The 115,343-nt window shown below is 59.6% G+C and carries 99 protein-coding genes and 1 pseudogene (2 of these 100 cut by a window edge); 42 read left to right on the plus strand and 58 right to left on the minus strand.

Translation table 11 applies throughout. From position 1 onward, the window contains the following. On the plus strand, positions 1–544 hold the 3' portion of the coding sequence (locus AABM55_RS02765) for a hypothetical protein (RefSeq protein WP_347928758.1). The gene continues 779 nt to the left of window position 1, outside the view; 544 of the gene's 1,323 nt are visible here — the last part of the coding sequence; the start codon falls outside the window, past its left edge; its stop codon occupies positions 542–544. 130 nt (positions 545–674) lie between these two features. Here AABM55_RS02765 and nadE read toward each other — a convergent pair whose 3' ends face one another. The 3 genes from nadE to AABM55_RS02780 form a co-directional block, all read right to left on the minus strand. Continuing rightward, positions 675–1,502: an ammonia-dependent NAD(+) synthetase gene (gene nadE / locus AABM55_RS02770; RefSeq protein ID WP_347928759.1), complete on the minus strand. Its 828-nt coding sequence runs from the start codon at positions 1,500–1,502 to the stop codon at positions 675–677. Positions 1,503–1,506: 4 nt separating this feature from the next. After that, on the minus strand, positions 1,507–2,733 hold the full coding sequence (gene pncB / locus AABM55_RS02775; protein ID WP_054595380.1) for a nicotinate phosphoribosyltransferase: 1,227 nt from the start codon (positions 2,731–2,733) through the stop codon (positions 1,507–1,509). A 293-nt stretch (positions 2,734–3,026) separates the two neighbouring features. After that, positions 3,027–3,932, minus strand: coding sequence for a LysR substrate-binding domain-containing protein (locus AABM55_RS02780; RefSeq protein WP_347928760.1), 906 nt, complete (start codon positions 3,930–3,932; stop codon positions 3,027–3,029). Positions 3,933–4,096: 164 nt separating this feature from the next. Here AABM55_RS02780 and AABM55_RS02785 point away from each other — a divergent pair, with 164 nt between their 5' ends. From AABM55_RS02785 to AABM55_RS02840, 12 genes are all read left to right on the plus strand, one after another. Continuing rightward, positions 4,097–5,587, plus strand: coding sequence for an aldehyde dehydrogenase family protein (locus AABM55_RS02785; RefSeq protein WP_347928761.1), 1,491 nt, complete (start codon positions 4,097–4,099; stop codon positions 5,585–5,587). 133 nt (positions 5,588–5,720) lie between these two features. After that, positions 5,721–7,004 (plus strand): FAD-binding oxidoreductase, encoded by a 1,284-nt coding sequence (locus AABM55_RS02790; RefSeq protein WP_347928762.1) that lies wholly within the window; start codon positions 5,721–5,723, stop codon positions 7,002–7,004. Between the two features lie 363 nt (positions 7,005–7,367). After that, complete coding sequence (locus AABM55_RS02795) at positions 7,368–8,501, plus strand: branched-chain amino acid ABC transporter substrate-binding protein (RefSeq protein ID WP_054595384.1); 1,134 nt, start codon at positions 7,368–7,370, stop codon at positions 8,499–8,501. A gap of 185 nt (positions 8,502–8,686) precedes the next feature. After that, positions 8,687–9,601 (plus strand): branched-chain amino acid ABC transporter permease, encoded by a 915-nt coding sequence (locus AABM55_RS02800; protein WP_054598222.1) that lies wholly within the window; start codon positions 8,687–8,689, stop codon positions 9,599–9,601. Positions 9,602–9,603: 2 nt separating this feature from the next. Beyond that, entirely contained in the window at positions 9,604–10,902 is a 1,299-nt protein-coding gene (livM, locus tag AABM55_RS02805; RefSeq protein ID WP_054595385.1) for a high-affinity branched-chain amino acid ABC transporter permease LivM, read from the plus strand. Next, on the plus strand, positions 10,899–11,774 hold the full coding sequence (locus AABM55_RS02810) for an ABC transporter ATP-binding protein (RefSeq protein WP_054595386.1): 876 nt from the start codon (positions 10,899–10,901) through the stop codon (positions 11,772–11,774). Before livM ends, AABM55_RS02810 begins: the two co-directional genes overlap by 4 nt. After that, positions 11,771–12,487, plus strand: coding sequence for an ABC transporter ATP-binding protein (locus tag AABM55_RS02815; RefSeq protein ID WP_054595387.1), 717 nt, complete (start codon positions 11,771–11,773; stop codon positions 12,485–12,487). Before AABM55_RS02810 ends, AABM55_RS02815 begins: the two co-directional genes overlap by 4 nt. 960 nt (positions 12,488–13,447) lie before the next feature. Continuing rightward, the gene (gene hflK / locus AABM55_RS02820; RefSeq protein WP_054595388.1) at positions 13,448–14,482 is read left to right on the plus strand and encodes an FtsH protease activity modulator HflK; all 1,035 of its coding nucleotides are present in this window, start codon (positions 13,448–13,450) and stop codon (positions 14,480–14,482) included. Then, complete coding sequence (locus AABM55_RS02825; RefSeq protein WP_347928763.1) at positions 14,479–15,360, plus strand: protease modulator HflC; 882 nt, start codon at positions 14,479–14,481, stop codon at positions 15,358–15,360. The genes hflK and AABM55_RS02825 overlap by 4 nt, the downstream gene beginning before the upstream one ends. A gap of 95 nt (positions 15,361–15,455) precedes the next feature. After that, positions 15,456–16,679: a YjbE family putative metal transport protein gene (locus tag AABM55_RS02830; RefSeq protein WP_347928764.1), complete on the plus strand. Its 1,224-nt coding sequence runs from the start codon at positions 15,456–15,458 to the stop codon at positions 16,677–16,679. Between the two features lie 104 nt (positions 16,680–16,783). Further along, positions 16,784–17,551, plus strand: coding sequence for an SDR family oxidoreductase (locus AABM55_RS02835; protein ID WP_145016416.1), 768 nt, complete (start codon positions 16,784–16,786; stop codon positions 17,549–17,551). A 243-nt stretch (positions 17,552–17,794) separates the two neighbouring features. Next, positions 17,795–18,700 (plus strand): cation diffusion facilitator family transporter, encoded by a 906-nt coding sequence (locus AABM55_RS02840; RefSeq protein ID WP_054595392.1) that lies wholly within the window; start codon positions 17,795–17,797, stop codon positions 18,698–18,700. Positions 18,701–18,866: 166 nt separating this feature from the next. Here AABM55_RS02840 and AABM55_RS02845 read toward each other — a convergent pair whose 3' ends face one another. The 7 genes from AABM55_RS02845 to AABM55_RS02875 form a co-directional block, all read right to left on the minus strand. Beyond that, a complete protein-coding gene (locus tag AABM55_RS02845) occupies positions 18,867–20,000 on the minus strand; it encodes an AGE family epimerase/isomerase (RefSeq protein WP_347928765.1) in 1,134 nt (377 codons plus the stop codon). Positions 20,001–20,192: 192 nt separating this feature from the next. Continuing rightward, complete coding sequence (locus tag AABM55_RS02850) at positions 20,193–20,765, minus strand: HupE/UreJ family protein (protein WP_103316276.1); 573 nt, start codon at positions 20,763–20,765, stop codon at positions 20,193–20,195. A 38-nt stretch (positions 20,766–20,803) separates the two neighbouring features. Continuing rightward, positions 20,804–21,418, minus strand: coding sequence for an urease accessory protein UreG (gene ureG / locus AABM55_RS02855; protein WP_054595395.1), 615 nt, complete (start codon positions 21,416–21,418; stop codon positions 20,804–20,806). Positions 21,419–21,441: 23 nt separating this feature from the next. Beyond that, complete coding sequence (locus AABM55_RS02860; RefSeq protein ID WP_347928766.1) at positions 21,442–22,116, minus strand: urease accessory protein UreF; 675 nt, start codon at positions 22,114–22,116, stop codon at positions 21,442–21,444. Further along, on the minus strand, positions 22,113–22,613 hold the full coding sequence (gene ureE / locus AABM55_RS02865) for an urease accessory protein UreE (RefSeq protein ID WP_054595397.1): 501 nt from the start codon (positions 22,611–22,613) through the stop codon (positions 22,113–22,115). The genes AABM55_RS02860 and ureE overlap by 4 nt, the downstream gene beginning before the upstream one ends. Positions 22,614–22,886: 273 nt before the next feature. Continuing rightward, the gene (locus AABM55_RS02870; RefSeq protein ID WP_054595398.1) at positions 22,887–23,519 is read right to left on the minus strand and encodes a TetR family transcriptional regulator; all 633 of its coding nucleotides are present in this window, start codon (positions 23,517–23,519) and stop codon (positions 22,887–22,889) included. A gap of 157 nt (positions 23,520–23,676) precedes the next feature. Further along, on the minus strand, positions 23,677–24,279 hold the full coding sequence (locus AABM55_RS02875) for a hypothetical protein (RefSeq protein ID WP_347928767.1): 603 nt from the start codon (positions 24,277–24,279) through the stop codon (positions 23,677–23,679). 388 nt (positions 24,280–24,667) lie between these two features. Between AABM55_RS02875 and AABM55_RS02880 the strand changes: the two genes are divergently transcribed. Continuing rightward, complete coding sequence (locus AABM55_RS02880; protein WP_347928768.1) at positions 24,668–26,737, plus strand: AsmA family protein; 2,070 nt, start codon at positions 24,668–24,670, stop codon at positions 26,735–26,737. Between the two features lie 86 nt (positions 26,738–26,823). On the opposite strand, the gene AABM55_RS02885 is transcribed toward AABM55_RS02880, so the two are convergent. Continuing rightward, complete coding sequence (locus AABM55_RS02885; RefSeq protein WP_347928769.1) at positions 26,824–27,573, minus strand: hypothetical protein; 750 nt, start codon at positions 27,571–27,573, stop codon at positions 26,824–26,826. 47 nt (positions 27,574–27,620) lie between these two features. Beyond that, complete coding sequence (locus AABM55_RS02890; protein ID WP_054595402.1) at positions 27,621–28,376, minus strand: hypothetical protein; 756 nt, start codon at positions 28,374–28,376, stop codon at positions 27,621–27,623. 393 nt (positions 28,377–28,769) lie between these two features. On the opposite strand from AABM55_RS02890, the gene AABM55_RS02895 reads away from it, so the two are divergent. Continuing rightward, a complete protein-coding gene (locus AABM55_RS02895) occupies positions 28,770–29,660 on the plus strand; it encodes a triacylglycerol lipase (RefSeq protein ID WP_347928770.1) in 891 nt (296 codons plus the stop codon). Positions 29,661–29,765: 105 nt separating this feature from the next. Here the strand turns inward: AABM55_RS02895 and AABM55_RS02900 are convergent, their stop codons facing one another. Continuing rightward, positions 29,766–30,641 (minus strand): DMT family transporter, encoded by an 876-nt coding sequence (locus AABM55_RS02900; protein WP_347928771.1) that lies wholly within the window; start codon positions 30,639–30,641, stop codon positions 29,766–29,768. Between the two features lie 96 nt (positions 30,642–30,737). Between AABM55_RS02900 and AABM55_RS02905 the strand changes: the two genes are divergently transcribed. The 4 genes from AABM55_RS02905 (at position 30,738) to AABM55_RS02920 (ending at position 37,776) form a co-directional block, all read left to right on the plus strand. After that, complete coding sequence (locus tag AABM55_RS02905) at positions 30,738–31,520, plus strand: helix-turn-helix transcriptional regulator (protein ID WP_173859974.1); 783 nt, start codon at positions 30,738–30,740, stop codon at positions 31,518–31,520. Between the two features lie 189 nt (positions 31,521–31,709). Next, on the plus strand, positions 31,710–36,104 hold the full coding sequence (locus AABM55_RS02910; RefSeq protein ID WP_347928772.1) for a DUF6543 domain-containing protein: 4,395 nt from the start codon (positions 31,710–31,712) through the stop codon (positions 36,102–36,104). A 161-nt stretch (positions 36,105–36,265) separates the two neighbouring features. Beyond that, positions 36,266–36,571: a PsiF family protein gene (locus AABM55_RS02915; protein ID WP_019693799.1), complete on the plus strand. Its 306-nt coding sequence runs from the start codon at positions 36,266–36,268 to the stop codon at positions 36,569–36,571. Positions 36,572–36,762: 191 nt separating this feature from the next. Continuing rightward, positions 36,763–37,776 carry an AI-2E family transporter gene (locus AABM55_RS02920; RefSeq protein WP_054595406.1) on the plus strand — a complete coding sequence of 338 codons (1,014 nt, stop codon included), beginning with the start codon at positions 36,763–36,765 and terminating at the stop codon, positions 37,774–37,776. Between the two features lie 128 nt (positions 37,777–37,904). Here AABM55_RS02920 and AABM55_RS02925 read toward each other — a convergent pair whose 3' ends face one another. Beyond that, complete coding sequence (locus AABM55_RS02925; protein WP_347928773.1) at positions 37,905–39,179, minus strand: Hsp70 family protein; 1,275 nt, start codon at positions 39,177–39,179, stop codon at positions 37,905–37,907. A 296-nt stretch (positions 39,180–39,475) separates the two neighbouring features. Between AABM55_RS02925 and AABM55_RS02930 the strand changes: the two genes are divergently transcribed. Both AABM55_RS02930 and AABM55_RS02935 read left to right on the plus strand, forming a co-directional pair. Continuing rightward, positions 39,476–40,426 (plus strand): DnaJ C-terminal domain-containing protein, encoded by a 951-nt coding sequence (locus AABM55_RS02930; RefSeq protein ID WP_054598224.1) that lies wholly within the window; start codon positions 39,476–39,478, stop codon positions 40,424–40,426. A gap of 23 nt (positions 40,427–40,449) precedes the next feature. Further along, positions 40,450–40,755, plus strand: coding sequence for a chaperone modulator CbpM (locus AABM55_RS02935; RefSeq protein WP_103317015.1), 306 nt, complete (start codon positions 40,450–40,452; stop codon positions 40,753–40,755). Positions 40,756–40,984: 229 nt separating this feature from the next. Here the strand turns inward: AABM55_RS02935 and AABM55_RS02940 are convergent, their stop codons facing one another. Further along, positions 40,985–42,124 (minus strand): sensor histidine kinase KdpD, encoded by a 1,140-nt coding sequence (locus AABM55_RS02940; RefSeq protein WP_103317014.1) that lies wholly within the window; start codon positions 42,122–42,124, stop codon positions 40,985–40,987. Positions 42,125–42,375: 251 nt separating this feature from the next. On the opposite strand from AABM55_RS02940, the gene AABM55_RS02945 reads away from it, so the two are divergent. Continuing rightward, positions 42,376–47,244: a DUF6543 domain-containing protein gene (locus AABM55_RS02945; RefSeq protein ID WP_347928774.1), complete on the plus strand. Its 4,869-nt coding sequence runs from the start codon at positions 42,376–42,378 to the stop codon at positions 47,242–47,244. A 114-nt stretch (positions 47,245–47,358) separates the two neighbouring features. Here AABM55_RS02945 and ureC read toward each other — a convergent pair whose 3' ends face one another. The 23 genes and pseudogenes from ureC to cbiE form a co-directional block, all read right to left on the minus strand. Further along, positions 47,359–49,059, minus strand: a complete 1,701-nt coding sequence (gene ureC / locus AABM55_RS02950; protein WP_347928775.1) for an urease subunit alpha — start codon at positions 49,057–49,059, stop codon at positions 47,359–47,361. Positions 49,060–49,231: 172 nt separating this feature from the next. Continuing rightward, entirely contained in the window at positions 49,232–49,540 is a 309-nt protein-coding gene (locus AABM55_RS02955) for an urease subunit beta (protein WP_019693790.1), read from the minus strand. Then, positions 49,537–50,070: a GNAT family N-acetyltransferase gene (locus tag AABM55_RS02960; protein WP_347928776.1), complete on the minus strand. Its 534-nt coding sequence runs from the start codon at positions 50,068–50,070 to the stop codon at positions 49,537–49,539. Before AABM55_RS02960 ends, AABM55_RS02955 begins: the two co-directional genes overlap by 4 nt. A gap of 6 nt (positions 50,071–50,076) precedes the next feature. Continuing rightward, positions 50,077–50,610, minus strand: a complete 534-nt coding sequence (locus AABM55_RS02965) for an N-acetyltransferase family protein (RefSeq protein WP_347928777.1) — start codon at positions 50,608–50,610, stop codon at positions 50,077–50,079. Positions 50,611–50,619: 9 nt separating this feature from the next. Then, positions 50,620–50,922: an urease subunit gamma gene (ureA, locus tag AABM55_RS02970; RefSeq protein ID WP_019693787.1), complete on the minus strand. Its 303-nt coding sequence runs from the start codon at positions 50,920–50,922 to the stop codon at positions 50,620–50,622. Between the two features lie 142 nt (positions 50,923–51,064). Further along, entirely contained in the window at positions 51,065–51,904 is an 840-nt protein-coding gene (locus AABM55_RS02975; RefSeq protein ID WP_347928778.1) for an urease accessory protein UreD, read from the minus strand. A gap of 31 nt (positions 51,905–51,935) precedes the next feature. Further along, positions 51,936–52,634, minus strand: coding sequence for an urea ABC transporter ATP-binding subunit UrtE (gene urtE / locus AABM55_RS02980; RefSeq protein ID WP_054595415.1), 699 nt, complete (start codon positions 52,632–52,634; stop codon positions 51,936–51,938). Positions 52,635–52,777: 143 nt separating this feature from the next. Next, positions 52,778–53,620, minus strand: a complete 843-nt coding sequence (gene urtD, locus AABM55_RS02985) for an urea ABC transporter ATP-binding protein UrtD (protein ID WP_173859976.1) — start codon at positions 53,618–53,620, stop codon at positions 52,778–52,780. Positions 53,621–53,643: 23 nt separating this feature from the next. Then, complete coding sequence (urtC, locus tag AABM55_RS02990) at positions 53,644–54,723, minus strand: urea ABC transporter permease subunit UrtC (RefSeq protein ID WP_347928779.1); 1,080 nt, start codon at positions 54,721–54,723, stop codon at positions 53,644–53,646. After that, the gene (gene urtB, locus AABM55_RS02995; protein ID WP_347928780.1) at positions 54,723–56,222 is read right to left on the minus strand and encodes an urea ABC transporter permease subunit UrtB; all 1,500 of its coding nucleotides are present in this window, start codon (positions 56,220–56,222) and stop codon (positions 54,723–54,725) included. The genes urtC and urtB overlap by 1 nt, the downstream gene beginning before the upstream one ends. A gap of 132 nt (positions 56,223–56,354) precedes the next feature. Continuing rightward, positions 56,355–57,620 carry an urea ABC transporter substrate-binding protein gene (gene urtA, locus AABM55_RS03000; RefSeq protein ID WP_123583251.1) on the minus strand — a complete coding sequence of 422 codons (1,266 nt, stop codon included), beginning with the start codon at positions 57,618–57,620 and terminating at the stop codon, positions 56,355–56,357. A gap of 364 nt (positions 57,621–57,984) precedes the next feature. After that, positions 57,985–58,995: an iron ABC transporter permease gene (locus AABM55_RS03005; protein ID WP_347928781.1), complete on the minus strand. Its 1,011-nt coding sequence runs from the start codon at positions 58,993–58,995 to the stop codon at positions 57,985–57,987. Then, positions 58,992–59,951 carry an ABC transporter substrate-binding protein gene (locus AABM55_RS03010; protein WP_347928782.1) on the minus strand — a complete coding sequence of 320 codons (960 nt, stop codon included), beginning with the start codon at positions 59,949–59,951 and terminating at the stop codon, positions 58,992–58,994. Before AABM55_RS03010 ends, AABM55_RS03005 begins: the two co-directional genes overlap by 4 nt. 1 nt (position 59,952) lies before the next feature. Next, a pseudogene (locus AABM55_RS03015) lies at positions 59,953–60,735 on the minus strand (ABC transporter ATP-binding protein); the annotation flags it as partial. A 225-nt stretch (positions 60,736–60,960) separates the two neighbouring features. Beyond that, positions 60,961–62,343: a PepSY domain-containing protein gene (locus AABM55_RS03020; RefSeq protein WP_347928783.1), complete on the minus strand. Its 1,383-nt coding sequence runs from the start codon at positions 62,341–62,343 to the stop codon at positions 60,961–60,963. A gap of 149 nt (positions 62,344–62,492) precedes the next feature. Further along, positions 62,493–64,622 carry a TonB-dependent copper receptor gene (locus AABM55_RS03025; RefSeq protein WP_347928784.1) on the minus strand — a complete coding sequence of 710 codons (2,130 nt, stop codon included), beginning with the start codon at positions 64,620–64,622 and terminating at the stop codon, positions 62,493–62,495. Positions 64,623–64,713: 91 nt separating this feature from the next. Continuing rightward, positions 64,714–65,133, minus strand: coding sequence for a DUF2946 domain-containing protein (locus tag AABM55_RS03030; protein WP_347928785.1), 420 nt, complete (start codon positions 65,131–65,133; stop codon positions 64,714–64,716). Between the two features lie 54 nt (positions 65,134–65,187). Continuing rightward, positions 65,188–65,667 carry a copper chaperone PCu(A)C gene (locus AABM55_RS03035; protein ID WP_347928786.1) on the minus strand — a complete coding sequence of 160 codons (480 nt, stop codon included), beginning with the start codon at positions 65,665–65,667 and terminating at the stop codon, positions 65,188–65,190. Between the two features lie 47 nt (positions 65,668–65,714). Beyond that, on the minus strand, positions 65,715–66,116 hold the full coding sequence (locus AABM55_RS03040; protein ID WP_347928787.1) for a DUF2946 domain-containing protein: 402 nt from the start codon (positions 66,114–66,116) through the stop codon (positions 65,715–65,717). Positions 66,117–66,154: 38 nt separating this feature from the next. Next, on the minus strand, positions 66,155–66,568 hold the full coding sequence (locus tag AABM55_RS03045; RefSeq protein ID WP_146016241.1) for a DNA-binding protein: 414 nt from the start codon (positions 66,566–66,568) through the stop codon (positions 66,155–66,157). A gap of 94 nt (positions 66,569–66,662) precedes the next feature. Next, entirely contained in the window at positions 66,663–67,385 is a 723-nt protein-coding gene (locus AABM55_RS03050) for a cobalt-precorrin-6A reductase (RefSeq protein WP_347928788.1), read from the minus strand. Beyond that, positions 67,382–68,479 (minus strand): cobalt-precorrin-5B (C(1))-methyltransferase, encoded by a 1,098-nt coding sequence (locus AABM55_RS03055; protein WP_347928789.1) that lies wholly within the window; start codon positions 68,477–68,479, stop codon positions 67,382–67,384. Before AABM55_RS03055 ends, AABM55_RS03050 begins: the two co-directional genes overlap by 4 nt. Beyond that, positions 68,472–69,683 carry a precorrin-6y C5,15-methyltransferase (decarboxylating) subunit CbiE gene (gene cbiE, locus AABM55_RS03060; RefSeq protein WP_347928790.1) on the minus strand — a complete coding sequence of 404 codons (1,212 nt, stop codon included), beginning with the start codon at positions 69,681–69,683 and terminating at the stop codon, positions 68,472–68,474. The genes AABM55_RS03055 and cbiE overlap by 8 nt, the downstream gene beginning before the upstream one ends. A 116-nt stretch (positions 69,684–69,799) precedes the next feature. Here cbiE and cobG point away from each other — a divergent pair, with 116 nt between their 5' ends. The 6 genes from cobG to AABM55_RS03090 all read left to right on the plus strand — a co-directional run bounded on the left by cobG (position 69,800) and on the right by AABM55_RS03090 (position 75,932). After that, positions 69,800–71,122, plus strand: a complete 1,323-nt coding sequence (gene cobG / locus AABM55_RS03065) for a precorrin-3B synthase (RefSeq protein ID WP_347928791.1) — start codon at positions 69,800–69,802, stop codon at positions 71,120–71,122. Then, positions 71,115–71,741, plus strand: a complete 627-nt coding sequence (locus AABM55_RS03070) for a precorrin-8X methylmutase (RefSeq protein ID WP_054595430.1) — start codon at positions 71,115–71,117, stop codon at positions 71,739–71,741. The genes cobG and AABM55_RS03070 overlap by 8 nt, the downstream gene beginning before the upstream one ends. Then, positions 71,741–72,472: a precorrin-2 C(20)-methyltransferase gene (locus AABM55_RS03075; protein WP_103317033.1), complete on the plus strand. Its 732-nt coding sequence runs from the start codon at positions 71,741–71,743 to the stop codon at positions 72,470–72,472. The genes AABM55_RS03070 and AABM55_RS03075 overlap by 1 nt, the downstream gene beginning before the upstream one ends. After that, on the plus strand, positions 72,472–74,175 hold the full coding sequence (gene cobJ / locus AABM55_RS03080; RefSeq protein WP_347928792.1) for a precorrin-3B C(17)-methyltransferase: 1,704 nt from the start codon (positions 72,472–72,474) through the stop codon (positions 74,173–74,175). Before AABM55_RS03075 ends, cobJ begins: the two co-directional genes overlap by 1 nt. A 235-nt stretch (positions 74,176–74,410) precedes the next feature. Further along, the gene (locus tag AABM55_RS03085) at positions 74,411–75,217 is read left to right on the plus strand and encodes a hypothetical protein (RefSeq protein ID WP_347928793.1); all 807 of its coding nucleotides are present in this window, start codon (positions 74,411–74,413) and stop codon (positions 75,215–75,217) included. Between the two features lie 64 nt (positions 75,218–75,281). Further along, entirely contained in the window at positions 75,282–75,932 is a 651-nt protein-coding gene (locus tag AABM55_RS03090) for a hypothetical protein (protein ID WP_347928794.1), read from the plus strand. Between the two features lie 89 nt (positions 75,933–76,021). On the opposite strand, the gene AABM55_RS03095 is transcribed toward AABM55_RS03090, so the two are convergent. From AABM55_RS03095 to gcbA, 15 genes are all read right to left on the minus strand, one after another. Beyond that, positions 76,022–76,618: a MarC family protein gene (locus tag AABM55_RS03095; protein WP_054595433.1), complete on the minus strand. Its 597-nt coding sequence runs from the start codon at positions 76,616–76,618 to the stop codon at positions 76,022–76,024. Between the two features lie 64 nt (positions 76,619–76,682). Beyond that, a complete protein-coding gene (locus AABM55_RS03100) occupies positions 76,683–79,460 on the minus strand; it encodes a hybrid sensor histidine kinase/response regulator (RefSeq protein WP_054595434.1) in 2,778 nt (925 codons plus the stop codon). Positions 79,461–79,559: 99 nt separating this feature from the next. Then, complete coding sequence (purD, locus tag AABM55_RS03105; protein ID WP_347928795.1) at positions 79,560–80,855, minus strand: phosphoribosylamine--glycine ligase; 1,296 nt, start codon at positions 80,853–80,855, stop codon at positions 79,560–79,562. 185 nt (positions 80,856–81,040) lie between these two features. Then, positions 81,041–82,648, minus strand: coding sequence for a bifunctional phosphoribosylaminoimidazolecarboxamide formyltransferase/IMP cyclohydrolase (purH, locus tag AABM55_RS03110; protein ID WP_347928796.1), 1,608 nt, complete (start codon positions 82,646–82,648; stop codon positions 81,041–81,043). 82 nt (positions 82,649–82,730) lie between these two features. Next, positions 82,731–83,051 (minus strand): DNA-binding transcriptional regulator Fis, encoded by a 321-nt coding sequence (gene fis / locus AABM55_RS03115; protein ID WP_007921650.1) that lies wholly within the window; start codon positions 83,049–83,051, stop codon positions 82,731–82,733. Next, complete coding sequence (gene dusB / locus AABM55_RS03120) at positions 83,048–84,058, minus strand: tRNA dihydrouridine synthase DusB (RefSeq protein WP_054595437.1); 1,011 nt, start codon at positions 84,056–84,058, stop codon at positions 83,048–83,050. Before dusB ends, fis begins: the two co-directional genes overlap by 4 nt. A 197-nt stretch (positions 84,059–84,255) precedes the next feature. Then, on the minus strand, positions 84,256–85,518 hold the full coding sequence (locus tag AABM55_RS03125; RefSeq protein ID WP_347928797.1) for a DUF3426 domain-containing protein: 1,263 nt from the start codon (positions 85,516–85,518) through the stop codon (positions 84,256–84,258). Between the two features lie 30 nt (positions 85,519–85,548). Beyond that, positions 85,549–86,427 carry a 50S ribosomal protein L11 methyltransferase gene (prmA, locus tag AABM55_RS03130; RefSeq protein WP_054595439.1) on the minus strand — a complete coding sequence of 293 codons (879 nt, stop codon included), beginning with the start codon at positions 86,425–86,427 and terminating at the stop codon, positions 85,549–85,551. 311 nt (positions 86,428–86,738) lie between these two features. Then, a complete protein-coding gene (gene accC / locus AABM55_RS03135) occupies positions 86,739–88,100 on the minus strand; it encodes an acetyl-CoA carboxylase biotin carboxylase subunit (protein ID WP_019693757.1) in 1,362 nt (453 codons plus the stop codon). Positions 88,101–88,117: 17 nt separating this feature from the next. Continuing rightward, positions 88,118–88,582, minus strand: coding sequence for an acetyl-CoA carboxylase biotin carboxyl carrier protein (accB, locus tag AABM55_RS03140; RefSeq protein ID WP_054595440.1), 465 nt, complete (start codon positions 88,580–88,582; stop codon positions 88,118–88,120). Positions 88,583–88,630: 48 nt separating this feature from the next. Then, positions 88,631–89,083, minus strand: coding sequence for a type II 3-dehydroquinate dehydratase (gene aroQ, locus AABM55_RS03145; RefSeq protein ID WP_347928798.1), 453 nt, complete (start codon positions 89,081–89,083; stop codon positions 88,631–88,633). 131 nt (positions 89,084–89,214) lie between these two features. Then, entirely contained in the window at positions 89,215–90,978 is a 1,764-nt protein-coding gene (locus tag AABM55_RS03150; protein WP_347928799.1) for a protein-disulfide reductase DsbD, read from the minus strand. 93 nt (positions 90,979–91,071) lie between these two features. Further along, the gene (locus tag AABM55_RS03155; protein ID WP_347928800.1) at positions 91,072–91,536 is read right to left on the minus strand and encodes a hypothetical protein; all 465 of its coding nucleotides are present in this window, start codon (positions 91,534–91,536) and stop codon (positions 91,072–91,074) included. Between the two features lie 152 nt (positions 91,537–91,688). Then, complete coding sequence (locus AABM55_RS03160; protein WP_347928801.1) at positions 91,689–93,650, minus strand: methyl-accepting chemotaxis protein; 1,962 nt, start codon at positions 93,648–93,650, stop codon at positions 91,689–91,691. 52 nt (positions 93,651–93,702) lie between these two features. Beyond that, entirely contained in the window at positions 93,703–95,373 is a 1,671-nt protein-coding gene (gcbA, locus tag AABM55_RS03165; RefSeq protein ID WP_054595443.1) for a diguanylate cyclase GcbA, read from the minus strand. A gap of 291 nt (positions 95,374–95,664) precedes the next feature. Between gcbA and AABM55_RS03170 the strand changes: the two genes are divergently transcribed. The 6 genes from AABM55_RS03170 (at position 95,665) to AABM55_RS03195 (ending at position 102,469) form a co-directional block, all read left to right on the plus strand. Beyond that, positions 95,665–96,732 (plus strand): DUF2333 family protein, encoded by a 1,068-nt coding sequence (locus AABM55_RS03170; RefSeq protein WP_103316950.1) that lies wholly within the window; start codon positions 95,665–95,667, stop codon positions 96,730–96,732. A 3-nt stretch (positions 96,733–96,735) separates the two neighbouring features. Beyond that, on the plus strand, positions 96,736–97,305 hold the full coding sequence (locus tag AABM55_RS03175) for an NUDIX hydrolase (RefSeq protein WP_347928802.1): 570 nt from the start codon (positions 96,736–96,738) through the stop codon (positions 97,303–97,305). Between the two features lie 262 nt (positions 97,306–97,567). Further along, on the plus strand, positions 97,568–97,939 hold the full coding sequence (locus tag AABM55_RS03180; protein ID WP_054595446.1) for a translation initiation factor Sui1: 372 nt from the start codon (positions 97,568–97,570) through the stop codon (positions 97,937–97,939). Positions 97,940–98,157: 218 nt separating this feature from the next. Continuing rightward, positions 98,158–100,071 (plus strand): arginine decarboxylase, encoded by a 1,914-nt coding sequence (gene speA, locus AABM55_RS03185; RefSeq protein ID WP_054595447.1) that lies wholly within the window; start codon positions 98,158–98,160, stop codon positions 100,069–100,071. Positions 100,072–100,304: 233 nt separating this feature from the next. Next, positions 100,305–101,687, plus strand: a complete 1,383-nt coding sequence (locus AABM55_RS03190) for a contractile injection system protein, VgrG/Pvc8 family (RefSeq protein ID WP_347928803.1) — start codon at positions 100,305–100,307, stop codon at positions 101,685–101,687. After that, positions 101,684–102,469, plus strand: a complete 786-nt coding sequence (locus AABM55_RS03195) for a DUF4123 domain-containing protein (RefSeq protein WP_347928804.1) — start codon at positions 101,684–101,686, stop codon at positions 102,467–102,469. Before AABM55_RS03190 ends, AABM55_RS03195 begins: the two co-directional genes overlap by 4 nt. A gap of 226 nt (positions 102,470–102,695) precedes the next feature. On the opposite strand, the gene AABM55_RS03200 is transcribed toward AABM55_RS03195, so the two are convergent. Then, on the minus strand, positions 102,696–104,036 hold the full coding sequence (locus AABM55_RS03200) for an MATE family efflux transporter (protein ID WP_347928805.1): 1,341 nt from the start codon (positions 104,034–104,036) through the stop codon (positions 102,696–102,698). Positions 104,037–104,329: 293 nt separating this feature from the next. Continuing rightward, positions 104,330–104,623, minus strand: coding sequence for a hypothetical protein (locus AABM55_RS03205; RefSeq protein ID WP_054595451.1), 294 nt, complete (start codon positions 104,621–104,623; stop codon positions 104,330–104,332). 311 nt (positions 104,624–104,934) lie between these two features. Between AABM55_RS03205 and AABM55_RS03210 the strand changes: the two genes are divergently transcribed. The 5 genes from AABM55_RS03210 to AABM55_RS03230 all read left to right on the plus strand — a co-directional run bounded on the left by AABM55_RS03210 (position 104,935) and on the right by AABM55_RS03230 (position 109,270). Next, positions 104,935–105,237: a MazG-like family protein gene (locus AABM55_RS03210; protein ID WP_054595452.1), complete on the plus strand. Its 303-nt coding sequence runs from the start codon at positions 104,935–104,937 to the stop codon at positions 105,235–105,237. Next, a complete protein-coding gene (locus tag AABM55_RS03215; protein WP_347928806.1) occupies positions 105,237–105,986 on the plus strand; it encodes a methyltransferase domain-containing protein in 750 nt (249 codons plus the stop codon). Before AABM55_RS03210 ends, AABM55_RS03215 begins: the two co-directional genes overlap by 1 nt. Positions 105,987–106,010: 24 nt before the next feature. Next, positions 106,011–106,619, plus strand: coding sequence for a DUF4136 domain-containing protein (locus tag AABM55_RS03220; RefSeq protein ID WP_103316937.1), 609 nt, complete (start codon positions 106,011–106,013; stop codon positions 106,617–106,619). 28 nt (positions 106,620–106,647) lie between these two features. Continuing rightward, positions 106,648–107,205, plus strand: coding sequence for a DUF4136 domain-containing protein (locus AABM55_RS03225; RefSeq protein WP_054595455.1), 558 nt, complete (start codon positions 106,648–106,650; stop codon positions 107,203–107,205). A 112-nt stretch (positions 107,206–107,317) separates the two neighbouring features. Beyond that, entirely contained in the window at positions 107,318–109,270 is a 1,953-nt protein-coding gene (locus tag AABM55_RS03230) for a pilus assembly protein TadG-related protein (RefSeq protein WP_347928807.1), read from the plus strand. Here the strand turns inward: AABM55_RS03230 and AABM55_RS03235 are convergent. Together AABM55_RS03235 and AABM55_RS03240 are read right to left on the minus strand one after the other, a co-directional pair. Beyond that, positions 109,255–112,020, minus strand: a complete 2,766-nt coding sequence (locus AABM55_RS03235) for an ATP-binding protein (RefSeq protein WP_347928808.1) — start codon at positions 112,018–112,020, stop codon at positions 109,255–109,257. The two genes, AABM55_RS03230 and AABM55_RS03235, sit on opposite strands and share 16 nt — an antisense overlap. After that, positions 112,017–112,463 (minus strand): TadE/TadG family type IV pilus assembly protein, encoded by a 447-nt coding sequence (locus AABM55_RS03240; protein WP_103316930.1) that lies wholly within the window; start codon positions 112,461–112,463, stop codon positions 112,017–112,019. Before AABM55_RS03240 ends, AABM55_RS03235 begins: the two co-directional genes overlap by 4 nt. 75 nt (positions 112,464–112,538) lie before the next feature. Between AABM55_RS03240 and AABM55_RS03245 the strand changes: the two genes are divergently transcribed. From AABM55_RS03245 to AABM55_RS03255, 3 genes are all read left to right on the plus strand, one after another. Next, positions 112,539–113,009: a prepilin peptidase gene (locus AABM55_RS03245; protein WP_347928809.1), complete on the plus strand. Its 471-nt coding sequence runs from the start codon at positions 112,539–112,541 to the stop codon at positions 113,007–113,009. Between the two features lie 124 nt (positions 113,010–113,133). Continuing rightward, on the plus strand, positions 113,134–113,901 hold the full coding sequence (locus tag AABM55_RS03250; RefSeq protein WP_347928810.1) for a response regulator transcription factor: 768 nt from the start codon (positions 113,134–113,136) through the stop codon (positions 113,899–113,901). Between the two features lie 796 nt (positions 113,902–114,697). Next, positions 114,698–115,087, plus strand: a complete 390-nt coding sequence (locus AABM55_RS03255; RefSeq protein ID WP_347928811.1) for a DUF6124 family protein — start codon at positions 114,698–114,700, stop codon at positions 115,085–115,087. Between the two features lie 100 nt (positions 115,088–115,187). Here AABM55_RS03255 and AABM55_RS03260 read toward each other — a convergent pair whose 3' ends face one another. Continuing rightward, positions 115,188–115,343, minus strand: partial view of a type II secretion system F family protein gene (locus AABM55_RS03260; protein ID WP_347928812.1) — the 3' end only. 729 nt of this gene lie beyond the right edge of the window; the window shows 156 of its 885 coding nt (coding positions 730–885); its start codon lies off the right edge, out of view; it ends in the stop codon at positions 115,188–115,190.

Here is a 115,343-nt window from a genome sequence, read left to right on the forward strand (position 1 = left end):
GCAAATCACTGACGTGATGGACTCCAGGGGCAACCTTGTCGCCAATACATGGGCGACACTCGACACCAAGCTGACGCTCAAGGGGACGGTTGCGATGATGGAGGGAAAAGTCGATGTTTTTTCGGGGGGCATTCTGTTGGGCGGTGCGAGCACTACTGGAACTCAGTGGAAGTACGACACCGACGAATTAAGTGCCGGAGTCTGCAAGTTTCATACTGAAGAGCGCGATGGCGTCCAACAATCCGATACCTGGACCGTTACCGTCGGTGCCCCCTACATTGAAAGCGCGAGCATTCCCAATGGAGCTGAGAGTTCTGCCGAATTCGTAAGCTTGCGGGGTAAGGCAAAGCCTGCGCAGACCTTTTCGCTTCACAAGAATGGTACAGGCCTGAAACGAGTGACGGCCACGCCTGACGGTGACTGGAGTGATGTATCGACGCTCACGTCAAGGGCCAACGTCTTTGTAGTGGTGGAGCATCAAACAATAATCACGTCACCTGCCTGGACTATCTACCGTATTGATCCTGACAAGCCATTGCCTTGATCTGCACGATACGCCTGTTCCTGATCGACCTGACGGGGCCTGAGAGCAGGCGCGCAGCATCATTAATGCAATAAAAAGCCCACTAAGGAACACTCCTCCAGTGGGCTTTTTTTTATTTACCTGCCACCACTTACGGCGCGAACGGCATCACCCTTTTGTGATGGGTCTTGCGATACGTATCACAGATAATCTTGAACGCCTCTTCACGCACCGGTTCCCCATGCAGGAACGCGTCGATCTCGGCATAGGTCACGCCGTGGGACGCTTCATCCGGTTTGCCGGGGGACAGGTCTTCAAGGTCGGCGGTCGGGATTTTTTCCACCAGCGACTCCGGTGCGCCGAAGCTGCGGGCGATGGCCCGGACCTGGTTTTTTACCAGGCCGCTCAGCGGTGCGAGGTCGCAGGCGCCGTCACCGAACTTGGTGAAGAAACCCATCACCGCTTCTGCTGCGTGGTCAGTGCCGATCACCAGACCGTGGGCGGCGCCGGCGATGGTGTATTGCGCAACCATGCGCATCCGCGCCTTGGTGTTGCCCAATACAAAGTCCACCCAGACCGCGTGCTTGCCTTCGAAGGCCGCGACTTCACTGGCCAGCGACTTGACTGCCGGGCCGATGTTCACGGTGTGGCGCTCATCCGGGGCGATGAAGTCCACCGAGGCTTGCGCATCGTGTTCATCGAACTGGGTTTCGTACGGCAAGCGTACGGCGATGAACTTGTAGCCCGCGTCACCGGTGCGCTCACGTAACTCGCGCATGGCCCGCTGGGCCATCAGGCCGGCGGTCAACGAGTCGACGCCGCCGCTGATGCCCAGCACCAGCGTCTTAAGTCCGGAATTGACCAGGCAATCCTGGATAAAGGTAATCCGCCGTGCGATCTCAGCCTCCAGGGCTGCATGATCGGCGAAGGGCGGTTGGACCTTGAGCTGTTCAGCAATCTCACGCTGTACGGCTTGCATGAATTCACTCCTTGCTTGATGTGCCAGAGAGGGCGGCAGGTACTTGAAACACATGTCGCAAATAGGCGACGAAATTCGGGTCTTTGCAGTGCGTCTTGCCGGCCTCATCGGAAATCTTGGCGACGGGCTGACCATTGCAGGCTGCCATTTTAAGCACGATGCTCATCGGCTCGACACCCGGAATATCGCACGTCAGGTTGGTGCCAATGCCGAAACTGACATTGATTCGACCATGCAACGCGCGGAATATCTCCAGCGATTTTGGCAGCGTCAGGCTGTCGGAGAACACCAGCGTCTTGCTCATCGGCTCGATACCGAGCTTATGGTAGTGGGCAATGGCTTTTTCGGCCCAGGCAATCGGATCCCCGGAATCATGGCGCAAGCCATCAAAGAGCTTGGCGAAATACAGGTCGAAATCACTCAGGAAGGCATCGGTGGTGATGCAGTCGGTCAGGGCGATGCCCAGCAGGCCGCGGTATTCGCGAACCCAGCAATCAAGGGCGGCGCTCTGGCTGTCGATCAGTCGCGGGCCAAGTTGCTGGTGCGCCATGATCCATTCGTGAGCCATGGTGCCGAGCGGCTTCATGTCCAGTTCGCGGGACAGGTGCACGTTACTGGTGCCGACAAAGCGTCCGGGGAAGTCGTGCTTGAGCACGTTCACCACTTCTTCCTGCACGCGGTAGGAGAAGCGCCGGCGAGTGCCGAAATCTGCCACCTGCAGGTGCGAGAGCTCATCGGCGCTGGCATTGGCGCTCAGCCAGTCGAACTTGCGATAGAGCTGCTCGCGCGCTTGCTCCATGACGACTTCACGGTAGCGATAGCGGTTGCGCACTTCGCTGACCACCGCCAGCAGCGGCACTTCGAACAGAATCACATGCAACCACGGCCCGCGCAGACGGATGAATAGCTCGCCGTTCTCGATGCCGGTGTAGATGTAGCGCAGATTGAAGCGGAACAAGCCGAGAAAGCGCAGGAAATCCGGCTTCAGGAAGCTGATGCGCTCCAGGAAACTCAACTGATCGTTGCTCAAGCTCAGTTCAGCCAGACGCTCGATCTGAAAACGAATCTCCGCCAGGTATGGGCGCAGATCCTCGCTGTTGCGGCAGCGGAACTCCCATTCGACTTCAACGTTGGGGTAGTTGTGCAGCACCGCCTGCATCATGGTCAGTTTGTAGAAGTCGGTGTCGAGCAAGTTCTGCACGATGCGATCGGCAAACACACTCTCGCTCATAACGGGAATCTCCAGGCTGGCAGCCGCCGAGGGTAGCGACGTTTCAGCTATTTCAATGAATAGGGCTAGTGGCGCATATCGGCGGGCTGTATTGCCAGCATTTTTTAGCGTGGAGCGCTACCTGTGGCGAGGGGGCTTGCCCCCGTCGGAGTGCGCAGCACTCCCAAATCCGATGAGCGCGGTATGCCTGATGCAATGTAATTGCAGGTTTTCGGGCCGCTGCGCGACCCAGCGGGGGCAAGCCCCCTCGCCACAAATTCTATTTGCCACAGGTTGTGTGCGTGGCTCCAATTCTAGGTCGCCGCAGGGTTATCGATCTGCTCCAGCATCCAGGTGACAAAATCGCGCACCTTGGGCACTTCTGCCGAGTGTTCGGGGTAGGCCAGGTAATAGGCATCGCTGCTGGGCATTGCGTGCGGCCAGGGGATGACCAATTTACCGTCGGCCAATTCCTCTTCCACCAGAAACCGCGGCAACAGGGCGACACCGCAGCCGACTTGTGCGGCGCGGATGCACATATAAAAGGTTTCGAAGCGCGGACCGTGATAGCTGTGCTCGGTCTGGTAACCCTGGCTGTCGAACCAGTCGTGCCAGGCCTGAGGGCGCGAGGCGCTTTGCAGCAGCACCAGATCGCTGAGTTGCGTCGGGTCAGTCAATGGCTGCTCCGGCAGGCTACTCGGTGCACAAACCGGCACCAGCTCTTCGCCGAACAGCTTCAGACACTCGGTGCCGGGCCGCGAACCCTGGCCGAAATAGAACGCCAGGTCGCTGCGCCCTTGCAGCAAGTCGTCGGCTTCGTGTTCGTTGCACAGGTCCAGATGAATATGCGGATGCCGCAGGCGCCAGCCTTTCAGGCGTGGCACCAGCCAACGAGCGCCGAAGGTTGAAGGCGTGGACACGCGTAATACTTCGGTCTCACCACCGTAGGAACGCAGGTAGTGGGTCGACATCTCGACTTGCGAGAGAATTTTTCGCACTTCAACCAGGTACAAATCCCCGGCCGGAGTCATTTGCAGGCGTCGACGTACCCGGCGAAACAGCAGGTGCTGCAACAGCTCTTCGAGTTGCGCGACCTGTTTGCTCACGGCGCTCTGGGTCAGGTTCAGCTCTTCGGCGGCGCGGGTGAAGCTCAGGTGACGCGTGACCGCCTCGAAACACTGCAACGCAGTGATCGATGGCAAATGGCGTTTATTCAGCATGGGAGGGCCCTTGTTCTTGTTGCAACGCTTTGCATGAATAAACGGAATGATATCTCGCTTAATCGTCGTTTGTTGGCAAGTCTCGGGGCGGCTACAACTATAGGCTTGAAGCCCCTCGTCAGCGGGCTGTGAATTTTCTGCTTTTCACGTTGAAGGAGTGACCCATGGTTGCCGCATTGCTTGATCGCTTGGGGGTGAACCCGGCCCTGTACCAGAACGGCAAACAGCCCGTGCATTCACCGATCGACGGCAGCCATATTGCCTCGGTGAACTGGGAAGGCGCTGCTGAAGTCGAGCAGCAGGTCAGTCGCGCAGAGCATGCGTTCGACCTCTGGCGCAAGGTTCCGGCGCCGCGTCGTGGTGAACTGGTGCGCCAGTTCGGCGAAGTGCTGCGCGAGTACAAAGCTGATCTGGGCGAGCTGGTGTCCTGGGAAGCCGGCAAGATCACTCAGGAAGGTCTGGGGGAAGTTCAGGAGATGATCGACATCTGCGACTTCGCCGTCGGTCTGTCGCGTCAGCTCTACGGTTTGACCATCGCCTCCGAACGTCCGGGCCACCACATGCGTGAGTCCTGGCATCCACTGGGCGTGGTCGGGGTGATCAGCGCGTTCAACTTCCCGGTCGCGGTCTGGGCCTGGAACACCACACTGGCGCTGGTCTGCGGCAACTCGGTGATCTGGAAACCGTCGGAGAAAACCCCGCTTACCGCACTGGCCTGCCAGGCGCTGTTCGAGCGCGTATTGAAGAATTTCAGCGATGCGCCGGAGTACCTGAGCCAGGTGATCATCGGCGGCCGCGATGCCGGTGAAGCGCTGGTGGACGACCCGCGTGTGGCCTTGATCAGCGCCACCGGCAGCACCCGCATGGGCCGTGAAGTGGCACCGAAAATCGCCGCACGCTTTGCTCGCAGCATTCTGGAGCTGGGCGGCAACAACGCGATGATCCTTGGCCCGAGCGCCGACCTCGACATGGCGGTGCGGGCGATTCTGTTCAGTGCAGTCGGCACCGCCGGTCAGCGTTGCACCACTCTGCGTCGCTTGATCGCCCATGAATCGGTCAAGGAAGAGATCGTCACCCGCCTCAAGGCGGCGTATTCCAAAGTGCGCATCGGCCATCCGCTGGAAGGCAATCTGGTTGGCCCGCTGATCGACAAGCACAGCTTTGAAAACATGCAGGACGCGCTGGAACAAGCCTTGAGCGAAGGCGGCCGGGTATTTGGTGGCCAGCGTCAGCTCGAAGACAAGTTCCCGAACGCTTACTACGTTTCGCCGGCCATCGTCGAAATGCCGGAGCAGAGCGATGTGGTGCGCAGCGAAACCTTCGCGCCGATTCTGTACGTGGTTGGCTATAAAGACTTCGCCGAAGCGCTGCGCCTGAACAATGCGGTGCCACAAGGTCTGTCGTCGTGCATCTTCACCACTGACGTGCGTGAGGCCGAGCAGTTCATGTCGGCAGTGGGCAGCGACTGCGGCATCGCCAACGTCAACATCGGTCCGAGCGGCGCGGAAATCGGCGGCGCCTTTGGAGGAGAGAAAGAAACCGGCGGCGGTCGCGAGTCCGGCTCCGATGCATGGCGCGGCTACATGCGTCGCCAGACCAACACCGTCAACTACTCACTGGAGTTGCCGCTGGCCCAGGGGATTACCTTCGACTGAAGGGCCTCATCGCGGGCAAGCCTTGCTCCTACAAATTTGGTTCCATCGGCACAAGTCCCGTAGGAGCAAGGCTTGCCCGCGATGCTTTGCTTTGTTGTTTGTTGTTTGTTGGGTTTCTGATCGGAGTCTGGCGATGCCGTTACGCGAAGAGTGCTTATGGGAAAAACTGACGCCGCAACGGCCTGACCGGGCGGCGCTCAAGGGCGAGGTGACGGTGGATGTCTGCGTGATCGGCGCCGGATTCACCGGTTTATCAGCGGCGGTGCATTTGCTGGAGCAGGGCAAAAGCGTCTGCGTGCTCGAGGCCAAGCGCTGCGGGCAGGGCGGTTCGGGGCGCAACGTCGGGTTGGTGAATGCCGGGATGTGGATTCCCCCGGACGAGATTGAAGCCGGGTTCGGCGAAGCGATCGGCAGCCAGCTCAATCGCATGCTTGGCGCGGCGCCTGCTTTGGTGTTCAGCCTGATCGACAAATACAACATCGATTGCCAGTTGCGTCGCGAGGGTACGCTGCACATGGCGCACAACGCCCGTGGCGAAGCCGATCTGCGCAGTCGTGAAGAACAATGGAAGCGCCGCGGCGCGCCCGTGGAGTTGTTGACCGGTGCGGCGTGCGAGCAGGCTACCGGTACCAAAAAGATCGCCGCCGCATTACTCGACCGTCGCGCCGGCACGCTCAATCCGATGGCTTACACCAGCGGTCTGGCCAAGGCTGCCGCGGATCTGGGTGGTCAGCTGTTCGATCATTCAGCAGTGACCCGACTCGAACGGCAGGGCCAACGCTGGTCGGTGCAAACCGACGCCGGTTCGGTCATGGCCGAGCAGGTGGTGATCGCCTCCAACGCCTACACCGAAGGCAACTGGACTGAACTGCGGCGTAATTTCTTCCCCGGTTATTACTATCAGGTGGCTTCCGCGCCGCTGACTGAAGAAGCCGCGCAACTGATCCTGCCCGGTGGCCAGGGTTCCTGGGACACCCGTCAGGTGCTCAGCAGCATCCGTCGCGACAAAGACGGCCGGTTGTTGCTCGGCAGCCTGGGCAACGGCAATCAGAAACCAACGTGGTTCCTCAAGGCCTGGGCCGACCGGGTTCAGCAGCATTATTTCCCTTACCTCAAACCGGTGGACTGGGAATGTACCTGGACCGGTTGCATCGCTTTTACCCCCGATCACTTGATGCGCTTGTTCGAGCCAGCACCAGGTTTAGTGGCGGTGACCGGTTACAACGGCCGTGGCGTGACCACGGGCACGGTAGTCGGTAAAGCCTTCGCCGATTATTTGTGTAACGGAAATCCTCAGGCGCTACCGATTCCCTTCGCACCCATGCAGCCACTGGCCGGGGTGGGCCTGCGCAGTTGTCTGTACGAGGCCGGTTTTTCGCTCTATCACGCGGGCCAGTGCCTGCGGATTGTTATTTGAGCGAGGAAATATGTTGCGCGAAGCGGCGCTTTTTGGCGCAGCGACTAGCCTGTAATGGTGCGGGTTTGTAGCAGTTGCGCACCAGCAGTGTGCAGTTCGGTGACGCATGCTGTTACAGGCTGGTTGCACGTCGTTTGGCGCTGCGGTTGCAATGATGGCGCACAAGGGTTGCGCCTCAAAAAGAAAATGGTTTCACCTTCCGCGGTTTAGACGGTTGCACGCCCAATAAAAAAGGGCCCGAAACAGTCGAAATAACAATAAAGCAGCGACTTTTTGAAGAATAAAAAACCGATGGCACGGCCCTTGCTCTGAGCATTCAGTGAAGTCGCAGTGCCAATTAAAAAAACCTTGGAGCACCACCTCATGTCCCAGACGTTTTACAAGAAAGGCTTTGTAGCTCTCGCAGTGGCGGCTGCGTTGGGTGTTTCTTCGTTTGTTCAGGCGGATGTCAAACTTGGTGTGGCAGGTCCGATGACCGGCCCTAGCGCTTCCTTCGGCTTGCAATACATGAAAGGCGCGCAAGCGGCGGCGGATGCAATCAATGCCAAGGGCGGCATCAACGGCGAAAAAATCGTACTGGTCCAGGGCGATGACGCCTGCGAACCGAAACAGGCTGTGGCGGTTGCGAACAAAATGGTCCAGGACAAGGTGATCGGCGTGGTCGGGCACTTCTGCTCGTCGTCGACCATCCCGGCTTCCGAGGTCTACTCCGACGCCGGCATCATCGCAATCACCCCGGGCTCTACCAACCCGACGGTCACCGAGCGTGGCCTGCCGGCCATGATGCGTATGTGCGGGCGTGATGACCAACAAGGTATCGTCGCAGGCAACTACATCGTCGACGTGCTGAAAGGCAAAAAAGTTGCCGTTATCAACGACAAAGACACCTACGGTAAAGGCCTGGCGGACGCAACGGCCAAGCAGTTGACCGCGCGTGGCGTGAAACCGGTTCTTGAAGAAGGCCTGACCCGCGGCGAGAAAGATTTCAGTGCCCTGATCACCAAGGTCCGTTCGGTAGGGGCTGATGTCCTTTACTTCGGCGGCCTGCACCCGGAAGCCGGTCCACTGGTCCATCAACTGCGTGAGCAAGGCCTGAAAGACGTCAAGTTCATGTCCGATGACGGCATCGTCACCGACGAAATGGTCACGACTGCCGGTGGTGCTCCTTACGTCGACGGCGTGTACATGACCTTCGGTGCTGACCCGCGCCTGATTCCAGACAGCAAGGCTGTCGTGGATACCTTCCGCAAATCCGGTTACGAGCCTGAAGGCTACACCCTGTACGCCTACGCTTCGGTGCAAGCCCTGGCTGCCGGCTTCAACGGTGCCAAGTCGAACAAAGGTGAAGAAGCCGCCAAATGGCTCAAGGCGCACCCGGTGGAAACCGTGATGGGCAAGAAGGAATGGGATAGCAAGGGCGACCTGAAAATCTCCGACTACGTGGTTTACCAGTGGGATGCCGCAGGCAAATACCACCAGCTGGAAAAACAGAAGTGAGATAAGCGCACCGCCAGGTCTGGGCCTCTCGATATCCTTCGTGGGGCCTGGCTTGAGTCATGGGTTCTGCAGTCATGTCGACCCGGTATTTTTCTTCTGAGCCACATGAACCTGGCCAGGTGCGCCTCACAAGGGCTCATCGACACCGGGTTCGCGGTGGCCTCTCGAGTTAGTGAGAGTGCATGATGGACGGTATTTTCCTGCAACAAGTTATCAACGGTTTGACCCTCGGATCGGTCTACGGCCTGATCGCCATCGGCTACACAATGGTCTACGGCATCATCGGCATGATCAACTTCGCCCACGGCGAGGTGTACATGATTTCCGCGTACCTGGCGGCAATCAGCCTGGCTCTGCTGTCCTACTTCGGTGTCGAATCCTTTCCGCTGTTGATCCTCGGTACTCTGCTGTTCACGGTCTTCGTGACCGGTGTGTATGGCTGGGTCATCGAACGCATCGCTTATAAACCGCTACGCAACTCCACCCGACTGGCACCGCTGATCAGTGCTATCGGCGTTTCCCTGATCCTGCAGAACTACGCGCAGATCGCTCAGGGCTCACGGCAACAGGGTATTCCTACGCTGCTGAGCGGTGGGCTGCGATTCGACATCGGTACCGGTTTCGTGCAGATCACCTACACCAAGATCTTCATTCTGGTCGCCGCGTTTATCGGGATGGCCCTGCTGACCTACATCATCAAGTACACCAAGTTGGGGCGCATGTGTCGTGCCACCCAACAAGACCGCAAGATGGCCTCGATCCTCGGGATAAACACTGACCGGGTGATCTCCTACGTGTTCATTATCGGTGCGGCCATGGCTGCGCTGGCGGGTGTGTTGATCACGGTGAACTACGGCACCTTCGATTTCTACGCAGGCTTCGTGATCGGTATCAAGGCCTTCACCGCTGCGGTACTCGGCGGCATTGGTTCGCTGCCTGGCGCCATGCTCGGCGGGATCATCCTCGGCGTTTCCGAGTCGCTGTTTTCCGGCGTGATCAACTCTGACTATAAGGACGTCTTCAGCTTCTCGCTGTTGGTACTGATCCTGATTTTCCGTCCTCAAGGCCTGTTGGGTCGCCCACTTGTGGCGAAGGTGTAAGCATGTCCGACACTAATAACAAACCTATCGATGTGAAAAAAAGCCTGATCGACACGGTTCTGGCCGGGTTGATTGCCCTGATTGTCTTCGGCCCGATCGTGGGCGTAGTGCTTGAAGGCTATAGCTACAATCTGCAGCCGACGCGTGTGGCCTGGATGGTCGGGGCGGTGATGATCGGGCGTCTTGCCTTGAGCCTGTTCATGCAGACGGCCAAGGGTGAGAAGGTTCAGCAACGCTTCGAAATCGTCGGCTCCGGCGTGCATGTGCTGGCACCTGATTTCAAGTCGCGACTGCGCTTCATCATCCCGGCGTTGATCGTGATCGCTATCGTGTTCCCGGTCTTCGCCGACAAGTACCTGCTGACGGTGGTGATCCTGGGGCTGATCTACGTGTTGCTGGGCCTTGGCCTGAACATCGTGGTCGGCCTGGCAGGTCTGCTCGACCTGGGTTACGTGGCGTTCTACGCCATCGGCGCTTATGGCCTGGCACTGGGTTATCACTACCTTGGCCTGGGCTTCTGGACCGTGTTGCCGCTGTCGGCACTCATGGCGGCGCTCGCCGGATGCATCCTCGGCTTTCCGGTGTTGCGCATGCACGGTGACTATCTGGCCATCGTGACCCTGGGCTTCGGTGAAATCATTCGCCTGATACTGACCAACTGGCTGTCCTTCACGGGCGGACCTAACGGCATGCCGGTGCCATCACCGTCGTTTTTCGGTATCGAGTTCACGCGTGTGGCGAAGGATGGCGGGATACCCTTCCATGAGTTCTTCGGGACCGAATACAACCCGAACATCAAGTTCATGTTCATCTATGCCGTGTTGTTCCTGGTCGTGATGCTGGTGCTGTACATCAAGCATCGCCTGACCCGAATGCCGGTCGGGCGTGCCTGGGAGGCCTTGCGCGAAGATGAAATCGCCTGCCGCGCCATGGGCCTCAACCACGTACTGGTCAAGCTGTCGGCCTTTACCTTGGGGGCTTCCACTGCGGGTCTGGCGGGTGTGTTTTTTGCCAGCTATCAAGGTTTCGTCAACCCGACCTCGTTCACCTTCTTCGAGTCGGCGTTGATCCTCGCCATCGTCGTACTCGGCGGCATGGGCTCGACCGTTGGCGTGGTGATTGCCGCATTCGTGCTGACCGTCGCCCCGGAACTGCTGCGCGGCTTCGCTGAATACCGCGTGTTGCTGTTCGGCATTCTCATGGTGTTGATGATGATCTGGAAACCGCGCGGCCTGATTCGTATCAGCCGTACCGGCGTGACCCCGCGTAAGGGTGCCTTGACTGAGAGGAGCGCGTCATGAGCGATGAATTCATTCTCTCGGTAGAGAACCTGATGATGCACTTCGGCGGCATCAAAGCCCTGAGCGACGTCAGCCTGAAGGTCAAGCGTAACTCGATCTTTGCGTTGATCGGCCCCAACGGTGCGGGCAAGACCACGGTGTTCAACTGCCTGACCGGTTTCTACAAAGCCTCTGGCGGGCATATCGAACTGAACACCCGTGGCGTGAAAACCAACGTCATCAAGATGCTCGGGGAACCCTTCAAGGCGACCGATTTCGTGTCGCCCAAACGCTTCGTCAACCGGCTGCACTACAAGATGTTCGGCGGCACGCACCTGATCAACCGCGCCGGCCTGGCACGGACTTTCCAGAACATTCGTCTGTTCAGGGAAATGTCGGTGATCGAGAACCTGCTGGTGGCTCAGCACATGTGGGTCAACCGTAATCTGGTGTCCGGCATTCTCAACACCAAAGGCTACCGCAAGGCCGAAAGCGATGCCCTGGACCATGCCTTCTACTGGCTGGAGGTGGTCGATCTGGTGGACTGCGCCAACCGCCTGGCCGGTGAGCTTTCCTACGGCCAGCAACGGCGTCTGGAAATCGCCCGGGCCATGTGCACCCGGCCCAAGATCATTTGCCTGGACGAACCGGCAGCGGGCCTCAACCCGCAGGAAACCGAGGCGCTCAGCGCGATGATCCGGCATCTGCGCGACGACCACGACATTACGGTGGTGCTGATTGAACACGACATGGGCATGGTGATGAGCATTTCCGACCACATCGTGGTGCTGGACCACGGCAACGTGATCGCCGAGGGTAACCCGCAAGCGATCCGCAACGATCCGAAAGTGATTGCCGCCTACCTGGGTGCTGATGAAGAGGAGCTGGTATGACTCAACCGATCCTCGAACTGAAAGCGATCGACGTGTTCTACGGGCCGATCCAGGCCCTGAAAAAGGTCTCGTTGCACATCAACGAAGGCGAAACGGTCAGCCTGATCGGCTCCAACGGTGCCGGGAAATCGACGCTACTGATGTCGATCTTCGGTCAGCCGCGGGCGGCCGGCGGGCAGATCGTCTATCGCGGCGTGGACATCACCCACAAGTCGTCCCATTACATCGCCTCCAACGGCATTGCGCAGTCGCCGGAAGGGCGGCGGGTATTCCCTGACATGACCGTCGAGGAAAACCTGCTGATGGGCACGATCCCGATTGGCGACCAGTACGCCACCGAGGACATGCAGCGCATGTTCGAGCTGTTTCCACGGCTCAAGGAGCGGCGCAATCAGCGGGCGATGACCATGTCCGGTGGCGAGCAGCAAATGCTCGCCATTGCCCGGGCCTTGATGAGTCGGCCCAAATTGCTGTTGCTCGACGAGCCGAGCCTGGGGTTGGCACCGATTGTGGTGAAACAGATCTTCGCCACCCTGCGCGAACTGGCGGGCACCGGCATGACCATCTTCCTGGTCGAGCAGAACGCCAACCACGCGCTCAAGCTGTCCGACCGGGCCTACGTGATGGTCAACGGTGAAATCCGCCTGAGCGGCACCGGCAAGGAGCTGCTGGTGAACGAAGAGGTGCGTAACGCCTACCTCGGCGGTCACTGAGTTATCGCTGTTATGCACAAACCCCGGCGCGCAATCGCCGGGGTTTTTTATATCCCCAAAACACCACTTATCCCCTGTGCGAGCCTGCTCGCGAAGGCGTCCGTAGCAGCTGCCGAGCCCGCGAGGCTGCGTTCGAGGACAACGTCCTCGCAATTCCTGCGTATACGGTTTGCCTGGAAAAACGCTTCGCCTGATTTTACGACCGCTCCGTCCAGATGCGGCCCAGACCGAACGCAGCCTCGCGTGCTCGGCAGCTGCTACGAAAGTGGATGTTTTCAGGTGTCCACAGGTGTTTGCGAAAAATGTGGAAAACAATATTCGCAACCTGTTAAAGCGCGACATAAAGCCGCTGCAAATAGTTGTTTTTCCACAGTTTTGACTTGTCCCCGTTTGCTGTGGAGCTGGCTGTGGGTAACATGGGAGCAACTGCCTGAAGGCCTTTAACGGCGTGGCTTGCAGGGTTGTGGTTGTTTTTTGATCAGGCATTTTTCAGCGGCCTTGAGTAAGCCTTGTCAACCTTTTTGTTGCCGCTGCCCGGCGCCTGAACAGTCGTTGCGCAGCCTGTGGATAAGTCTGTGGTTAAACTCTGGAAAGACTCGGCAAAGGGCCGTAATGACTGGCGTGTAGCCATCGTCCCGGTGACTGGCCGGTCGCACTGATCGATGCTGGCTACACTTGTCAGTGCCCAGGTCAAGCAAAAAACTTTCAAATCTGCCCGCAAAGCCTTGTAGATCGCGCGTCTCAAGGTTTGCACTTGCCCCCAAAGACTGTGGACGGGGCTGTGGATAAGGTGCGTGCAGTTGGCTGCGAGCCAGGGCGGCCAAGGCTTGGCAGCAGTTGAGCGTTTTTTGTACAGCGAACATGGCAGAGTTTTCATTTTCGCGGTTTTGGGTTCAGGTACTCTGCGCGCCTTGGCGCCCCCGAATGGGCGCTCGTCACTTGACGACATGGAGCCATTGCATGACCGATAGTCCCGCCTTTGCTCCTGTCGAGCCCGTCAGCCCGATGCGTCGGCTGCTCAAGCGAATGGGCTACGACCTGGCCGTGATGGATCTCGGTGGACGGGGACTGGCATTGATCGGCGGGCTGCTTTTGCTGGCCTGGATCAGCTCCGGCATCTACAAGGTCCAGCCGGATGAGCAGGGCATTGTGCTGCGCTTCGGGCGCTGGCAGCAGACCGCCGAATCCGGGCTGCACTATCACTTGCCCTATCCTGTCGAAACCGTCCTCCTACCCAAGATCACTCAAGTCAATCAGCTGCAACTGGGCACCAGTACCAGCGTGCAGAGCGCAGCGAGCAATGGCGCGCGCGACAAGCAGATGCTCACCGGTGACGAAAATATCGTCGAAGCCGATTGCACGGTGTTCTGGCGGATCAAGGACGCGCGACTCTACCTGTTTAAAATCAGCGACCCGGAGCGCTCGGTGAAACTCGCCGCCGAAAGCGCGCTGCGCGAGGTGATTGGGCGTACGCCGATTCAGTCGGTAATGTCCGACAAGCGTGCACAGATCGCCGATGAAACTCGCGACTTGCTGCAGCAGTTGCTGGACCGCGAACAGGCGGGGATTCTCGTCACTCAAGTGCAATTACAACGGGTCGATCCGCCGCCACAGGTGATCGATGCGTTCAACGATGTGCAGCGAGCCCGCGCCGACCAGGAGCGCGCCCGCAACGAAGCCGAAGCCTATGCCAATGACGTGATTCCCCGTGCCCGTGGCGACGCAGCGCGTATCACCCAGGAAGCCGAGGCTTATCAGGCGCAAGTCGGCAACCTGGCCGAGGGCGAGGCCAAGCGCTTTCTCTCGGTTTACAACAGCTACGTGCAATCCAAAGACGTCACCGCCTGGCGCCTGTACATGGAGAGCATGGATGAAGTCCTGAAAAAGGCTTCCAAAGTCATCATCGATTCTTCCGGCAAGGGCATGTCCGGGGTGGTGCCGTACATGCCACTGAGCGAGCCTGGCAAACCGCAGCAAAAGGACGCCCGACCATGAACCGCACCGTCAAAGGGTTGGCCGCAGCGGTCGTCGCGATTGCGCTCTGGGCGTTGACCGCCTCGGCTTATGTTGTTGATGAATCACAGCAGGCACTGATCATCCGCTTCGGTGCACCGATGGGCGTTGCCGGAGAGCCGGGGCTCAAGTTCAAGGTGCCGTTCAGCGACTCCATCGTGTTTTACGACAGCCGTCTGCAAACCCTGGCATCGCCGGCCGAACAAGTGATTCTCGGCGATCAGAAGCGGATCGAGGTCGAGACCTATACGCGTTTTCGCATTAGCGACCCGTTGCGGTTTTATCAGGCTGTCGGGACTCTGGATCAAGCCAATGCCCAGCTGACGCAAATGGTCAGTTCCTCGCTGCGTCGTGAGTTGGGCGAGGTATCGCTGCGTTCGTTGTTGTCGCCGGCCCGTCAGCAGGAAGTCGCGATCATCGAGAAAGACGTCGCCGACAAAGCCCGCGCACTCGGCATCGAGGTGACGGAGGTGCGCTTGCACCGCGCCGATCTGCCGTTGGAGGCCAGTCAGGCGATTTATGACCGGATGAAGTCCGAGCGCCAGCGCGAAGCCAAGGAGCTGCGCGCGCAGGGCTTTGAATGGGCTCAGCAAATCCAGGCCAAGGCCGACCGTGATCGCACGGTGTTGCTCTCGGAAGTCCAGCGCCAGTCGGCAATTACCCATGGCGAGGCCGATGCGGCGGCCAACCAGATCCTTTCGGCGGCGTTCAGCAAAGACCCGGAACTCTACAAGTTGTACCGCTCGTTACAGACCTACCGTCAGGCGCTGTCTGACAGTCAGCCGATGTTGGTGCTGACGCCTGATGCTGCGTTTCTCAAGCAGTTCCGGAACGGGCCGGCAACGACCAGCGGCAAGTAGCAACGGCCATGAATGATCTGTTTACAGGGCACCGGCCTGAGCCGTTCGCTGGGATGATGTTCCGATGACGCCGTCTTTTGCCAGGAAACCGCTCGATGTTATTTGATGGTGCGCTGCATGCACTGAGCATGGTCTTTGAGGTGTTCCTGCTGGACTTGATCCTGTCGGGCGACAACGCATTGGTGATTGCCCTGGCCTGTCGCGGGTTGCCGCCGGAACAGATGCGTCGGGCTGTATTGATCGGCACCAGCGGCGCCATCGTCCTGCGAGCGTTATTGACCACGCTGGCCGGCTGGTTACTGCTGGTGCCGTGGCTCAAGCTGATCGGCGCGCTGCTGTTGCTGGTGATCGCCATACGGTTGCTGACCGAGGAAGAGGCCAGCGAAGAGGGCGATTCGTCAGCCGGCTCGCCGCAGACGCTGGGCAGTGCAGTGGTCACGGTGCTGACTGCCGACCTGATCATGAGCATGGACAACGTGGTCGGGCTGGCGGCGGTGGCCCAGGGCAGTGTCTTTTATCTGGTGCTGGGCTTGCTGTTGAGTGTGCCGCTGCTGATGTTCGGCAGCCTGCAGATTACCCGGCTGTTACAGCGTCAGCCGGTGCTGGTGTCATTTGGTGCGGCACTGCTGGGCTATGTCGCCGGGGACATTGCGGTCTCTGATCCGGTGGTCGTGGGCTGGGTCAACAGCCAGTCACCGGCGCTCAATCAAGTGGTGCCCCTGTTGTGTGCGGTGTATGTGGTTCTTCAGGCTCGGATCATTCTTCGGCAACGTGCGCGGTTGCCCAAACCTGTGGTCGTGCAGCCGGTCGCGCGGGCGGTCAGGTTCCAGCAACCGGACAGCGAACCGGTTACGTTGCCGGTGGTGAAACCCGAGGTGGTCCTGACTGCATCGCCCGCGCCTGCAATTGAAGCATCCAATGATGAGCCGCCGCGGCGTCTGTTCGGCGATTACAACGGGCTGGCATTGGTGTTGGCGGGGCTTGCCGGTATTTTCGTGATCAGCGCTGCGTTGTATAGCCTGGTGAGCGGATTGTCCGGTGGCCTGCTGCCCACGCCGCAAAAGGACTATGCGTATGTCTGCACCGGGGCGAGCACCACCCTTTACTATCGACCCGGCGGCAGCACGATCCGGCTGGTCACGGGCGGCGGTGAAGCCAGCGGTTACGTGAGGTACAAGACCATTCTCTGGCAGACCCCGCAGAGCGCCCTCAAGGACTTGCACCTGACGCTCCCCGGCGAGATCGAGAAAACCAGCGCCACGGTGGTCACCCTCAATGGCGGCAGCTTCTCGCAGATCCAGTGCGCGCGCAGCCTGTGACGTAACCACCAATGACCCGGTTGCCGCTGCGCTCCGGGCCGGGCATGCTGCTGGTTGAGTTTTTATTCCAACGGCTGCGTATCAGCCCAAACCAGGAGAACACGATGTCCAACACCCTGTTTATTACCGGCGCGACGTCCGGTTTTGGTGAAGCCTGTGCCCGTCGTTTTGCCGAGGCCGGCTGGAAACTGGTACTGACAGGCCGTCGTGAAGAGCGTCTGAATGCCCTGTGCGCCGAATTATCGAAGCAGACCGAAGTCCACGGCCTGGTGCTCGACGTGCGTGACCGCAAGGCCATGGAGGAGGCAATCGCCAACCTGCCGCCGTCGTTTGCCAAGCTGCGCGGGCTGATCAATAACGCAGGCCTGGCCCTGGGTGTAGACCCGGCGCCCAAGTGCGACCTGGACGACTGGGAAACCATGGTCGACACCAACATCAAAGGCCTGATGTACAGCACTCGCCTGCTGCTGCCGCGCTTGATCGCCCACGGCCGCGGTGCCGGGATCATCAACCTGGGTTCCATCGCCGGCAACTACCCGTACCCGGGCAGCCACGTGTATGGCGCGACCAAAGCGTTCGTCAAACAGTTCTCGCTGAACCTGCGTTGCGACCTGCAAGGCACTGGCGTACGGGTGAGCAACATCGAGCCGGGCCTGTGTGAAAGCGAGTTCTCGCTGGTGCGTTTTGGCGGTGACCAGGCGCGCTACGACGCCACTTACGCGGGCGCCGAGCCGATCCAGCCGCAGGACATCGCCGAGACGATTTTCTGGGTCCTCAATGCCCCGGCGCACATCAACATCAACCGTCTGGAATTGATGCCGGTGAGCCAGACCTGGGGCGGGTTTGCGATTGACCGCAGTAGCAAGGCGTAAGTGTGGGGGGGAGGGGCTTGTCGGAACGCCGCACCACCCCGTTTGGGCCGCGTAGCAGCCCTGAAACCAGACACCACCTATGTCAGGCATACCGCGATCGACGGTTTGCGGCTGCTTCGCACCCGAGCGGGGGCAAACCCCCTCGCCACAGGCGGCAAATCGGTCAAAACATGGCATAAGGTACACTCCCTCTCGAAACCCCCACCGTACTCTGCGGTTTTCAGGGTTTCAGAAGGAGGAAATGTGAGTAACCGAGGTGAGCAGGTACTGCTCAAGCAATCGACCATCCTGATGTTCGCCGTGGCAATCGCGGCGATCGTCACGGGTTTTTTTTCTGGCTCCCAATCGATTTTGTTCGATGGGTTTTTTTCGCTGATCGCGACCTTCATCAAGGTCCTGATGCTGATCACCGCCAAGCTGATCGCCAAGGAAAGTAACCAGCGCTTTCAATTCGGCTTCTGGCACCTTGAGCCGATGGTGCTGCTGATCGAAGGCAGCTTCCTGCTGCTGATTGCGATCTACGCCTTTCTCAGCGGTATGTTCGGCATCATCAATGGTGGCCGCGAGATCGAACTGGGCCTGGTGATTCCTTTTGCGGGGGTGCTTAGCGTCGTCTGTTTCGGCTATTTCTTCTACGTCCGTTATCGCAATCGCACGTTGAAATCCTCGCTGATCCAGTTCGACAACATCAGTTGGCTGGTGGACGCGATGCTCTCGGTCGGCTTGCTGGTGAGCTTCCTCATCGCGTTGCTGCTCAAGACGCAGGGCTACGGCCAGTGGGCCGCTTACGTCGACCCGTCGATCCTGATCCTGCTGGCCCTGAGCATGCTCGCGCCGGCGTTCAAAATCCTCAGGCCGGCGTTACGCGATGTGCTGGGAATTGTTCCGGATCAACTGGATGACAAGGTTCGCCAGGTGATGGACGAGGCCAAGGCCGAGCATGGTTTTGCCGACTACATCTCGTATGTGCAGAAGCACGGACGGGCGCGGTTCATCGAGATTCACGTGGTATTGCCGGCGGATTACCGACTTGATGGCGTGGCCACGCTGGATGAACTGCGTGAGCGGATTTCGGCGAAGCTCGGCAAACCGGATGCGGCGCGTTGGCTGACCATCAGCTTTACCGGTGATCGCAAGTGGATTGCCTGACGGGAAGGTGACGTGTGGCGAGGGGGCTTGCCCCCGTTGGGTGGCGAAGCCGCCGCAATCTGGTCAATTGGATTTACCTGAAGAATCGCGTCGGCAAGTATTAGGGCCGCTACGCGGCCCAACGGGGCGGTGCGGCGTTCCGACAAGCCCCCTCGCCACAGAAGACTCAGCCGAAATATTCGATCAACCCGCGATAACAGGTCGCCAAATGGTATGGCGTGGTCGACGGCATGTCCTGGCGGCTGATCGCGCCATCTCTGTCCAGGCACTCGTACCAGCCACCGGTATGCAGGAAACGCTGTTGCAGGGCGTTCAATTGACGCTCAAGCAAGGCTTCGCTGTCTGGACGCAAGGTCAGGGCGCGCAGGTATTCGGCCTGGGCCCAGATGCGCTGGGTCTCATCACGAGGTCGGCCGTCCAGTTCAAGGTCGAGCATTGCTCGTACTGCCCCCGTTTGCTGATTAACGCCCAATTGTTCGGTGAGCGGGAATGCGCGGGTCAGCGAGGCGTGCAGTTTTGATCCGCGCAGCAACGCCGATGACTCCAGCAGGAAGAACCATTCGAATTGATGCCCCGGCTCAAACCAGTTATCCACAGCCCCCAGCGGTTTCTCCATCATCACCCCGTGCTGCGGGTCGATGAAGTGCTTTTGCATCGCCCCGCACAGTGCATTGAGCGCGGCCTCGACCGAGGCATCGTCGCGTACTGACAGCGTGGCGAGGAACGCTTCGGCCAGATGCATCAGCGGGTTCTGCAACGGCCCGGACTTGAGCGATGACCAGTCGCGGTCGAGGCTGGCTTCGTACAGACCGTCGTCTGTGGCGAAACGCTGAGCGACCACTTCCAGCGCGGCATTGAGCACCGATTCGACCAGTGGCTCGCGAACCTTGGCCCAGTAATGGGCGCAGGCAAACAGAATGAAGGCGTGGGTGTAGAGGTCTTTACGCTGATCCAGCGGCGCGCCATGGGCGTCGATGCTGTAGAACCAGCCGCCGTGTTCGGCATCGTGGAAATGCCGTTGCAGGGAGCGAAACAACGCAGCGGCGCGCTCTTCGGCAGCCGGCACGTCACCGATCAGGCTGGCGAACAGGTACAGCTGTCGCGCGCAGGCCATGGCCCGGTAGCGTTGTGGCGGCAATGGCTGGCGTTCGGCGTCCAGCGCTTCATACGGCAGCGCCATGTCTGAGTTCCAGCCGGGCCCTTGCCAGAGCGGCACGATCACGTCCTGGAAGTGCTGCTGCACAGTGGCGAACAGGGCGGTCAATTCAGGCTGGGAGGCGGAGCGGGGAGCATCGGGCATTGGCTGGCGTCGTCACGGCAGGAGTGTTTGCGCGACATGGTAGCAGGAGTTGTGCACGATGCTGTTTTTGTGGCGAGGGGGCTTGCCCCCGTTGGAGCGCGAAGCGGTCCTAAAATCGCATTCGCGTTATTTTTACGGCTGCTTCGCCCGAGCGCGGACCGGCCGACGGGGGCAAGCCCCCTCGCCACAGAGTCAGCCGGCGAGCAACCAGACTCCGGTTGCCGCTGAAGCAGCGCCGGCCAACCGAACCAGCGGCGCAGCGGCCTGAGGCAATACGCGCACCAATGCATAACCGGCGGCATGCAGGGCTGCGGTCGCGGCGACGAAGCCAGCGGCATACGCCCAAGGGCTGGACATCTCCGGCAGCTCCAGGCCATGCGCCACGCCGTGGAACAAGGCAAACAGTGCCGTCGCGCCAATCGCCAGGCTCAACGGTGGACGCACCGCCAATGCCACCGCCAGGCCCAGTGCGAGCACCGAGGCGGCAATCCCGCTCTCCAGCGCCGGCAGGTTCAAGCCTTCAAACCCGAGCAGACCGCCGATCAGCATGACGCCGACGAAGGTACACGGCAGTGCCCAGCGCGCGGCGCCCTTTTGTTGCGCGGCCCACAACCCCACGGCGAGCATCGCCAGCAAATGGTCGAGACCGCCAATCGGATGGCTGATGCCGGCCAGCAAACCGTTGTCGCCATGGCCAGGGTGGGCGAAGGCCAGTGCGGGCGTGAGCAGCAGGGCTGCGGCGGCGAAGATGCGTTTGAGTGTCATGAGTAAGCTTCCTTGTTGATAACGCCTGTGGATAAGTTTCAGGCTGCGGTCAGCAGCCCCTGGCGCTCGATGAAGGCGATGATTTCTTCAAGGCCCTGGCCGGTTTTCTGATTGCTGAAGACGAATGGCTTGCCACCGCGCATGCGTTGGGTGTCGCTGTCCATCATTGACAGCGATGCGCCTACCAGCGGCGCCAGGTCGATCTTGTTGATCACCAGCAGGTCGGATTTGCAGATCCCCGGTCCGCCCTTGCGCGGCAACTTGTCGCCGGCCGAGACATCGATCACGTAGATCGTCAGGTCCGAGAGTTCCGGGCTGAAGGTCGCCGACAGGTTGTCACCACCGGACTCCACCAGAATCAGATCGAGACCGGGAAAGCGTCGATTCAGTTGATCCACCGCTTCGAGGTTGATCGACGCATCTTCGCGGATCGCCGTATGCGGGCAGCCGCCGGTTTCCACGCCGATGATCCGTTCGGGGGCCAGGGCCTCGTTGCGCACCAGAAAGTCGGCGTCTTCGCGGGTGTAGATGTCGTTGGTGACCACCGCCAGGTTGTAGCGATCACGCAACGCCAGGCACAGCGCCAAAGTCAGCGCGGTTTTGCCGGAACCGACCGGGCCGCCGATACCGACGCGCAGAGGTTGTGTGTTCATGTGATTCTCCAAAATAACAGGCGCTAGGAACGGAACAGACGGCTGTACTGGCGCTCATGGGCCATGCACGCCAGGGACAGGCCGAAAGCCGCGCTGCCATAGTGTTGGGGGTCAAGGGTTGAGGCGTTCTGCTGAGCCTGTTGCAGCAGCGGCAGCAGTTCGCTGGTGAGGCGTTGTGCGGCTTGCTGGCCCAGCGGCAGGGTTTTCATCAACACCGCCAATTGATTCTCCAGCCAGCTCCAGAGCCAGGCGGCGAGTGCGTCTTGCGGGCTGATCTGCCAGGCGCGGGCGGCCAGCGCCCAGCCGAGGGCCAGATGCGGCTCGCTGCGTTGTGCGAGAAAGCTGCGGGCGACGTCATCCAGTTCTGGTAAGCCGTTGAGCAGTTGCTGCAGCGAATAGCCCATCTGCCGGCTTTCCTGATGCAGCTCGCGGGTTTCCCGGCTGGCGCGGTGTTCTTCACAGCGTTGCAGCAACTGTGGCCAGTCCTCATTGGCGGCGGCGGTGCAATGGGCAAGCAACAGCGGCGCTTCGAAGCGCGCCAGATTGAGCAGCAACTGATCGCTGATCCAGCGTTTGGCGGATTCCGGATCGCTTACGCGGCCGTTATCCACAGCCATTTCCAGGCCTTGGGAATAGCTGTAGCCGCCAATCGGCAGTTGCGGGCTGGCCAGACGCAGCAGCGCCCAGGCCGGGTTCATATGCGTACGCCGAACTGATGCAGTTTCGGCGGATAGTTGAAGTCCTCGTCGCCGTGCCGCGAATGGTGATGGCCACCACCATAGGCGCCGTGCTCCGGCTGGAACGGTGCTTCGATGTTTGCGGTCTGCGCACCCAGCTGTTCGAGCATGGCTTTGAGCACGTAATCGTCAAGCAGGCGCAGCCAGCCATCACCGACTTGCAGGGCAACGTGGCGGTTGCCCAGGTGATAGGCGGCGCGGGTCAGTTCGAAGGCGTTGGCGCAGGTGACATGCAGCAGTTGCTCGGGACGGGCACAGACACGGACGATGCGGCCGTCTTCGGCCTCCAGGCATTCGCCGTCGTACAGCGGCGGCTGCCCGCGCTCCAAAAACAACCCGACGTCTTCACCTTCGGCACTGAAACAGCGCAGGCGACTTTTACTGCGCGCCTCGAAGTTCAGGTGCAACTCGGCGGCCCAGACGGGTTGAGGGTCGATTCTGCGATGAATCACCAGCATTGGAAGGCTTCCAGCAAAGGACAATGCTCAGGCTAGAGCAAGGGGCTTGCCAATCGGACGAGACGTAGGAAAACCCTGTCAGAGCGTAGAAGGTGTTTCTGGATGTTGCGTGATTTTGAATAAGTGCGGGTGGGTTTGGTGCGCGGGGGTTTTGTATGCACCAATTTGTAGCGCAAAAAGATGTTGATCGTTCCCATGCTCTGCGCGGGAATGCCTCACTGGACGCTCTGCGTCCGCTTCGGCAGTGACGCAGAGCGTGGGAACGAGCATTGGCTACTCGGTACTGCCCAACCCTTGCCAGTGTTTGAGACCGATAAAGATAAAGCGCAGTTGTTGAGTGATCTTTGCCTGTGGCGTCAGGTGCGCGGGCAAGGCTTCGGCTGGCGGGTCGATGATGTCGGGGAGGGTGGCGAACACGCTTTTGACAATCAGGTCGGCCATGACCGACAACCCGGCAAAATTGAGGTGTTGCAGTTTGGGCATCAAGGACAGGTCGGCTGCCAGGTCCGAGCTGATGTTTTCGCGCAGTTTGCCGATGGCCAGGCGCACTGGCAGCGAGCCGCCATATTGTTCGCGCGCCAGAAACAGGAACTGCGAACGGTTGGCCGCGACCACATCAAGGAAAATTCGCACCGAGGCATCGATGATCCCGCCCATGACGAATTCATTGTGGCGCACCAGGCGGATGGTTTCGCGGAAGGTCTGGCCGACTTCGCTGACCAGTTCCAGCCCTAGCTGATCCATGTCGGTAAAGTGCCGGTAGAAACCGGTCGGGACAATACCAGCGGTTTTCGCCACTTCACGCAGGCTCAGGCTGCCGAATCCTCGGCCGCATTCCATCAGGTGGCGGGCAGCGTCCATCAAGGCGTTGCGGGTCTGTTGTTTCTGTTCGGCGCGGGGCAGCATCAGGCGGCTGACTTCTAATCAAGGACAGCGGCGCACTCTAGCAAATCAGCTTTGCTGGCGTCGAACTTGAGTAAAGGAAGGTGAGGCGGGGAGTACAAGCTACATAAAGTCAAAGCCCGATCCAGGAGATCGGGCTTTTTTCCGGGCCAGCATGGCCTTAGCTCAGGCTAGCGTTGCGTTCGATCACACGGTCACCACCACCTTCAGCCAGGGTTTGGCCTTGTGGAGTGTGGTCGGAACCGTCGGAAGCCAGGGTCTGACCTTGTGGAGTGCGATCGGAGCCGTCGGAAGCCAGGGTTTGACCTTGTGGGGTGCGATCGGCGCCGTCGGAAGCCAGGGTCTGGCCTTGTGGGGTGCGATCGGAGCCGTCGGAAGCCAGGGTCTGGCCTTGTGGGGTGCGATCGGAGCCGTCGGAAGCCAGGGTCTGGCCTTGTGGCGTGCGATCGGAGCCGTCGGAAGCCAGGGTCTGACCTTGTGGGGTGCGATCGGAACCATCGGAAGCAAGGGTTTGACCTTGTGGAGTGCGATCGGAACCGTCAGAAGCCAGGGTCTGACCTTGTGGTGTCTTGTCGTAGCCGTCCTGAGTGATCAGGCCTTTTTCTTTCAGGCGTTCGTTACCATTGGCACCATCGGCAACCGTTTGGCTGTAAACCGAGTGGCTGGATTTGACTTGCGGAGTTGCCTGATCGGCAGCTGGCAGGGCAAAAGCGGTGCTGGCTAACATCGAAAGGGTCAGGCTAAGCAGTACTTGGCGTTTCATGATCGGTTGCTCCTTGGGAGGGCTATAAAGTGGGTACGAAGTTAATGCTACTCTCGATAAGTCGATATAAAAGTTCATAAAGACAATGGTAATAATCAACGGAATTGATTGTTCGGCGGAAAGCCTCTAGAACGGACGTTTCCGCGGAGCGCTTTTGCACCGAGGTGGGTATTTTCGACTCACTTGCGGGTCGAAAAAGTGCGGGGGCGGGTAACGCGAGCTGTCTGATCGGTCAGGAAAGTTGGTTTTTTCATGTCTGAATGGAAGGAGCGTTAAACCTGCGGGTCATTTGCCAGTCGTAGCTCCTATAATCGGCCGATTTTTGGCCTAACGTTTCTATGCAGGCGTCGCAGTCAGGGCGCTGAGTCGCAATCAGGAGTTCTGTGCAATGACGCGCACTCGTAAAATTCTCGCCTGGGTTGTCGGCAGCCTCGTGCTGCTGATGGCCGTGCTGGTGCTGATCATCGCGTTCTTCGACTGGAACCGGATCAAACCGCCGCTCAACAGCAAAGTCTCCGAAGAACTGCACCGCCCCTTTGCCATCAACGGCAACCTGACGGTGGCCTGGAAACGTGAAGTCGATGAAGGCGGTTGGCGCGCCTGGGTACCGTGGCCGCATGTGATGGCCGAGGACTTGAGCCTGGGTAACCCGGACTGGTCGAAAAAGCCGCAAATGGTCAGCCTCAAGCGCGTCGAGTTGCGGATTTCGCCCTTGGCGCTATTGGCGCAGCGGGTGGTGATCCCGCGTATCGACCTCACTGAGCCCAATGCCGACTTGCAACGTCTGGCCGATGGTCGTGCCAACTGGACCTTCAAGTTCGATCCGAAAGACCCGAACGCCGAACCGTCTCGCTGGGTGGTAGACATCGGTGCGATTGGCTTCGACAAGGGCCACGTCACCCTCGACGACCAGACCTTGAACACTCAGCTCGACCTGCTGATCGACCTGCTGGGCAAGCCGATCCCGTTCAGCGACATCGTCGGTGATAAAGCCGCGAAGAAAGCTCTGGAGAAGGGCTCGGCGCTGCAAGACTATGTGTTCGCGCTGAAGGTCAAAGGCCAGTACCACGGTCAGAAACTGGCGGGCGAAGGCAAGGTCGGCGGGCTGCTGGCATTACAGGACGCGGCCAAGCCGTTCCCGTTGCACGCGCAGGTGAAGATTGCCGATACCAGCGTCGAATTGGCCGGCACCCTGACCGACCCGCTGAATCTCGGCGCGCTGGACCTGCGCCTGAAGCTGGCCGGCACCAGCCTGGGCAATCTTTATCCCTTGACCGGCGTACCCCTGCCGGCTTCGCCGCCTTACACTACCGACGGTCACTTGATTGCCAACCTGCGCCAGTCGGATGGTGCAACGTTCCACTACGAGGCATTCAACGGCACCATCGGCAGCAGCGATATTCACGGCGACCTGACGTATGTCGCCAGCCAGCCACGACCCAAGCTCAGCGGTGCGGTGGTCTCCAATCAATTGTTGCTCGCCGACCTCGCGCCGTTGATCGGCGCCGACTCCAACGCCAAGCAAAAGGCTCGCGGCGGCGAAAGCAAGCAGCCGGCGGACAAGGTGTTGCCGGTCGAGGAGTTCCATACCGAGCGCTGGCGCGATATGGACGCGGATGTCGAATTCACCGGCAAACGCATCGTTCAAAGCGAGAAGCTGCCGTTTACCGATCTCTATACGCACCTGGTGCTCAACGATGGTCAGATCAGCCTGGAGCCGCTGCGCTTTGGCGTAGCGGGCGGCAAGCTCGATGCGCAGATCCGTCTGAACGGCCTTGCCACGCCGTTGGAAGGGCGGGCGAAACTGACCGCGCGCGGCTTTAAACTCAAGCAGCTGTTCCCGAGCTTCGAAACGATGAAAACCAGCTTTGGGGAACTCAACGGTGACGCCGATCTCGCCGGTCACGGCAACTCGGTGGCGGCGTTGCTGGGCAGCGCCAATGGCGATCTGAAGCTGTTGATGAATGATGGTGCGATCAGTCGTCAACTGATGGAGCTGGCCGGGTTGAACGTCGGCAATTATGTGGTCGGGAAAATCTTTGGCGACCAGGACGTGAAGATCAACTGCGCGGCGGCAGACTTCGACGTCAAGACCGGTCTGGCGACCTCCCGGCTGTTTGTGTTCGACACCGAGAACGCGATCATCTACATCGACGGCACGGCGAACATGGCCAGTGAGCAGCTCGACCTGACCATCACGCCGGAGTCCAAGGGCGTGCGGCTGATCTCGTTGCGTTCGCCGCTGTATGTGCGCGGTAAGTTCATCAAGCCGGATACCGGTGTGAAGGGTGTGCCGCTGATGTTGCGGGGCGCGGGGATGGTGGCGCTGGGCGTGATTGCCGGTCCGGCGGTAGGGTTGCTGGCATTGGTAGCGCCGAGTGGCGGTGAGCCGAATCAGTGCGCACCATTGTTGGAGCAGATGAAGGCAGGTAAGGCACCGAAGACCGTCAAGGGTTGAAGAAGGCCCCGACAGCGGCTTTGAGCGTCAATGGCGTTCGAAACGCCATTAATGCCCCGCATGCCTTTGGCGCTTCAGTCTTTCATTTAGTGTATTAATGCAGTTGGATTGACGTGAAAAAGGTGGGTGTCTACCTTGCTACCCAGCTTTCCAGTTACTTGGCTTCTGATGGCGTCGTACTTGTCTTCCTGCAGATGGGTAGACCATAAGAAGGTCTCGGGGTCGCCAAGAATAGTCTTTTGGGAGATCACTTGATCGAGAATTGTGATGTCAACGGAGCGGGAAGTTTTGAACGATATTTTTAGTGAAAGGGTTGTTTTGTTTTCGAATACAATTGTCAGAAGCGTGCTGATGTTGAAAGTGGAATTTTCACTGGGTAAAAAGTTGCCGGGGTTAACGTCGGGAATGTGTTTTATTTGAATTTTATTCACTATCGCCTCAATGATCGGGGAATCATCAGGCAGCTGTTTTATGATGGTAAATGCGTTGCTAAGTTGTTGTAATTGCCCTTCCATTAATGCGCTGGATAAACCTGTCTTTGCAAGGGTCAAAAGACTCGAAGGTTCTTTCTTGATCGTTCGGCTTTCGAAGCTGTTGACTGTCCAGAACAAGGTGTTCAGGGTTTTTCGGTAAGCATTGAGTTCAGTGTCGGGAGTGCTGTTGGCAATCAGTTGCGCCAGTAGGCTGGAATGCAAAATATCTTTTTTATAGCCTTCGGAGTGTGAGCCGTAAAAAAGTGTAATGTTTCCGTCAACGACGTAAATGTCGGGTGTCATAGACTTCATAAAAGCTCCGGGAAAATGAAATGAAAGCGGGTTGACGGGAACGGAGGCCATGAGTGCTCATTGGCCTCGGTTTTCATCAATTTACTTGAATGTAATTATTAGAAACCCGGAATGCTCTCCAGGAAGTCTTCGGCAGCCTGGCCAAGCTTCTTAAGAACGGAAGCACGTATTTGGTCATAGATACCCACGTTGAGATAAACGGCCGATGCTGCCGATTTTACAGCGGTGGATTGAGTGGTCGACTTCCACCAGAGAATGCCCCGAGTGCTTTCCCTGACATCCACGGATGTGCAGTTAAGAATCATCATTGGCGAACCTTCGCGGGTTTGCCAGACTGGCGACATGTCAAACTTGGCTTCATAGCCAATTTTGGCATTGCGATTGTAAATATTGATCAATCCTTCATTATTTTTCACGCCTTCCACGGCTTTGCCAGCGAGCGCCAGCAATTGTGGGGCATTTGCACCCACCAGGCCCTGAAGTATCTCAAAGGCTACAGCATCCATGGTGAGGCCGGTTTTACGGATGTTTATATCCTTGGTTTGGGACGCCTGGGTGACCCAGCCAAGTTTGGCAAGGCTCTCGGTGTAATACTTGTACCACTCGTGCAGTTGCTTGATTGGGTCATACAGTTGTGTTGCGGCGTTTTGAACTAGTAACTTGCAGTTGTCAACGTCTTTACGGTTTTGCTCCGAGACGCCGGGTATGTAAATGTTCATCATTTCCGGACCGACTGTAGCGCTTTCTTTGTTTGGGTCGATCGGTGGGCTGAACGTAGCGATTCGAGGTGTAAAGCTCGAAGCTGGTAAAACAGGAAGCGTATCAAGAAATTCGAGGCGTTGTTCAATATGCATAAATAGAGTCCTTGTTGTTTGATTGCAGACCTCTTGTCTGTGATTTGAAATATAAACAACTGAGGCGTTATGTCGAGTGTGCGTTTGTAACTCGATGATTGTTGCGGGGTGTTTCTGTGGTTGTTAGTATAAGAAGGCGTTGTTTTTTTCGGGGGTATTAAGAATGTGTGCGATTATTTGGCTGCGCTAAGACCGCTGCTGTTACACGTCTCTGAATATAATCGTCATGTCGCCGGTGTGTCCGCTACTTAAGTGTGAGTGATTGGTGTGAAGTAGCGAGCCGGGAATGTCATAGACTGGTCGTGAAGGTGTCATCCTCGGGGGGCGATGCTCGTGAGCGACATCTTGCATCCCGCCTTGGGCCTTCTTACTCGATCACAAGGATGTCTGCCCATGTCGCAAGAGACCTCCACGCGTTACCCCTTGGTGCTGGTCCCGGGAATGCTCGGCTTTATTCGGCTGCTGTTCTATCCCTACTGGTACGGGATCATTTCGGCGCTGCGCCGGGGTGGGGCGACAGTGATCGCGGTTCAGGTTTCGCCGGTCAACTCCAACGAAGTGCGCGGTGAAGAGTTGTTAGTGCAAATCGATGAAATATTGCGCGAAACCGGTGCAAGCAAAGTCAATCTGATTGGCCACAGCCAAGGTTCGCTGACCGCCCGTTACGCTGCCGCCAAGCGCCCGGACCTGATAGCCTCGGTGACGTCGGTAGCGGGGCCCAACCATGGCTCGGAGCTGGCGGACTACCTGCACAAACACTGTCCGCCCAACAGTGCGAAAGGCCGTGTGCTGAGTGCGTTGTTGCAACTGGTCGCGTGGTTGATGGGCCTGCTGGAAACCGGTCATCCCAGGCACAAATGGCCGGTGGATGTTCATGCCTCGCACGACTCGCTGACCAGCGAAGGGGTCGCGCTGTTCAATCAGCGTTATCCACAGGGGTTGCCCGAGACCTGGGGCGGGCATGGGCCAGAGTTGGTCAACGGCGTGCGCTATTACTCGTGGTCCGGGACCTTGCAACCGGGCAAGACCGACCGTGGCGGTAACCTGTTCGACGGCACCAACCGCAGCTGTCGCTTGTTCGCCACCACCTTCGTCCGCGAAGCGGGGCATTGCGACGGTATGGTCGGGCGTTACAGCTCGCATTTGGGCACGGTGATTGGCGATGAATACCCGCTGGATCACTTCGACATCGTCAACCAGTCGCTGGGGCTAGTGGGCAAAGGCGCCGATCCGCTGCGGTTATTCGTCGAGCATGCGCAGCGACTGAAGGCGGCGGGGGTCTAGCCGCTTTTGTGGCGAGAGAGCTTGCTCCCGTTGGGTTGCGCAGCAGCCCCAAAACAGGCGACCGCTTCGCGGTCGAGCGGGAGCAAGCTCCCTCGCCACAGGGGATCAGGTGCGGCCTAACACCGTGGTCCAACGCTCCGAAAGAATCACTCCGCCCAGCGTCAGCACGCCACCCACCAGGTGATACAGCGCCAGTTGCTCATGCAGCACCACCGCCGCAATCAATGCGGTAATCAGTGGCAGCAGGTTGAAGAACAGCGTGGTTCGGCTTGGCCCCAGACGCACCACCGCTTGCATCCACGCCAGTGGCGCGAGCATCGAGGCCAGCAGGCAGGCATAAAGCACCAGTGGAATGTTCTGCAAGGTCAGGCCAACTTTTGGCGAGGCCAGGAACAGCGGAAACAGCACCACCACCGCCACCAGCACCTGCAAATACAACAGCACCAGCGGCGGCAAACGCAGCTGCCATTTTTTCAGCAAGGTGCTGTAGACCGCATAGGCCAGGGTCGCGATCAGCATCATCGCATCGCCCAGGTTGACCCCGTGTTCCAGTAGCACACCCAGGCTGCCGGACGAAACCACCACCAGCACGCCGGCAAACGACAGCACCGCACCGGCCAGCGCGCCGGCGGTCAGCCGTTGGCCGAGGCTGATAATCGCCATGGCCAGTGACATCAACGGCATCAGCGACAGGATGATGCCCATGTTGGTGGCCGAGGTCAGCGTTGCGGCGAAGTAGGCCAGGCTTTGATAGACCGCCATGCCAAGCACGCCGAGGACGAAGACCTTGCCCAGGTTCGGGCGAATGACCGTCCAATGACGTATCACCGGTTTGAGCATGAATGGCGTGAACAGCACTCCGGCGAGCAACCAGCGATAGAAACCGATCTCGGCAGGGAAGATCGCGCCGACCGCCAGTTTGTTGATCACGGTGTTGCCGGCCCAGATGAAAATGGCCAGCAGGGGATAAGCATATTGCATGGGAAAAACCAGAACGTTGATGACGGGGTGATTATCGCCTGTCTGGATGCGCGCCTATACTTCAATCCAGACAACCTGCCCCTGATGACAGACAGCATGAACAGTAAACACATCGATCTGCTGGATTTCAGCGAACTGCCGGCCCCCGTGTACTTCCGCTATGCCGACTTTGATGCCCACCGCTTTGCCTCGGCTCACCGTCATCAGTGGGGCACGCTGGAGTATTCGGCCCACGGCGTATTGCACATGGAAATCGGCGGCAGCCGCTTCATGTCGCCGCCGCAATACGCGGTGTGGGTGCCGCCGCAGACCGAGCACAGTTTCTACAGCAACCAGCCGATCAATTACCGCGCGGTTTGCCTCGCGCCGCCACTGTGTCGCGATCTGCCGCAACAGGCCTGCACGCTGGCGATCAGTGACATTCTCAAGGCAATCCTCAAGGACTTCGCAGCCCGCGACGTCAAGATCCCCGAGCGCCCGGCAGACAAGCGCCTGGCCGAGGTGTTGGTCGATCAGCTTCAACAAGCTCCGGTGCATAACTGTTATTTGCCTTACGCCAGCAGCGCCGGATTGCTCAGTGTGCTCGAAACCTTGCAGGCATCACCGGGCGACAATCGGCCACTGGCGCAGTGGGCCGAGCAGATCCACGTCAGCGAACGAACCCTGGCCCGGCAGTTTGTTCGGGAACTGGGCATGAGCTTCGGTGAGTGGCGCCAACGCCTGCGTTTCCTCGCTTCGATCGAAGCACTGGACAGCCAGCGCAGCATTCAGGAGATCGCCTTCGATATGGGCTACAGCACGTCGTCGGCGTTTATCGCGATGTTTCAGCGCCAGGCCGGTTGTACGCCCGAGCACTACCGTCGATACAAGGTTTTTTGAACGGTTTGATGACACGTTGAATCGGCTGTTGGTTATATCGATTCATGAAACTTCAGCAAGAAATATCTTACGGTCTAATCAGACTTGCACTCCATTAATGGGCCGCCGAGCGTTGTACGCTTTTAGCGATGCGGCGCCACTATTTATTAAGGGGCTGTTCATTCAAATAATTAATTCAGGTAGTGTCAGATGGTTTCGTCGTCAACAAACAGTACGTCGCCTGCCAAAGCTGCTCAGGCAAGTATTCACCACGAATTTATAGAGCGTGCGCTTCCTGCCTGGCTGACCCTGGCGACACCGCAAAGGCTTCGGACGTTAAAAGTGGGCGGTGCAGGTATTCCCGGGTGGATCAGGAACGCTTCCCAAGCCGAACACCTGAGCATGCTCAATGCCCTGGAGGCAAGCTGGTCGTCGCAGAATGATGTCGACAAAATGCTGATGGATTTGCAAGACGTCCGTTCATTTGCCGAGCCAGTGCTGCGTCAGGCGTTAAAGGAAAAATACGGGGTTGAAGATGACGTCAGGGAAACGTTTCTGAAGTTGTACTCCGAGGTAAAGTTGTCTCCGTGGGGCCATAACTTTGATGGCGGTGCGAGCAGTCGTACAGTTTCCTTGCTGGATGCGGCGCTGCACAACTTTTCAAGTGCCGAGGTGTTTTTGTCGGGGTCGGAGTTTATCTCCCGACCCGATGCGCAGGGACACTTTGATATAAAGAAAATTCGAAGCGCTATGTCCATTGAGCAATTCACGGCGCTGTGTCGCGAGTTGGATATTGGCGCCAGGTACAAACACTATTTGGAAAGTTACTTGCGCCCCACCGATGGTCTGGCCCGCGGGGTGTTGCAGCACAGAGTCATAAAAAGCCAGCAAGCCGCGCTGAAAATCGCCCTGCAAATGGCGCTCTTGAGAAAAGACATCGGGGCGCAGGCGTATGTCGTTGTGCAGGGCATGATCAAGGGACTTAAAGGCCTGACCCTGGACGGTATTCCCGTTCGTTACTATCACCTGACGATGCTCGACACGCTCCTGAAAGGCATTGTGCTCATCGCCGCTGATCTCGATGCGCCTTATGGTGCAAACAGGCGAATCATTGCCTATGTGCCGCACGATCCCGAGCATCCGTTGAAAGAGTACCCGTCGCTCGTCGAATTCAGCCGCGAGCTGACTCGCCAGTTACGTGATACCGGCCAGGCGTCGCCCCCTGCACAGCCCTCGTCCGGGCTCAGTTATCAGCAGTTCTTCAGTCGCTTTGTCGACCATCAGCAGCGTGGGCATTTTTTTGCCGCGCTCAATGCTCAACTGGTGCGGGTCACCCAGCACGATAAAGAATGGGGAGTGGACCTGCCCGTATGGCGAGAAACGCCTGAAGAAAACCCACGCCTGCGCTATGGCGTCATGCGGTTCGAGAACGACACCGAGACCCGTTTCAATGGTGACCTGTGGGTTTATCTCTATCAGCAGCAGCAAAACAAAATTCTCAACGACGCCCGGGCGTTGGTCATTTCCACTGCCGATGCTGATCGTACGGAGCGTTGGGCGTGGGTTGAAAATCTGCAAAAAATGCTCTCGGACATCTTCAATGTCGCGTTATTGGTGGTGACCCCCTTCGTGCCTTTTCTGGGTGAATTGATGCTGGCCTATACGGCTTATCAGTTGGTCAGTGAAGTGGTTGAAGGTGTACTCGATCTGTCTGAAGGATTGTATCTGGAGGCCGCTGAACAGCTGATCGGCTTCACCGAAAGCGTGGTTCAACTGGCAGCGTTTGCTGGCGGCATCAAGATTGGCGACCTGGCGTTCTCCAGGCTGTCACCGTTTATCGAAGGGGCAAAGCCGGTCACCCTGGCCACTGGCAAACAACGTCTGTGGGGGCAGAATCTTGAGCCTTACCAGCAAAAGGCACTGGTTCTGGCTGCCGATTCAAAGCCCGACGAATTGTGGCTGCATCAGCACGACGGCAAGCCGATCCTGCGCCTCGATACGTCTCACTTCGAACTCAAAAGCGACCCGCAAACCGGCAAGCACCGGGTGCAGCATCCAACCCGGCCAGATGCCTATCAACCTGTGGTCGAGAGTAACGGGGCGGGGGCATTCGTGATCGAAGGCGAGCAGCCTCAGTCGTGGGATGAGCAAACGCTGATGATGCGGATGGGGCAGCCGCTTGACGGTTTGACCGATTCGTTCGACGACATCCGCACGGTCAGTCGCACCCATGTCGACGCGATGCGCCGGATGTACATCGACAATGAGCCGCCATTGCCCTTATTGAGCGATACCGTTACGCGATTCAGGATTGATCGGGATATTCAGACGTTCATCGATCAGATCAGCAGTGAGCAACCACAGCACTACCTGAAGGCCGATGTACGCACACAGTTGCAACTGCTGGATGGCGTGTGGCCCGGAGAAAGGCCGCTGCAACTTGTCGCGCGCGATGGAAGTGTCACTTGGCAGACAGGCTCCAACGATTCTGTTCCTGTGCGGATAAACGAGGACCGCTTGAACGATGGCGACCTGATTGCAACCTTGCTTTCGCACCTTGATGAAGGTGAAACAAAAACACTGATGGAAGACGTTTTCGGCGCGTCGGTCACGACTACGGGGGCTCATGCAAAAATCCTTCGGGCGGAAATCGCACGGCGTGCCAGCGCCAAGCGAAACTTCATGTTCAATGCTCGTTACAAAGAGCACGAGTTGCGCTGGAGTGCTCAGGTACAAGCGGTTCAGTCCGAAATGCCGGGTCTGCCTGGCGCTGTTGCGCAAGAGTTGCTGGCGGTCGCCACACCCGAGGAACTGCAAATAGTCGCCCAAGGGCGCTTGCCATCGCGACTCAAGGGGCTGGCGCTCTATGCGCGTGAGGAAGTGAGGGTTGCTCGTGCTTATGAGGGGCTTTACCTGGCGTCGGTCGAAAGCTTCGATACCGAAACGCTGGTACTGCATTCGCTTGAGAACCTGCCGGGCTGGCCCTCGGATGTGTCCATTCAAGTCAGGCTGTTCGAGTACGAAGGCGGGGTGCTGGACAGTATCGGTACAGAGCACGCCACGCTTAAACGCACGATAGTCTCGCGAACAGATGGCAGCTTTCAGGCTTACGATGATCAAGGTAATGCCTTGCACGCAGAGACTGACCTCTACTCCTCGATCTTGCAGGCACTCCCGGATGCCGAACTGACCGGTTTGAATGTTCGCAGGAGTGACGTTCAGACACTGAAGCAGGCCGTACGTGATCACGCGGTAAGGCCTGACAGGTTGTCCACGATACTTGCGCAGTTCCCGGTCCCGATACCACCGGCTTTTAATCCCGCTTTGCTTCGTCTGCGTGGAGGTGCATCCAATGGGGGGGCTGTGGAGCCTGAGACGAAGAGGCTCCAGGCGGTTTTTAACAACCTTGTCGATTGGGGATATCCCTCTGACCCCCTGCCGTCTGTAGAAAGCGACTATTTGGATGGCCTGCAGTTAATTTGCGATGAGTTGTCCGAATCGCATCTGAACTCCCTTTACCCGGCATTTGCCGAGGCCATTCAAGCCAATGCCCCCATGACCAGAGCAGTGATAAGGCAAAGTGTCGAACTGTTGCCCGAGCTGAAAAAAATGCTGTCCCCTGAGCAATTCACCGAACTACTGAACAACATGTTCATGGACGGTGAGCCAACGCCCTTGTCGGATTCGCAGCGGGAGCTGGGAATGACTGCTCGTTACCTGAAGAGAACAAAACGTACGGATCAATATGAATCGCTGGCCCTCGCAGCGAAAGCAGGCAACGCTCCGTCGGGCACACTGGCTGATTTGCATAGCTACGTGGAGATGCTGGGCGAGCATATGAGCGCAACCGAGAAGGTCATTGAAGTCTCGTCGCAGACCATGGCCGATTTGAACATGGCACAGCGTGCGATCACCCGCGCCAAGGAGCTTCTCCCTTTGTCCGGCAACCAACTACCGAGCATCTGGGAAAAGGGCGGATCGGCTATCGCTGCACTGAAAAATCTCCGAAAAATCGACTTGGCTACCGGTTTGCCTACGGCCGAGCTCACCACTGCCGAAGCTGCACAGGCCGCTATCAACATCAAGGGCGGGAACTGTTCGGAGAATTCGAAAGTGACGTTCTCGATCCTCGCGAACCAGCCCCGGACATCTGAAATACATATTGTCAAAGCCACCAACTTTGACCATCAGTATGTTGTCATTGGTGACTTGAGCCACCCGGAGCAATTGGTTGCTGCCGATTCCTGGCCAGAGTTTCCCTGTGCCCATCTGACCCGCGAGGGCTACTTCACGTTCGATCCTGAACCGGTGCTGAGCCTGAAGCCTGGCCCTGCCGTCGCCGAGTATGCGTTTATCGACGATGCACCTGCTGGCACTGCCGTTATTCCGCCCCGAGGCTCGGATGATTCGACGCTCAGGGCGATAAAAATTCCCAAGCTGCATCTGAAAGGCGGTTATGCCCAATGGACTTCATTGAAAGAGCTAGGCGCTACCTATGTATCGCCTGATGAGCGAGCGGTTTCTTTCGAGCGACACAGTGCTTCGGTTATCGAGAATCGCCTCGAGACGTTTGAGAGCTACGACAAAGCGGTCTCGTCCCGTTAACGGCCATTCTTGAAGCGTTGTTTGAGCCGGGAGCCAGTTACTGATAACTCGCACTCGGCTTTTTTGCAGGTCGTCATAGTTGAAAGGTGAAGGTGTAACGGCATTTGTCTACACTCCGTTCGAGGCCGCGCCCATCGGTGCGGTAACAAGGAGAAAACTCCATGAAGATGCTGCGTATCCCTTTGTTGATGATCGGTCTGCTGCTCTGTTCCCAAGGCTTTGCCGCCACGGCACAACAGAACAAAATGGCCACCTGCAATGCCGACGCCACCGCGAAAGCCCTCAAGGGTGATGAGCGCAAAGCCTTTATGAGTACCTGCCTGAAAGCCGCGCCGGCAGCAGAGGCGGCCAAACCCATGACCCCTCAACAAGAGAAGATGAAAACCTGCAACGCCACCGCTACCGCACAGGCGCTTAAAGGTGATGCGCGCAAAACCTTCATGAGCGATTGCCTGAAGAAAAAATAAGCTGCGCTCCCCGTGCCCCTCTGTAGGAGCAAGGCTTGCCCGCGATAGGGGCACCGCGGTGGAACTGACAGACCGCGTCATCGTTCATCGCGAGCAAGCTTTGCTCCTACAGTGGTGAAGTCATCCGCTCGCTTCAATGTCGGAAGGCTGGCAGACTGCCAATCCTTTAACGCCGTTTGTTTTGAGGCTGTATGCCAACGTTTTCTCAGCGTCACGTGTTGCTGTTGGTCAGTTGGGTGATCATTTTTGGTGGGCTATTGCTGGTGATACCGCTGCGACTGTTGCCCAGTCTGCTGGCCGGGTTACTGGTGTTCGAACTGGTCAACATGCTCACCCCGCAGTTGCAACGACTGATCGAAGGACGGCGTGCACGCTGGCTGGCCGTGGCCTTGCTTGGCACGCTGGTGGTCAGTGTACTGGCGCTGATTTTTGCCGGTGCTATCAGTTTTCTGCTGCATGAAGCGGAAAACCCCGGGGCTTCCCTGGACAAATTCATGCTGGTGGTCGATAAGGCGCGTGGCCAGTTACCGCCATTCATCGACGCTTACCTGCCCGCCAGCGCCGCTGAATTTCGCGTGGCCATCGGCGAGTGGCTGAGCAAACACCTGAGCGACCTGCAACTAGTCGGCAAAGACGCCGCGCACATGTTCGTCACGTTGCTGATCGGCATGGTGCTGGGGGCGATCATCGCTTTGCAGCGCATCCCTGACCTGACCCAACGCAAACCCCTGGCGGCAGCACTGTTCGACCGTTTGCACCTGCTGGTTCAAGCGTTTCGCAATATCGTCTTTGCGCAGATCAAGATTTCCCTGCTCAACACTTTTTTTACCGGGATCTTCCTGGCAGTGATCCTGCCGCTGTTCGGGATCAAGCTGCCGTTGACCAAAACCCTGATCGTGCTGACCTTCCTGCTGGGCTTGCTGCCGGTGATCGGCAACCTGATGTCCAACACGCTGATCACCATCGTCGGCTTGTCGTTGTCGATCTGGGTTGCGGTGGCGGCGCTGGGTTATCTGATCTTTATCCACAAGCTGGAATACTTTCTCAACGCGCGGATCGTCGGCGGGCAGATCAGTGCCAAGTCCTGGGAGTTGCTGCTGGCAATGCTGGTGTTCGAAGCCGCGTTCGGCCTGCCGGGAGTGGTGGCAGGGCCGATTTATTACGCGTACCTGAAGAGCGAGTTGAAGCTGATCGGGATGGTTTGATCCTGAGTTGATCTACTTGTGGCGAGGGAGCTTGCTCCCGCTGGGCCGCGAAGCGGCCCCTTATCCCGAAAAAGAGGGGACTGCTACGCAGTCCAGCGGGAGCAAGCTCCCTCGCCACAGGGGTTGCGTCAGGCCAGGGTGCCGTAACGCTTCATCGCCTCGATCGCCAGACCGCTGCCGATGCTGCCGAAGATATTCCCTTCAACATGCTGCGCGTTCGGCAGCATCGCCGACACGCTGTTACGCAGCGCCGGAATCCCGCTCGAACCACCGGTAAAGAACACCGTATCCACCTGGTCGACGCGCACATTGGCATCGTTGAGCAATTGGCTCACGCTGTTGCGCACCCGTTCCAGCAGGTTATCGATGGCCGATTCGAATAGCGCCCGGCTCAATTCGACACTCAAACCCGGTTCGATCCGGTCCAGTGGTACGTGGCGACTGTCGGCATGGGTCAGCTGGATCTTGGTTTCTTCCACTTCCATTGCCAGCCAGTGCCCGGCGCGCTGGTCGATCAGCTTGAACAGGCGATCGATACCGCTGGTGTCTTCGATGTCGTAGCGCATGCTGCCCAACGCCAGGGTCGATTTCTGCGAGTACACCGAGTTGATGGTGTGCCAGGTCGCCAGGTTCATGTGGTGGCTGGTGGGCATGTAGGCGCCACTTTTCATCCGGCTGCCGTAGCCGAACAACGGCATCAGGCCCTGGAGGCTCAGTTGCTTGTCGAAATCGGTCCCGCCGATGTGCACGCCGCCGGTGGCGAGGATGTCGTCGTGACGGTTGTCGTGGCCGCGTCGCTCAGGCGACAGGCGCACCAGGGAGAAGTCCGACGTGCCCCCGCCGATGTCGACGATCAGCACCAGCTCTTCCTTTTCGATGGTCGACTCATAGTCGAACGCTGCGGCAATCGGTTCGTACTGGAACGAGACGTCCTTGAAACCGATGGCGCGGGCTACGTCCACAAGGGTGTTTTCGGCTTCCTGGTCGGCCATTTCATCGTCATCGACGAAAAATACCGGACGCCCCAGCACCACTTCTTCGAATTCTCGACCGGCGGCGGTCTCGGCACGCTTCTTCAGCTGGCCGATGAACAGCCCGAGCAGGTCCTTGAACGGCATTGCCGTGCCCAGGACGCTGGTGTCGTGCTTGATCAGCTTGGAGCCCAGCAGGCTTTTGAGCGAGCGCATCAAGCGGCCTTCGTAGCCTTCCAGATACTCGTGCAGCGCCAGCCGGCCGTACACCGGGCGGCGTTCTTCCATGTTGAAGAAGACCACCGACGGCAGGGTGATTTTGTCGTCCTCCAGCGCGATCAGCGTTTCCATGCCAGGGCGCAGCCAGCCGACAGTGGAGTTGGACGTGCCAAAGTCGATACCGCAGGCACGGGCTGGAGATGCGTTTTTCATGTCTTTCAGGTTCCGGTTAAAAAACGGCCGCGCAGTGTATGTCAGAGCGGCGCAGAATCGAAGGCCGACTATCCGCTAAATTCAAGGTCATCGCTCACTTGAAAGACTATCCTTGTTCCCCAAACATACGGACATGGCGTGGCAGCCACCCTGTGATCAAGTGATCCGCCCCGGCTGCCGATAAACTTCAGATGTGCTGCCCGATCAGATTCTTGAGATCGGTCAAGCCTGCGGCAGCCAATCAGTGCATGCTGTGCCTGGCTGCGCGATATCGATAACGGATGGTGATTCCCTCGATGGACTTCAAAGACTATTACAAGATTCTCGGTGTGGAGCCGACCGCTGACGACAAGGCGATCAAGGCCGCCTATCGCAAGCTGGCGCGCAAATACCACCCTGACGTCAGCAAGGAAAAGGACGCCGAGGCCAAGTTCAAGGATGTCTCGGAAGCCTATGAAGCGCTGAAAAGCGCCGACAAGCGCGCCGAATACGATGACTTGCGCAAATACGGCCAGCACGGACAACCGTTCCAGGGCCCGCCGGGTTGGCAGGGCCGTGGTGGTGCGGGTGGTTTTGGCGGCGGTCAGGACAGTGGCGATTTTTCGGACTTCTTCAGTTCGATTTTTGGTAACCGTGGCCCGGGTTTCGGGGGTGGACAGTCTGGTCGCAGTGCCGGTCGTCGAGGGCAAGACGTGGAAATGGAATTACCGGTTTTTCTGGAAGAAACCCTGTCGACCGAATCGAAGAAGGTCAGCTTCCAGGTGCCTCAGTACAACGCGGCCGGCCAGCACGTCAGCAATACCAGCAAAAGCCTGAACGTGAAGATTCCGGCGGGTGTCACCGATGGTGAGCGCATTCGACTCAAGGGCCAGGGCGCACCGGGTGTCGGTGGCGGCGCCAATGGCGACCTGTACCTGACCATTCGTTTTGCGCCGCACCCGAAATACGACGTTGAAGGTGAAAACCTGATCATCACCTTGCCGCTGGCCCCGTGGGAGCTGGCGCTGGGTGCAGAGGTCGCGGTGCCGACCCTGACCGGCAAGATCAACCTGAAAGTTCCAGCCGGCAGCCAGAACGGCCAGCGCATGCGCGCCAAAGGCCACGGCCTGCTGAACAAGGCCGGGCAGCGCGGTTACCTGTTCGTGCAGCTCAAGGCGGTAATGCCCAAACATATCGACGATGACGTCAAAGCGTTGTGGCAGGAGCTGGCGAAGAAAGCCGCTTTCAATCCGCGGGAGCATTTTTGAGTCAAGAGAAGGAGTAGCCAATCATGAGCAACCCCCTGATCGTTCAACTGGACATGGCAGAGTTCTGTGAGGCGACCGATTTACCGGACGTCTACGTGATCGAAATCGTCGAACACGGCATCCTCGAACCTCAGGGCGCGCAGCCCAAGGATTGGCGTTTCAACGACTATGAACTGGCGGTCGCCAAGCGTGCCGCCAAGTTACGGCGTGACCTGGATCTGGAATGGGAAGGCGTCGCCCTGGCGCTCGACCTGCTTGAAGAAGTGCAGCAACTACGCGCCGAGAATCGCATGCTCAGGCAGCGGTTGGGGCGGTTGCTGGTCGAATAGCCCCATCTCGTAGCAGCCTGGTTAGGGGACAAGCCCCGAACCTGTGGCGAGGGGGCTTCTGTGGCGAGGGAGCTTGCTCCCGCGGGTCGGTCCGCGTTCGGGCGTAGCGACCTTAATATCGGCCGCCGCGAGTATTCAGATGGAAAGCGATTGCTGGATTACGACCGCTTCGCGGCCGAGCGGGAGCAAGCTCCCTCGCCACAGTCGTGGTCTTCACTCACGTCCACCACTACAAAACCACCCGCGACACTCTCGGCAACACTACGCTGAACGTCGTGCCCTCGGCCTCGCTGGAGCTGACTTCGATCGTGCCTTGGTGGGCGTCCACCACCTGTTTGACGATGAACAAACCGAGCCCAAGGCTGGTAGAGGGGCCGGTGAGTTCTTCGCTGGCGCTGCGCACCAGTGGGTCGAATATCGTCGGCAGTGCCTCGGCGGGAATCGGCTCGCCATGGTTGTGCATGGTCAGCGTCACCTGATCTTTTTCTCCAATGATTCTCAGCGTCACTGGGTGTCGATTGGCCCCGTGCTGCAAGGCATTACCGACAAGGTTTTGCAGCAGTTGGCTGAGGCGCGTGCGGTCCCAGATACCATGGGTGTCGCCTTCGACGATCAGTTGTGAGTTGCAGTCCGGCTGCCCGGCGCCGGCTTCGTCCAGCGCAGCTTTTGCGGCGGCGGCCAGGTCCATCGGTGCCGGTTCGATCGGCAGGCTGCTGCCCAGCCGGCTACGTACCAGCTCCAGCAAGTCGCTGACCATCGCCGCCATGTGCCGGGCACTGCTCTTGATGCTTGTCACATAGGTCTGGGCGTCGGTGTCCAGTTTGGCCTTGCGTAGCAGCATCTCGGTGGACATGTTCACAGCCTGCAAGGGGGTGCGCAGATCATGGCCCAGAATGGCCAGGAAGATGTCCCGTGAACGATTGACCTGCTCGGCGTACGCTGCGGTGGACTCGGCCAGGGCTTCGTCGATGGCTTCGTTGAAACGGATCATGTCCTGCATGTACACCACGTCCGGCGACTCCAGGCTGTTGACCCACAGGCGAATCACGCTGGCCCGCAAATGCCGGAACTCAGAGGTCATCTGCACCAGATCAAACCCCACGTTATGCCGAAGCTCGCCATGACTGGCCGCGGCCTTGTCCAGGCTTGGTGTTTTTTCCGGGCCTTCGCCCCTGGCCTTGGCCGCTTGTTCGAGGCCGGTCTGGGCGGTCTTCATGTCGCGGGAAGCGGCCAGCAGGATCAATGTGGCGTGGTCGCGCAGGAGCGTCCGGTCCATGGAATCAGGGTCGGGGGCTATGGTTCGGGCGAACAGCTCCCATTCGTCGACGATACGCTCGACGTGAGTCACGATGAATTCGGATAGACGCATGGTCGAAGGCTCCACGCAGTAAGCGCTTGACGGTCTCGCATTTTAGCGCCTTTAAGACCGGGTCAAAACTACCGTTGACGAGCAGAATCAGCCACTGCGGTTGTCGGGGTGGTATTTAATTGTTTTTCAGGTTCTGAAGTTTAATGTTATTGGGCGTTTATGCTGGTTTTACAGCAGTTATTTAATCTTTTGTTATCTGAGGTATTGAATAAGCTGGTCGTTCTTATGAACGCACAGGGACAGTTGCGAAAATGAATGAATCATCAGAAGGATCTGTGTCGGATATTTCTGCCAATAATCCGGCAGGCGACAATCGGTATTTGAGTTACCTGGCAACCAACGTTCCAGCGCTTATAAAAAGCCCTACTCTGTCTAAACGTGTAGCGACGGCAACCCAGGCAGTCGATTTCCCTGAGTGGTACGTCAAGGCAAGCGCCATTGACCGTCAATACCTCAAGGAACTCGGCAACGAGCGCTGGCGATTGCAAGGCAATCTGGATGACACGCTGGGTGATCTGAAAAAGGACATCAACGAGTTCGCAGAGCCCTTGCTCATTCAGGCCCTGCAAGAAAAGCTGAGCCTGGAACTGGATGTGCGGGCCACGACGGTTCGGCTTTACGTGCCAGCCCTGCTGGGGTTTGGCATCGACAACAATGCCAGCCGGCTCAGGGAGTCAACGTTGCTGGAGGCTGCGCTGCATAACTTTGAGGACGCTGAAACCCGTGCCGGCGCCTTTCGCGATGGCTCGGGAATTTTCACCACCGATGCCGAAGGTGAGCTGCAACGTCATTCGTTGACTATCGAAAGTTTTGCGAGCCTTTGTCGGGAGCTGGATCTCGGTGCGCAGTATCAGCGGCACATCACAGGGTTGCTGGCCCCTGCGGCGGCAGGTGCAAAGGCCTCACTTGAGCAACACTTCATCGGGACCGAAAAAGCTGCGTTCAATGAGTCGGCGCTGATTGCATATTTGAAGGGCGATATCACTTCTTATGCGTACGGCAAGTTGCAGAAACTGCGGGACAACCAGACAAACATCACGATGGGCAAGCGCCCGTTACAGTCTCATCGACTGTCCCTTATGGGCGTGAAACTGTCGGGTATCGTGTTGTTCAGTGCCGTGGCAGATCCAACGAAAATCAAAAAGATTTACGACGCCCTGGAGCCGACACATCAACGAATAATGATGGATTGGGCACGCAAACTGCTCATTTTGCCCGGGCAGGAATTTGACCAGTTCAAGTTTCTCAAAGCCTTTTTTGCCAACGGTCCCAGCGGTGCCGTCGATGAGATGCTGCGCCGCGAAGATATCGATAATCAAAGTCGGCTCGACGGTGCCTTGATCGCTTATGTGCCCGACGATCCTGAGCATCCTCTCAAGGAATATAAATCCTTCACCGATTTCATGAAGGAGCTGACGAGCCAGTTGCGCTCCTCGGACTACCAACAATTTTTCAGCCGCTTCGTACCGCAAAAAGACAAAGGACAGTTTTTCACTCGCGTCAAAGAGCGCTTTAGCACCTTCACCTGGCAACAGCGCGAACCGTTGAGCATGGGGCCGTGGTGGCGAGAGACTGCGGTGGAGAACCCCGATGCCGAGCCGGTCACCAACCTGATTGACGGTTTGCTCTGGCCGGCGCTCGGCCGATGGCGGTGCGATAAGGCCATCGCGGATTCGCGGCACATTGCCGTTCCTACTGGCGATGAAGATGCCAACGCCCGTTGGGCGCGATTGAGCAGCTACGTAAGCATCGGCTGGAACGTATTCAACTTCGGCGCGATGCTGGTGCCGGGCCTGGGAGAAGCCATGCTTGGCATCATGATCGGGCAAATGCTGCTTGAAACCATGGAGGGCATCGAAGACTGGAGCAAGGGCGACAAGGACGAAGCGGCGGCATTGTTGACCGGCGTCCTGATCAATGCGGCCCAGTTGGCAATCATGGGAGCAGGGCATGTGTTGCCGACGGGCGCAGCGGCCGCGATCAAGCCTTCGGCATTTGTCGACCAGTTGAAGCCGGTCGTACTCGCTGACGGCACCACCCGCCTCTGGAACCCGGACTTGAGCCCGTATGAGCATCAAGTCAGTTTGAGTTCCGACTCGACGCCCAACGAGCGAGGCCTTCACGCGCACGGCGATAAGGAATTGCTGCCGCGCGACGGCAAATACTTCGCGGTGCAGGACGATCCACTGACCGGCGAGCCAAGGATGCTGCATCCGGACCGGCCCGCAGCTTACCAGCCAAAGCTTGACCACGATGGCGCCGGTACCTGGCACACCGAACTCGACCGCCCTGTCGAGTGGACCTCGGCCGAGCTCATGCGTGGGCTGGGGGCGAAGTCAGAAGCGTTCGATGATGCAATGCTTGAACGCATCCGTATCACCAGTGGTATCGAAGAAGATGTGTTGCGTCGGCTGCATGTCGAAAACGAAGCGCCGCCCGCGTTGCTGGTCGACACCCTCAACCGGTTCAAGGCGTGGTCGGAAACGGGGAAACTGCCTGAGAACGACCAGTCAAACATTGCCGACGCCAGGACGCTTCAGGACACCTTTGCGCAATTGCCTGCCAACATGGCAGACGAGCTGCTGAGCGCCGCTGATCCGGCTGACTTGCGAGTGCTGGCCGAGCAAAGGCGTATTGGCTTGCACCTCAGGCAACAGGCGCGCGCCGCCTCGCTGGAGGTGCGTCTGGCGCGTGCCTATGAAGGGCTGTTCCTTGATTCACTGCAGGCGCCGGATACGGAAAAACTGGCACTGCATAGCCTGGAAAGCTTGCCGAACTGGCCGCAGGAGGTGCGCATCGAGATTCGCGAGCATTCTTTCACTGGCCGTCTGCGCGACAGCATTGGCCCAGAAGAAGCGGATCTGCGCAAAGTCCTGGTCAGCACGGAGAACGGTTATGAAGTGCGGGATGCCGAGGACAACCATCTGCACGGCGCGGATGACCTGTTTTCTTCGGTATTGCATGCCCTGCCTGACGCTGAACGCAAAGCACTGGGTTTTGAAATCAATCAAGGCGCGACACTCAAGCACACCGTTCAAAATGCACCATTGGCGCGTGACCAACTGCGCCCGATGCTGGCGGACAGCCCACTGCGCAAGCCTGCCTATGATCCCGAGACGATGAAGCTGCTCGGTGGAATGCCACTTCCTCAAGGCATTCGACGGCTCACCGGACGCCTGACGTTGCAGGAACGCGTCAGGAGCGTGCGGCCGGGCTGGACGGAGGAGCAAGCCCAGGCTTATCTGGACGGTGCAGGCGACGAGGCTGACCCGGAGCTGCGGGCCAGCGCGCTGGAAGCGGAATTCAACCGCCTCAATACCAACTTCCAGCGCTGGCTGAATTCGCCGACCGAAGCGTACAGGTTCAGCCCTGCCGGCGTTGCCGAATGGCAGTCAAGAAACTCACTTTACAAGGCCATTCGTCAGTGCTGGCAGCAAACCGGGCCCAGGGATGTGGACACTTTAGAGAATCTGGGGACATTGCTTGACCTCTCAAATATGCCCATGGGTCGACACTTGGGAACCATGCCCCCTCTGGAAGCCGATTTTCAGCACGTGACCAGCCTGAACTTGCTGGGCACTGAGATGACCGACGCACACGTCACCTTTCTTGATCATTTTCCGCGCCTGCGTTCGCTGAATCTCACCCGCAACCGGCTCACGCAATTTCCTCCTTCGGTGGGACGAATGGTAGGGCTGACGGAGTTGTTCCTCGGCGATAACCGGATAGTGCTGGATGCGCAGGGCGCTACGTATTTGAGATGGCTTACCCGGCTTCAAAGTCTGGATCTTCAGGGAAACCCGTTGGGTCGAGTGCCGGATATCGGCGGCATGCGCCTGCTGCATACGGTATTGCTGGGTGAGACGGGTATTGATACCTGGCCGGACGGATTGTTTTCTCAATCCCGATTCCGGCATTTTTACTTGAATCTTCAGCGCAATGAACTGACGGTCATCCCTCGGGCTACGCCCGGCTCTGTCGGGGCGGAGATGTTGGCTCGGACGGTAGTGAGCCGGGAACGGCAGTGGATGTCGGCCGATACTCTGAACACGCTCAGAAACTACATCAGGTCCGTCGGCCTGGACCCCGATCGTCCGTATCCGCCTCGTGGTGTGCGCGACAGCCTTGATTGGGAGGCAGGCCTGACGCGACGAGATTGGGTCGCCAAACAGGAGATATGGAACAGCGTGGAGGACGAATTCGGTTCGGAGCCTTTTTTCAATAAGATCAGGAAGCTCACTGAGTCCAGCCATTTCCAGAACGACAACGCATTCAGAGTGGACATGACGAGCAAGGTCTGGCGAATGCTGGATGCGATGTCCAAGGACAGTGAGTTGCGGCGCAACCTTTTTGTCATGGGCAGGGACGAGGCTACCAACTGTGTGGATGCCGGGGCCCAGTTGTTCAATTCAATGGGTGTGGAGGTGCTGATCCACGAAGCTTATGCGCTGGGGAGTCCAAGCCTGGTGGAGGCTGAACTGGTGCAGCTTGCCAGAGGCAAATCCCGTCTGGATGAGTTGAGCCGGATTGCCCACCAAGTGGTCGCCAAACGACTGGCGGGCGGTGAACGATACATGGTGATCGATGCCAATGGCGATGTTTCGGGGAGCATCGATGAGGTCCAGGTACATCTGGGCTACATGACGGACCTGGCCGAGCGACTGGATCTGCCTTGGCAATCCCGTGATCTGCAGTTCCGCACGCACACGGGCGTCACGTCTGAGATGATCGAAGATGCCTATCGGCGGGTATTGGATCTGGAGGCCGGCGATTTGCTGCGTGATTCCATCGTTGAACAGCCATTTTGGGCGTCTTACGTCCAGGGCTCGAATCGTCGCGCGTTCAAGGTGTTCAGGCGTCGAATCGATGCAACGACGGAGTTTTTCATGGCGCTTGATAAGCGCGCGACCGAACAGGATCTTTCGCTTGAGGCAAAGGCCGGCCTGAAAGAGGAGCTGAGGGTACTCGCCGCAGAGCTGGGCAAACCGGAAAGCGGGATTGCCCCAGGACAGATCATGACTCACGAGGCCTATTCCGCCGAGCTGGACTTGATCTATAACGAAATGAAGACACTGCTCAAAACCCTGACCCAACAGGCGATGGATCGGGCGAAGCTGTAAAGGGTGGAGATACCCTTTACGGTTGAACCGAGCAACTGATTGACCTGACATTACAGCCATCCCGGCACGAAGATTGACGCCCTTCGTGCCGGGTTTTTTATGCCTGACTGGAAATCAAAACAGAAAATACCGCTGGGCCATCGGCAACACATCCGCCGGTTCGCACCACAGCAGTACGCCGTCAGCCTTGACCTGATAGGTCTGCGGATCGACGTCGATCTTCGGCAGGTAATCGTTGTGGATCAGATCAGTTTTCTGTACCTCGCGGCACCCTTTGACCACTGCGATTTTCTTCTTTAAACCCAGCGCCTCAGGCAGACCTGCCTCCTGCGCAGCCTGGCTGATAAACGTCAGGCTGGTGGCATGTAGCGAGCCGCCGTAGCTGGCAAACATCGGGCGGTAATGCACCGGTTGCGGCGTCGGAATCGAAGCGTTGGCGTCACCCATCAGACTGGCCGCAATCGCGCCGCCCTTGAGGATCAGCGTCGGTTTGACCCCGAAAAATGCCGGGCGCCAGAGCACCAGGTCGGCCCATTTACCCACTTCGATCGAGCCCACTTCATGGCTGATGCCGTGAGTGATGGCCGGGTTGATGGTGTACTTGGCGATGTAGCGTTTGACACGGAAGTTATCGTTGCCCTCGCCATCACCTGCCAGTGCGCCACGCTGTTTTTTCATCTTGTCGGCGGTCTGCCAGGTGCGGGTGATGACTTCACCGACGCGGCCCATGGCCTGGCTGTCGGAGCTGATCATCGAGAATGCGCCGAGGTCGTGAAGGATGTCTTCGGCTGCAATCGTCTCGCGGCGGATACGGCTTTCGGCGAAGGCCACGTCCTCGGCAATGCTCGGGTCCAGGTGGTGACAGACCATCAGCATGTCGAGGTGTTCGTCGATGGTGTTGCGGGTGAATGGCCGGGTCGGGTTGGTCGAGCTCGGCAGCACGTTGGCGAAACCGCAGGCCTTGATGATGTCCGGCGCGTGGCCGCCACCGGCCCCTTCGGTGTGGTAGGTGTGGATGGTCCGGCCCTTGAAGGCGGCGAGGGTGGTTTCGACGAAGCCGGATTCGTTGAGGGTGTCGGTGTGGATCGCCACCTGTACGTCGAACTGGTCGGCGACGTTCAGGCAGTTGTCGATGCTCGCCGGCGTGGTGCCCCAGTCCTCGTGCAGCTTGAGGCCGATAGCCCCGGCCTTGACCTGTTCGATCAGCGGCTCCGGCAGGCTGGCGTTGCCCTTGCCCGTGAGGCCGATGTTCATCGGGAAGGCATCCGCCGCTTGTAGCATCCGCGCCAAGTGCCAAGGGCCGGAGGTGCAGGTGGTGGCGTTGGTGCCCGTCGCCGGTCCCGTACCGCCGCCGATCATGGTGGTGACGCCGCTCATCAATGCTTCTTCGATCTGCTGCGGGCAGATGAAGTGGATGTGCGTGTCGACACCGCCCGCCGTGAGGATCATCCCCTCGCCGGCGATCACTTCGGTGCTGGCGCCGACCGCGATGGTGACGTTCGGCTGGACGTCCGGGTTACCGGCTTTGCCGATGGCCGCAATGCGCCCATCCTTGAGGCCGACGTCGGCTTTGACGATGCCCCAATGGTCGATGATCAGCGCGTTGGTGATCAGCGTGTCGACCACTTCCGCCGCCAGTAACTGGCTCTGACCCTGGCCATCGCGGATCACTTTGCCGCCGCCGAACTTCACTTCTTCACCGTAGGTGGTGAAGTCTTTTTCGACTTCGATCCACAGCTCGGTGTCGGCCAGGCGAACCTTGTCACCGACGGTGGGGCCGAACATGTCGGCGTAGGCTTGTCTTGAAATCTTCATGCGCATGCCTTGGGATTCAATTGGGTTTGGGACCGCTCGCGTAGCTCGCTATCGCAGCCTCGCGCTGCTCGACAGCTCCTACGGGTGTTCACGCAACTTTCTGGCTGCTCTCGGCCCCTGTAGGAGCTGTCGAGCAACGCGAGGCCGCGATCTTTTGGGCGCTCCGCAGATGTTAGTCGAGGTCGCCCATGATCCTGCCGGCGAACCCGAACACCCGGCGATGCCCGGCCAAGTCCACCAGCTCGACCTCGCGGCTCTGTCCCGGTTCGAAGCGCACGGCGGTGCCGGCCGGGATGTTCAGGCGCATGCCACGGCTGGCGGCGCGGTCGAACGTCAGGGCGTCGTTGGTTTCGAAAAAGTGGTAGTGCGAACCGACCTGAATCGGCCGGTCGCCGCTGTTGGCCACGGTCAGGCTCAGGGTGCGACGGCCAGCGTTGAGCTCGATGTCGCCTTGCTTGATCTGATATTCGCCAGGAATCATTCGGGTTGTCCCAGAGTCTTGTAGTAGATGGCGGTCGGGGTGTAGCGACCGTCCGGGCTTTGGCAGTAGTTGGGCAACTCGCCGACACGGATGTAGCCCAGGGACTGATAGAACGCTTCGGCCGCTGAGCCGGCTTCGGTGTCGAGGTACAGCAGGCCACGTTTGTGCTGGCGCGCAGCAAGCTCCACAGCATTCATCAGTTGTTGCGCCAGGCCGCGTCGCCGCGTGTCATGGCGCACCTGCAGCTTTTGCACTTCGGCGCGATTGCGGCCGTTGGCTTTCTGGCACAGGGCCAGTTGCACGCTGGCCAGGACCTTTTCATCGTGAACCACTACCCACAGCAACAGACTGCCGTCCTCGAGCCCGGCCTGGACACTGTTGATGTAGGCGCGGGCCTGGGCATCATCAAGGTCGGCCATGAAGCCGATCGAGGCGCCGTGCTGCACGGCGTCAAACAGCAAATCGATCAAGCCCTGACGGTAGTGCGCAAAGCTTTCGGTGTTCACGCGTCGCAGTTGGGCAGTGTTCATGACATATCACTCCTTGTTGGCGACGGGCGGCTCCGCGCCCGGATTGAGGATCAGCTGCATGAAGGTCAGGTCGAGCCAACGGCCGAACTTGGTACCGACTTGCGGCATGTGCCCGGTGGTGATGAAACCGACCCGTTCGTGCAGGCGAATCGAGGCGGCGTTAGCGCTTTCGATGGCGGCGACCATCACGTGTTTATTGCAGTCCCTGGCGCGTTCGATCAGTACTTCCATCAGCTGTGGGCCGAGGCCGTTGCCGCGCTGATCGCTGCGCACGTACACCGAATGTTCGACGGTATGGCGGAAACCGTCGAACGGCCGCCAGTCGCCGAATGAGGCATAACCGAGCACGCTGTTGTCGGCGTCGACAATCACCAGAACAGGGTAGCCCTGGGATTGCCGGGTGCTGAACCAGGCCTGGCGGTTAGCGAGGTCGACGGCTTGTTCGTTCCAGATCGCGGTCGTATTGAGGACAGCGTCGTTGTAGATGTCGCGGATCGCCGGCAGGTCGGCGTATACGGCATCACGAATGTGATAAGTCATGGCGCAGCCTCAGACGATGGGTTGGTGGACGGTGACCAGTTTGGTGCCGTCGGGAAAGGTCGCCTCGACCTGGATCTCCGGGATCATTTCCGGGATGCCTTCCATCACTTGCTCGCGGTTCAGCAGGGTGGTGCCGTAGTGCATCAGTTCGGCGACCGTCTGGCCGTCACGCGCGCCTTCGAGCAGCGCCGCGGAGATGTAGGCCATCGCTTCCGGGTAATTGAGTTTCACGCCACGGGCCAAACGCCGCTCAGCGACCAGGCCGGCGGTGAAGATCAGCAGCTTGTCTTTTTCGCGTGGGGTCAGGTCCATCGTTAAAAATCCGTATTGGGCAGTTAAAAATTCACTCGATCTGTAGGAGCAAGGCTTGCCCGCGATGAACGATTACGCGGTCTTCCAGTCGAACCGCGCGGCCCCCATCGCGGGCAAGCCTTGCTCCTACAGGTATGTGTGTTCAGGTGCTCCAGATTCTGGGGGGGACTGCTTCGCGGCCGAGCAGGGCCGGGCGCAGCAACTTCCACAAATCAATCAGCCAACCTCGCGCCAACAGCGCTTCACTGGCCAGGCAACGGGCGACTAACAGCCCCGGCAGTTGCGTCAGATCCCCGCGCACGTCATTGGGCAGCGAGCGACAGGTCTCCAGTAAATCGCTATCGATTTCACCCGTCACCAGCAACGTCGCAAACACCGGCTGGCCATCCAGCCCTATCGGCGAATCAAGCAAGCCGTCATTCCCGACAATGCGCTGGCGTTCGTGCCAGAGCAACTGGCCGTCGCGGCGGATTTCCAGCTGTGACTGAAAGTGCCCGAGCTCGAAACGTTCGCCGCTGGCGGGGCGACCCAGCGCCACCACGTCCCAATAGAACAGCCGGGCGTCACCTTGCAGTTCAATCGAAGTGCTGAGCTCAGCCTGGGCGGCGCTGAACACGATGGTTTCCTGCGGCAGCCATTCCAGCGTGGCACCGGCGGCGACGTTCAAGTCGAGCCGTTGATAGGCTGGCCCGGCAGCGCGATACCACTTGGCGGCACCGGGGCTGGTCAACTGTGCCCAGGCGTCAGCACCGACGCAGGCCGTAATGTCCAGCCGATCACCACCGGCAATGCCGCCGGGCGGGTGAACGATGATGTGCTGGCACACCTCGGGGCCTTCGGCGTACAGGTGTTTTTGCACCCGCAGCGGGCCTTTGTGGCGACGCAGGACCGGGCGCGTGCTGTCGCCGAAGCGGGCGTAGCCGAGCTCCAGCTCGGCGTGCCAACTGGGCGTGAACAGTGCGTTTTGCGCAAGAGCAGTCATATATTTTTAGTTATCGTCAGGACGCTACAGACTAGATCGTAACCAGCCCGCGCACACCCTCGGCTTCCATATTTTCTCCGCGTCCTTGCTGGACGATCTCGCCCCGGGACATCACCAGGTACTGATCGGCCAGCTCGGCGGCGAAGTCGTAGAACTGCTCGACCAGCAGGATCGCCATGTCACCTCGTGCGGCGAGCTTTTTGATCACCGCGCCAATCTCCTTGATCACCGACGGTTGAATGCCTTCGGTAGGTTCGTCGAGGATCAGCAAGCGTGGCCGACTGGCCAGTGCGCGACCGATGGCCAATTGTTGTTGCTGGCCGCCCGACAAGTCGCCACCGCGGCGTTGCTTCATTTGCAGCAAGACCGGGAACAGCTCATAGATGAAGGCCGGGACTTCCCTGGCCTCGGAGCCCGGGAAGCGCGACAGGCCCATCAGCAGGTTTTCTTCCACGGTCAGCCGCCCGAAAATCTCCCGGCCTTGCGGCACGTAAGCGATGCCGGCATGAACCCGTTGATGTGGCTTGAACGAGGTGATCGGTTTACCTTCCCAATTCACCGCGCCTTCCTTGGCTGGCAACAGACCCATCAGGCATTTGAGCAGGGTCGTCTTGCCGACACCGTTGCGTCCGAGCAGGCAGGTGACTTCACCGACTTTCACCTCAAAGCTCAGGCCCCGCAGGATGTGGCTACCGCCGTAGTACTGGTGCAGCTTGTCGACGTGCAACATGTTCAAATTCCTTGTGGTTCACACCGTCCCCTGTAGGAGCAAGGCTTGCCCGCGATCGGCTGCGAAGCAGTCGTAGAATCTCAGATCGTATTGAAGGTCCTGCGGACCTTATCGCGGGCAAGCCTTGCTCCTACAAGGACAAATTACCTACCGAGATACACCTCGATCACCCGCTCGTTGTCCTGCACCTGTGCAAGCGACCCTTCGGCCAGCACGCTGCCCTGGTGCAGCACCGTGACGTGGTCGGCAATCGAACCGACGAAGCCCATGTCGTGCTCCACCACCATCAGCGAATGCTTGCCGGCCAGGCTTTTGAACAGCTCGGCGGTGAATTCGGTTTCGGCGTCGGTCATGCCCGCCACCGGTTCATCGAGCAGCAACAGTTGCGGGTCTTGCATCAGCAACATGCCGATCTCCAGAAACTGCTTCTGCCCGTGCGACAGCAGGCCGGCCGGGCGATTGACCGAGGTGGTCAGGCGAATGGTCTCCAGCACCTCGCAGATGCGATCTTTTTGTTCACCACTCAGACGAGCCCGTAGGCTGGCCCATACCGACTTGTCGGTTTTCTGCGCCAGTTCAAGGTTTTCAAACACGCTCAAGGCTTCGAACACCGTCGGCTTCTGGAACTTGCGGCCGATCCCGGCCTGGGCGATCTGCACTTCGCTCATCCGTGTCAGGTCCAGGGTTTCACCAAACCAGGCGTTGCCGTGACTGGGCCGGGTCTTGCCGGTGATCACGTCCATCAGCGTGGTTTTGCCGGCGCCGTTGGGGCCGATGATGCAGCGCAGTTCGCCGACACCGATGTACAGGTTCAAGGCGTTGAGTGCCTTGAAACCATCGAAGCTGACGCTGATGTCCTCAAGGGTGAGGATGGTGCCGTGGAGGGTGTTCAGGCCTTTTTCGACACGTTGCCCCAGACCGATGGCGTCGCGGCTGCTGCCGGCGTCCTTGTTGGGCTCCGGTGGAAAAAAGACCGGTTCAAGCATGAATTCTGCTGTCGCAGTGATTCTCATTGGTCACCTCTTTTTTTCAGCAAACCGATCACGCCTTTGGGCAGGTACAAGGTCACGACGATGAACAGCGCGCCGAGGAAAAACAGCCAATATTCGGGAAAGGCCACGGTGAACCAGCTCTTCATGCCATTGACTACACCCGCGCCGAGCAGCGGCCCGATCAGCGTGCCGCGCCCGCCGAGTGCGACCCACACGGCGGCTTCGATGGAGTTGGTCGGCGACATTTCGCTGGGGTTGATGATCCCCACTTGCGGCACATACAGCGCACCGGCCAGACCGCACAACACAGCGCTCAAGACCCAGACAAACAGCTTGAAACCGCGAGGGTCGTAGCCGCAGAACATCAGGCGGTTTTCCGCATCACGCAGGGCTGTCAGTACCCGGCCGAACTTGCTTTGTGCCAGGCGCCAACCGATGAACAGACTGGCCACCAACAGCAGCACCGTGGCGACGAACAGCACCGCGCGCGTGCCCGGCTCAGTGATGCCGAAGCCGAGGATCGTGCGGAAATTGGTGAAGCCGTTATTGCCGCCAAACCCGGTCTCGTTGCGAAAAAACAGCAGCATCCCGGCGAAGGTCAGGGCCTGGGTCATGATCGAGAAGTACACGCCCTTGATCCGCGAACGGAAGGCGAAGAAGCCGAACACCAGCGCCAGCAAACCCGGCGCCAGCACCACCAGGCACATGGCCCAGATAAAGCTGCTGGTGCCGGTCCAGTACCACGGTAGTTCGGTCCACGAGAGGAAGGTCATGAATGCCGGCAGGCCATCGCCCGATGCCTGGCGCATCAGGTACATGCCCATGGCATAGCCGCCGAGGGCGAAGAACAGGCCATGACCCAGGGACAGCAAACCGGCGTAACCCCAGACCAGATCCAGCGCCAGGGCGACGATGGCGTAGCAAAGGATCTTGCCCGCCAGCGTCAGTGTGTAGGCCGAGACGTGAAAGGTGCTGTCGGCAGGCAGCAATGACAGCAGCGGCAGCGCCAGCAACAGCGCGAGAATCACCGCGCCCACTGCGATCGTGACTTTGGGGCCGGCCTTTTGCGTGGCCGTGAGCATCAGGGGCTGGTTCATCAGTCGATTACCCGTCCTTTGAGTGCGAAGAGTCCTTGCGGGCGTTTCTGAATGAACAGAATGATCAGCGCGAGGATCAGGATCTTGCCGAGTACGGCGCCGATTTGTGGTTCAAGAATCTTGTTGGCAATCCCCAGGCCGAACGCAGCGAGCACACTGCCGGCCAACTGACCAACGCCGCCGAGCACCACCACCAGGAACGAGTCGATGATGTAGCTCTGGCCGAGGTCCGGGCCGACGTTGCCGACCTGACTCAGGGCCACGCCGCCAAGCCCGGCGATGCCCGAACCGAGGCCGAAGGCGAGCATGTCGACACGCCCGGTGGGTACGCCGCAGCAGGCGGCCATGTTGCGGTTCTGGGTGACTGCGCGCACGTTCAGACCGAGGCGGGTCTTGTTCAGCAGCAGCCACGTCAGCACCACCACAAACAGCGCGAACGCGATGATCACGATGCGGTTGTATGGCAGCACCAGATTAGGCAGTACCTGAATCCCGCCCGAGAGCCAGGCCGGGTTCGCCACTTCGACGTTCTGCGCACCGAACAACAAACGCACCAGCTGTATCAACATCAGGCTGATGCCCCAGGTGGCGAGCAGGGTTTCCAGTGGCCGCCCGTAAAGGTGGCGAATCACCGTGCGCTCCAGCGCCATACCGATGCCGGCGGTGACAAAAAATGCCACCGGCAAAGCGATCAGCGGATAGAACTCGATCGCTTGCGGGGCGAAGCGCTGGAACAGCAACTGCACCACGTAAGTGGAGTAAGCCCCGAGCATCAGCATCTCGCCGTGGGCCATGTTGATCACCCCAAGCAGGCCGAAAGTGATCGCCAGGCCGAGGGCCGCCAGCAGCAGAATCGAGCCCAGCGACATGCCACTGAAGGCCTGGCCGAGGAGCTCACCGATCAGCAGTTTGCGTTTGACTTGCGCCAGGCTGGTTTCGGCGGCCGTGTGCACCGTGGCGTCGGCTTCGACGCCGGGTTGGAGCAAACCTTCGAGACGGGTACGGGCCAGCGGGTCGCCGGTTTCACCCAGAAGACGCACTGCGGCGAGGCGCACGACCGGGTCGGCGTCTACCAGTTGCAGGTTGGCCAACGCCAGGCTCAGGGCGGCGTGAACGCTCGGGTCTTTTTCGCCAGCCAGTTGCTGGTCGAGGAATTTCAGTTGCGCTGGTTTGGCGCTTTTTTGCAGTTGTTGTGCGGCGCTCAAACGCACTTTGGTGTCAGCGGCGAGCAGTTGGTGGCTGGCCAGTGCGGTGTCGATCAAGCCCCGCAGACGATTGTTCAGGCGCAGGATCCTGACTTCGCCGTCGACGCTCAGTTGTCCTTGTTGCAGGGCGTTGATCAGTTCGATGCGGGCCGGGTCGGGTTGCGCGGCCCAGGTTTCCAACAGCTTGGCTTGCTGCACCGGATTGGCCGCAACAAAGTCTTCGGCGTCCCCGGCATAGGCGACCATTGGCAATAGTACAAAAGCAATAGCGAGAAACAGGCGATAAAGGGACATGGCTACGTCCTGAAAGGCGACGGCTGACCCCGTAGGAGCAAAGCTTGCTCGCGATGGCGGTGTGTCTGACGAACCGCCATCGCGAGCAAGCTTCGCTCCTGCAGGGTTTTGTAGGAGGCTTGTTCCTGCTGCTTAGTTGCTCTTCACCGCATACTCCGGCTTCTTGTCGTTACCCGGTATGAACGGGCTCCACGGCTGGGCGCGGATCGGACCCTCGGTCTGCCAGACCACGTTGAACTGACCGTCGGCCTGGATCTCGCCGATCATCACCGGCTTGTGCAGGTGGTGGTTGGTCTTGTCCATGGTCAGGGTGTAACCCGACGGCGCGGCGAAGGTCTGGCCGGCCAACGCTTCACGGACCTTGTCGACATCGGTGGACTTGGCTTTTTCGGCGGCCTGCGCCCACATGTGGATGCCGACGTAGGTGGCTTCCATCGGGTCGTTGGTCACCGCTTTGTCGGCGCCCGGCAGGTTGTGTTTCTTGGCATAGGCTTTCCAGTCGGCGACGAACTTCTGGTTCACCGGGTTTTCCACCGATTCGAAGTAGTTCCACGCCGCGAGGTTGCCCACCAGCGGTTTGGTGTCGATGCCGCGCAGTTCTTCTTCGCCTACCGAGAAGGCCACGACTGGAACGTCGGTGGCTTTCAGGCCCTGGTTGGCCAGCTCTTTATAGAACGGCACGTTGGAGTCGCCGTTGACCGTGGAGATGACCGCCGTCTTGCCGCCCGCCGAGAATTTTTTGATGTTGGCGACGATGGTTTGATAGTCGCTGTGGCCGAACGGCGTGTAGACCTCTTCGATGTCTTTGTCAGCCACACCTTTGGAGTGCAGGAACGAGCGCAGGATCTTGTTGGTGGTGCGCGGGTAGACATAGTCGGTGCCGAGCAGGAAGTAGCGCTTGGCGCTGCCGCCTTCTTCGCTCATCAGGTATTCCACTGCCGGGATCGCCTGCTGGTTCGGCGCGGCACCGGTGTAGAAGACGTTCGGCGACATCTCTTCACCTTCGTACTGCACCGGGTAGAACAGCAGGCCGTTGAGCTCTTCGAACACCGGCAATACCGATTTACGCGACACTGAGGTCCAGCAGCCGAACACCACCGCGACCTTGTCCTGGGTCAGCAATTGCCGACCCTTTTCCGCGAACAACGGCCAGTTCGAGGCGGGATCGACCACCACCGGTTCGAGCATCTTGCCGTTGACCCCGCCCTTGGCGTTGATCTCGTCGATGGTCATCAGCGCCATGTCTTTGAGCGAGGTTTCGGAGATCGCCATGGTCCCGGACAACGAATGCAGGATCCCGACCTTGATGGTCTCGGCGGCCTGGACAGTCCAGGTCATGCCCATCGCGGCAATCGATGCCGATAATGTGAAAGCCTTGATCAAACTGCGACGCTTCATTGTGCGATCTCCATGAACTTATGAGTTTTCTTGGTTGGCAGATGCGGACTACTGAAGGGTCTTTAGCAAGGGCTGTGCCCGGTCGGAGAAAGGCAAGGAAATGTCGTGTTAGAGCGGTTGCGCCGGTAAGTGGTGCACCATGAAGGGACGCGTCTGGCGCGCTGGTGCGTTGTGATGCGCCACCTTGGAGCAAGAGCCGAGCGCCGACCCTGTGGCGAGGGGGCTTGCTCCCGCTCGGCTGCGAAGCAGTCGCAAGCCCGGCGCATGCGTTGTATCAGATGGAGCGCAGTCGCAGGTTTCAGGGCCGCTTCGCAGCCCAGCGGGAGCAAGCTCCCTCGCCACAATTGATCGTGCCAGTGCGGGATCAGCGGCGGCGCATCAGGCCGATGAAGAACAGGCCACCGATGGCTGCGGTGGCGACGCCGATTGGCAGATCTTCCGGTGCAATCATGGTTCGTGCTGCTACGTCGACCCAAACGAGGAAAACACTGCCGAGCAACACGCATACCGGCAGCAATCTGCGGTGTTCCGCCCCGACGAGGCGCCGCGCAATGTGCGGCACCATCAGCCCGACAAAACCAATGGAGCCGCTGATCGAGACCAGCACCCCGGTCATCAACGACGCAATCACAAACACCCGTAAACGCACGGTGCGAGCATTCAGACCGAGTGTGACAGCGGTTTGCTCGCCAGCCATCAAGGCATTCAGCGGCCGGGCCATGCCCAGCAGCAAAACCAGCCCGAGCAGCACGCTGGCCGCCGGCACTGCCAGCAACTCCCAGCGCGCCAGCCCGAGGCCGCCAAGCATCCAGAACATCACCGCAGAACTCGCGCGGTGGTCGCCAAGGAACAGCAGCAGGTTGGCGACTGCCATCATCACGAATGACACCGCCACCCCGCACAGCAGCAGCCGATCGCTGTCCAGCCGACCGTTGCGGTTGGCGATTATCAGCACGACCAGCATGCTCAGCAATGCACCGATAAACGCGGCGATCGGCAAGGTCAGCAGGCCGACGATCTCGCCCACATGCAGCACCACGATTACCGCGCCAAGGGTCGCGCCGGAGGTCACGCCGAGCAAATGCGGGTCGGCCAACGGATTGCGCGTGACGGCTTGCAGCACCGCGCCGATCAGCGCCAGCCCGGCGCCCACCAACGCGCCGAGCAACATGCGCGGTACGCGAATCAGCCAGACGATGTGCTCTTGCCCGGCGCTCCAGTTCACCTCGCCAATCCCGAATGCCTGATGCAGCAGAATCCGCCAGACCACGTCCACCGGCACTCGTGCCGAGCCAAAGCCCAGCGACACCACACACGACACCAGCAACAGCGCGCCGAGGGCAACCAGCAACAAGGCATAACGACGATTGATCATTCGCCGTGGAAACCCTTGGCCAGGGTTTCAACCGCCAGCACGTTGTCGATCCCCGGTGTGGCTTGCACGTAAGGGATGACGATGAAGCGCTGGTTCTTGATCGCATCCACCGATTGCAGGGCCTTGTTGTTCAGCAGGAATTGTTCCTTTTGCTCGGCGCTGACTTCGCCGTAGTCGACGATCACGATCACCTGCGGGTTGCGCTCAACCACGTTTTCCCAGTTGACCCGGGTCCAGCTCGCGTCGACATCGTCGAGAATGTTGCGCCCGCCGGCGGCGTCGATCAGCGCTTGCGGCATCCCCAGGCGGCCCGAGGTCATGGCCCGGTCTTCGCCGCTGTCGTAAAGGAACACCCGCGGTTTTTCACTCGGCAGGTTTTTGCGAACCTGGGCCACTTGCGCCTGCATGTCGCTGATCAAGCGGTTGGCGCGATCCTGTACGTCGAAGATCTTGCCGAGGTTGCGCAGGTCGTTGTAGGTGTCATCGAGGCTGGCCGCTGGGCGCTTCATTACGAAGGCGCACGACTCGCTCAGTTCATAGACGTTGATCCCCAGCGGCCCGAGGGTTTGCGGGGTCAGGTCGCCGCCAATGCGCATGCCGTAATCCCAGCCGGCGAAGAAGAAATCAACGTTGGCGTTGAGCAGGGTTTCCACCGATGGGTACTTGGCGGCGAGTTCCGGCAGGCCGTCGAGAATGCTCTGCATCTCGGGGGTCACGGCTTTCCAGCCACTGATCCCGCTGTAGCCGACCATCCGCGGCTTGAGGCCGAGGGCGAGCATCATCTGGGTCATGTTGATGTCGTGACTGAGGGCATGTTTTGGCGCCTCCTTGAACGTCACTTCACGGTTGCAGCTCTGAATCGTCAACGGGTAGCGGCTCGCTTCGGCGAATGCCTGGGTGCTGCCCAGCAGCAGGGCGATGGACAGGCTGGAGCGGAGCAGGGTGCGCAAAGTCATGTTGGGTTATCCAGGTAATTCGGGGGTAGCCGGACAGCGGGTGTTCATCGATCAACGCTTCGACGCCGAACACTTCGCGCAGCAGCGTGGTGGTCAGCACTTCTTTTGGCGTGCCGCTGGCGACGATGCGTCCGTGGTTGATCACGTACAGCCGATCGCAGAACGCCGCGGCCAGGTTGAGGTCGTGGATGCTCGCCAGGGTGCCGATCTGCAAGCGCTTGACCAGTTGCAGCAATTCGAGCTGATAGCGTGGGTCGAGGTGGTTGGTCGGTTCGTCGAGAATCAGCAATTGCGGTTGCTGAGCCAGGGCGCGGGCGAGAATGACGCGTTGTTTTTCGCCGCCCGACAGCGTGGCGAAGGCGTGATCTTCGAAGCCTTTGAGGCCCACCGATTCCAGTGCCTGTTCGGCGATTCGGCGATCTTCCAGCGTATCGCCATCGAACAGGCCTTTGTGCGGAGTGCGGCCCATGGCGACCACTTCCTCGACGGTCAGGCCGAAGGCATCGGGGAACTCCTGCAACACCACCGCAATGCGTTGCGCACACCAGCGCGACGACTGCTTCCAGACGTTGTGATGGGCCAGATGCACCTCGCCGGACTCCGGTTTGCTGAAGCGGTAGGCGCAGCGCAACAGGCTGGTCTTGCCGCTGCCGTTGGGTCCGATCAAGCCGACGAACTCACCGGCCGCCACGTGCAGGCTGGCCTCACGCAGCTGGAACTGGTGATGACAGTGGCCATGGCCCAGCGGTGTCCAGGCGAGGTGGGTTAGGTTCAGCGAGGTCATGCCATTCCTTTCGATGGTTCCCTGTGGCGAGGGAGCTTGCTCCCGCTCGACTGCGAAGCAGGCGCCATGGCTTGTTTCACGATCAAATGGAGGTGCCGATTTTGATTTAAGGGCCGCTACGCGACCCAGCGGGAGCAAGCTCCCTCGCCACAACAGTCCTAGAGCCGCAACTGTGCGTTGGCCGGGCATTCTACAGCGCCAGTCGCTGCACGCATCTCGCTGTCTTCAGGATGAAGATGAGGCCGATTCAGGCTGGCGGTTCAAGCGCGATAGCAGCACGCGGTCGAGCAGCCACACCACGATCAGCGAAGCGCCCACCAACGGGAATATCACCGCCAATGCGAGGATGATCACCACCCCGGTTTTCCAGGTCGGCAGGTCATGACGCAACGGTGGAACACCGAGCTTGCCTTGTGGGCGGCGCTTCCACCAGATCACTACACCGCTGACGGCGCTGAGCAGGATCATCAGGCAGATCAGCAACACGACGATCTGGTTGAACGGCCCGAACAGTTTGCCTTCGTGCAGCATCACGCCCATTTCCGTGGCGCGGGCGACGTTGCCGTAATGCTGCCAACGCACGTCGGCCAGCACTTCGCCACTGTACTGGTCGACATGCAGGGTGGCGTCGTTGCGCGGGTCGTCGGCGAATACGGCGATGGTGAACACGCCGCTGGCGGTGGTCGGGAAGGTGATGCTGTAACCCGGCTCGACCTGGCGTTGAACGGCGATGTCCTGTACCTCTTGCAGGCTGATGGTCGGCGCCGCCGGGGCGCTGCTGCCGCCGTTGTGCGCCATGTGTTCGGCGTGGTCACCGGACATCGGCATCGGCGTGTTTTCCATGGCCCAGGGCACGGTCTGGCGCGTTGCGGTGTTGAGGCTGCGGGCTTGCTGGTCGGATTTCGGCACGTTATTCCACATGGCTGCCGGGAAGCGGTTCCAGACTTCAGCGTATTGCTTGCCCCAGAAGCCGGTCCAGGTCATGCCGCTGAGCAGCATCACCAGCAAAAACGCCGCGCCCCAGAACCCGGTCACGGCGTGCAGGTCACGCCAGAGCACACGTCCGCGACTGCTGAATCGCGGCCACACGATCCCCGCGCCGGTTCGCCCGCGTGGCCACCACAGGAGCACCCCGGAAACCACCAGCACCACGCCCCAGCCAGCCGCGAGTTCGACCAGCCGATCACCGACGGTGCCGATCATCAACTCACCGTGAATAGCCCGGGCGATGGCTTGCAGGTTTTTCTTCGCGTCCTGCTCGCCGAGGATATCGGCGTGATACGGATCGATGAAGACGTTGAGCTCGCTGCCGGCATTCTTAACGACAAACTGCGCACTGTGCTCGGCATTGAGCGGCGGCAGGTACTGCTTGATCTGGCCCTGTGGATAAGCCTCTTTGACACGGCGCAGCAACTCGTCGGCACTGACGGTGTGATGGCCGCCCGGCACATTGAGCAGGCTGCCGTACATCAGTGGGTCGAGTTGCGGTTTGAACAGGTAAACGATACCGGTCAAGGCCAGCATCACCATGAACGGCGCAACGAACAGCCCGGCATAAAAATGCCAGCGCCAGGCCAGGTTGTAGAAATTCGGTTTGGGTTGGTTCATCAGGTGCTCCGCTTGGCGTAGATCTTTGTTGTTTGTTTGCGGTCGCTGCGCAACCGATCGCGGGCGAGCCTTGCTCCTACGGAGATATGTCGATCACGAATGTTATGAACGACACAAATCTGTAGGAGCAAGGCTTGCCCGCGATGCCTTTAGAAGCTCATATCGACCTTGGTCCAGAACGTCCGCCCTGGTTCGTTGATCGCTTGCGGGTCATTGGCCGGGTAGCCGAACCCGGCGTTGCCGGCCAGGTTCAAGTGCTCGGCGTAAGCCTTGCCAAACAGGTTGTCGACGCCGGTACTGACCTTCCAGTGCTTGTCGATCCGGTAGGCGCCGTTGAGCGAGAACACGCCGAAACCCGGGCTCTTGTCGAAGTCTTTGCCGACCACGTTGCCCTTGTTCTGCTCGATGCGGTTTTGCGCCGCAACCACTCGCCACAAGGCGCCGGCGCTCCAGTTGTCTTCGCTGTAGGTCAGGCCGAAACGCGCATCCAGCGGCGGCATTTGCGGCAGTGCTGTGTCGTGGGTGGTGTCTTTGCCCCAGGCGTAGGCCAGGGTCGCGTCGGCTTTCCAATGGGAGGTGAGGTTGTAGGCTGCGCCGAGTTCACCGCCCATGATGCGCGCGTTGATGTTTTCGGCCCGAGAGGTCATGCCCATCATGCCGGGGGTGTAATCGAACAGGATGTAGTCGTGTACTTCACCGACGTAACCCGAGGCCCAGGCTTCGAGGTCCTGGGTTTTGTATTGCAGGCCGAAGTCGAGCTGGGTGGTTTTTTCAGGTTTGATCGAATCGAAGGCGTTGAGCGAACCGGCAGGGCCGGATTTTGGCGAGAACAGCTCCCAGTAATCCGGGAAACGTTCGGCGTGGCCGAGGCCGGCATAGAGCGTGGTCGGGCTTTCCGCCAGATCATGCTCATAGCGCGCGAAGCCGCTTGGCAAGGTATCGGCACGGCTCTTGTCGGCGGTCGGGTTGGGTCGGCTCATCATCCCGGAGCCAATAGTCTGGCGAAAATCCTTGGCCGAGGCACGGTCCAGTCGTGCCCCGCTGATCAGGCGATCACGGTCGGCGGCGTACCAGGTCAGCTCACTGAAAACGCCGTAGTTATGGAAGTCCGCATCCTTGTTGCGTGGCACGTCCTTATAGGTGTCGATGCCCATGGCGGCGCGCTGACGGTGTTCGTTGGTTTGCGCATCGATGCCGCTGATCAACTGCACATCGGCCCAGCGCCAGGTGGCCTTGATCCGTGCACCGAGGGTGCGGCGGTCGACGTTGGAGGCCATCGGACCGGCCATCATCCCGGTACCGGATGGCGTGCGCAGGGTGTAGTTGTCCATCACATGGTCGGCGTAGTTGTAGTAGACCTGCGCTTCGACTTTATCCAGTACTTCGCCAAGGTTCGACTTCTCGAAACGCAGGCCCAGGCTTTCGCGCTTGAACTGCGAACCGTCCATACCACGGCCGGCCGAACGTGCCTCGCCGTCGCCCTTGCCGGCGGTCAACTCCAGCAGCGTGTCGGCATCCGGCGTCCAGCCCAGGGCGACATCGCCGTTCCATTTGTCGTAGCGCGACGGCACGGTGTCGTTGTTGCCGTCGCGGTAATCGTCGGCGTGCGCGGTGTTGCCGATCACCCGGATGTAACCCTGTGGGCCACCGGCAGCGGCGTCGACGAGCTTGTCGAAACGCCCGTTGGAGCCGGCCAGCAGGCTGGCGTTAACCCTCGTGCCCAGCTCACCGAAGCTTTCCGGCTCGCGGTCGAACAGGATGGTGCCGGCAGAAGCGCCAGGTCCCCAAAGTACGGTTTGCGGGCCTTTGATCACGGTCAGCTTGTCGTAGGTTTCCGGTGAGATGTAGGAGGTCGGGGCGTCCATCCTGCCAGGGCAGGCACCGAGGATCATGCCGCCGTTGGTGAGAATGTTCAGCCGTGAACCGAACATGCCGCGCAGCACTGGATCGCCGTTGGTGCCGCCATTGCGAACCAGCGCGAACCCCGGAATGGTCTTCAGGTAATCGCCGCCATCGCTGGCCGGCACCGGTTGGCGCGGGTCCTTGGGGTTGGTGACGATGGTCAGCGGCGAACTTGGGGCGATCGCGGTAATGACCGTTGGGCTCAGCTCTTCAGTGTGCTGGCTGTGGTCAACCGATTGCTCGGCCGCGTTGGCCAACGGGGAAAGCAGGGCGCCGCACAGAATGGCAGTGGCCTGTTTGAAACGGGCGCGTGGCGCGTTCAGGGCGAAAAATGCCTGAGCAGCGCTCAAGCGTGTGTCAGCAGAAAACCTGGACATAAAGGTTCCATCAATCAGTCGTCAACAACACGGCCAGCAGCCTGCGGCTGTCGTTCTCTACAGTCGGCCGTATGAGTAGTGGTGTGGGTGTTTACGCGACGATGGGCGGGGCGCGGGTGCGGGCGCCGGGGAAAACGGTTTGCCGGGCATGGCCCAGGCGGGGGGAGGGGCTGATGAAGCTGTGTGCGGAAGGTGTGTCGAAGGCAGCGAACGACAGGCTGCCGGGCAGCGCGGGGCAGTTGAAGAGCAGGCTGCAATAGCCGCACTTTTCCCAGAGCGCGTGGTGATCGGGTTTTGGTGCGCAGTGTTCGGCAGCCGCTTGCGCGTTTTGCTCGGCGTGGGCGTTCGCCGACATGTCCATGCTCATGTCCATCGACACGTTCATAGGCATCGGCATGCGTTGATCCATCGGCATCGACTGAGAAATCAGTGGGCCGATAAAGATCATCAACATGGCGAACAGGCTGATCCAGCTACCGCGCGCAACCTTCAACGAGGTGCGGCGCGGCACTGACCGCCTGACGCTGAGCGAGCGCCGTGCGTTCACAGGTTTTTCAGGCTGTGATTACTGGGCGTGCATGTGCGCTTCGGTGCCGGCGGGCGGTTGTTTCTGTACCGCGACCTCGACGGTCACATCGCCGGACTTTTCGAAATGCAGGGTCAGCGGGAAGCGTTTGCCGTCGCGGAGCAGGCTGCGGTCTTTGAGCTCCAGCAGCATCACGTGATAAGCCATCGGTGCGAACGTGATGTCATCGCCAGCCGGAATCTCGACGCTCGGCACTTGCTGCATTTTCATCAAATCACCTTGCATCACGTGCTCGTGCAGTTCGGCAATGCCTGCGATCGGCGAAGCAACGCTAAGCAGGCGGTCGGCGGTTTTGCCATTGTTGTGAATCACGAAATAGGCAGCAACCGTTGGCGCGTTGGGCGGTAGCTCTTGCGACCAAGGGTGGGCGATTTCCAGTTCGCCGGCTTTGTATTCATGGGCATTGGCAAAGCACGCAGGCAGCAACAAGGCGGCCAGAACGATGAGTTTCTTCAACATGGCAGTTCTCCAGAACGATTAGACACGCAGATCAATTGCGAGGGTAATCAGACCAGAGGAGAGGCTCGAGGATTGAGGCTTGGCCATTGCTGGCGTGGCGTGGGGATGTCGAGGGGCGGCGCCGGTCGGCTTCGATTGGCCTCGAAACGCGCGAAATACAGCTGTGGAACATGGCCCGGCAACGCCACTAAAGGCGCCGAGCCAGAGCAGCACCAGCAATGCTGCATATTTGAATGATCGTCGTTTGAAGGGGCTTTTTGTTCAAGTTTGCCCAGAGAAATCGCCACCATTTTCGTCCCGCTGGACGAGCAGAAACTGCCCCACAACAACTGCTCGGCCGGCGACTGACTGGCACCTTGCGCCATCGCGCCGGACATCGGCATGGCGAGCATATTGAACAGCACTGCGAAGCAGGCGATCCAGGCAAATGCTAGCCGTTGTCGGGACATGGGTCATATCCGGTTGGGTGGGTGATCAAGCCGGGTATTTAGCCTGATCGGGGGCGATAAGTAAAAAACCGCCGTGCGGTGTGGTGTCGCAGCGCCTTGATCAACAAGTGCAAAATGCGGTGAGCGAGTTCCGGCTCACCGTTTCGAAAGAGTGTAGCGGCTTCGTTTTGTAATGCCCGGGCGAATTCCGGGTCTCGGTTGATTCGAGCAATGATTGTATGAAAGACGTTTCGGCTGCAGGCCATAATCGACACTTGATCAGTTGCGTGTCTGTCTGCGGAAGTCGCGGGTGGAAGGTTTTGAGCTCGGCTTATATCTGACAGGGCTTCGCGGAAAAGCTCGCCATCGCCGCTATCTTCTTCAATGCAGGCTTGAAGATAGGCGGCAATTTCTCCAGAGCTTTGAATAAAGTCTACGGGATCGAAACGGGTAAATGTGATTGCCATTTTCATTCTCGGCGCGGTTTATGCCGAGAACCATAAGCTTGAGCAGGGAAATGAAACAGTCGGCTCGTTCCTGAGATGTTGTCCGTAAAGTCGTACAGCTTTATCCGAGTGTACTCAGTGCATTTAACACCTCAGCCACACTCCCAAACTCCCGCTCAACCCCCGGCAACTCCGGTCGCTTGAGGATCAACACCGGCACCCCGCGTTCGCGGGCCACTTCAAGTTTGGGTTCGGTGGCGCTGCTGCCGCTGTTTTTGCTGATCAGTACATCGATCTGCCGGCGTTCGAACAGCGCGCGTTCGTCTTCGATGAAAAATGGTCCGCGTGCACCGATCACTTCGCAGCGCTCGTTGCCTGGATAGACCTCCAGCGCGCGCAAGGTCCAGAACTGCTCGGGCGGGATTTCATCCAGGTGCTGCAGCGGCTCGCGGCCCAAGGTAAACAATGGGCGCTTGAACGGTTTCAACGCTTCAATCAGTTCGGCCCAGTCGTTGACTTCGCGCCAGTCATCCCCGGTCTGCGCTTGCCACGCCGGACGGCGTAGCGCCCAGCACGGGATGCCGCTTTGTTGTGCCGCGGTGGCGGCGTTCCGACTGATTTGCGCGGCGTAGGGATGGGTGGCGTCGAGCAACAGGTCAATGCCTTGATCCTTGATGAATTGCGTCAAGCCTTCAGCGCCGCCATAGCCGCCGACTCGTACCTGGCAGTTCAGGTCGGTCGGCACCCGACCCACACCCGCCAGGCTGTAGATATGTTGCGGGCCGAGGGTTCGGGCAATTGCCAGGGCCTCGGTGACGCCGCCGAGCAGCAACAAACGTTTCATTGAAAAGCTCCGGCATGACCGACGATGCCACCTTGGCGATCGATGGCAAACACCTCGACCTGAACCTGCCTGGGCACCACGCTACGGGCGAAATCCAGCGCGTGCCGGCACACCGCATCACCGAGGGCGATACGGGCAGCGCTGGCCATTGCCAGGGCTTGCTGGCTGGTGTTGGCCTCGCGGATGCCTTGCTGCAATGCAGCGTCAGCGCCAACGTTCGCGGCCCATTCGGCCAGTTGCGGCAGGTCGATGCTGGAGTGGCGACTGTGCAAATCCATATGCCCGGCGGCGAGTTTGCTGATCTTGCCGAAGCCGCCGCAAATGCTCAGTTTATCCACAGGCACTTTGCGCAGATGTTTGAGCACTGCACCGACGAAATCGCCCATTTCTATCAGGGCGATTTCCGGCAGGTCGTAGACCCGGCGCATGGTGTCTTCGCTGGCGTTGCCGGTGCAGGCGGCGATGTGCAGGTAACCGTTGGTTTTGGCGACATCGATGCCCTGGTGGATCGAGGCGATGTACGCCGCGCAGGAAAACGGTCGAACGATGCCGCTGGTGCCGAGGATCGACAACCCGCCAAGAATACCCAATCGCGGGTTCATGGTTTTCAGCGCCAGGGCCTCGCCGTTCTCGACGTTGACCGTTACCTCAAAACCGCCGCTGTAGCTGAACTCCTGCGCGAGCAGTAGCAGATGGTCGGAGATCATCTTACGCGGCACCGGATTGATCGCCGGCTCACCGACACTCAGTACCAGCCCCGGGCGAGTGACAGTGCCGACGCCTTTGCCGGCGCAGAAACGAATACCGGGTTCGCTGATCAAACGCACCTGACTGTAGAGCAACGCACCGTGGGTTACGTCCGGGTCGTCGCCGGCGTCCTTGATGGTTCCGGCTTCGGCGCCATCGGCAGTCAGTCGACAAAACTCCAGGCGCATCTGCACCTGTTTGCCTTTGGGCAGCACAATCTCCACTGCATCGCTGCTCACCGCGCCGAGCAACAGGCGCGCGGCGGCGAGGCTGGTGGCGGTGGCGCAGCTGCCAGTGGTCAGGCCACTGCGCAGAGGCGCGGGTTGTTCGGCGGTTTCGTCACGCATCGAAGGGTTTAACCACGTCCAGCAAGGTGATCGGCAACGCCTGGCGCCAGGTGTCGAACTCTCCCAGCGGCTGCGCCTGAGCGACATGAATCCGCGTCAGCTCGCCACCGTGTTGTTCGCGCCAGGCCATCAAGGTCATCTCGCTTTGCAGGGTGACCGCGTTGGCGACCAGCCGACCGCCGGGTTTGAGCTGCGCCCAACAGGTATCGAGTACGCCGTCACGGGTCACGCCGCCACCGATGAAGATAGCGTCGGGTCGCTCAAGACCGGCCAACGCCTGCGGCGCGCTGCCACGAATCAATTGCAGGCCGGGCACGCCGAGGGCATCGCGGTTGTGTTCGATCAGTTGCTGGCGGCCAGCATCGGCCTCGATGGCCAGCGTGCGGCAACTCGGGTGTGCACGCATCCACTCGATGCCGATCGAGCCGCTGCCGGCGCCGACGTCCCACAACAGTTCACCGGGCACCGGCGCCAGGCGGGCGAGGGTGATGGCGCGGACATCGCGTTTGGTCAGTTGGCCGTCGTGCTTGAAGGCTGCATCCGGCAAACCAGCCAGGCGCGACAAGCGCGGCGCATCAGGGGCGGCGAGGCACTCGATGGCAATCAGGTTGAGGTCGGCGACGACCGGGTCGGTCCAGTCGCTGGCGATGCCGTCGACGCGTCGTTCGCTCGCGCCGCCCAGGTGTTCCAGGACGGTCATCCGGCTCGGCCCGAAACCGCGTTCACGCAGCAGCGCGGCAATCGCGGCGGGGCTGTGCCGGTCGTTGCTCAACACCAGTAAACGAACGCCGCTGAACAGTTGAGCGTTCAGCGCTGCGATTGGCCGGGCAACCACCGACAGCGCGACCACTTCTTGCAACGGCCAGCCCATCCGGGCCGCAGCGAGAGAGCAGGAGGACGGCGCGGGCAGGATCAGCATCTCATCGCTCGGAATTTGCCGCGTCAGGCTGGCGCCCACGCCGAACAGCATCGGATCGCCACTGGCGAGCACACATATAGGCTCACCGCGTTGCGCCAGTACGGGCTCAAGGGAAAACGGACTTGGCCAGAGCTGTCGTTCGCCACGAATGCACACGGGCAGCAGATCCAGTTGCCGTTGGCCACCGAAAATCCGCGAAGCACCCAGCAGCGCGCGCCGAGCGTTCTTGCCCAGGCCGTTGAAGCCGTCTTCACCGATTCCCACTACTGTCAGCCAAGGGGCCATTTATATTCCTCAAACCGGGTGTTCCGACGGGCAGGCTTTTCATGCCGTCAGACAAAGCAGGCATAATACCGCGCCTTCGCTCGCGAAGTGCTTCTACCTCTTAGCCGGTCGCCCCCTTGAACGAACGTCAGCTGCACACCGCCTTACGCCCCTCGGCCTGTCCGGGGTTGCTGCGTATCGTCCAGGCATCGGACGGCGGTATTTGCCGGATCAAGTTGAATGGCGGGTCGATCAGCGCTGCCCAGGCTATGGCTGTGGCCGAGGCCGCCGAGCGTTATGCCGGTGGAGTGATTGAGGCGACCAACCGCGCCAATCTGCAAATTCGCGGAATCGGTAGTGAGCGCCGGCCCTTGATCGACAGCCTGCTGGCCGCCGGGTTGGGCCCAAAGACGGCTGCCGGCGATGATGTACGCAACCTGATGCTCAGCCCCGGTGCCGGCATCGATCGGCACATGCTGTTCGATACTCGTCCGCTGGCCGAGCAGATCCTCGCCACCTTGCAAAGCCATGAGCGTTTCCATCAGCTGTCGGCCAAGTTTGCCGTGCAACTGGATGGCGGCGAGGCGCTGGCGATGCTCGAACATCCGCATGACCTCTGGTTGAGCGCGGTTGAACGCAATGGTGAGCAATGGCTGGCGTTTGGCCTGGCGGGTTGTCCCACGGATACACCGGCAGGGGCGGTGTTGCGCAATGACGGTCACACCTTGGTGGTGGCGGTGCTGGAGCTGTTTCTCGATCTGGCGCGGCCGGATCAGACCCGCATGCGGCAGGTGCTGGCCGAGCGTTCGCTGGCGTCGGTAGTGCAGGCCTTGGCCGAGCGTGTGCCGTTGACCCCGATCAGTGACTGGCAGCGTCCCGAGTCGCGCCCAGGGTTGCACATCGGTATTTATCCACAGCGCCAGGAAGACTTGGTCTATGTCGGCGCTGTCCCGCCTCTGGGGCGGCTGGATGCTTCGATGCTCAAAGGCGCGGCGTCTCTGGCCGAGGCGTTTGGGGATGGCAGCCTGCGGTTGACCCCTTGGCAAAGCCTGCTGCTGCCGAACATTCGCCCGCAGGATGCCCCGGCGCTCAGTGAGGGAATGCAGGCCCTGGGTTTTCTGGTGAGTGCCGATCAAGCTTTGGCCCATCTGGTGGCCTGCACTGGATCGGCCGGGTGCGGCAAAGGTCTGGCAGATACAAAGGGTGATGCCCTGCAATTGTCCACACAGCTGCAAAGTCGTGGCGACCGAGTTCAAGTTCACCTGTCCGGCTGCCCGCGCTCCTGTGCCTCCGCGCACATCGCGCCGGTCACCTTGCTGGCAGTCAGCCCCGGTCATTACGACCTCTATTTTCGCGATGCAGGGCAGCCGGGTTTCGGCGCCCTGCAAGTACGCAACCTCACTATTGAAGCGGCCGGCGCAGCGCTTGATGCCCGCCCACGGAGCCCACTTGATGCTTGATTACATCCGCGACGGTCAGGAGATCTATCGCAACTCCTTCGCGATCATTCGCGCCGAGGCCAACCTCGCCCGGATTCCGGCCGATCTGGAAAAACTCGCGGTGCGGGTGATTCACGCCTGCGGCATGGTCGATGCGATCGACGGTCTGCAATTCTCCGAAGGCGCGGGCAAGGCCGGGCGCGATGCGCTGGCCGCCGGTGCAGCGATTCTGTGTGATGCGCGGATGGTCTCAGAAGGCGTGACCCGGGCGCGGTTGCCGGCGAACAATCCGGTGATTTGCACCCTGCGTGACGAGAGCGTTCCGGAGCTGGCCCGCGAACTCGGCAACACCCGTTCGGCAGCGGCTCTGGAGCTGTGGCGTCCGCATCTGGAAGGCAGCGTGGTGGTAATTGGCAACGCCCCGACCGCGTTGTTCTACTTGCTGGAAATGCTCGATGCCGGCGCGCCAAAACCGGCGTTGATTCTCGGCTTCCCGGTGGGCTTCGTCGGTGCCGCCGAGTCCAAGGCAATGCTTGCGGCTGACAGCCGTGGCGTGCCGTTTGTGATCATGCAAGGTCGGTTGGGCGGCAGCGCCATGGCCGCCGCAGCGGTCAATGCCCTCGCCACGGAGATTGAATGATGCAGCAACCTGGACGTTTGATCGGCCTTGGCGTGGGGCCTGGTGATCCGGAACTGATTACGGTCAAGGCCTTGCGCCTGTTGCGCGAGTCGCCGGTGGTGGCGTACTTCGTCGCCAAGGGCAAAAAAGGCAATGCGTTCGGCATCATCGAAGCGCATTTGCAGGGCGCGCAGACGTTGCTGCCGCTGGTTTACCCGGTGACCACCGAGACCTTGGCGCCGCCGCTGTCCTACGAGCAAGTGATCAGCGACTTCTACGATGCGGCCGGCGAACAGCTCGCCGCGCACCTGGATGCCGGGCGTGACGTGGCGGTGATTTGCGAAGGCGATCCGTTCTTCTACGGCTCCTATATGTATTTGCATGATCGTCTGGCCGAACGTTACGAGGCTGAAGTGGTGCCGGGCGTCTGCTCGATGCTTGGCGGTGCTTCGGTGCTGGGCGCGCCGCTGGTGTATCGCAATCAAAGCCTGTCGGTGTTGTCCGGGGTGCTACCGCACGAAGAACTCAAGCGTCGTTTGGCCGATGCCGACGCGGCTGTGGTGATGAAGTTGGGGCGCAACTTTCCGAAGGTGCGTCAGGTGCTGGAAGAACTCGGTCTGGCAGAGCGTGCGTTGTACGTTGAGCGCGCCACCATGGCCAATCAGAAAATCGTGCCGCTGGATCAGGTCGAGCCGATGTCCTCGCCGTATTTTTCGTTGATCATCGTTCCCGGCGAAAGGTGGCAAGGCTGATGACTCGTTCAGTTCCGGCGATTGTCATTCTTGGCAATGGCAGCCTCGCGACCGCACGCAAGATCCAACAGCTATACCCCGGCGCCTTGATCCACGGCCTGGCCGAACGGGTCGACGGCGCGGACCGCGTTTACCACGAGTTCGGCGCGACGCTGCGCCAGCTCTATCAACATGACACACCGATCATTGCTTTGTGTGCCGCCGGTATCGTCATTCGCACGCTGGCGCCATTGCTCCTGGAAAAAGGCGCTGAGCCGCCGGTGCTGGCTGTCGCCGAGGATGGCAGCGCGGTCGTGCCGCTGTTGGGCGGTCTGGGCGGGGTGAACGTGCTGGCCCGCGAGATAGCTGACGGTTTGGGCGTGGCTGCGGCGATCACCACCAGCGGTGAGTTGCGCTTCGGCACTTGCTTGCTCAATCCGCCAAGTGGCTATGCGTTGGGCGATCTGGAACTGGGCAAGCGCTTCGTTTCGGATTTGCTGGCCGGTGAGAGCGTACGTATCGAAGGCGCTGCCCCGTGGCTGGATCAAGCGCAGTTGCCGCAGGATCCGCAAGCGCATCTGGCGATTCATATTGGTAGCGCCGAACGCGCACCTGCGGGCAATGAATTACGGATCTACCCGCAAAACGTTCTGGTCGCGGTGAGCGCCGACGTCGCAGATCTGCCGAACGCGATACGCGATGCCTTGCATCAGGCGAAAATTGCTGTGCAATCGGTCGCCTGCGTGTTGGCCAGCGATCAGCAGATGGCGAGCCCGGCGTTGCGTGAAGCGGCGCGGGAGCTGGGTGTGCCACTGCGTTTTGCGACGGCTGCCGGGAGTCTCGGTGAACTGGCGCACAATGCGCTCGCAGAGCCGGTCAGCGTCTGTGAGGTTAACGGAATCACCATCGCGATGGCTGAGCAACCGCTTGACCCGTTGCAGATTGGTCGTGCTCGTGGCCGTTTGGCGGTCATCGGTCTTGGGCCTGGCGCTGCCGAACTGATGGTGCCGGCGGTCAAGGCGGAACTGACTCGTGCCAACGACGTGCTCGGTTATGAAACCTACGTGCGCATGGCCGGGCCGTTCCGTGCCGATCAAGTGTTGCACTGCACCGACAACCGCGAGGAGATGCAGCGCGCGCGCCACGCATTCGAACTGGCCGCCCAAGGCCGTTCAGTGGTGGTCGTCTCATCCGGTGACCCAGGCGTATTTGCCATGGCAGCGGCGGTGCTCGAAGCGCTGCACGAATCTACCGATACGAGCTGGCACAGCGTCGATCTGGAAATCCTGCCGGGTGTCTCCGCTTCATTGGCGACCGCCGCTCAAGCGGGTGCACCCTTGGGGCATGACTTCTGCGTGATGTCTTTATCGGACAACCTGAAACCCTGGACGATCATCGAGAAGCGTCTGGACCTGGCGGCAGAGGCTGACCTGGCCCTGGCCTTCTACAACCCGATCTCGCGTTCGCGTCCGTGGCAATTGGGCCGTGCGCTGGAAATCGTCGCCCGGCATCGCACGCCGGAAACGCCGGTGGTGCTGGGGCGGGATATCGGTCGTCCGGGCCAGACGCTGCGGGTCACGACCCTCGGGCAGTTGACCCCTGATCAGGTTGATATGCGGACCATGGTGCTGATTGGTTCATCCACCACCTGCGTGTTCCCGCGCGCTGAAGGTGGTGAGTGGGTTTATACGCCACGCTGGTATTCAACCAAGCCGGTCTCCTGAATAGCGGCGACCTCACGCCGAGGTCGCTTGCGTTTTAACAGTGGTTTTCACAACTAACACCGCTAATAAATAGCGCACTTTTATGTGCTCTGGCTATGGCTTGCTGTTGGAGCTGCATGGAGGTTGGTAACTATTGGAATAAGTTGCTTCTGTGAATGCGTTTGACGATTGAAGTCGAGTACCTTAGTTTTGTTTCTGTCGCATGGAGCGGCGAGTATTTACTAAGGATGTTCATATGGGAAACGAAATAATTAATGTTGCGGATGTCCCTTTCTCTGAGGCTGTGCAGGATAAATACTTTGAGCGAATCGACGCTCAGTTAGCTGAAGTTTTCGCGCGTCCCCGACTCAGGATGTTTGCCAAGAGCGGCAGTGTTTCGCTGAATGGTGCTGCGCAGGGAATTGATGCGTCGGTCGTCGGTCCATCCCTTGTGGTATTTGAGGAACGGCTTAGCGAAGATGATAAGCAGGATGCACTGGATAGCCAGGCTTTTGCCGAAGCCGTCGTCAGAAAACTGCCTGTCGAAACCTCGCAAGAACAGCGATACATGGCTTATAACGAAGCCTTGTCGGCGATTGGCTGGGTCACAGAAAGCTACACGTATAAGAAGTATGACTCCAAAAAGCTGACGCTGAGCATGAACGAAGCATTGCTGCAAGTGCTTGAGACTGTCATCAGTGCGGGCTCTGGAAATGTATTGAGCCTGGTAGCGTCGGGCTTTGACAAGCTCAAGGGCGATAAGGCAGCGCTGAAAATCGTGGACGCCGGAAGCAAGGAAAGTTCGGTTGTCAGCTTCAAAGCAGTTCCTTGTATTGTTGCCCCTGGTGGTGGTATGGCAATGGTCATGGGCGGCCTGGATGTGTTCAGTAAAGACTACGATGGCGAATTTCTGTTTTTTACTTTCAAGACAGAGGGGGTTCACCTTTTTCAAGCGGCAGGCATTAGAAAGTTTAATAAGCGTGCGTTTGATCGAAAGCGTCAGCAGGTTCATAACTACATTAACCAGTTCGGTGATGATCTGTTTAAAAAGATTGCAGGCTAGTAAAGCCGAAAGAGGCTTTCAATAGGGGGTGGTTTATTTAGCGTGGATGAACGGGGTGTTCAATATGTCAGTGCTTGCTGATGCTGTAGTGGTGGGTAGCTGCGTGTTATCCTTTGCGTCCGAGGTTTGCCCGCAGGACCAACAGGATATACAGGACTGTTTGCTGTATGCGGAACTGGCAGCGACTGATAAATACCCAGGGCAAGTATCAAAAAAAGTCTGGTTCGATTATTACCAGGGGCGGTTGTTGAAGGCTGGCTTCACACTCAAAACTATCGTCCCCTCTGAGCCGTTGAGGGTGTCGAATGTCAATCAACTGCTGAGCGTCAGCCATACCATCATCGGCCGCTTGGGGGTGGAACGTTTAGGTCAGCTTGTTGAGGAAACTTACGCGGCGTTGAGGCTGGACGAGTTTGCCTGGAACTTCTTTCGCGGCAACGTCGCGAACAGTGGGTCGGGTATTCTCAAATGTGCACCTTGCGAACGTCTTGATTCCGGCGACGTGGTCGTCTGCCTGTACGGATTGCGCTATAGCACCAACGTGATTGAGGATGACTTCTTTTTCTGGAGTGAGTTCGGCAAAGAAGTGGTCATCATCCCGGATGGCGGCGTTTTTGCTTTCAATCGGGAGGTGTTTGAAAACTACCGTGGACGGGTTCACGAGAAAATCGACGCTTACTCAGACAAGATCCTGGTGAGGAAACTGAAGCTCTGAGTCGTTTGGTTTGATCAACATTGGCAAGGCCTTGTGCTTTAACAACAAGGCCTTGTTTTTCGATGGGCAATCTCGTGATGAACGACGAACTAAGGCACCAGATACCCTTTGACCCCGGTAAAGATAATCTGCGCTGCCAGTGCACACACAAACAACCCCATCAACCGGCTGACAATCTGCAAACCCTGGTCACCGAGAATCCGTTCGATACGGTTGGACAGGTACAGCACCACGCCGACGGTCAGGCTGGCCATGGCGATGCTGAGGATGGCGGTGAGTTTGTCGTCCCAGTGCGGCTGGCTGACGCCCATCACCAGCAAGGCCCCGATGGTGCCGGGGCCGACAGTGAGCGGAATGGTCAGCGGGACGATGGTCACGTCTTGCTGCACGTTGTCGGTCTGGACCGCTGACTTGCCCTGAGCCATGCCCAGTGCCGAAATGAACAGCACACTGCCGGCGCCAATGCGGAAGGCGTCTACGGTGATGCCGAACACGCTGAAAATCACCCGCCCGAACAAATACAACAGCACGCTGGAAACCAGGGTCGCGAGGGCGACATTCCAGGCCAGTCGACGTTGTTCCTTGCGCGAATAACCGCGGGTCAGGCTGATGAAGCAGGACAACACGAAGAAGGGGCTGTAGAGCACCAGCATCTTCAGGTAAACACTGAACAACACGTGGAGCATGGGGCAAGCTCACTGGCGAGGGAAGTCGAGGAGGAGTCTATCAGGCGCTGCGGGGTCTGTCGGCTCAGGACGTTTGAGCCGTTGCCTGATTCTGCTGATCGCGCTGCGCGACCCAATGCTCGATCAGTTCGCGCAGTTGTGAAAGCTCGACGGGCTTGGCCATATGGCCATCCATGCCGGCCTGGCGTGCGCGTTCTTTGTGTTCGGCCAGGATGTGTGCGGTAAGTGCTACTACCGGTGTGCGAGTTCGCTGGTTGCCGACCTCCCAGGCACGCAATTGCTGGGTGGCGGAGAAGCCATCGAGGATTGGCATTTCGCAGTCCATCAACACCAGGTCGTAGCGCTGGGCCTTCATCGCCTTCAAGGCTTCTTCACCATTGCAGGCGGTGTCCGGCTGAAGGTTGAGCTTGCCGAGCATGCCGCGAATCACTTTGGTTGAAATGCTGTTGTCTTCGGCCACCAGAATGCGGAAATCGCTCGGCACCTTGACCGCCGCAGGCGCGCCGCTCGGCAGTTGCTGCGAGACCGCCAGGCCTTTGCTGCGTTGGCTCAGTTCGTCCGCCAGCGTGGTCTTGAGGGTGTAGCCGGCCACGGGCTTGGCGAGGATGCGTTTGATCCCGGCATTGCGTGCGATGACCTTGCTCGGCGCGTTGCTGATGCCGGTGAGCATGATCAGCAGAATGTCGTGATTCAGGCTCGGGTCTTCCTTGATCTTCGCCGCCAGTTGCATGCCGGTCATGCCGGGCATGTTCTGGTCGAGCAGGACCACGTCGAAGTAGTCACGCAGGTGCGCCTTGGTGCGCAGCAGGGCGAGGGCTTCCTTGCCGGAAGGTACGGCGCTGACGTTCAGCCCCCAGGCGCTGCATTGCTGCACCAGGACTTTTCGGCAGGTGTCATTGTCATCCACCACCAGCACCCGTGCGCCTTGCAGCGGGCCATCGAGATCGGAGGTCGGGTGTTCGAGGCGCTCGGGGTCCAGCGGCAAGGTCAGCCACAGTGTGCTGCCCTGATTGCTGCCGCTCTTGATGCCGAACTCCCCGTGCATCAGCAGAATCAATTGGCGGGCGATTACCAGCCCCAGGTTACCGCCCAGGCGGGTGGCGGAAAGGAAGTTCTTGCTGTGCAGTTCGGCATGCAGCAGGGCTTCTCGTTCTTCGGCATCCATGGGTTGCCCGCTGTCTTGCACGGCAATGCGCAGGCGTGGTTTGTGGCTGCGTTCGTCAAGGGCAACGACGATCAGGATTTCGCCTTCGTCGGTTTTCTTCAGGGCGTTTTCCAGCAGGCTCAGCAGTGTCTGGCGCAGACGCGTCGGGTCGCCGCTGATCACGCGAGGGACCTGTGGCTGGATGAAGCTGATCAGCTCGACGTTCTGTTGTTCGGCCTTGGCGCGGAAGATGCTCAGGCAGTCTTCGATCAGTGCGTTGAGGTCGAACTGCACATCGTCGAGTTCGATTTGTCCGGACTCGAGCTTGGAGATGTCGAGGATTTCGTTGATCAACGTCAGCAGTTCATTGCCGGCGCTATGGATGGTTTGTACGTAGTCGCGTTGTTTGACCGACAGCGGGGTGCCCAACAGAAGTTCGGTCATGCCCAGCACGCCATTCATCGGGGTGCGGATTTCGTGGCTGATCTTTGCCAGGAATTCGGCTTTGGCATTGATCTCGGCATTACTTGCTGCCAGGTCACGGCTGACGCTGAAGCGGTCTTCGGTGATGCTGCGCTGGCGTTCGCTCAAGGCGATGCTCATCAGCACGCCGCAGATGCAGATGAAGGCCATCAAGGTCATGATCAGGCCTTGCGGTGCAACCAGGGTCAGCCCCAGCAGCGCCGGCAGAATGATCAGCGTGCCGACGTTGAACACCACCATCGCAGCCACGAACAGGCGTGCCGGCCGATAACCCTTTTGCCAGTGATAGGCGCTGACAAAGAGCATGCTCAGGCCCGCCAGGGCCACCAGCGCATAGGTGATGATGTTCAGCGGCAGGGTGTCGACGAACAGCAACAGCAGGCTGCACAGGACAATGAACAGGATGTCCCCCAGCAGCAATTTGTTTAGCGGATGTGGGCCCAGCGGGGCAAAGAAGCGGTAGGCGAACATCAGGCCGCAAGGGGCTGTCAGCAGTAGCGCCAGGTAGGCGCCGGGTGTTTGCACGGCATGCCAGTCGGGAAGCCATGGTCCAGCCAGGTTCAACAACAGCACCAGGCTGAGCAGTAACAGTCCCTCGCACGCTGCCAGCCAGACGCTGCTGCGCGAGCGGCTATAGCCGTAGCGCGTGAGGTTGTACAGGATCAGCATCGCGATGCAGCCAAAAAACAGGCCATAGATCAGCGTCTGGTTCTGGTTCGCCGCCACCATCACTGCAGATTGCAGGGTGATATAGGGGCGCAACTCGTGTTCGGAAACCAGTCGCAGATAGACGTCGAGGGGTTTGTCGCTTTGTGGAAGCGGCAACATGAAGTCGCTGCTGGGGAGTGGTCGCTCGCTCTGCGGTTGCTCGTTGCCGCTGGTCAATTGCTCGACCAGCGTGTCGCCATCCAGAACGTAGAGGTTCAGGTGCGACAAATCGGGGGCGAAGATGCGCAGCAGTTGTTCGTGTTTGCCGGGACTGAGCTTGAAACGCAGCCACAACGCGCCACTGGGTTCGGCGGCGGTGATCTGGTCGAGTTCAATCGGGCTGAATTGGTTGGTGTAGCGAGCCGAGCGGATATCGCTCAGTTGCAGGTCTGCCTGTTCGTCGAGCAATACCGCCCAGCCACTGCCTTGCGCGGCCTGCGCCGGGAGCATGCAGAGCAGGGTCAGCAGAGTGACGGTGAAGCCTATGGCAATCCTGAGCCAGCGCACGGCGAAATCCCTTCGTAGGTTGATTCCAGATTATAACTATGCGCGGCGCCGGAATAGTACGGCAAGGGCCATGGGCCCCTGCCTAGCCGAATGGATAGCTTATTCCTGATTTTCGCCACGCTCACGGGCAATGGCGCGGTAGCCAATGTCCTTGCGGTAGAAACAGCCTTCCCAGTTGATTTTGGCGGTCAGCTTGTAGGCCTGCTGCTGGGCGGCATCGACGCTTGCGCCCATGGCGGTGGCGCAAAGTACCCGACCACCGGCCGTCACAACCTTGCCGTCCTTGAGTGCGGTACCGGCGTGGAAGACTTTACCTTCCAGCGCAGCGGCGGCATCCAGGCCTTCGATCACGGCGCCCTTGGCGTAATCGCCCGGGTAGCCGCCAGCAGCCAGTACGATACCGACGCTTGGACGTGGATCCCACTGAGCTTCGACCTTGTCCAGTGCCTGTGCCAGCGCCGCTTCGACCAGCAATACCAGGCTCGACTGCAGGCGCAGCATTACCGGTTGGGTCTCGGGGTCGCCGAAACGGCAGTTGAACTCGATGACTTTCGGGTTGCCGGCTTTGTCGATCATCAGACCAGCATAGAGGAAGCCGGTGTAGACGTTGCCTTCTTCGGCCATGCCACGCACGGTTGGCCAGATCACCAGGTCCATGACGCGCTGGTGAACTTCGCTGGTGACCACCGGGGCAGGGGAGTAGGCACCCATGCCGCCCGTGTTCGGGCCGGTGTCGGCGTCGCCAACACGTTTGTGGTCCTGGCTGGTGGCCATCGGCAGCACGTTCTTGCCGTCGACCATGACGATGAAGCTGGCTTCTTCGCCATCGAGGAACTCTTCGATGACCACGCGCGAACCGGCGTCGCCGAATGCGTTGCCGGCGAGCATGTCGCGTACGGCGTCTTCGGCTTCGCTCAGGGTCATGGCGACGATCACGCCTTTACCGGCTGCCAGGCCGTCGGCCTTGATCACGATCGGCGCACCTTTTTCACGCAGATAAGCCAGGGCAGGCTCGATCTCGGTGAAATTCTGGTAGTCGGCCGTCGGGATCTTGTGGCGAGCCAGGAAGTCCTTGGTGAATGCCTTGGAACCTTCCAGCTGGGCGGCGCCAGCGGTTGGGCCGAAGCAGTCCAGGCCGCGTTTGCGGAACAGATCGACTACGCCTGCGACCAGCGGGACTTCCGGACCGACGATGGTCAGGGAGACGTTTTTCTCGGCAAAGTCGGCCAACTGCTCAAGGGCCAGCACGTCGATAGCGACGTTCTCGCACTTGGCTTCAATGGCAGTGCCGGCGTTGCCCGGGGCTACGAAGACTTTCTGTACGCGCGGATCCTGAGCGACTTTCCAGGCCAGGGCGTGTTCACGGCCACCGCTGCCAATGATCAAAACATTCATTTCAAAAACCTCGGATGACGCTAATTCTGTGGGGCAGCCTCGGCTGCCCGCCTATCGGCGTACGACATCTGCCGTCACGCCGTACCTGTAGGAGCAAGGCTTGCCCGCGATGGCATCACCTTGGTCTCGCTGATGCACCGCAGTGAACCCATCGCGAGCAAGCTTTGCTCCCACAAGAGCAATAATCAGTGACGGAAGTGGCGCATGCCGGTGAATACCATGGCGATGCCGGCCTCGTCTGCGGCAGCAATCACTTCGTTGTCACGCATCGAGCCGCCTGGTTGAATCACGGCGGTGATGCCAACCTTGGCGGCGTTGTCGATGCCGTCGCGGAACGGGAAGAACGCGTCCGAGGCCATGACCGCGCCCTGCACTTGCAGGCCAGCATGTTCAGCTTTGATGGCGGCGATGCGCGCAGAGTTCACGCGGCTCATCTGGCCAGCGCCGACACCGATGGTCTGACGGTTCTTGGCGTAGACGATGGCATTGGATTTGACGTACTTGGCGACTTTCCAGGCGAAGATCAGGTCGTTGATCTCTTGCTCGGTCGGTGCGCGCTTGGTCACAACCTTCAGGTCTTCGCTGCCGATCATGCCGATGTCGCGGCTCTGTACCAGCAAACCGCCATTGACGCGCTTGTAGTCCCAGGCCGGGGCACGATCAGCCGACCATTGGCCGCACGCCAGCAAGCGAACGTTGGCCTTGGCGGCAACGATGGCGCGAGCTTCTTCGCTGACCGACGGGGCGATGATCACTTCGACGAACTGACGCTCGACGATGGCCTTGGCAGTTTCGGCGTCCAGTTCGCGGTTGAACGCGATGATGCCGCCGAAAGCCGATTCGGTGTCGGTGGCGTAAGCCAGTTCGTACGCCTGGCGGATACCGCCTTCAGCGTCCGGGCTCACGGCAACGCCGCACGGGTTGGCGTGCTTGACGATCACGCAGGCCGGTTTGACGAAGCTCTTCACGCATTCCAGTGCAGCGTCGGTGTCGGCCACGTTGTTGTACGACAGTTCTTTGCCTTGCAGTTGGGTCGCGGTAGCGATGCCGACTTCGGCGGGCTTGGCTTCAACGTAGAACGCCGCGCTCTGGTGCGGGTTCTCGCCATAGCGCATTTCCTGAGCCTTGATGAACTGGCTGTTGAAGGTGCGCGGGAACTCGCTGCGACCTTCGGTGGTGAGGGTTTCAGCAGCCTGGTTCACGGTGCCCATGTAGTTGGCGATCATGCCGTCATAGGCCGCGGTGTGTTCGAAGGCCTTGAGCATCAGGTCGAAACGCTGAGCGTAGGTCAGGCCACCGGCCTTGAGGTTTTCCAGCACGCTGGCGTAATCGCTGGCGTTCACCACAATGGCCACGTCTTTGTGGTTCTTGGCCGCGGAGCGGACCATGGTCGGGCCCCCGATATCGATGTTCTCGATGGCGGTCGGCAGGTCGCAACCTGGCTTGTTGATGGTGGCTTCGAACGGGTAGAGGTTAACGGCGACCAGATCGATCGGCTTGATGCCGTGCTCGTTCATGATCGCGTCGTCGATACCGCGACGACCGAGGATCCCGCCATGGATTTTCGGGTGCAGGGTTTTCACCCGACCGTCCATCATTTCTGCGAAACCGGTGTAATCCGCGACTTCCACAGCGGCTACGCCATTGTCCTGCAGCAGCTTGAACGTCCCGCCGGTGGAGAGGATCTCGACGCCGAGGGCTTCGAGTTCCTTGGCGAATTCGAGGATCCCGGTCTTGTCGGAAACGCTGATCAAGGCGCGGCGGATCGGCAGGCGGGTGGTCTGGTCGGTCATCTCAATTTCCATCAAAAGCAAAGGAAGTCAGCAAAAAAGGCGACCGGTTTTACGCGGGCGCCTTTCTGGTTTGATTGAATGCTTACAGCAAATCGTACTGCTTGAGTTTCTTGCGCAAGGTGCCGCGGTTCAGTCCCAGCAGCTCACTGGCCTTGGTCTGATTGCCCTTGACGTAGTTCATCACGCTTTCGAGCAGGGGAGCCTCGACTTCGGAGAGCACCAGGTTGTACACATCCGTGACGGCAGCGCCTTCAAGGTGGGCGAAATAATTGTGCAGCGCCTTCTCGACACTCCCGCGAAGGGTCTGGCCTTCTTCGCTCGGTGTATTGAGGTGCTGTTTCAAATTTACGTTGTCGCTCACGGGTGCTGTTCCACTCACTAAAGTCTCGGTCATCATCGTCATGCGGCCACCCCTTCTCCGTCCCCTGTCAGGCTCTTGTAGCGCTCGGCGAAAAACTCCCGAACGTTGGCGCATTGTGTTTCCGTACCATCCAAACGATTGAAGTGGGCGCGAAACTCCCTGGCGCCCGGCAGGGTTGCGAGATACCAGCCGACATGCTTGCGGGCGATGCGTACGCCCATGACATCTCCATAGAAAGCATGGAGCGCGGCCAGATGCTCAAGCAGAATACGTTCCACCTCGATCAATTCCGGTGCCGGGAGTTTTTCGCCGGTACGCAGATAATGCTCGATCTCACGAAAAATCCATGGCCGCCCCTGGGCAGCCCGGCCTATCAGCAGGCCATCGGCACCGGTCGCGTCAAGCACGTGCCGGGCCTTCTCGGGCGAGTCGATATCGCCATTGGCGAAGACCGGAATCGACACCGCCTGCTTGATCGCGGCAATGGTGTCGTACTCGGCTTCACCGGTGTACAGATCGGCACGGGTCCGGCCATGCACCGCCAGTGCCGTAATGCCTGCCTGTTCGGCGATCTTCGCCACCGTCAGACCATTCTTGTTCGCCCGGTCCCAGCCCGTGCGGATCTTCAGCGTGACCGGCACATCAACCGCCGCCACGACGGCGTGCAGGATCTCGGTCACCAATTCTTCATCTTTCAGTAACGCGGAGCCGGCGGCCTTGTTGCAGACCTTCTTGGCCGGACATCCCATGTTGATATCAATAATCTGGGCGCCCAACTCGACGTTGGCGCGTGCTGCCTCCGCCAGCATCTGTGCATCGCCACCGGCGATCTGTACCGAGCGTGGCTCGGGATCGCCTTCGTGGACCATACGCAGACGCGATTTGCGGGTGTTCCACAAACTCATGTCGCTGGTGACCATTTCCGAGACTACAAGCCCTGCGCCCAGTCGTTTGCACAGCTGACGAAAGGGCTGGTCGGTGACTCCCGCCATCGGGGCGAGAATCAAGCCGTTGTGCAATGTATATGGGCCGATGCGTACCGCCGACATAGGACTTCCCTGTTGTGGGGTCGGATCATGAGAGTTCGAAAAAGGGTTGGCATGATACCCGCTCTCGATGACTGGATAAAGGCTGAATTGGATAAAATCTGAACAGTTATTCTGTTATTGCCATCAGTTTGGTTCGAGGCGCCGGGAGTCGGAAAATTGCCGTCAACGGCGCGAGACTCGGCGCCGAGTGAAGCGATTCACTCGGGCGAGTGGAAGCTCAGGCTGTAGTTCACGGCTTTTGGGCCGGGATCGAGGATGTCCAGGGCAATATGGATCGGTGTTTGCGGTGGCATTTCTGCGAGGTCCGCGAGGTCGCCATTGAGGTACTCGCCCGGTTTGAAGCGGCGGCTGGCGATCAGATGGCCATTGAGGTCGGCAAAGCGCAGTTCCAGCAATGGGAACGGCTGCGAGAACGACGCGCGGTTGTAGATGATCGCGTCGACTATCAGCGCGCCGTTGAAGTCCGGGTGGCTACGCACCACCAGATTGCTGCTTTTGATTTTCGCGATGTCGACTTTGGACGGCACGCTGCAGCCAATCTGCGGGCACAGTTGCTGGAACCAGGGGCGGTATTGATCCTGACGGGCCAGTTCGTCGAAGTGATAGGCGATGTACTGGCCGGCAAGGGCTGCTGCGCCCAGCAGGACCATCAGGCTCCAAAAGAGCCGGCGACCCCAGGGTGAGCGGCGTTTTTGCCAGTCGAGTTGCAGCGGGTCGTCGATCAGGTCCTGCAGCACCTCGTCATGCATGGCTGGTTCGTTGCGCGTGCGCTTCTTGCGTACGGGCTCGGCTTCAGGGGGGGCGTCGTCGAGGTCGTCATCGGTCGCGGACAGGCGTTCGTGTTTCGCTGCGGGCTCTGGCGTTTCGAACGGCTGGTCCAGGCGCAGCTGCGGTGCCTCTGGCTCATCGTCCAGGTCGACCAGCTCGAGCGACAGCGAGGGTTCGGTGCGCGAGGGTTTTTCCGGCTCGTCGGCGATGTCTGCCGATCGATGGTTCTCGGCCGGTGCGTGTGTGTTTTCGCTGGCCATCGCGCGTTCGGCGGCTGAATCGCTGAACAGGCTGTCGGACCAAGGCTCTTCACCTTCGGGCGTATCCCGACGGGCGCTCAGCGAGTCTTCCTTGTGCTTGCGCTCATGATGGCCGAACTCTTTGGTCGGCTGGATTTCCCGTTGTTCGAGCTTGGCGAGTTCTTCGTCAAGGTCGAGGCTGTCCAGATCCAGTTCGGCGGCTGTCCACTGCTTCTGGCTGATGGCCCGTTGCGTGGGCGGCTCAACCGGTGGCGGGGTCGTGAGGGCGATAGCTTCCTTGCCCATGCGTTGCTCGAGCAACTGCCGTGCAGCATTGAACACTTGCAGGCAAGAGCCGCAGCGAACCACTCCGCGGGCGACGCTCAATTGGGCGTGGCTGACGCGGAAACTGGTCTGGCAATGCGGGCACTGGGTGACGAAGCTATCGGTCATGCGGCTATCCGGAGTATGCAGGCGCTCATTTTAGCGCCGACGGCCGGTGATGCGCACCCAGCCATCGCGATTGGCAATCGGGTCCAGCTCAAAGTCCTTGGCATAAGCCTCTGCGACTTCCGCGCCTTGCTCGGCGAGGATGCCCGACAGTGCCAGGCGACCGCCGGGCTTGACCAGGCTGGAAAGTTGTGGGGCCAGGGAAACCAGTGGTCCGGCGAGAATGTTGGCGACCAGTACGTCGGCCTGCACTTGCGGCAAATCTTGAGGCAGGTACAGCGGGAACAGCGCTGGGTCGATGTTGTTGCGCCCGGCGTTGTCGCGGGAGGCTTCCAGTGCCTGCACGTCGATGTCGGTGCCGACCGCTTCCTTGGCGCCCAGCAGCAGGGCAGCGATCGCGAGGATCCCCGAGCCGCAGCCGAAGTCCAGTACGTGGCAGTCCTTCAGGTCCTGGCCGTCGAGCCATTCCAGGCACAAGGCGGTGGTCGGATGGGTCCCGGTGCCGAACGCCAGGCCCGGATCGAGCAGCAGGTTGACCGCATCAGGCTCAGGCGCAGCGTGCCAGCTCGGGACGATCCACAGGCGCTGGCCGAAGCGCATTGGCTGGAAGTTGTCCATCCAGCTGCGCTCCCAGTCCTGGTCTTCAATGACTTCGCTGTGATGCTCGGGCAGCGGGCTGCCGGTCAGCAGCTCAAGGTGAGCCAGCACGCTGGCGGCTTCGGTGCCACCTTCGAACAGGGCCAGCAGATGGGTGTGCGACCACAGTGGGGTGGTGTTCAGTTCCGGCTCGAAGATCGGCTGATCTTCGGCGTCCATGAAGGTCACCGAGACGGCGCCGACTTCAAGGAAGGCGTCTTCGTAGGTTTCGGCTTGTTCTGGGCTGATGGCGAGACGGACTTGCAGCCAAGGCATGGCGGGCACCTTTGAAAAATGTAATGTGCAGCCTGGCGGGCTGCGAGAAGCGCGTAAGTTTACGCGAGAGCGGCGCAGAAGACGACCGGCTTGCCAGGGATATACCTGTGGCGAGGGAGCTTGCTCCCGCTGGAGCGCGAAGCGGTCCAAAAATGGGCGCCTCGGTTTTACCTGGGACACAACTGTTGGATGGTTTGCGGCTGCTTCGCAACCGAGCGGGAGCAAGCTCCCTCGCCACAAGGGTTCTGCATTCAGTAATCCCGGATACAACAAAGCCGCTCGAAAGCGGCTTTGTTGGTCTGGATCAAGCTTTAGTGTTGTGCAGCCAGCTTGTGTTCCAGGTAGTGGATGTTGACTCCACCTTTGCAGAAGCCTTCATCGCGGGTCAGGTCGCGGTGCAGCGGGATGTTGGTCTTGATCCCGTCGACCACGATTTCGTCCAGCGCATTGCGCATGCGCGCCATGGCTTCTTCACGGGTTGCCCCGTAAGTGATCAGTTTGCCGATCAACGAATCGTAGTTCGGCGGAACGGCGTAGCCGCTGTACAGGTGCGAATCAACCCGCACACCGTTGCCGCCCGGGGCATGGAAATGCTTGACCGTGCCTGGGCTTGGCATGAAGGTTTTCGGGTCTTCGGCGTTGATCCGGCATTCCAGCGCGTGACCGCGGATGACCACGTCATCCTGGGTGAACGACAGTGGGTTGCCGGCGGCGATGCTGAGCATCTCCTTGACGATGTCGATGCCGGTGACCATTTCCGAAACCGGGTGCTCTACCTGGACACGAGTGTTCATCTCGATGAAGTAGAAGCTGCCGTTCTCGTACAGGAACTCGAAAGTCCCGGCGCCACGGTAACCGATGTCGATGCACGCCTTGACGCAGCGAGCGAAGACTTCCTGGCGAGCCTTCTCGTCGATGCCCGGTGCCGGTGCTTCTTCGAGAACCTTCTGGTGGCGACGTTGCAGCGAGCAATCGCGGTCACCCAGATGGATAGCGTGGCCCTGGCCATCGGAAAGTACCTGAACTTCCACGTGACGTGGGTTGGTCAGGAATTTTTCCAGATAGACCATCGGGTTGCCGAACGCCGCGCCAGCTTCGGAGCGGGTCAGTTTTGCCGAGGAGATCAGGTCTTCTTCTTTGTGCACAACGCGCATGCCGCGACCACCACCGCCGCCAGCGGCTTTGATGATCACCGGGTAACCGACTTCGCGACCAATGCGCAGAGCGGTTTCTTCGTCTTCCGGCAGCGGGCCGTCGGAACCTGGAACGGTTGGTACGCCGGCAGCGATCATGGCGTGCTTGGCCGAAACCTTGTCGCCCATCAGGCGGATGGTTTCAGCTTTCGGGCCGATGAAGGCGAAGCCGGAGTTTTCTACCTGTTCGGCAAAGTCGGCGTTTTCCGCGAGGAAACCGTAGCCTGGGTGAATGGCGGTGGCGCCGGTCACTTCAGCAGCGGCGATGATCGCCGGGATGTGCAGGTAAGAGTGCGCGGCCGATGCCGGACCGATGCACACCGATTCGTCTGCCAGGCCCAGGTGCATCAGCTCCTTGTCGGCCTTGGAGTAAACGGCGACGGTCTTGATGCCCATCTCTTTGCAGGCACGCAGGATCCGCAGGGCGATTTCACCGCGGTTGGCGATCAGAACTTTTTCCAACTTCGCAGGTTTCAACATCGTTGGCTCTCCGCGGTTCAAACGATGGTGAACAGCGGTTGGTCGTACTCAACCGGCTGGCCGTCTTCGACGAGGATGGATTCGATCACACCGCTGGTTTCAGCTTCGATGTGGTTCATCATCTTCATGGCTTCGACGATGCACAGGGTGTCGCCTTTCTTGACGCTCTGGCCAACTTCAACGAAGGACGGCGAGGACGGCGAAGACTTGCGATAGAAGGTGCCAACCATTGGCGAACGGGCAACGTTGCCGTTCAGCGCTGGCGCAGCGGGAGCAGCAGGTGCAGCGGCAGCGGCAGGCGCGGCAGCAGCGACAGGTGCCGGAGCCGGAGCGTGCATTGGCGCAGGAGCGTAGTACTGCTGGGCCGGGGTTTTGCTGTGGCGGCTGATACGTACGGACTCTTCGCCTTCCTTGATCTCGAGCTCGTCGATGCCGGACTCTTCCAGCAGTTCGATCAGTTTCTTAACTTTACGGATATCCATGAATCATCAACTCCCAAGGGTCGGTCAGGGGCGTTTAACGCTTGTTGTTCAAGTCGTTGCCTGTCTTTCAAGCTGTTCTAGTGCGGCCTCCAGGGCCAGTCGATAACCGCTGGCGCCAAGGCCGCAGATCACTCCCACCGCAACGTCGGAGAAGTAAGAGTGATGGCGGAAAGGTTCGCGTTTGTGCACGTTAGACAAATGCACTTCGATGAATGGGATGCTCACCGCCAGCAGCGCGTCACGTAATGCGACACTTGTATGCGTAAAAGCTGCTGGATTGATCAAAATGAAATCCACACCCTCGCCGCGAGCGGCGTGAATGCGGTCGATCAATTCATACTCGGCGTTGCTTTGCAGGTAGAGCAAATGGTGGCCGGCATTGCGCGCGCGTTGTTCCAGGTCCTGATTGATCTCGGCCAGGGTCACAGCCCCGTAGACGCCCGGTTCGCGGGTGCCGAGCAGGTTCAGGTTGGGTCCGTGCAAAACCAGTAGGGTCGCCATCGGCTGTTCCTTGTTATCCGTGTGCAGTTATCAGAACCCGGCGACTATGCCGCAAAGCGTTTGTGACTGTCCAGTTCTCTGCAATAGGCAGCACAATGACCGATGATTGCGCGATTTATGTGACCAACTGATTAAATCTGGTCATTCGCTTTAGCGACACGTTCGGCGAAGTCCCTGGCGTTGATCTCGCCAATCACCCGCACATCGCCACGTTCCTTGCCATCCTTGCCGAAAAACATCAGCGCCGGTGGTCCGAACAGCTTGTAACGATCGAGCAAGGCGCGTTGTTCAGCGTTGCTGGCGGTGATGTCGAAGCGAACCAGTCGATAACCTTTAAGGCGTTCAACGACGTTGCTGTCGTTAAGCACCTCGTGCTCGATGACTTTGCAGCTGATGCACCAGTCGGCGTACCAGTCGAGCAGCAGCGGGGTGTTGGCGGATTTTGCTTCAGCGAGCACGCGATCGAGTTCCGCCGGGGTGCTGATGGTTTGCCATTCACTCGGGTTTTGCGCTTGAGCGCTGCCAGGAGCATTGATGACTTTTGGCTGGCTGATCGGATTGAGCGGATCGGCCTGGCCGCTGAAGGCGCCGTACCAACACGCCAGCCCATAAAACACCAGGAGTATCCCGAGCAATTGACCGAGACGTTTTCGCGGCGGTTTATAGCCAAGCTCCAGCGCCCCGAGAAACAAGCCGACCCCGACCGCCAGCAGACCGACCAGCAGCAAGGTGATGGGCCCCGGCAATACCCGGCTCAGCAAACCGATTGCTAACCCCAGCAACAACACGCCAATCGCATTTTTCACGTAGATCAGCCATGGGCCGCTTTTCGGCAGCCAGGCCGCGCCGCCAGTGGCGACCAGCAACAATGGCGCGCCCATCCCCAGGCCCAGAACGAACAGCTTCAGCGCGCCGCCCAGAGCATCGCCGCTGGCGCTGATATACAGCAGTGCTCCGGCCAAAGGTGCAGATACACACGGCGAGACCAACAGGCTCGACACCACGCCGAGCACGGCCGCGCCCCACAGCGATCCCCCTTCGGTGCGACCGGCAATGCGGTCCAGGCGACTGCTGATCGCGTGGGGTAATTTCAGTTCGAACACCCCGAACATCGCTAAGGCAAACACCGCGAAGAACAAGGCAAACGGCGCCAACACCCACGCCGATTGCAGGCGTGCCTGAAGGTTGAGCTGGGCGCCGAACAGCCCCATCAGCGCGCCGAGCACGGCGAAACAGGCGGCCATTGGCAAGACGTAGGCCAGCGACAGATTAAAACCGCGCAGTCCGCCGACCTGACCGCGCAACACCACACCGGAGAGAATCGGCAGCATCGGCAGCACGCAAGGGGTAAACGTCAGGCCAAGGCCCGCCAGGAAGAACAGCGCCAGTTCGCGCCAGCTCCAGCCTGCGGCACTGGCTGGAGGGGTAATGGCTGCACCGTCGATTTTCAGGCGTTCGGTTTCCGGTGGATAACACAGGCCTTTATCGGCGCAGCCCTGGTAGGTGACGGCCAACGTGAAAGCCCGCTGATCGGCGCTGCTGCGTGGCAGGTCGACGTCGAGAATGCCGTGGTAGACCTCGACATCGCCGAAGTATTCGTCGTGCTTTTTTTCGCCTGAAGGCAGTTGCGCGGCGCCCAGGCCAATGTCGGTGGGCTCGCTGTGAAACTGGAAACGATGCCGGTAGAGGTAGTAACCCTCGGTAGCGACGAAGCGCAGCTTGATCGATTGCGGTGTGCTTTCCACCAGGCTCAGTTGAAAAGCTTCGCGCACGGGCAGGAAGTCGGCGCTGTTATTGATCGAGCCCAGGGTCGAACTGGGGCGACTGTCCAAGAGGCCGGCGGCATTCACCGGCAGGACCAGCACTAACAGCATCAGGCAGAGCAGACGGCGCATGACAATCTCGCGTATCGAAAGTGGGAGCATGATAACTGAGTGCACGATGCATGCACCTACGCCGACTCTTCGACAGCTCCCAGGGGGGCGCGTTTACTTTGTTGATTGATCGCTGGAGTGGTTGCACAAGTTGATTGTTATGGGGCTGTAGTCGGCACTATTGGTCTGTCGGAACAGCGTGTTGCTGTGATACTCATAGACTTCCTGATGGGTCGATACATTGATGACCGAGCCTTGGACATTGATCTTTATGGCTGGATCTCGGGTGACTAAAAACGGACCGGCTGTCTTGAGTTCAGACGCTATTTGTTCGTCGGATGCCAGTTCGCGATAGACATAGTATCGATAGCTGAACGGTACTGTTGCTCCGCCTCGATCATCCTTGACGCCGTAGACGAAGCCATTTTCGCCAACGGGTAGTTTGAGTACTACATCGGTCAGCACCGGGGCGCTGGGAGACATAAGCCAGGTCCAGCCGATGTAGCCCAGGCATACCGCCAGCAGGCAGGAGGTGACGATGGTATATACAGTTTTTTTAGCAGTTCCTGAAGCGGGCATACCTGACTCCTTTTTTGATCCATTCCTGATCTGCAGGATCATCGCCAAAAGGAGCCTCGCTCATCCAGCTTCCAAATTCTACTGTTGTCGTTTTTGCCTGCGTCCGGGCAAAACCGGCGGCACGTAAGTCAGTTGTGTTCGGGTCCGCAAACTTAAACCCGAAATGCCTGCACTGCCGTATGCAATTGCCCACCCAGCACCAGCAGATTCTCGCCCTGACTGCGGCCTTCACCGATACGCACCAGGTTATCCCCACCCAACTGATGAATTCGCTCGCTGTGATCGCGGATTTCACTGACGGCGCCACTTTGTTGCGCCGTTACATCGGCGATGCGCACCGCGGTGTCGGCAATGGTCTGGATCGCCCCGACGATTTTATCCAGTGCGCCGTCAGCGGCTTGTGCCTGGCTGGCGGTGGCTTCTGCGTGCTCGACCTGGGCACGCATGCCTTCTACCGATTGTCTTGCGGCCTGTTGCAGGCCGGCAATTAACGTCTGGATTTCTGCGGTAGCGCCGGCGGTGCGTTGCGCCAGCGAGCGAACCTCCTCGGCGACCACCGCAAAACCACGGCCCATTTCCCCGGCGCGGGCGGCTTCAATCGCCGCGTTCAGGGCGAGGAGGTTGGTCTGATCGGCAATCGAGCGAATCACCGTCAGTACGCCGCCGATGGTGGCCGACTCTTCGGCCAGATGCTCGATCATTTGTGCGTTGCCCTGGACTTCGCCGACCAGCGCGTGCAGGCCGGTCAGGCTCAAGCCAATGACCTTTTGCCCGTGCTCGACCGCCAGACCGGCGTGACGGCTGGCGTCGGCAGCCTGGCTGGCATCGCCGGCGACTTGCTGAATGGTCGCTTCCAGCTCACCAAGCGAGTCGCGGATCAGCGCAGTGTCGCCGGCCTGATGTTCGGCACCGCTGTGCAAGTCGCTGCTCAGTTCGGCCAATACCCGGCTGCTGCCGGCAACCTGTTCGGCGTTCAGCCGGATTGTCCCGACCAGATCCACCAGATAAGCGCGCAGGCGATTCAGCGATTCTTGAATATCGTGCAGTTCACGGTTGGTTGCGCCGAGCTGGATGTCCCGACTGAAGTCGCCTTCAGCCCAGGTCGACAGCGCTGGCGCCAAATTGGTCAGCACCCGGGCGAGGCGACGTTGCAAGGTGTCGATCAGCAGTGCGATCAGCAGGATCAGGCCGATCATTACGCCCTGCATGAGCCGCACTTCACCCTGGATTTGCCCATGCTGCGCGCGCACGGTCGGTTCCAGCCCGGCGATGGCCTGCTGCACGGCGGCAATTTTCAGGTGGGTAGCGGCGCTGAGGTCGGCGCGTTTCTGAATCTGTTCGCGGGTCCGGGTGAGTTCGGCGGGATAGCGACCGAGCAGGCTGGCAAGTTCGCGTTTGAAGCCGGTGCCGGCATCTTCGGCGGCGGTTTTTTCAGTGTTCTCCAGGCCCATCATCGCCGAGAAATCGTCGGTATTCGATTCTTTGCTGGCGGTCACGCCAAGCAGCGGCAGTGCTTCGATCAGCTCGGCCTGAGCGCGGATGCTGCTGACTTCACGCTCAACATCGGCCGCCAGTTCGCTGCGGCCACTGCTGACCAGTTTGTCCCGGGCCAGCGAGAGTTTGCCGACATGCTGCGAGGCAACGAGCAGCGGTGGAAGATAGGCGGCAGCGGCAGGCGTATTGGCGCTGGTGGCGTATTGGCTGAGTTGCTCCAGGCTGGCGCCCAGTTCGCGCTCGGCCTGGAGCAGCAAGGCTTGCGGATCACCCGCCAGTTTGCCGGCGGCCAACAGGTCGGTCTTGCTGAAGTCATCGAGGCTGGCAAGGCTCGGCCGCACGCTGTCAGCCAAGCCGGCCGGCAGTTCGTCGAGTTCTTTTTGCAGGGTTTCGATGGCCTGGCTGGCGCTGCTCAGGCGCAAGGCATCGCCGCTGGCCAGGTAATCCTCGACGTTACGCGCCACTTGATTTTGAAAGTGCTGCGACAGGCCCAGGTAGCGCTCCATCAACAGATAAGGACGCTCCAGGGCTTTTTGCGACCACCAGAGTGTGGCGCCGAGTGCGAGGCACACCGCGACTAGAAGCAGGGTATTGAGATTGGTCAGCAACTTCAGGCGCATCGCGGTTCTACCAACGACAGAATGGTAAGTGCCTGAAGTTATTGCGTTTGTGTTACAGGGTTATGACCGAATCAGTGGATTCAGGTGAAAAAGTGGCACTTTGATTCGACGACCGCGCCGCTTGAACGCGATTGCGTCCGGCGTCCTTGGCGCGGTACAGCGCCTCGTCTGCCTGGCTGGCCATCATCAGGCTGTCGCACTCTTCATGCAGGTCCACCACGCCGGCACTGAAGGTGCACCAGAGGTCTTGCGGCTGGGCCGGGTAGTGGATCTCGGCAAAGCGCTGACGGATTTCATCGAGCACTTTATAGGCCGATTCGATATCGGTGTCGGGCATCACGATGGCGAACTCTTCACCGCCATACCGGCCGATGAAGTCGGTCTTGCGCAGGCGTTGCTTGAGAAACAGTGCCAGGCTCTTGATCACCCGGTCGCCCATGGGGTGGCCGTGGCTGTCGTTGACCCGCTTGAAATGGTCAATGTCGAGCATCGCAAAACTCAATGGCTTGTTCTCGCGGCGGGCGCGGAAGCTGCAGTCTTCGAGCAATTGCAGAATATGGGTGTGGTTATAGAGGCCGGTCAGGCTGTCACGGACCATCCGCGCCTTGAGGTTGCGCGCCCGGGCTGCTCGGTTGCGTACGGTGGTGATCAGGTGACGCGGCTTGATCGGCTTGGTCAGGAAGTCGTCGCCGCCTTCGCTCATGGCGTCGAGCTGCTTGTCCAGGTCGTCTTCGGCCGACAAGTAGATGATCGGCACGCTGACGTAACGGTCATTGTGCCGGATCACCTTGGCCAGTTCGGTGCCGGTGCAGGCCGGCATGTACATGTCGAGGATGATCAGGTCCGGCTGGAAATCCGCCAGCTCGGCCATCGCCTGAATCGGCTCGATCAAGGTTCGGGTGACGATCCCGGCGCTGTTGAGCAGGCGCTCGGTGTGCAGGGCCTGGGCACGGGAGTCGTCGATGATCAGCACTTTATAAGGTTCGTACTGGGCGACGCAGGTCAGCACTTCGATCTTTTCCAGCAGGCTCGACGCTTCGAGGGTGCCGGTCAGAAACTCCTGGCCGCCGGCGCGTACGGCCGCGAGGCGGGTCGGGGTGTCGGTTTCCAGCAGGCTGAAAAACAGCAGCGGCAGTTTCTGTTCCAGGCCTTCCTGGGCTTCGGCTGCCAATTGCAGGCCCATGCCGGGGCCGCTGAAGTCGACGTCCATGACAATCGCTGCCGGCAACCGCTCGACCATCGAGGAGCGAAACGCCGCCACGCTGTCCAGCGATTGCGCGCTGAGACCGAAAAACTCGAGTTGCTTGGCCAGTCGCTCGGCGCGGTCGTGATCTTGCAGCATCACGTAGATCGGCTTGCGCAGTGGCGGTAAAAAGGTTTGTTCGAGCTGGTCGCCATGCCGCAGGCCAGTGCGCGACAGGCGCTGCATCAGACGATTGAGGTCGGTGATCAGCCCGCTGCTCAGGCGTCCGCGATTGGCGTCGACGGCTGCAAGCGACTGGCTGATGCTGTGCGCCAGGTGGGTGTGTTCGGGTTGTTCGAAACGTTCGGCGAAACGCAGCAGCCGCAGGTTCGCCTCACTCAGCTCTGCGAGGTCGGCGCCTGACCATTCACAGCGTTGCAGGCGCTGCCATATCTCAAGAATCTGACGTGCTTGATGAATTACCCGCTGGGCAAAGTGGTGCTTGAGGCGCTCACGGCTGGGGTCTTCTGGCTCGGTCATATCCTGACTACTAGTTAGGGTGCATGCTGAGGTCGACTGGTGGCTCTATGCTAGCACCTCTTTCCGATGCCATGAGTGTCGTACATCAATAAACTGTAAAGCGACGTTATTCAGTTCCTGACCGACTGGTCGCATAGGATCAACGCTGTGCTTCATTTATAGTGGCTGCTCGATTCGCGGCCACTGTGCGATCCACGGTCTGCCGGGCAGATTTAATCTGCTCGCGACAAAGCACGATGGAGTAGGGTTGTGGTCGAACCGACGAACTCAAGTGATTGAAAGGATATCGCCATGCTGGACTGGAAGAACCGCACAGGCAGCGCGCCTGAACGTGCCGCCGAACCCAAGTCGGCAACCCGCAGCTATTTAGGTGGCCTGCTGTTCAGCCGCGCATTGGCCACCTTGATCGGCCTGTATTTGCTGGTGGTCCTCGCCGTGGGCTGGTACTGGAGCCATGAACCTGCGCTGTTCCCGGTTCAGCAGAACGCACAACTGGCCGCCGAGAAGGAAGGCAAGCAGATGGTCATCGGCTACACCACGGTCGAAACCCTCAAGACCGTCGCCGGTACCTTGCTGCACAAGCCGGGTGGCTATATTTCCAACGACCGTTTTCCACCAGGCGTGTGGCTGGACGACATGCCGAACTGGGAATACGGGGTACTGGTGCAGGTACGCGATCTGACTCGCGCCTTGCGTAAAGATTTTGCCCGTTCGCAATCGCAATCGGCTGAAGACGCCGATCTGGCCAAGGCCGAGCCGCGTTTCAACTTCGATAACAAGAGCTGGATGCTGCCGTCCAGCGAGTCGGAGTACCAGGAAGGCATCAACTCCCTGAGCCGCTACCAGGCTCGCCTGTCCGATCCAACGCAAAAAAACGCGCAGTTCTATGCGCGTGCCGACAACCTGAACAACTGGCTGGGTGATGTCGCGACCCGTTTGGGTTCGCTGTCGCAACGGCTGTCGGCCAGTGTTGGCCGGGTCAAGCTGAACACCGCGCTGAAAACCGAAACCCTGGCGCCGGGTCAGGTGCCGCAGGTGGATGAAGAGCGGGTGGAAACCCCTTGGCTGCAGATCGACGACGTATTCTATGAAGCGCGTGGTCAGGCCTGGGCACTGTCGCATTTGCTGCGCGCCATCGAAGTCGACTTTGCCGATGTGTTGGCGAAGAAGAACGCCACGGTCAGCGTGCGCCAGATCATTCGTGAGCTGGAGGCCTCCCAGGAAACAGTCTGGAGCCCGATGATCCTCAACGGCAGTGGTTTCGGGATTTTGGCCAACCACTCGCTGGTCATGGCCAACTACATCTCGCGGGCCAACGCGGCAGTTATCGATTTGCGTCAATTGCTCAATCAGGGCTGAGTCATGGCAGATAACCTGAATGAGGCTGCGCACCGCGCGGCCTCGGACGCCGAACAGATCGCCTGGGTCGACGAGCAGGACAACCTGCTCGGTTCGCTGGTGCGCTCGGACTTGCGCGAGCGCGGGCTGATCGGGCGCGGCACTTACATCATGCTGTTCAACTCGGCCGGTGAACTGTGCGTGCATCAGCGCACGTTCAGCAAAGCCATCTATCCGGGATTCTGGGATGTGGCGGCGGGCGGCATGGTATTGGCGACCGAAACCTACGCCGAATCGGCGGCCCGTGAACTGGAAGAAGAGTTGGGCGTCAGCGGGGTCGAGCTGACCGCCCATGATCATTTTTTCTTTGAGGACACCGGCAACCGCTTGTGGTGTTCGGCGTTTTCGGCAGTCTGGGACGGACCATTGATCCTGCAGCCGGAAGAAGTGCTTCAGGCCCGCTTTATTCCCATCGAACAGGTGATGCAGGAAATCACGCAGAAGCCTTACTGCCCGGACTCTCTGGCGGCGTTGAAGCGCTATCTGCGCGCGCGCGGGGGTGACGCTCTGAAGGGCGTCGCAAAAGATCTATAAAATGGCGCCGATTGGCTCTTAGCAAGTGCGCTTTTTGTCGTTACACTGCGCGACCTTTGTAGGAGCAGAGCTTGCTCGCGAAGAACGTAATGGCTCCGCGTACTGTCTGACGGCACGCGTTATCGTTGACATCCTTCGCGATCAAGCTTTGCCCCAGGGCTAGTTAGCCCATAGCGCTGCCCCTGCCTGAGTGGGGCTTCGCGGTCGATAGCACTTGCCAAAGTTGCTGCGACCAGTCTTTGTCCTCCCAAGAGGATTGCCGGTGGCCAAAAAAGCCGCATCCTTCGCCGCCCTTGGTGGCCTGGTATTTTCCACCGACGCAGGTCGACATTGCCCGGACTGTAGCCAGCCGGTGGCAGCCTGCATCTGCAAACAAACCGTTATCCCGGCCGGCGACGGCATCGCGCGCGTGCGCCGCGAAAGCAAGGGCCGGGGCGGCAAGACGGTGACCACGATCAGCGGCGTGCCGCTGGCTGAAGACGCGCTCAAGGAGCTTGCCACGACGTTGAAGAAACGTTGCGGCACCGGTGGTGCGTTGAAGGACGGGATCATCGAGATCCAGGGCGATCATGTCGAGCTACTCTTGGCCGAGCTGATCAAACACGGTTTCAAAGCGAAGAAATCCGGCGGCTAGCAGCCTCTGTGAAAACCACCCCGACTTGATGCAGTCCTGATCGATTCAGGTTGAACGTCGTCTCCATGGTTTTCACAGAGCCTGTTCTGACCGGTTTCTAAACTCAGCGCTGCAAGTGTGGTCTATCCCGCTTGCAGGCTAATCGTCATTTTTTCACTTTAGACTGCGCCAGCCCTCAACCCGGGTGGCGCTCTTTGACTTCTTTATAGGGGACTTCGATGTCCGTACGACGCACACGCAAAGACGATGGCAGCCAATGGACAGTTGCGGACAGCCGCAGTGTTTACGGGATTCGCCATTGGGGGGCCGGGTATTTCGCGATCAGTGACGCCGGTCGCGTAGAAGTTCGTCCGAACGGCCCGAGCAGCGCACCTATCGATCTGTTCGAACAAGTCGCACAGCTGCGCAAAAGCGGCCTGTCCTTGCCACTGTTGGTGCGCTTCCCGGACATCCTGCAGGACCGTGTCCGTCAGCTGACCGGCGCCTTCGACGCGAATATCGAGCGTCTGGAATACCAGAGCAAGTACACCGCGCTGTACCCGATCAAGGTTAACCAGCAGGAAGCGGTGATCGAGAACATCATCGCCACCCAGAACGTCTCCATCGGCCTGGAAGCCGGCTCCAAGCCGGAACTGCTGGCCGTGCTGGCCCTGGCGCCAAAGGGCGGCACCATCGTCTGCAACGGTTACAAGGACCGTGAGTTCATCCGCCTGGCACTGATGGGCCAGAAGCTGGGTCACAACGTGTTCATCGTGATCGAGAAAGAATCCGAAGTCGGCCTGGTGATCGAAGAGGCCGCCTCGCTGAAGGTCAAGCCTCAAGTCGGCCTGCGGGTTCGCCTGTCGTCCCTGGCATCGAGCAAATGGGCTGACACTGGCGGCGAAAAATCCAAGTTCGGGCTGTCTGCTGCCCAGTTGCTGTCGGTAGTCGAGCGCTTCCGTGCGGCCGGTCTGGATCAGGGCATTCGTTTGCTGCACTTCCACATGGGCTCGCAGATCGCCAACCTGGCGGACTACCAGCACGGCTTCAAGGAAGCGATCCGTTACTACGGCGAACTGCGCAACCTTGGCCTGCCGGTGGATCACATCGACGTGGGGGGTGGCCTGGGCGTCGACTACGACGGTACCCACTCGCGCAACGCCAGCTCGATCAACTACGACATGGACGATTACGCCGGTGTCGTGGTCGGCATGCTCAAGGAATTCTGCGACGCGCAGAGCCTGCCGCATCCGAACATCTTCTCCGAGAGTGGTCGTTCGCTGACCGCTCACCACGCCATGCTGGTGGTGCAGGTCACCGACGTCGAGAAACACAACGACGACGTGCCGATGATCGAGAACAAGGAAGAGCTGCCGGAAACCGTGCAATGGCTGGTCGACCTGCTCGGCCCGACCGATATCGAGATGGTCACCGAAACCTACTGGCGCGCGACTCACTACATGAGCGACGTGGCCACCCAGTACGCCGATGGCAAGCTGACCCTGGCCGAAAAAGCCCTGGCCGAGCAATGCTACTTCGCTGTCTGCCGTCGCCTGCACAACTCGTTGAAAGCCCGTCAGCGCTCGCACCGTCAGGTGCTCGACGAACTCAACGACAAGCTGGCCGACAAATACATCTGCAACTTCTCGGTATTCCAGAGCCTACCGGACACCTGGGCGATCGGCCAGGTCCTGCCGATCCTGCCGCTGCACCGTCTTGATGAAGAGCCGATGCGCCGTGCCGTGCTGCAAGACCTGACCTGTGACTCCGACGGCAAGATCAAGCAATACGTCGACGAGCAGAGCATCGAAACCAGCCTGCCGGTACACGGGCTCAATGATGGCGAAGACTACCTGCTGGGGATTTTCCTGGTGGGCGCTTACCAGGAAATTCTCGGTGACATGCACAACCTGTTCGGTGACACCGACTCGGTAAACATCTACCAGAATGCCGACGGCAGCGTTTACCACGCCGGTATCGAAACCCACGACACCATCGAAGACATGCTGCGTTACGTGCACTTGTCGCCGGAAGAGCTGATGACGCACTACCGCGACAAAGTGGCCAGCGCTCGAATCAGTGCCACCGAGCGCACTCAGTACCTCGATGCCTTGCGCCTGGGTCTGACTCGTTCGTCTTACCTGTCTTCTTGAGGTAGCGAACCGCTGTGACCAGGTTGTCGGAAAATACTCCGCGTAGTGCGGAGTTTTCCGAGGACCTGGTACGGCATTTCTTTATTTTTGTAGAGATTTGCCGTGCCCACGCACTTTCAACGCTGTGTGGTCTTCATTTCGCGTAGGCCATTTCCTAAGTTGTACTTCGGCACTCTACTCGGCCATGTCTCTCAGCGAGAATCCCCGGCCGTCCCTCCTGTAGAGAAACGCCGATGTTCGATCCCGTCAACGAGCCGTCATTTCGTCTGGAGATAGCGGGTCAGCCCCAACCCTTTGTCGTTGTCGCCTTTACCGGTTGCGAGTCCATCAGCCAGCCCTTTGTCTTTCAGCTGGATCTGCAGTTCGATGAGCTGCGACTGGATATCGCGAGCCTGATGTTTCGCTCGGCGTACCTGGGGTTTGGAGGTGCGGGCACCGGTATCCACGGACAGATTCATGACCTTGCCCCGCTTCATGACGACGCGGTGCCGGCGCTCTGGCGTCTGTGCCTCGGGCCGAAGCTGGCCTGCCTGGCGCAACGCTGCAGCCAGCGAATTTTCAGCGGCCTGTCAGTCCCGCAGATTCTGGTGCAGGTACTGAAAGAACACGGCATAGACGAAAAAAACTGTCGATTCGAACTCCGGAACGACTACCCCGTGCGGGAGTTTTGCACCCAGTACCGTGAGTCGGACTTGGCGTTTCTTCAGCGCCTGTGTGAGCAAGAGCGGATTCACTACCATTTTCAGCACCGCAAGCACGGTCATTACCTGATCTTTGCCGACACTCGGCGCAGTTCGTCTCCAGGTGCCGGCACACCCTTTGATAGCCAAGGCACGGCACCCGCCGTCAGGTGTTTCACGGTTCATGCTTATGCCGAAGGGGCGCATCACGATGGATTGCCGAAACTTGTCGCAGCAGGCGAAACGGACCTGCCGAACCTGCGTAGCGGCATGCTGATGGCGTTGTCGGGCCATCCGTTTGCTGACTGGAATCACCTGTGGTTGCTGACCCGGGTCGAGCATTCGGGCAGTCAGGCGCAGTTGCCGTACTACCGCAACCGCATTGATGCGATTCCCTGGGAGGCGCCGTTCGTAGCGTTTCGTCCAAGCGAGAAGCCTCGGATGAACAGCCTGCAACGTGGCTGGGTGGTCAATGTCGACGAACCTCGCAGCGACGCGGCCCAACGCATCGCCGTGCAGTTCGATTGGCTTTTTCAGGGCGAGGGTGCACGGCCCAGCCATTGTTGGCTGCCGGTCTCGCCCCAGTTGTCTACAGAGTCGGTTGCCGGTTTGACGGCGGGGGTTGAGGTCTGTGTGAGCTTTATCGAGGGCGACCCGGACCAGCCATTGATCACCGGCATATTTCGGGGGCCGCCGTTGCATGTCGACGGCGTGTTGCCTGTCGAAACCTCCCCGCCTTCAATGGCCGGGGAGGTGCTCCCGGCACGGGAGGAATTGTCGCCCGATGATCGCCATGACTTGTTGGCATTGGTTCAGGGCAGTCAGCCCTTGGTGTTGCTGTGTTTGATACCCGGCGGGGGGAGTTTCATCCATTGCCGGCAAGCGATCTGCACCTGCCGCACAGTGGCAGGGCTTGGCCAAAGTGGTGCGGCATGATCGCTGCCCAGTCGGCTCAATGGCTTTTGCTGGATGTACCAGGTTCGCCGCAGGCAGGGTGGAGCCTGCAGCAACGGTTTGCCGACGTACCGTGTTATGCGTTGTTCGAGAACACCGACCTGCATGGGTTGCGCGACCAGGGGCCGCAGTTGATCGAACTGTCGGCGCAATCGCCGCTGATGCAATGTTGCCACGACGAGCCGGCGGACTGGCCGGGGTTGCTGCTGGTCAGCTCTGCATCCCCGGAGCAATTGCTCGGGCACCTTCGACGTATGCTCACGGTCACGTTCGGGCTTCATTACAAAGGCTTGCTCAGCTACTACAACCCCTTTATCGCCAGTTACTTTTTTGATGCCAGTGATGCCCGCGAGTTGAGCCGCTGGCTGGGGCCGATCGATAAACTGTACTGGCACGGTGGAACCTGGGAGGACCGGGCGATCGGCAGTCTGGGTTGGTTGCATTTGGTCAATCCGCGATTGGCCGTCAGTGAACTGGCCATCGAAGACAGCCTCAGCCTTCGCCAGCAGAACAAGTTGCAAACCTGTCTGCTGGAGCGCCATGCGTGGTACTGGAGTCGCTCGACGGGCCACGACTTTGGCACGATCTGGTCTTTTGTGCAGGAAGGACTCGAACACGGCTTCAGCGAGCAAGCTGTGCTCGATGGCTGGCTGCGATTACGTTTGCAATACCCGTCAGCCACACCCGAAGCACACCTGCCGGGGCGCACTCAGCAAGAGCGGCTCGACAGCTTGCGCAACCGCTGGCAAAGCTATCGGCCCTGAACTCACCGCGTCCTGCAGGCCAAATCACGATGAAGAACTGCACTCGTAGCAGCTGTCGAGCCCGCGAGGCGGCGTTAGAGGCGGGCCGCGTTCGGACGAAGTCCTCGTAAATCCTGAGTACGCGGTTTGCCTGAAAGAACACGCTGCCTGATTCAACGACTGCTTCGCAGCCGAACGCAGCCTCGCGGGCTCGGCAGCTGCTACGAGCGCTGGAGCAGCACGATGTTCAGACGGTGAACCAGCCATCATTCTTGCGCAGGTTCCAGGCGAATGCCCCAAGCGTCAGGCTGCGCAGCACCATGAACAGCAGGAAGGTCAGCCACAGTCCGTGGTTGCCGAACCCTTGCAGTGCCCAGGCAAACGGCAGCAATAGCAGCACCGTCAGCAGCATGCCGTTGCGCATTTCCCGGGCACGGGTCGCACCGATGAACAGGCCGTCGAGCAAGTAGCTCCAGACGGCGATCAGTGGCAGTGCGGCGAGGTACGGCAAGTAGACGAACGCAGTGTCGCGCACGCTCTGGATGTTGGTCTGCATCTCTATGAACAAATGCCCGGCGCAGAAGAACAGCAGCGCAAAACCCAGACTGGCAATCAATGACCAGCCGCAGGCAACCACCAAAGACCGACGCAAAGCCTGACGGTCATGGGCACCGATGGCATGGCCGCACAGAGCCTCCACCGCGTGGGCCAGGCCGTCCAGGGCATGGGCGGTCAACAGCAAACCATTCAGCAATAATGCATTGGCCGCCACCGTCGCATCGCCGAGCCGTGCGCCTTGCACGGTCACCATGAAGAACACCGATTGCAGCGCCAGACTGCGAATGAAAATGTCCCGGTTGACCGCCAGCAGCGGCCGCCAGCTCTGCCACAGCGCCAGTGCCGCCCAGGCGATATGCCCGGGGTAGGCGCGCAGGGCGTTACGGGTCATGGCCAGGCCGAGCAGGGCGCCGGTCCATTCGGCGATCACTGAAGCACGGGCCGCCCCGACAACGCCCCATTGCAGACCCAGGACGAACCACAGGTTCAGCGCGATGTTCACCAGGTTGGTGGTCAGCAGAATCGCCAGCGGTGCGCGGGCGTTCTGGGTGCCGAGGAACCAGCCGACCAGCGCATAACTGGCCAGCGCTGCCGGTAAGCCAAACAACCGGGTGTGGAAAAACTCGCGGGTCAGTTGATCGAGCTCGGCAGAGGGCTGCATGAAGTGCAACGCCACGCCACTGAGCGGTACGCCCAGCATCCCGAGCAGCAGTGCCAGCCCCATCGCCAATAGCAAGCCTTGCAGCAGGATCTGCCGCAAGGCCGCGCCGTCACCGCGCCCGGCTGCCTGCGCTGCAAACCCGGTCGAGCCCATGCGCAGAAACCCCATGGCCCAGGCCAGAAAGGTGTACAGGCTGGCGCCCACCGCGACCGCGCCGAGCTGATGTGCGTGGGGCAGGTGGCCGACCACCGTGCTGTCGACCAGCGCCACCAGCGGCACGGAAATGTTCGAAAGAATCATCGGCGCGGCAAGTGCCCAGACGCCGCGATGGGTCGCACGATCGCGCCAGTCGTTAATCAACGTAGACATTCAGGCTCCTTTCGAGAGCGGGCATTGTAGCGGCAGATCCAAGCGTCAGTGGTCTTGTGAAAACGGGCTTTTTGTGAGGAGGGAGCTTGCTCAGATGCCGGTAAGTCAAGGGATTTCGGGCTCGGCACCTCACCTGTAGTAGCTGCCGAAGGCTGCGTTCGGCGGCGAAGCCGTCGTGAATGGCATACCAAGGTCCCTCTGGATGACCGCGTCGTCAGCTTGGCGAGTGCTTCGCCCTCGAACGCAGCCTTCGGCAGCTGCTACAGGTTGTGCGTGAGTGAGCGAGGTGTTGTTCAGTGAACCACCCAGCTCAACACCCACAACCCCAGCACCAGCCAGATAATCCCTGCGATGATCGATGCACGCATGAACGCGCGGACCGCCGAGTACAGCAGCATCAAGCCGATGATCAGCACGAGTATGCTGATGATCGAGGGCTCCATGCCCAGTGCTCGTGACAGCCCGTCGACAAAATTGCCGCTGGCGTGAGTCAAGGCACTGAACAACCCACTGAGCGTATCGACGATGAACCGGATGACCGAACCCAGCGCCTGGCCAAGCCATTCGAAAAAGCTATCTACCTGCATGTGTACGTCCTGATGAAAGAGTGGGTGCCGGCGCTGAGCGCTTTGGCCATTGTCAGGGCTGGCGAGCGCCCTTGAAGCATAGAGGTTTGGTGGTTTGAATTGGCGAATAGTAACTGAACGTCTGCACCCACTGGGCAAGCTTCTGCGTTCTGTACTGGCTAGAGTCAGAATCGGGCTTTTAGTCCCACCCACCTCTTCAAGTCTAAATACACAGGCGGGTTTGCTCGCGAACTGTCACGAAACGACAGCAGTGTTCGGTGCTTGCCTTCATCCGCCATCCGCCCGAAGCTATACGCCTTCAGGAGAGCCCGATGAACCTTGTTGAACTGACCGAACGCCTGCACTGCATCCGTGACCGCAACGACTGGCGGCAATTTCACAGCCCGAAGAACCTGGCCATGGCCGCCAGTGTCGAAATGGCCGAGCTGGTGGAAATTTTCCAATGGTTGAGCGAAGACCAGTCGCGCCAGTTGCCAGCGGACAAACTGGCGCATGCCGGTCAGGAAGTCGGCGATATCGTGCTTTATCTACTGCTGCTGTGCAGCGAGCTGGGGTTGGACATGGAACAGGTAGTACGCAGCAAGCTGGCTGATAGCGAACGGCGGTTCAGCTGATGAGCGACCGTCATTTCGATCAGTTGGCGACCCGTTTCGCCGAAAAAATCTACGGCGGTGCCAAAGGTGCGATCCGTCTGGCGGTGCTGCAGGCCGACCTGGCCGAAACCCTGCCGGATCGCCCGTTGCGGGTGCTGGATATTGGCGCAGGCCTTGGGCACATGTCGTTGTGGCTGGCCCAGCGCGGCCATCAGGTGACCCTGGCCGAGCCTGCCGAACCGATGCTCGAAGGCGCCCGCCAGCGCTTTGCCGAGGCCGGGCAAACAGCGACATTCATCCAGGCACCGTGGCAAGAACTGCTCGGTCAACTCACCGAACCTTACGACCTGGTGCTGTGCCACGCGGTGCTGGAGTGGCTGGCCGAACCCCACGCGATTCTGCCGGTGCTGCATCAACTGACGACCAAAGACGGCTGGCTGTCGCTGGCGTTCTATAACCGCGATGCGCTGATTTACCGCAACTTGCTCAAGGGCCATTTCCGCAAGATGCGCAAGAACGACATGGCCGGCGAGAAGCAGAGCCTGACCCCGCAGATGCCTCTGGATCCGCGCGAACTGGCGACGCAACTGGAAGGTTTGTGGCAGGTCGAAACCCAGAGCGGAGTGCGGGTTTTTCATGACTACATGCCGGTAGAGTTTCAGGCCCGTGCCGAACTGATCGACTTGCTGGAAATGGAACTGGCCCACCGTCGTCACCCGAGTTTTGCGGGGTTGGGGCGTTACCTGCACTGGATCTGTCGCCCGGTCTGAACCGTGGTTTCTGTGGAGAGCATCATGAAACGCCGTTTGGGATTGATCATGTTGTGTCTGGGGCTCGGTGCCTGTCAGGGCAGCAATCCATATATCGCCAGCTCCAACCCGCTGCCGCCGGCCCCACCGCACGCTGCCAACACCTTTGACCGCAGCGCCTATCCAGCGGCGCCGCGTGATTACAGCCGTTACCAAAGCTGGGCCTGGCTCAACGGCCGGTTGCCCAACGGCTCGGCCTTGGCCGACTCGGCGCAGATCGCCGAAGCGGTGAGCAATGCGCTGGATCAACGGGGTTTGCGTCCGCTGCACGACAATCGTCCGGCGGACCTGTGGGTTAGCGCCGACCTGCATCAGGAAACCCGCCTGAAGCAGGTCCAGGAGGATTACGGTTATGGCGGCTACGGCGGTTATAACCGTTATGGCAATGGCTACGGGATGTACAACACGGTGCCGATCGTTCGTACCTATCAGGTGCAAGTGCTGGTGATCCGGGTGGATTTGTTCGACGCCAGCACCGGGCAACCGGTCTGGAGTGCCAGCGCTGAAGCGGGCCTTCAGGGCAACGAAATAGAACGTGGCGATGCGTTACGAACAGCTGTGGAAAAGGCGGTAGCGGCGTATCCTCCTAGTTAGGTTCCCTGCCTGGACCCGGAGAAAAATCATGTCCCGCCGTCTCTCATTACTGGCTTGCGCTGTGTTGCTCAGCGCCTGCCAAACGACCCAGGTCAATCACGATTTTGATGCCAGCCGCGATTTCGCCGCCTATCGCAGTTGGGCCTGGAAAGAGCCTGCCGTGCAATACCGTCCCGACGATCCGCGGATCAAGAGCGACCTCACCGAACAACGCATTCGCCAGGCGGTTGCCGATCAACTCGACCAGCGTGGTCTGCGCCCGGCCGCTACCGGTGCCAAGGCTGACGTCAATGTACGGACCTACCTGATCGTCGAGGATCGCCAGCAGCAAATCACCACCAACTATGGAGGTGGTTGGGGTGGCCCCTGGAACGGCTACTGGGGCGCACCGATGTACAACGAAACCCGCAACGTTTCCTACAAGGTCGCCACGCTTCAGATCGACCTGCTCGATGGCAAGGATGGCAAGCTGGTCTGGCGTGGCAGTGATGAACAACTGCTCAGCAGATCGCCGCAGCCCGCCGACCGCAGCGCCGCGATTCGCGCGACGGTAGGGCGGATATTGAGCAATTACCCACCGAAATAAAGCACTTGAATCATCGGCGCTGGCAAGTTGCCAGCGCCGTGCTCGAGCCTTGACTACACTGCCTGCACCACCGGAGGTAGCGCTCGGCAGTGCGCCGGCAAAGGAGTGCTCGATGTCTCCCCGTTTGCAGTTTCGCGGCCCCGCCGGGCAACGTGGCGCTATTGGTTTGCTCGCGGCAATGACCTTCGGCCTGGCGCTGTTGATTGCGCTGTTGGTGGTCGACAGTGGCCGGCTCTATCTGGAGCAGCGCAAGTTGCAACGGGTGGTGGACAACGCCGCGCTGGAAGCGGTCAGCCGCGGCGGCACCTGCCTGCCGGGCCTGACGGCGGCCAGTTATGCCGGGCAAAGCGCGGTTCGTAATGCGTTCATCGTCAGCCCCACCAGCACCTTGACCACCACCTGCGGTTCGCTGGCGACGGCGCCGACCAACCTGCGCACTTTCGTCCCCAATGCCGCGCAATCGATGGCCATTCAGGTGATTGCCACCAACGTGGTGGCGACCAGTGCCGCGGCGGGTATTCAGGCATTGTTCAGTGGGGCTTCGCTCAATGCCAATACCACGCTGACTGCCACGGCGGTGGCCGCGGCGCCGCAACCGACGCTGGCGCAGCTAAGCATTCGCAGTTCGGTCGTCAGCGTCGACACCGCGAGATCGAATCTCTTGAATCCGCTGTTCTCGAGCCTTCTGGGCGGCAGCGTGAACCTGACAGCCGTGGGCTGGGATGGCTTGGTCAATGCCGATATCAACCTGCTGAAATTCATGGACCAGCTGGCCATCGAGCTGGGGGTGAGCGCAGGCGACTACACGGCATTGCTCAGCACGCAAGGAACGGTCACCCAATTCATACACGCCGCGGCAACGGTTGCAGGTCAGAACGGTGCCACGGCCGAAGTGATGACGGCGCTGACCAGTCTTCAGGTGGGGGCCAGCAATGCACCACCGATCAAACTTGGCGATGTGCTGCAACTTCAGACGGGCACCTCGACGGCCGGCCTGGATGCCACGGTGCAGCTGTTTCAGCTGGTTCAGGGCTTTGTGCAGTTGGCGAATAAAAACAGTGCGGTGACCGCCGTTCTACCGGTGAACGTACTGGGGCTGCTGGGCGTCACAACCCGTGTAAAAGTGATTGAGCCGCCGCAGTTTTCTGCCGTGGGCGATCCGGAACTGGCCAAGGCTGACCCGTTGGGCGTGAACCGGATCTATGTGAAGACGGCGCAGGTGCGAGTGCTGGCCTCGGTTGATCTGTCACTGATCAACGCGGTGTTGCAACTCGTCAACACAGGGTTGAGTGGTGTCGTTAATTTAATCAACCCGCTACTGCTGCCCGGGTGTTTGGCGGGAGGAACCTGCACACAAACTGATCTGCAAATAGTGCCTAATGGTATTAATCTGGATGTGGGGCTTGAGGCCGGAGTGGGCAGTAGTTATGTCACCGACTACGCGTGCATAATCCCCATCAGCCCCACTAACAAAAGTCTCTCCGCCACCACCGACATTGCGGCAATCAAAGTCAAAATCGGTCATATCGACCCTGCCATCTGGCTTTCGTCCTCTCCGTTACCTGCGCTTTCTCCGATCACCCTGTTCGATGTTGGCAGTACGACCTGTCAAGGTCACTTTCTAGCCCCTATGACCTGTGGTACGCGAACACCATTTGCCGGTGGTGGTGCTGAAATCATGATTGATAGCCCGATCGCAGGCACCAGCGAGTCCAACTACGCCTACAGTAATCCCAAGGACATCAATGTACCGCCATTGCCGCTTCACACTGTTTCGGTATCGGGTGTAGTTGGTAGTTTGAACGGGACATTGGGTGGGATCACTTTGATTTCGCACACTCCCACTATTAGCGGCAGCCTGATTGGCGGGCTGCTCACTACATTGGTATCGACCCTGAGTCTGGCGACCACTCAATTGGTCGGTGCGATCGACGGCTTACTGGCGCCCTTGGTCGATCCACTGGTGAACAGCCTGCTGCTCAATCTGGGGATCGACGTCAACAAAGTCGATGTGGGGTTCAACCTCACCTGCGGCCAAAAAGGCAAAGCCTACCTGGTGATCTGATCACCCAGCGCAATCGGCAACTCGATACAGAACCGCGCGCCCTCGATCGAGTTGCGCACGCTCAACCGTCCGCCCATGTTCTCGACAATACCGTAGCTCACCGACAAACCCAGACCGGTGCCGACACCGACCGGTTTGGTGGTGAAGAACGGTTCGAAGATTCGCTCCAGCAAACGCGGATCAATACCGCCAGCGTTGTCTTCGACCCACAGCCGCAGCGAGCTGTGGTCACGTTCGGCATACAGTGAAATCCACGGCTTGAACGCCGGGTCGCTTTCGCGCTTGCTCAGCAGTGCGTCGCGAGCGTTGACCATCAGGTTGATCAACACTTGTTCCAGCTGATCGACATGGCCACGTACATTGGCTTCGAAGCCGAACTCGCTGATCCGCAAGTCGACGCCTTTGCCGCGCATACCTTCAGCCAGCAACGACAGCGTGCCTTCCACCGCGTGTGCCGGGTTGAACAGCTGTTGCTCGATTTCCGAGCGCCGGCCGAACACCCGCATGTGATCGACCACCCGCGCGGCGCGCTGGACCTGGGCGTCGATACGCTTGAGTTTGTCTTGCAGGTAGTCGATCTGTACATCGCCGTTGCTCAAGCGCTTGAGCACGTTGACGATGGCCATGCGCATCACGTTCAGTGGCTGGTTGATTTCATGCGCCAGCCCGGTGGCCATTTCTCCCAGGGTGGCCATTTTTGCGCTTTGCGTGAGCTGTTGTTGCGAACGGCGGACTTCGGTGTTGTCGCGGCCCACAGCCTGAATTTCGATCAGGCGACCCCGCTCGTCGAACACCCCGCGATCCGACCAGACCCACCAGGCATTTTCGCGCCCGGGGAGTTGCAGGCTGATTTCCGCGGTGCTCACCGGGAACTCCGGCGTCAATTGGCGCAGGCGCAGCACAAAGGCTTCGCGCTGTTCGGCCGACAGCCAGCTGCCCAGATCAACCCCCGGCAATTGTTCGGGCGTGCATTCCAGGTACGTCGCCAAGGGCCGATTGCCGAACGTCAGCGTCAAGTCGGGACGGTAGCGGCAGATCATCGCGGGCGAATCTTCCACCAGAATCCGGTAGCGCTCCTCGCTCTGTTTGACCTGTTCGGCGGCCTGGGTCGCTTCGCTGACATCCAGCCACAAGCCGACCGCCTCCACGGGCAGCCCGAGGTCATCGCGCAGTAACCGGGCTTCATCGAGCAGCCAGTGGTAGTCGCCACGCTGGTCGCGCAGACGGTAACGCGCGCGTACCGAGCCCTCACGCAGCAGCTGGCGGGTACGCTCGAAATACAGGTCACGGTCTTCGGGATGAACCCGCCCAACCAGCGCGTTGCCTGCTAAATCATTCAGGTTCCAGCCGAGCAACGGCAGCAGGCTGGCGCTGAAAAAGCTCGGTTGCAGCGCGCCTTCGACATAGCGTTGCACATAGATCACCGCCGGCGAACTGGCGATCAGGTTGTCCAGGCGGGCATGGGCAGCGGCGGCCTGTTGCTGTTGATTCTTGATGTCGCTGATGTCGAGCATGAACCCCACCAGCCGACGCTGTTCACCTACGCCTAGCGCTTGGCCTTGCAGGCGATACCAGATCGGCGTCTGGGCGTCGTCAGCGCGGTGCAGACGCACGCACAGCAGCAAGGTCTTGCCGTGTTGTTGCAGGTCCTGCACGCGGCTGGCCAGCTCTTGGCGGTCGGCCGGATGGATCAGCGTCAGCCACTGGGCCAGCGGTAAACGGGCACTCTCCAGGTGCAGGGTGAATGCCAGTTGCGGTGCCAGTTGAACCTCGTCAATGTTGCCGAACAGCTCCCACCAACCGGTGCCCAGCAAACCTTGCAGGGCTTCGAGTCGCTCCAGTTGATGATGTTGATGCTGTTCGCGTAAACGCCCCAGCAGTGGTCCGGCCAGCGCTGCGGCCAGCAGCGACCAGTCACGCTCGCTGAGCTGCGGCGCACGTTGCTGCACCGGGTAAAAACCACAGAGCAACCAGGCTGCGACACCGTGATCGTCCCGATAAGGCACCAGAAATCCGTCGGTATTACCGAAGGTCCCCTGCAACCGCGGGTGCTCGCTGAAACCATGCGCGACGCTCAAGCGCAACGGCGTATTACCGCTCAAGCTGTCCAGGCTGGTGCCCAGCGGTTGGCCGGTTTGCCACAGCTGCGGCGCATCGTGGGCGTTGTACTGGCTGTGGATCAGCCAGCCTTGTTCCTGATCGTCGAGCAACGCGATGGCCACACAGGGAATGTGCCAGCGCTGGGCCAGGCCTTGAAGTTGCTCGGTCAGCACCTCGGGCAGGCGCATCAGGCTGCACAGGCGAAGCTGTTCGCTCATGTGTCCGGCGAACGACTGACATTCCTCGCGGCTGTGGGCCTGTTGGCGTTCGTGCAACAAATCACCGATGTCGAGCAACTGCAGCAGCCAGCTGTCAGGCGTCGGCTGAACCCAGCCGCGCAGGTGCAGGGTTTGGCCACCGAGGCCGGCGAAATCCAGGTCCAGGTTTTGGCCTTGCCATTCAGCGGGTGTGCCTTCGACGACCAAATGGCTGTGGGGCAGCAGGTAATCGATCAGGTGTGGGGGTTGGTCGGCGTGAGGACGCTGCGCCAATGCATGACGCAAGGGGCCACTCATTTTCAGCACCCGACCCTGAGGGTTCAGCAGCAGGTGTAATCCGACATTCTGTGTCACCAGGCTGTAGGGCGTGTCGGGCTCCTGGAATGGCGGACGATTGAGCAGTCGGCCAAAGAGCTTTTCCCCAGGTGTCAAAATTGAAGACTCGATTGTGCCGTCAGGTTCGTCGGCAGATTGGGCACGGTGCCGACACCGGGCAGGACGAGGAACGGGATGACCTGATTGAGCTTGCTGGTGGGGTACGTCACGCTGACCGTCAGTAATCCGGTGCCTGCGTTATAGGCCGCCTTGGCGTCGACACCAAAGGTGATGTTGAAGGTGCTTGGCACCCAGGACAGTTGCTGCTGTAAAACACTGTTTGCCAGGTTCTCCATCGCCGTTGGGTAGTTGGGCGTCTTCGGATCAAGCGCGACGCTTTGCCGGACTGCCTCGGCCGTGGCTTCGTTGAATGACTGCACCAGCAACAGCGGCAGGCTGTAGCTGACGATTGCGTAGAACACCGCAAAAAAGATCACGAACACCAAGGCGAACTCAATCGCCACAGCACCTTTTTGCTTTCTGGGGAGGCCTGATTTCATGAGTGCGTCTACCCTGACAACGACTACGTGGTATGAGCATAGAATCATTCAGCCAAAGCGGACGATTTTTACCGGATGCAGAGTTTTGTCCTACTGATCTGGCTGGCGCTTTGCGCGGCACAGGATGTTCAGCAACGGCATATTGCCAACAGCCTGACCTTGGGCGTCGGGTTGTTGGCATTGATTTATCTGTTGTGGACCGGCACCACCTGGCTGGGCGCGCCTGACGTTCAGGGCGGGTGGGCATTGCTGCTGGCGCTGCTGTTTACCTTGCCCGGTTATGGGTTGGGACGGTTGGGAGCCGGCGATGTGAAGCTGATGGCGACGATCGGCCTGGCGACCGACAACCTGCATTTGCTCGGCAGTTTTATCGGCGCTGGAATGGCTGGCCTGGTGTGGCTATTGATTGCTTCAAAGGTCTGGCCGCATATGAGTCAACGGCTTAGGGCCCGACTTCAATACCTCGCTCCCGAGCTGTCAAGAAAACCACCCTTTGCGCCCTTTGTGCTGATCGGCATGCTGCTGACACTGGCCTGTACCCGCTAGTCGTGCGGCACGACATATCGCTATGTACATAGTAGGAAAGTAGGTCTACTTTCTGTTCAGGCCTGTACAGCTTGCCGCTGTCGGTACAGGAGTGACAGTCTTCGGACAGGGCATGGAGGCGCACGTGAACAAGCCTACCTCTGCGGTAAAAGTGCTGGTGGTCGACGATCAACCGCTGATCGTGGAAGAGCTTTGCGAGTTTCTTGAAAGCAGCGGTTACCGTTGCGTCCCTTGTGAGTCCAGCGAGCAAGCCATCGCGTGCTTCAGTGAAGATGTCGACATCGGTTTGGTCCTCTGTGATTTGCACATGCCCGGGCTCGACGGTATTCAGCTGGTTCAGGAGCTGCAACGCATCGCCGGCAAGCACCGGGCATTCGAAGCCATCATGCTCACCGGGCGTGCCGACAAACAGGATGTGATCAAGGCCCTGCGCGCCGGGATCGCCGACTACTACCAGAAACCGATTGACCTGGATGAGCTGCTGGAAGGTTTGCAGCGTCAGGAGGTCGCGCTTCAGGAACGGCAAAAGAGTGTGCAGTTGGGGCACTTGAATCAGAAGCTGCAAGACCTTTCCGAATCGATCGATGACCTTTATCAGGATCTTGATAAAGTTCGTCGTGCTCCGTCTGTGCCATCGGGTGGGGAGGTTGATCGGGAGCAGATGCCGGCGATCTTTGATCAGCTGTCGCCTCGACAATTGGATGTTGCGCGGTTGGTGGGCAAGGGGCAGACCAATTATCAGATTGCCTGTGAGTTGGGGATTACCGAGAACACGGTGAAGTTGTATGTGTCGCAGGTGTTGCGGTTGACGCATATGCATAATCGGACGCAGTTGGCGTTGGCTTTGTCGCCTAGTGGGACGGGGATGCGGGGGCGGGTTACGGCGCACTAGGTTTTGGTGTACATATCCGTTTCTGCGGTGATGGCTGCTGACGGTTCCGCTCTTACAGCGGGTCACTTTTGGCAAACGCCCCAAAAGTAACCAAAAGGTCTCGCCCCGAGCGTACGGCACCTCGCCTAGGCTCGGCGTTCCCTCGCTACGGTGTCCATCAGGGGGCATCGCCTACGGTCTGCTTCGCGACGACCTCCTCTCGATGTGTCCGGCTACGCCGTACGGCGCTGCGCGCCCACCCCCTGATGAACACCTCCACTCGGCCTCCCGAAGGGGCGGGTGGATCAAGATCAACGGCAACAGCACGGCGGCCTGACAGCCGGCCTGAGTGGTAAGAGCGCGTACGGCTTTAGATCGTTCCCACGCTCTGCGTGGGAATGCCGCCGGGGACGCTCCGCGTTCCGCTTCACGAGCTGACGCAGAGCGTAGGAACGATCATTTGTGTAATGCCCGTAGGATGAGGCCGGAATTTGATGACAGCATCACGGGCAACGCAGAAATCTCTGACATGTCTTTAAGGTTGCCCCTCGGAAGCACGGCCTCTAGCCTTTGAACGTCGCTGAAATTCAGCGACAGGGTGTGAGAACCCAGGAAATTCTGTAGGCGCAAAGCGCTGGCTCTACCATAATCGTCGCCGACGTTTTTCGTCTGCGCCATGCATTATGGCGGCTGTGTGCGGGCAGACTTAGGTCTGGCCGGGTGCCTACGACCGGTATTCTCACCCCGTTCACAGCTGCCACCTCTTCGCCGAGTGAGACCGGCAAGTCGTGGCTCCCACTACCGTAGGAGCTCCATCATGATCAAAGAAACCCCTAATCCGCCCGAACACGACGACGTTTCCCCCTACGATTCTCCCGACTCAAAAAAGCTCCACGACGCTGCCCATCGCGCCCTCGATCATTACCTGAAACCGACCCTGTCGAAGCTACGTTTCAGCGATCTGCATTCGGACCGGTTGTTTGCGGTCAACCCGGGTATCGACAATGAAAGCCTGCTGGCGAACGCTTCCGAAGACCTGGCTTCGGTCAAGGCGATGGCTGCTGACCTGGCGTTCGAGATCGAAGGGTCTCGACGAAATGTGGCGCTAGGCATTTGCAGGATGATCGACGGAGTCCGGCTGCTGGTGGATCGAGCGCTGGACAATATGGACCCTGAAGAACCGGCGGAGTATGTCGTCAAACCCTAGTCGCTTGGGACGGCGATTTTTCAACGTTGAAATACGGTGCAGGACTCCCTCCGTAGCAGCTGCCGTATTGCAACGTTGTATAGCAATCTGTGACGCGATTCTAAGACCCAAACGCCCGGCCAATAGCAGTGAACCCCGGGCCGGCCAAGACGATCAGCAAGGCGGGAAACAGAAACAGCATCATCACCACGGACATCTTGGCGGACATTTTCGAGATGTATTCCTGCTGGTGTGTCAGGCGCCGGTCGTCGAGCAA

Source organism: Pseudomonas helvetica, assembly GCF_039908645.1.
GTDB classification, from domain to species: Bacteria; Pseudomonadota; Gammaproteobacteria; order Pseudomonadales; family Pseudomonadaceae; genus Aquipseudomonas; species Aquipseudomonas helvetica.

What these genes read in the sequence shown, in the direction of transcription:
- AABM55_RS03045 (WP_146016241.1), bottom strand. Translation starts at nt 66,568, where the DNA reads ATGAAAATGGCAATCACATTTACCCGTTTCGATCCCGTAGACTTTATT.
- nadE (WP_347928759.1), bottom strand. Translation starts at nt 1,502, where the DNA reads ATGCAAGCCGTACAGCGTGAGATTGCTGAACAGCTCAAGGTCCAACCG.
- dusB (WP_054595437.1), bottom strand. Translation starts at nt 84,058, where the DNA reads ATGTCGGCGGTACGCATCGGCCCATATACATTGCACAACGGCTTGATT.
- AABM55_RS03125 (WP_347928797.1), bottom strand. Translation starts at nt 85,518, where the DNA reads ATGACCGATAGCTTCGTCACCCAGTGCCCGCATTGCCAGACCAGTTTC.
- AABM55_RS02780 (WP_347928760.1), bottom strand. Translation starts at nt 3,932, where the DNA reads ATGCTGAATAAACGCCATTTGCCATCGATCACTGCGTTGCAGTGTTTC.
- AABM55_RS02910 (WP_347928772.1), top strand. Translation starts at nt 31,710, where the DNA reads ATGGTTTCGTCGTCAACAAACAGTACGTCGCCTGCCAAAGCTGCTCAG.
- AABM55_RS03210 (WP_054595452.1), top strand. Translation starts at nt 104,935, where the DNA reads ATGAACCTTGTTGAACTGACCGAACGCCTGCACTGCATCCGTGACCGC.
- AABM55_RS02940 (WP_103317014.1), bottom strand. Translation starts at nt 42,124, where the DNA reads ATGCGTCTATCCGAATTCATCGTGACTCACGTCGAGCGTATCGTCGAC.
- ureG (WP_054595395.1), bottom strand. Translation starts at nt 21,418, where the DNA reads ATGAACACACAACCTCTGCGCGTCGGTATCGGCGGCCCGGTCGGTTCC.
- AABM55_RS03010 (WP_347928782.1), bottom strand. Translation starts at nt 59,951, where the DNA reads ATGACTTTGCGCACCCTGCTCCGCTCCAGCCTGTCCATCGCCCTGCTG.
- AABM55_RS03005 (WP_347928781.1), bottom strand. Translation starts at nt 58,995, where the DNA reads ATGATCAATCGTCGTTATGCCTTGTTGCTGGTTGCCCTCGGCGCGCTG.
- AABM55_RS03075 (WP_103317033.1), top strand. Translation starts at nt 71,741, where the DNA reads ATGCAGCAACCTGGACGTTTGATCGGCCTTGGCGTGGGGCCTGGTGAT.
- AABM55_RS02810 (WP_054595386.1), top strand. Translation starts at nt 10,899, where the DNA reads ATGAGCGATGAATTCATTCTCTCGGTAGAGAACCTGATGATGCACTTC.
- livM (WP_054595385.1), top strand. Translation starts at nt 9,604, where the DNA reads ATGTCCGACACTAATAACAAACCTATCGATGTGAAAAAAAGCCTGATC.
- ureE (WP_054595397.1), bottom strand. Translation starts at nt 22,613, where the DNA reads ATGCTGGTGATTCATCGCAGAATCGACCCTCAACCCGTCTGGGCCGCC.
- purH (WP_347928796.1), bottom strand. Translation starts at nt 82,648, where the DNA reads ATGACCGACCAGACCACCCGCCTGCCGATCCGCCGCGCCTTGATCAGC.
- AABM55_RS03035 (WP_347928786.1), bottom strand. Translation starts at nt 65,667, where the DNA reads ATGTTGAAGAAACTCATCGTTCTGGCCGCCTTGTTGCTGCCTGCGTGC.
- AABM55_RS03190 (WP_347928803.1), top strand. Translation starts at nt 100,305, where the DNA reads ATGTTCGATCCCGTCAACGAGCCGTCATTTCGTCTGGAGATAGCGGGT.
- accB (WP_054595440.1), bottom strand. Translation starts at nt 88,582, where the DNA reads ATGGATATCCGTAAAGTTAAGAAACTGATCGAACTGCTGGAAGAGTCC.
- AABM55_RS03095 (WP_054595433.1), bottom strand. Translation starts at nt 76,618, where the DNA reads ATGCTCCACGTGTTGTTCAGTGTTTACCTGAAGATGCTGGTGCTCTAC.
- AABM55_RS03070 (WP_054595430.1), top strand. Translation starts at nt 71,115, where the DNA reads ATGCTTGATTACATCCGCGACGGTCAGGAGATCTATCGCAACTCCTTC.
- cbiE (WP_347928790.1), bottom strand. Translation starts at nt 69,683, where the DNA reads ATGGCCCCTTGGCTGACAGTAGTGGGAATCGGTGAAGACGGCTTCAAC.
- speA (WP_054595447.1), top strand. Translation starts at nt 98,158, where the DNA reads ATGTCCGTACGACGCACACGCAAAGACGATGGCAGCCAATGGACAGTT.
- AABM55_RS02880 (WP_347928768.1), top strand. Translation starts at nt 24,668, where the DNA reads ATGACGCGCACTCGTAAAATTCTCGCCTGGGTTGTCGGCAGCCTCGTG.
- urtE (WP_054595415.1), bottom strand. Translation starts at nt 52,634, where the DNA reads ATGTTGCACGTCGACAAGCTGCACCAGTACTACGGCGGTAGCCACATC.
- aroQ (WP_347928798.1), bottom strand. Translation starts at nt 89,083, where the DNA reads ATGGCGACCCTACTGGTTTTGCACGGACCCAACCTGAACCTGCTCGGC.
- AABM55_RS02905 (WP_173859974.1), top strand. Translation starts at nt 30,738, where the DNA reads ATGAACAGTAAACACATCGATCTGCTGGATTTCAGCGAACTGCCGGCC.
- AABM55_RS02935 (WP_103317015.1), top strand. Translation starts at nt 40,450, where the DNA reads ATGAGCAACCCCCTGATCGTTCAACTGGACATGGCAGAGTTCTGTGAG.
- AABM55_RS02835 (WP_145016416.1), top strand. Translation starts at nt 16,784, where the DNA reads ATGTCCAACACCCTGTTTATTACCGGCGCGACGTCCGGTTTTGGTGAA.
- cobJ (WP_347928792.1), top strand. Translation starts at nt 72,472, where the DNA reads ATGACTCGTTCAGTTCCGGCGATTGTCATTCTTGGCAATGGCAGCCTC.
- hflK (WP_054595388.1), top strand. Translation starts at nt 13,448, where the DNA reads ATGACCGATAGTCCCGCCTTTGCTCCTGTCGAGCCCGTCAGCCCGATG.
- AABM55_RS02875 (WP_347928767.1), bottom strand. Translation starts at nt 24,279, where the DNA reads ATGAAACGCCAAGTACTGCTTAGCCTGACCCTTTCGATGTTAGCCAGC.
- AABM55_RS03200 (WP_347928805.1), bottom strand. Translation starts at nt 104,036, where the DNA reads ATGTCTACGTTGATTAACGACTGGCGCGATCGTGCGACCCATCGCGGC.
- AABM55_RS02975 (WP_347928778.1), bottom strand. Translation starts at nt 51,904, where the DNA reads ATGACTGCTCTTGCGCAAAACGCACTGTTCACGCCCAGTTGGCACGCC.
- AABM55_RS03020 (WP_347928783.1), bottom strand. Translation starts at nt 62,343, where the DNA reads ATGAACCAACCCAAACCGAATTTCTACAACCTGGCCTGGCGCTGGCAT.
- AABM55_RS02925 (WP_347928773.1), bottom strand. Translation starts at nt 39,179, where the DNA reads ATGAAAAACGCATCTCCAGCCCGTGCCTGCGGTATCGACTTTGGCACG.
- AABM55_RS03025 (WP_347928784.1), bottom strand. Translation starts at nt 64,622, where the DNA reads ATGTCCAGGTTTTCTGCTGACACACGCTTGAGCGCTGCTCAGGCATTT.
- gcbA (WP_054595443.1), bottom strand. Translation starts at nt 95,373, where the DNA reads ATGACCGAGCCAGAAGACCCCAGCCGTGAGCGCCTCAAGCACCACTTT.
- AABM55_RS02885 (WP_347928769.1), bottom strand. Translation starts at nt 27,573, where the DNA reads ATGGCCTCCGTTCCCGTCAACCCGCTTTCATTTCATTTTCCCGGAGCT.
- prmA (WP_054595439.1), bottom strand. Translation starts at nt 86,427, where the DNA reads ATGCCTTGGCTGCAAGTCCGTCTCGCCATCAGCCCAGAACAAGCCGAA.
- AABM55_RS03215 (WP_347928806.1), top strand. Translation starts at nt 105,237, where the DNA reads ATGAGCGACCGTCATTTCGATCAGTTGGCGACCCGTTTCGCCGAAAAA.
- AABM55_RS02895 (WP_347928770.1), top strand. Translation starts at nt 28,770, where the DNA reads ATGTCGCAAGAGACCTCCACGCGTTACCCCTTGGTGCTGGTCCCGGGA.
- AABM55_RS03090 (WP_347928794.1), top strand. Translation starts at nt 75,282, where the DNA reads ATGTCAGTGCTTGCTGATGCTGTAGTGGTGGGTAGCTGCGTGTTATCC.
- AABM55_RS02955 (WP_019693790.1), bottom strand. Translation starts at nt 49,540, where the DNA reads ATGATTCCTGGCGAATATCAGATCAAGCAAGGCGACATCGAGCTCAAC.
- AABM55_RS02960 (WP_347928776.1), bottom strand. Translation starts at nt 50,070, where the DNA reads ATGAACACTGCCCAACTGCGACGCGTGAACACCGAAAGCTTTGCGCAC.
- AABM55_RS02790 (WP_347928762.1), top strand. Translation starts at nt 5,721, where the DNA reads ATGCCGTTACGCGAAGAGTGCTTATGGGAAAAACTGACGCCGCAACGG.
- AABM55_RS03230 (WP_347928807.1), top strand. Translation starts at nt 107,318, where the DNA reads ATGTCTCCCCGTTTGCAGTTTCGCGGCCCCGCCGGGCAACGTGGCGCT.
- AABM55_RS02900 (WP_347928771.1), bottom strand. Translation starts at nt 30,641, where the DNA reads ATGCAATATGCTTATCCCCTGCTGGCCATTTTCATCTGGGCCGGCAAC.
- AABM55_RS03050 (WP_347928788.1), bottom strand. Translation starts at nt 67,385, where the DNA reads ATGAAACGTTTGTTGCTGCTCGGCGGCGTCACCGAGGCCCTGGCAATT.
- AABM55_RS02965 (WP_347928777.1), bottom strand. Translation starts at nt 50,610, where the DNA reads ATGACTTATCACATTCGTGATGCCGTATACGCCGACCTGCCGGCGATC.
- fis (WP_007921650.1), bottom strand. Translation starts at nt 83,051, where the DNA reads ATGACGATGATGACCGAGACTTTAGTGAGTGGAACAGCACCCGTGAGC.
- AABM55_RS02945 (WP_347928774.1), top strand. Translation starts at nt 42,376, where the DNA reads ATGAATGAATCATCAGAAGGATCTGTGTCGGATATTTCTGCCAATAAT.
- AABM55_RS03245 (WP_347928809.1), top strand. Translation starts at nt 112,539, where the DNA reads ATGCAGAGTTTTGTCCTACTGATCTGGCTGGCGCTTTGCGCGGCACAG.
- urtA (WP_123583251.1), bottom strand. Translation starts at nt 57,620, where the DNA reads ATGAAGCGTCGCAGTTTGATCAAGGCTTTCACATTATCGGCATCGATT.
- AABM55_RS02800 (WP_054598222.1), top strand. Translation starts at nt 8,687, where the DNA reads ATGGACGGTATTTTCCTGCAACAAGTTATCAACGGTTTGACCCTCGGA.
- AABM55_RS03085 (WP_347928793.1), top strand. Translation starts at nt 74,411, where the DNA reads ATGGGAAACGAAATAATTAATGTTGCGGATGTCCCTTTCTCTGAGGCT.
- pncB (WP_054595380.1), bottom strand. Translation starts at nt 2,733, where the DNA reads ATGAGCGAGAGTGTGTTTGCCGATCGCATCGTGCAGAACTTGCTCGAC.
- AABM55_RS02920 (WP_054595406.1), top strand. Translation starts at nt 36,763, where the DNA reads ATGCCAACGTTTTCTCAGCGTCACGTGTTGCTGTTGGTCAGTTGGGTG.
- AABM55_RS02870 (WP_054595398.1), bottom strand. Translation starts at nt 23,519, where the DNA reads ATGCTGCCCCGCGCCGAACAGAAACAACAGACCCGCAACGCCTTGATG.
- AABM55_RS02850 (WP_103316276.1), bottom strand. Translation starts at nt 20,765, where the DNA reads ATGACACTCAAACGCATCTTCGCCGCCGCAGCCCTGCTGCTCACGCCC.
- accC (WP_019693757.1), bottom strand. Translation starts at nt 88,100, where the DNA reads ATGTTGAAACCTGCGAAGTTGGAAAAAGTTCTGATCGCCAACCGCGGT.
- AABM55_RS03040 (WP_347928787.1), bottom strand. Translation starts at nt 66,116, where the DNA reads ATGTCCCGACAACGGCTAGCATTTGCCTGGATCGCCTGCTTCGCAGTG.
- AABM55_RS02915 (WP_019693799.1), top strand. Translation starts at nt 36,266, where the DNA reads ATGAAGATGCTGCGTATCCCTTTGTTGATGATCGGTCTGCTGCTCTGT.
- AABM55_RS03160 (WP_347928801.1), bottom strand. Translation starts at nt 93,650, where the DNA reads ATGCGCCTGAAGTTGCTGACCAATCTCAATACCCTGCTTCTAGTCGCG.
- AABM55_RS03195 (WP_347928804.1), top strand. Translation starts at nt 101,684, where the DNA reads ATGATCGCTGCCCAGTCGGCTCAATGGCTTTTGCTGGATGTACCAGGT.
- AABM55_RS03255 (WP_347928811.1), top strand. Translation starts at nt 114,698, where the DNA reads ATGATCAAAGAAACCCCTAATCCGCCCGAACACGACGACGTTTCCCCC.
- AABM55_RS02815 (WP_054595387.1), top strand. Translation starts at nt 11,771, where the DNA reads ATGACTCAACCGATCCTCGAACTGAAAGCGATCGACGTGTTCTACGGG.
- AABM55_RS03240 (WP_103316930.1), bottom strand. Translation starts at nt 112,463, where the DNA reads ATGAAATCAGGCCTCCCCAGAAAGCAAAAAGGTGCTGTGGCGATTGAG.
- urtD (WP_173859976.1), bottom strand. Translation starts at nt 53,620, where the DNA reads ATGCTTGAACCGGTCTTTTTTCCACCGGAGCCCAACAAGGACGCCGGC.
- AABM55_RS02825 (WP_347928763.1), top strand. Translation starts at nt 14,479, where the DNA reads ATGAACCGCACCGTCAAAGGGTTGGCCGCAGCGGTCGTCGCGATTGCG.
- AABM55_RS02930 (WP_054598224.1), top strand. Translation starts at nt 39,476, where the DNA reads ATGGACTTCAAAGACTATTACAAGATTCTCGGTGTGGAGCCGACCGCT.
- AABM55_RS03155 (WP_347928800.1), bottom strand. Translation starts at nt 91,536, where the DNA reads ATGCCCGCTTCAGGAACTGCTAAAAAAACTGTATATACCATCGTCACC.
- AABM55_RS03170 (WP_103316950.1), top strand. Translation starts at nt 95,665, where the DNA reads ATGCTGGACTGGAAGAACCGCACAGGCAGCGCGCCTGAACGTGCCGCC.
- urtC (WP_347928779.1), bottom strand. Translation starts at nt 54,723, where the DNA reads ATGAACCAGCCCCTGATGCTCACGGCCACGCAAAAGGCCGGCCCCAAA.
- AABM55_RS02845 (WP_347928765.1), bottom strand. Translation starts at nt 20,000, where the DNA reads ATGCCCGATGCTCCCCGCTCCGCCTCCCAGCCTGAATTGACCGCCCTG.
- AABM55_RS03220 (WP_103316937.1), top strand. Translation starts at nt 106,011, where the DNA reads ATGAAACGCCGTTTGGGATTGATCATGTTGTGTCTGGGGCTCGGTGCC.
- AABM55_RS02785 (WP_347928761.1), top strand. Translation starts at nt 4,097, where the DNA reads ATGGTTGCCGCATTGCTTGATCGCTTGGGGGTGAACCCGGCCCTGTAC.
- AABM55_RS03055 (WP_347928789.1), bottom strand. Translation starts at nt 68,479, where the DNA reads ATGCGTGACGAAACCGCCGAACAACCCGCGCCTCTGCGCAGTGGCCTG.
- AABM55_RS02830 (WP_347928764.1), top strand. Translation starts at nt 15,456, where the DNA reads ATGTTATTTGATGGTGCGCTGCATGCACTGAGCATGGTCTTTGAGGTG.
- AABM55_RS03205 (WP_054595451.1), bottom strand. Translation starts at nt 104,623, where the DNA reads ATGCAGGTAGATAGCTTTTTCGAATGGCTTGGCCAGGCGCTGGGTTCG.
- AABM55_RS03150 (WP_347928799.1), bottom strand. Translation starts at nt 90,978, where the DNA reads ATGCGCCGTCTGCTCTGCCTGATGCTGTTAGTGCTGGTCCTGCCGGTG.
- ureC (WP_347928775.1), bottom strand. Translation starts at nt 49,059, where the DNA reads ATGAAGATTTCAAGACAAGCCTACGCCGACATGTTCGGCCCCACCGTC.
- urtB (WP_347928780.1), bottom strand. Translation starts at nt 56,222, where the DNA reads ATGTCCCTTTATCGCCTGTTTCTCGCTATTGCTTTTGTACTATTGCCA.
- AABM55_RS03225 (WP_054595455.1), top strand. Translation starts at nt 106,648, where the DNA reads ATGTCCCGCCGTCTCTCATTACTGGCTTGCGCTGTGTTGCTCAGCGCC.
- AABM55_RS03175 (WP_347928802.1), top strand. Translation starts at nt 96,736, where the DNA reads ATGGCAGATAACCTGAATGAGGCTGCGCACCGCGCGGCCTCGGACGCC.
- AABM55_RS02890 (WP_054595402.1), bottom strand. Translation starts at nt 28,376, where the DNA reads ATGCATATTGAACAACGCCTCGAATTTCTTGATACGCTTCCTGTTTTA.
- ureA (WP_019693787.1), bottom strand. Translation starts at nt 50,922, where the DNA reads ATGGACCTGACCCCACGCGAAAAAGACAAGCTGCTGATCTTCACCGCC.
- AABM55_RS02795 (WP_054595384.1), top strand. Translation starts at nt 7,368, where the DNA reads ATGTCCCAGACGTTTTACAAGAAAGGCTTTGTAGCTCTCGCAGTGGCG.
- AABM55_RS02860 (WP_347928766.1), bottom strand. Translation starts at nt 22,116, where the DNA reads ATGAACCCGGCCTGGGCGCTGCTGCGTCTGGCCAGCCCGCAACTGCCG.
- purD (WP_347928795.1), bottom strand. Translation starts at nt 80,855, where the DNA reads ATGAATGTTTTGATCATTGGCAGCGGTGGCCGTGAACACGCCCTGGCC.